Origin of the sequence: Halomonas sp. KM072, assembly GCF_050710315.1 — a bacterium.
Classification (GTDB): domain Bacteria; phylum Pseudomonadota; class Gammaproteobacteria; order Pseudomonadales; family Halomonadaceae; genus Vreelandella; species Vreelandella hamiltonii.
The window spans coordinates 1647924-1761634 of sequence record NZ_CP136132.1; the positions used below are offsets into that span (position 1 = coordinate 1647924).

Below are 113711 nucleotides of genomic sequence, written 5' to 3' on the forward strand. Positions count from 1 at the left end.
CCGCATACGCATCCGGCCCTGGGTGCTGGCTGGAGTGCTGCTGCTCGCCCTGGAAGCTCTCCGCGCCTGCAAACTTGGGTACGTTAGGCATACCGGACATCCCGGTAGCCATCACCAGCTGTTTCGGGCGTAGCGTGATCTCTTCGCCGTTGCGCTTCACGTTCACGACCCACTCGCCTGCGGCTTCATCGAAGCGTGCATTGTCGCAGGTCGTGGAACTCCAATAATTGAGCTCCATCACCTTTGTGTACATTTCCAGCCAATCGCCCACTTTGTCTTTCGGGGCAAACACCGGCCAGTTCTCCGGGAAGGGAATATAAGGCAGGTGGTCGTACCACACCGGGTCGTGCAGGCAGAGGGATTTATAGCGCTTGCGCCAGGAGTCCCCCGCACGCTCATTGCGCTCAATGATGATGGTGGGCACGCCCATCTGCTTTAGCCGCGCACCCAGGCCAATACCGCCTTGGCCACCGCCTATCACGACACAGTAAGGCTGTTTTGTGTAGCCAAGCTCGGCTTCCTCCCGTTCGCGGGCTTCCAGCCAGGTTTCGCGCTGTTTGTTGGCACCATGCTCGGCCCCTTTAGGGCGATGGTGGTTGCGCGGTTCGGGAAAATCGTCCAGCGCCTGCAGGGTGGTGAGCAGTGTCCAACACTTGCCGTTCTTCAACCGCAGGTAGCCTTTTCCGCTGGCAATGGCCGTTTTGAAGGTGAACCACGCCTCGACGGTATCGCCGTTTTCGCTGGCTTCCCCGTCAAGCTGCCACTGGGTGGGCTGGGTATTGGCCAGCGTGGCATCAAGCATTGCCTGGATTTCTTCTTTGCCTTCGCAGGTTTTTAGATTCCAGGTAAACGCCAGAAAATCGCGCCAGTAGCACTCGTCGTTGAATAGCGTCAGCACGCGCTGACTATCGCGTGCCTGCAGCGCCTCATCAAAATCATGCAGCCATGCGTTGACGGTGCTGGTAGCGCTGGATGGGGTTCTTACCTCTGTGTGAGTCATCGCGGGTACTCCAAGGTCGTTGTTATTGTTGAACTGTCGATAAGACACTCAACCCTAAGCACCCGCCGTGCCAAATGCGCCAAATAGTCAATAAGCGATTGAAAAATATAAGCAATCAAACATCCACACACCGTTATAAAACAGCGCAAACCGCGTACACCTGTCACGCCTTGTGTACGGCTAACGTTACAGGTGTAACGCACGACTAACGGCGTAATACACCTTCGTTGACACCCCCTACAAAGCGCATAGGCTGGAAGTACAACAATAATCGTGTGTGGATTCGCCATGCCAACGCCATCACTACCACCGACACGCTTGGCCTCCGTGCAGCGCCAGCATATCGAGCACATCTTCCAGCTCGGTGAAGGGCTCGATGCGCCACAGCTACCGGCACAGGCCACCATCCGCCGCTCCTGGCTGCGCTGCCTCAACGAGTACCAACTCGACCCCACGCAGCCACGCCCTGCCCGGGTGGTGCCCCAGCAAACCTTGATCGAGCACCGGGAATCCGTTGATGAGCTGCTGCACGTTGCCCGCGCCGGGGTCGATCAACTGTATGGGCAAATCGCCCAGCTCGGCTACGTGCTGCTACTCACCGACCATCGCGGCATTACCGTGGAGTTTCGCGGCAATCCCAATCAAGACCAGCAGCTACGCAAAGCGGGCCTCTATTTAGGAGCCGACTGGGACGAGCGCTTCGCGGGTACCTGCGCCGTAGGTACCTGCCTGCACGACCGCCAAGCGATCATTTGCCACCGCCAGGAGCACTTCGACGCCACGCATATTTCGCTGACCTGCACGGCTGCCCCTATCGCCGACCCGCAAGGCAACGTGATGGCCGTGCTGGATATCTCTGCGCTGCAGTCGCCCACTCAGCATGAGAGTCAGAACTTCAGCCTATCGCTAGTGACGCTCTACGCCCGCATGATCGAAGACGCCTACTTTCTGCAGCGCTACCGCGACTGCCTGATGGTGCGCTTAGATACCTCGCGGGAATTTGTGCATGTGAACGGGCGTGGGCTGATCGCGATAGAAGAGAACGGCCAGGTTATTGCCGCCAACGCCGTGGGCCGCGAGCTGATCAGTGCGCACCAACAGCGCTGGCCGCCGTGGTCTGCTCAACACGCACCGATGCTCAGCGAACTGTTTGAGTGCGAAATTGCCGATGTGCTGAGTATCAACAGCGCGACCAACGACCAGCTCAGGGCGTTTCGCGCCCGCGCCAGCAACGCCATCTACTTTATTAGCCTGCTTGAGCCGCGCAGGCCGCGCATCGCGCCACTCGGAAAGCCCGCCTCCTCGTTGCCAACAGCGCTAGAACGGCTGGGGGCCGACGACCCCGCTATACGCAAAGTGCAGAAATTGGCCGAACGGCTGCGTAACGAAGCCAGTGTCAACGTGCTGATCAGTGGTGAAACCGGTACCGGCAAAGAAGTAGTCGCCCGTGCGCTGCACGATAGCGGCAACCGCGCCAATGGCCCCTTTATTGCGGTGAACTGTGCGGCGATTCCCGAAGCGCTGATCGAAAGCGAGCTGTTCGGCTACGCACCCGGCGCGTTTACCGGCGGGCGGGCAAAAGGTATGCGCGGGCTGATCCCCCAGGCCCATGGCGGCACGCTGTTTTTAGACGAGATCGGCGATATGCCACTGGCCCTGCAAACCCGCCTGCTGCGGGTACTGGCCGAGCGGGAAGTGATGCCGCTAGGGGCAAACAAACCGGAAAAAGTCGACATTCGAGTAATCACCGCTACCCACCGCCACATCGATACCATGATTGAGCAGGGCGAGTTTCGTGAAGACCTCTACTACCGCCTGAACGGTGCCCAGCTGCGCTTACCACCGCTGCGCGAACGCGCCGACCGGCTCTTCGTGATTCGTCAGGTGTTCGATGAGGTCGTCAACGAGCGCCAAGGCGCGCACAAGCCCCGCCTGAGAGCCGATGCCATCAGCGCCCTGCTGGCCTACACCTGGCCTGGCAACATACGTCAGCTCAAGAATGCCCTGGCATTTGCACTGGCCACTGCCGAAAGCGACGAGATTACCGTGCATGACCTGCCGGAGCAGTGCCTGGGCGCACGCATCACCCGCCGTCGTCTCGACCAGACCCAGCAGGCCAGCCCACAGCACCACCCGCTGGCCGAACTGCTCCACCAGCACCAGTGGAATGTCAGTGCCGTGGCTCGCCATCTGGACGTGTCACGCCCTACCGTGTACCGCCAGATGCATCGTCTTGGGCTGGTACCGCCCAACAAGACCTGAGCCGTGGGCGCTTGGCCCGGAGGGCCAGCCTCACGTACACTTGTTTGAATCTGATATTCACCACGCTTCCAATAAGCCGAGGCCCACTATGGCGTTTGATTCCACTTCTTCGTATATCGCAACCAATGCGCTTAAACAGGCGGTGAATGCTGCCGTGGTACTTGAGCGCCCGCTGCTGATCAAGGGCGAGCCGGGCACCGGCAAGACGCTGCTGGCCGAAGAGCTGGCGGCTTCGCTGGGCACTCGGCTGATCACCTGGCATATCAAGTCCAGCACCAAGGCAGCCCAGGGGCTCTACGAATACGATGCGGTAAGCCGCCTGCGCGACTCGCAGCTGGGCGTGGAAGGCGTCGAGAACGTCGGCAACTACATCAAGCCCGGCAAGCTCTGGGAAGCCTTCACCGCCGGCGAGCGTGTCGTGCTGTTGATCGACGAAATCGACAAGGCAGACATCGAATTCCCCAATGACCTGCTCCAGGAGCTGGATCGCATGGAGTTTCACGTCTACGAAACCGGTGAAACCATCCGCGCCGAAAAACGCCCGATCATTGTCATCACCTCCAACAACGAAAAAGAGCTGCCGGATGCCTTTCTGCGCCGCTGCTTTTTCCACTATATCGAATTCCCCGACCGCGAAACCATGCAGGCGATTGTGGATGTTCACTTCCCGAATATTGCCCCAAAACTGGTCAGCGAAGCATTGGAGGTTTTCTTTGACCTGCGCAGCGCACCTGGCCTCAAGAAAAAGCCCTCAACCTCAGAGCTGGTCGACTGGCTCAAGCTGCTGATGGCCGATGAGCTGGCACAAGAAGCGCTCTACCATCGTGACCCTGCCAAAGCGCTGCCGCCCATGGCCGGTGCGCTGGTCAAAAACGAGCAGGATACCCACCTGCTTGAACGCTTGGCCTTTATGATGCGTCGCCAGAAGAACAGCGGGCGCTAAGCCATGTTTATCGGCTTATTTGAAACCCTCAAGCGCGCGGGCGTACCTGTTTCACTGCGGGAGCTTTTGGACCTTCACGCGGTGGTGGAGCGCGGCGTGGTGTTTGCCGATATGGAGGCGTTCTATCAGGTGGCGCGTACGGTGATGGTCAAAGATGAGCGCCACTTTGACCGCTTCGATCGCGCCTTTGCGGCCTGGTTTAAGGGCCTTGAGGACATGGACGCCGCCATCGAAGCGCTGATTCCCGATGAGTGGCTGCGCCGCGAATTCGAGAAACAGCTCACCGACGAGGAGAAGGCCAAGATCGAATCGCTAGGCGGGCTCGAAGAGCTTATCGAGACCTTCAAGAAGCGCCTGGAAGAGCAGAAAGAGCGCCACGCAGGCGGCAATAAATGGATTGGCACCGGCGGCACCAGCCCCTTTGGAGCCTACGGCTACAACCCGGAAGGCATTCGAATTGGGCAAGATGGTTCCCGCCACCGCCGCGCCACCAAAGTATGGGACGAGCGACGCTTTCGCGATTACGACGACTCTCTGGAGCTGGGCACCCGCAACATCAAAATGGCCCTGCGACGGCTGCGCAAATTCGCCCGCCAGGGCGCTCGGGACGAGTTCGATGTGGACGGCACAATTCGCGAAACCGCCCGCGATGCCGGGCTGCTCAATATCCAGATGCGCCCGGAGCGCCACAATGCGGTCAAGGTGCTGCTGTTTCTGGACGTGGGCGGCTCCATGGACGACCACATCCGGGTATGCGAAGAGCTCTTTTCTGCGGCACGCTCCGAGTTCAAGCACCTGGAGCATTTCTATTTCCATAACTGCTTGTATGAAGGCGTGTGGAGAAACAACCTGCGTCGGGGCAACGAACGCATCCCCACCATGGACGTGCTGCACACCTACAGCGCGGACTATCAGGTCGTGATCGTGGGCGATGCCGCCATGTCGCCTTATGAGGTCACCCATCCTGGCGGTAGCGTCGAACATTTCAATGATGAAGCCGGCGGCGTGTGGCTCAAACGCTTGACCGAGAAATTCCCCCTTTTAGCCTGGCTTAACCCAATGCCTCCCCGCGCTTGGGAATACACCTACTCGACCACGCTCATTCGCGAGCTCATCGACGACCGTATGTATCCGATGACGCTGGAAGGGCTGGAAACCGCCATGCGTGACCTGGCCAAGTAGCGGGCGTCTATTCGCCACCACCATTCACCACAACTGCAGCGCAAAAAAAACGGCGTGCCCAGGAGGCACGCCGTTTTTATGGACGCCATGTTGAACGGGCTCGCAGGCTATGCCATGCGAGTCATCAGGCTGTGGCCCGTCAAGCGGCGGTGCAACACCGCCATGCCGATATGACCTACTACCAGTGCTAACAGCGCCCAACCCAGCTCGCCGTGTAACAAGCCGCCTAAGTCAGTCATCCACTCGATGCGCTCACCGCCGCCCGACATGAGAGACAGCCCGAATACATCCAGCGCACGGCCCGAGCCATACTGACGAATCAGCGCAATCGCTGGCACGGCAATCATCAACCCGTACAGCGCTAAGTGGCCAAGCTTCGCCATCACGCTCACCGCGGGCGGACGCCGTGGCACATTCATCACTGCCCAAACAGCGCGAATCACAACGAGCGCCATTAACACCACACCCACTTGACTATGGGTACCCCAAAGGAAGCCTTCAATCGCCGTATCTTCTAAAAATACTCTGGCGGCGGCACTGCTAAATTGCCATACAAACAGTAGCGCCATTCCCCAGTGCAATGCCCGACTCACCAACCCGTAACGCGTAGAGCTGTCCATCACTGTTAGCGCCATCTATTATTCCTCTTAACAAACGTTGAACCATGGCACTATCTTACCCAGCACAGCTCACCAGATCATGACAACAGCATGGAAATTGGTTGCAAAAAATGGAACGTCTCGTTGCCTTAAAGCGTCGCAGGCACATTATTGATCCCGGTTAAAAATGCCTCTTTAGCCTGAGCAAACGCAGCCGCATCGTGTTTAAAGCGGCGCAAAATCAATGCTTCATCCAGTGCTAACGTGGGCGATAGCGCCTCAAGGCTCTTGGCAGGATGGCGCGCCGACAGCCCAATATGCTGGCCATTATCCGCCGCGAACCAGCGTTTGAAGCCGCACTTCTGATAGAACGCTTTCTCTTTTTCATCCTGCGTATCGATGCGCAGCGGAGCCTTCAGACTGAGCTCGCTCAACAAACGAGCTTTTGCACCTTTTGCAAACTCGCAGGCGTGAGTCACGGTCATGCCCTCGCCCGCTTCATCCAGCACCAATAGCGCCAGCGCTATAGGGTGTCCTTCGCCATCAACCCCTGCCAACAACCGCGCGCCTTCTTGGGCAAACAGTACATTTTTGGTGCCGGTAAAGATCACCAACGGCGTCAAGCCTGCCTGCTGGCCATACACCTCGGCGCATAGCTTGGCCAAACACGCATCGCGTGGCTCACTCTGACTTACATGGACTACCTTCATGACGCTCTCTCGTTACGTTCGTTCACCCCGCCATGTTTCGTAGCGACAAGCGCTGACGGGTTATGAAAGCCCGCCAGCGTAGAGCAAAGCACGAGGAGACACCAGCCTGTTGTCGATGGAACCCTCTTGATCTAGGGAAGTCGCACTGAAGGCAAGGCGTTTTTTATTGCCAAGGAGAGCATATGACCCAGTTCATCAATGACCCGACCCTGCCAAAGCCGGATTTTCCTGGCAGCCACATGGTAGTTGACGACCACTACATGTTTATTTCTGGCCTCACGGTGGCCGATCTTTCTAACGGAGATGCGGCGCGGGGCGATATCAAAGAGGAGGCTCGCCTAGTTCTGCGTGAACTCGCCCGTATGCTCGAACAAGAGGGTGGCAGCCTTGCTGACGTAGTGCGCGCTGACGTGCACTTAGTGGATCTTAAGCAAATCAGTGCGTTTGACAGCATCTATGCGGATTTTTTCGAACCTGGTCGCTATCCAGCGCGGACCTGCACCGAATCCCCCCATATCTGCGGTGGCAGTTTGGTAGAAATCACGTTGATGGCCAAACGTCCATCCAATGACACTGCTGAGACATAACGTCCGTCAAGCGCTCACCAATGCCAGGATCGCGTCGATATCCAAGTGCGCTTCCAGCGTATCGGCCAAGCGCTCCAAGGCTTGTTCGCGGTGAGCGTTGTAATCGACGCTGTCTGCCTTAGCTAGGCCAAGCTTGGTGAGTAGCGCTTGGCAGGCTTCTGGATGATCAAACAGGCCGTGTAGGTAAGTGCCCATCACTTGGCCGTCCTCGCTGATGGCCCCATCCAAGTGGGTGCCTAGATCGAAGAGCGGGCTACTCAGAGCCGGACCTTCGCTCACACCATTATGAATCTCATACCCCTCGACCGTTGCTTCTTCGCCCATTAGCACGCCGCTCACGTTGCGAAGCTGCTTGCCCGCCACCATGCGTGTCGTCAGCGGTAACAGACCCAAACCGGCGACTTTCCCGGGCGTGCCCTCTAGCCCGTCGGGGTCATCGACCCACTCCCCCAGCATTTGAAAACCGCCGCAAATGCCCAGCACTTTGCCGCCGTAGCGCAGGTGGCGGGTAATCGCGGCGTCCCAACCTTGGCGCTTTAACCAGGCTAAGTCGCTAGCGGTGCTTTTACTGCCGGGAAGAATGATCACATCAGCGCGGGGAATGGGCTGATCGGGGCCGATAAAGCTAAGCGATACCTGCGGATGCAGGCGCAGCGGGTCGAAATCGGTGTGGTTACTGATGCGCGGCAGTGCAGGAACGATAACCTTGAGCGTTTGGCTCTCTTTCTCCGCCTGCACGGTGCCGATGCTATCTTCGGCATCCAGCAGCAGCCCTTGTAGATACGGCAGCGTGCCCAGCACCGGCTTTTGGGTACGCGCTTCCAACCACTCTAGCCCTGGTTCTAGCAGCGCAATATCGCCCCGAAAACGGTTGATGATAAAGCCTTTGGTGCGGGCCTGTTCGCTGTCACTCAGTAGCGCCAGCGTGCCAACCAATTGAGCAAACACGCCGCCGCGGTCAATATCGCCCACCAGCAGTACCGGGCAATCCACGGCTTCGGCAAAGCCCATGTTGGCGATATCCCCCTTGCGCAGATTGATCTCTGCCGGGCTCCCCGCCCCTTCGGCAATGATCACCTCATGGCGCTGGGACAACGCCTGCCAGGCGGCCATCACGCTCTCCTGGGCGGTACGTTTGAAGGCGTGATAATCCAGCGCATCCATATGGCCATGCACCTTGCCCCGCAGGATCACCTGGGCCCCCCGGTCCGTTTCCGGCTTGAGCAGTACCGGGTTCATGTCACTGTGCGGCATCACCCCCGCCGCCTGGGCCTGAAGCGCAGTGGAGCGGCCAATCTCTCTGCCATCGATGGTCACGGCGCTGTTGAGCGCCATGTTCTGGGGCTTGAACGGAGCCACCGAGAACCCCCGCCGCTGCAAAACACGGCACAGCCCCGCCACCACGGTACTTTTGCCTGCATCCGAGGTGGTGCCTTGAATCATCAGTGTGGTCATGAAGAGAAGTTGCCATAGTGATCTGGAGCGAGACTATAGCCAGCCCGTTGGGTGAGCGCAATGTCCCAGACGAAAACTCGCTTATCAAGGCCCGAGGGATGCGGGCTTCGTGGCTTTGTCATCATAACCAAGCCAAAAATACATATTCCCGACATGGAGACGTCACATACCCCCTCTAGCCTAGTACCCAACAAATGAGATCGATCTCATTACTTCAACGATAGGTACTTTTGCATGGCTGATTTGCTCAGTGTGGCCAAGCTTGCCGGGGTCTCTAGGGCGACGGCGGCCCGCGCTTTTTCCACGCCGGATCTGGTACGCCCGACGACGCGAGAGCGCGTTTTCGATGCGGCCAGGCAGTTGGCATTCAGGCCCAACAAAGTCGCTCAACAGCTGCGCTCCCAAGCCACCCTGATGATCGGCGTGATGGTTCCCAGTCTCGATAACCCGGTATTTGCAGAGCAGTTGCAAGCCATGGAAGTGGCTGCCCGCACGTGCGGTTACTCATTGCTGGTAACCACCAGTGAATACTCGCCAGGGCGCGAGAGTGACATCGTCGAAGAGATGCTGCGCCAGCGCGTCGACGGCTTGGTACTCACCGTTGCCGATGCTGGCAATAGCGCTGTATTGGAGAAGCTGCGGCTGGAAAACACCCCCTGCCTGCTGGTCTATAACCCACCTGCCGACAGCGGTTTCGACTCGATTGGCGTCGATAATCACGCTGCCGGTATGGATGCTACCCAACATCTGATGGCCTTGGGTCACTCGCGCATTGGCATGGTGGCGGGCCCGTTGCTTCAGTCGGACCGAGCGAAACAGCGATATGCAGGCTACTGCCATGCCATGGCCCAGGCAGGGCTCGAAGCTCGCCCTCTGGTGGAAATGGCGCGTCATACCCAAGCAGACCTCGCCAGCCTGATGCCGGAGCTGTCGGGTGTGAATGCGCTCACGGCCGTGATCTGTACCAATGATCTGCTCGCCATCAGCCTGATGGGCGAACTACAGCGCGGGGGCTTTAGTGTACCCGGCGATCTATCCGTCATGGGCTTCGATGGGATTGCCCTGGGCAAACACCTCTACCCTTCACTTTGCACCATCGAGCAACCCCGTGCCGAGATCGGTCGCACCGCCGTTCATGTTCTGTTAGCCAAGATTCGGGGAGAGAACTGTATCCCTGCTCCCCTGCCCTACGCACTGCGTGAGGGCGAAAGCGTCGCTATGCCGACACCCAGCAAGTCCACGTTAGGCACTTCTCAGAGGAGCACATCATGAATCTCAAGCGTCTTTATCAAGCGGTATTCGCCACGACAGTGATCAGTGCATCGGGGGGCGTTTTTGCTCAGTCCAGCGATAGCGCCATTTGCTACAACTGCCCACCGGAATGGGCGGATTGGGGCACTCAACTGCGATTGATCGAACAGGAAACCGGCATACGCGTTCCTCAGGACAACAAGAATTCTGGCCAATCACTCGCCCAACTGGTGGCGGAAGCCGGTAGCCCGGTAGCCGATGTCGTCTACTATGGCGTGACCTTTGGCATTCAAGCCATGGAAGAGAACGTGGTGACACCCTATCAGCCCGCCCATTGGGATGAGATTCCGGAAGGTCTGAAGGACCCCGAGGGTAACTGGTTCGCCATTCACTCCGGCACCCTTGGCTTCATGGTCAATGTCGATGCCCTGGATGGCGCACCGGTACCCACATCCTGGGAAGACCTGCTCAAGCCCGAATATCGCGGCATGGTGGGTTATCTCGACCCCGCCAGCGCTTTCGTGGGTTATGTAGGAGCCGTGGCGGTCAACCTGGCCATGGGTGGTGACCTCGATGACTTTACGCCGGCAATCGACTACTTCAACGAACTCGCCAACAACGCCCCCATCGTGCCCAAGCAAACCAGTTATGCGCGTGTAATTTCCGGTGAAATTCCCATTCTGCTGGATTACGACTTCAACGCCTACCGTGCTCGTCATGGCGATGGGGCCAACGTGGCGTTCGTCATTCCTGAAGAAGGTAGCGTAGTCGTACCTTACGTGATGAGCTTGGTCAAAGAGGGTCCGAACCCGGAGAACGGCCAACGGGTGCTCGATTTCGTGCTTTCCGACCAGGGTCAAGCCGTATGGGCCGATGCTTATCTACGCCCGGTACGTGAAAGCGCCATCTCCGCCGAAGCTCGGGAAGTCTTCTTACCGGATAGCGATTACGCCCGCGCCGAAGCCGTCGACTACACCGCCATGGCGGCTGCCCAGCGCAGCTTCTCCGAGCGGTATCTGTCGGAGGTGCGTTAATCATGACTGCGGCATCCAGGCAGCCCTCAGGGGCTGCTTCTTACTTGCGTCAACGACCAGGTGGCTCAGGTCATGCATTACGTCTTTACCTTCCCGCGCTGCTGACCTTGCTGCCAGCGCTGGTCATCTTCTGCGCCTTCTGGTTACTGCCTTTTTCTCGACTGATCGTCATGGGGGCCGAAGCAGACCGCAGTAGTGGCATCAGCGCCTATCTCACCATTCTCACCCATCGCCAGTATTTGATCAGTTTGGCAAACACCATCGGTATTTCGCTAATTGTCTCCTTCACGGCGGTGGCCATCGCGGGCATTGCCGGTTTCTTTCTCGCTCGCCATCACTTTTTCGGCAAATCGGTCCTAGTGGCGATTCTCACGTTTCCGCTGGCCTTCCCGGGCGTCGTCGTGGGGTTTCTGGTCATCATGCTGGGAGGACGACAAGGGGCACTGGCACAAACCAGCCTGTGGCTGTTTGGTGAGCGCTGGATGTTCGCTTACTCGCTGGCCGGGCTGTTCATCGGTTACCTCTACTTCTCGATTCCCCGCGTGATCACCACCGTGATGGCCGCCTGTGACAACCTGGATAGAAGCCTCGAGGAAGCCGCCCGATCACTGGGCGCCAACACCTGGCAAGTCACCAAGGACGTCATCGTACCCGGCATCGCCCCCGCGTTGCTGTCCACCGGCGCCATCTGTTTTGCGACCAGCATGGGCGCCTTTGGTACGGCATTTACGCTTGGCACACGCCTGAGCATTCTGCCCCTCAACATCTACGGTGAATTCACCAACTACGCCAATTTCGCCATGGCAGCCGCCCTCTCCGTCGTGCTGGGCGTCATCACCTGGCTGGCACTGAGTCTTGCTAGCAGGCTGGCTGGCGGCAATCTGGGGGCTTCGGCATGAAATCTCGCCTACGCTTCACGCTTCAGCTGAGCTTCACCCTACTAGTGTGCCTGTTCATGATCGTACCCGTTGCCATGTCGGTGGTGGCGGGGCTGACCGAAAATTACTTCTTGGGGTTGGAGAGTGGGTTGACCCTGCGCTGGGTAAACGAGGTCTGGCAACTCTATGCCGACACCATCTTGCTCTCCATCCAACTGGCACTTGCCTGCTTGCTGATCACGGTCGTGATTGGTGTACCAGCGGCTTATGGCCTGCTGCGCAGCCGTCGGCGCTGGGCCAACGCCATTGAAGAATTACTGCTGTTACCGGTGGCTGTCCCTGGGCTGGCCACCGCCCTGGCGCTGCTGCTGGCGTATGGCAGCTATCGTGAGTTTCGGAGCAGCTGGTTATTCATCCTGGTGGGCCACGTGCTCTTTACGCTCCCGTTCATGGTGCGTGCAGTGCTTGCCGTCATGCAAACCGCCAAGCTTCCTCAACTGGAGGAGGCTGCGGCTAGTTTGGGCGCAAATTTCAGGCAACGCTTTTTCGGCGTAGTCATCCCTAACAGCATGAGCGGCATTCTGGCAGGCGCATTGATGGTGGTGACCCTGTCGATTGGCGAATTCAACATTACCTGGATGCTGCATACGCCACTGACCAAGACACTGCCTGTCGGCCTGGCCGACAGCTACGCCTCCATGCGCCTGGAAGTGGGCTCGGCCTATACGTTGATCTTTCTTGTCATGGTCGTACCGCTGCTAGTGGCGATTCAGTGGGCTGGCAAGCTCACCCGACGCCACTGAACGACCGAGCCTACCACTACCATTAACGCCTGATTGCTTGATGCGAGAAACCAACATGAGTTCATCTGTCAGCATTACCCTGACCCAGTGCAGCCGCACCTTCGCTGGCGGCAACACGGCCCTGCAACCACTGGACCTGCACGTCGAAGCAGGCGAAACCCTCGTCCTGCTTGGGCCATCAGGCTGTGGCAAAACAACGACCCTGCGCATCATCAGCGGCCTGGAGAGCCCCGACAAGGGTGGACGCGTTCAGTTTGGCAAGCGCGACGTCACGGCGTTACCAATCGAGAAACGCGATGTGGGCATGGTGTTTCAAAACTACGCGCTATTCCCCAACATGAGCGTGGCCGACAATATTGCCTACGGCTTGAAAATACAGCGTCTCCCCCGCGCCGAGATTGAGCAAAGACTCGATGACGTCATGCGCATGGTGGACTTGCAAGGCTTTGGAGAGCGGCGTATCGACGCCCTCTCTGGAGGCCAGAGGCAGCGTGTGGCGCTCGCCCGTGCCATTGCCGTAAGGCCAAAAGTACTTCTGTTCGATGAACCACTGGCCGCTCTGGACGCCAAATTACGCGATCGGTTACGGATCGAAATTGGCCAGCTCTTGCGTGAGCTGGGCACTACCGCCGTCTACGTCACCCACGACCAGGACGAAGCAATGGCCCTGGGTGATCGCATCGCCGTCATGCAGGCTGGCCGCATTGCTCAGTTGGGCTCTCCTCAAGAAATTTACCATCAGCCTGCCAATGCCTTCGTGGCCGATTTCATTGGCGCGGTCAACTGCCTGGAGGTGATCACTACCCGCGCCGATGGCGGGCTGGCCGTCCACGGTGGCGAACTCGTGGCCCCGCATTTGACGGGAGTTTCCACGGTCTACTGCCGCCCTGAAGACATACAGGTCGTCCCCGCTGCCCAAGCGGACATACGCGGCAAGGTAGTACAAAGCATTTTTCTGGGTCAGACGCAACGATTGATGGTCGACACCGGTGGCGCTGCCCCCCTTCAGGTCGAAGCCTCTTCCCGCCAGCGCTACTCCCACGATGCCATCATTAGCCTTGCGCTACCCGCCCACGTACTTTTTCATCCCGACAGGCCTACGCCTTCGGTACGCACTCAGGAGGTGGTCAATGGCTAATGACGGATTCGACACTACGATACCCGACCCTTCTTCATGTCTCATCGCACAGATCAGCGACCCACATATCAAGGCGGGCGGCAAACGCTCCTATCGCCAGGTGGATACCGCCCGTGCGCTGAGTCACGCCATCGACACGCTCAACCAGCTCGCCCCTAGGCCTGACCTGGTACTCATCACCGGTGACCTGGTCGATTTTGGCCAGCCTGACGAGTACGCTACCTTCAAGCAGATTCTTGCCGAGTTGACGCTGCCCGTGTATCTGATTCCCGGCAATCATGACGACCGCGCTCACCTACGCGCCGCATTTCCCGAACATCACTATCTGTTTCAGAACCGCGACGCCGTGCAGTGGGTGGTGGAGGAGTATCCGGTGCGGCTCGTGGGGCTCGATTCTTCTGTTCCCGGTAAACCCCACGGGAAACTCAGCGAGGAGAGCCTGCATTGGCTGGAGGCAACGCTTGCCCAGCAACCCCACAAACCAACGCTGGTGATGGTGCATCATCATCCGTTCATGAGCGGCATTGGACATATGGACGCTCAGCCGCTGAAGCATCCAGACGCCCTGGCCAGCGTCATTGCTCGCCATGCCCAGGTCGAGCGCGTGCTATGCGGGCATCTGCACCGCTCAATTCAAGCGCGCTTTGCCCGTACCCTGGCCATTAGCTGCCCGGGGGTTTCCCACCAGGTCAGCCTGGATCTTACTCCAGGCGGCCCCGCTCACTTTCAAATGGAGCCGCCCGGTTACCTGCTTCACCAATGGTCAGCGACCAATGGCATGGTGACGCACCAGGGGTTCATCGAGCGCTATCCTGGGCCTTTCCCGTTTTACGACGAGCACGGGCTGATCGACTAATGCTCTATCGACTCGCCTCTGATGTCGCTTGGCGACGATGCACCCGAAAGCGCAAATGGAACGGGCTCAGCAGGCCCGGCATGGGGCCTCTGCGGAGAGCTTTTCCGGGGGATGAAGTACGATGCTGGCCTGCCCCAACAGGGCAGCCAGGCAGTGGCTGGTCACCAGCAGCACCACATGCCTGCCGGGGCAGATACCCGGCCCACCGCTGAACGGCACCAGCGGCCAAGGCGTTTGGGTGTGGCTATGGCCTTCCGGCGTCAGCCAGAGCTCGGGGGTGAAGCGATGGGCGGCGTGCAGGTAGCGCTCGTCGCGATGAAAGTAGGGTGCGTGAATCAGTACCGAAGTATTGGCGGGCATGGTGCCCGCCTGCCACTGGGTTGGCTGGGTGGTCTGGCGCAGCAGCAGCGGCGTGGTGGGCCACAGGCGTAGCGCTTCCAACAGGGTGGCCTTGAAATCGTCCAGCGGGTGGCCCTGTTGCGCTTTGGCCAGCGCCTGCGCCGCGACATCAGGATGCGCGCTGAGCAGCGCCAGGGCGCGGAAGGTCGCCATGCCCGCCGGCTCGAAGGCAAACAGCCATTGAGGCACCTGCTGCAACGGTGCCTGCTCTCGGCCAGGGCACTGCGGAGCCAGCGCAGACATCAGGCTGCCGGGTGCCGCTTCACGCAGGTAATACGCCAGGCGCTGCTCGAAGCGCTTGCGCAGGCGCTGGCGCTTGGGGCGCAAAAAGCCCCAGTTGGCCGCTTTGCGCAGAGCAGTCAGCTCCTCGGTCAGTACGCGGTCATCGGCGGCGGCGTCGCCCAGCACCACGCGACGAACGATGCGGTCCCAGGTCAGCAGAAAGGTCGGCCAATCCAGCTCGTCATAGCGGGTGGCGACCCGCTCCAGCAGCGCCGTGACCTCTTCCTGCACCACCTGCACGAACGCCTGGGAAGCATCATGGTGAGGACAATCGCTTTGCAGAACCCGCTCGTTCAGCGCCCTGCGCTGCTCGCGGGCCTCTCCTTCGGAAATCAGCGAGAACCCCGGCTCGAAGTGGCTGAGGGCACTGTGCTTGGCCTGCTCATTGGGTGAAAAGGGGGTGGGCGTATGCTCCAGCACATCGTTGGCATCGGCGGGGTCCAGCACCACCGCCATGGACTTCATCGGCACCTTGAGCATCAGCGGCCCCGCGTTGGATATCCTATCCATGAAACCTCCTTTGACCGGGCAGGGTTCAGGCTGCAGTGTAGATGCCACCGGCCCCGCTGCAAGGGCTCCCACTGCAAACAGCATGTTTATCAACTCAAAGGGTTATCAAGGTTATTGCGCAGCGCCTCAGCGGGCTGCCGCCAGCAGACAGCTGGGCTTTTTTCCGCTAGGGTAGCGGCTCCCGCTGCCAAACAACGACGCCCGAGATGCAAACGCTACTGAACGAGATTGCTGACGAGCTATCCCACGCCACCGAGCGCGGCAAGGTGGCCGACTACATTCCCCAACTGGCCCAGGTCGATCCCAACCAGTTTGCCATCAGCCTGGCCACCGTAGAGGGCGAGCGCTTCTCGACGGGCTGCGCCACCACGCCGTTCTCGATTCAGAGTATTTCCAAGGTTTTCACCCTGACCATTGCCCTGGGCAAGCTCGGCGATGCGCTGTGGTCCAACGTCGGCCGCGAACCCTCCGGCGACCCCTTCAACTCCATCGTGCAGCTGGAACACGAGAGCGGTAAACCGCGCAACCCGTTCATCAATGCCGGGGCCATTGCGGTGGTAGACGCCATCATGATGGGCCACGCCCCCAAGGAAACCCTGGCCGAAATATTGAGCTTCGTGCGCTATATCGCCGACGACAACAGCATCTGCTTCGACCATCAGGTCGCCGCCTCGGAAATGCAGCACAAGGACCGTAACGCCTCGCTGGCGCACTTCATGAAAGCCTTTGGGCGGCTGCGCCACGACGTGGACAAAGTGCTTGGCACCTACTTTCACCAGTGCGCCATCGCCATGAGCTGCGAGCAACTGGCCCACGCCGGGCTGTTTCTGGCTTCCGACGGCGTCAACCGCCCCAGCAACCTGCGGGTGGTGTCGCCCCAGCGGGCACGCCGAATCAACTCATTGATGATGATGTGTGGCCACTACGATGCCTCGGGGGAGTTTGCTTTCCGTGTGGGCTTGCCGGGCAAGAGCGGCGTGGGCGGCGGCATTCTGGCCATTGCGCCGGGGCGCGGCTCGCTGGCCGTCTGGTCGCCGGGGCTGGATAGCTACGGCAACAGCCTTCTGGGGGTGCGCGCCCTGGAGATGTTCGTGCAACGCACGGGCTGGTCCATATTTGGACATTAGCGTGCGCTAGCTGGGCACTAGCCGGTCACTCGCTTCAAGCGCTTTCCGAGGATTCCAGATGCTGGGCCACTTCCCAGGCCTGCACCTGGCGTTTCACCTCCAGCCCCCAGCGGTAGCCACCCAGGGCGCCGCTTTGCTGAATCACCCGGTGGCAGGGAATCCATAGCGCCACGGGGTTGGCACCCACCGCGTTACCCACCGCCCGAGACGATTTCGGCGCCCCCAGCCACTGGGCGATGTGGGAGTAGCTGGCAAGCTGCCCATCCGGAATCATCAGCAGTGCCCGCCATACGTTGAGCTGAAAGTTGGTGCCCCGCACATGCAGCGAAAGTGCCCCAGGCGCTGCGCTGCGCGGCGGTTCGAACAGCGCCTCGACGGCGTAACGCGTGGTGTCCGGCTGGTGGCGCAAGGTACAGCGCGGCCACTCGGCGGCCAGCTGCGCCAGAATCTCCGCTTCGGGTGTCGCTGCCAGAAAGCCCATGCGGCAAATGCCTCTCGGGGTGGTGGCGACCAGCACCTGGCCAAACGGCGTGGGGTGAACCCCATAAGCAATTTCCACGTCCTCCCCCTGGCGCTTGAACTCCCCCGGCGTGACCGCCTCCAGCGTCACGAAATGATCGTAAAGCCGCGAGCCGCCGCTCAGCCCCAGCGCTTCGGCGGTGTCGGCAAGGCTCTGGGAAGAAGCAATCAACTGCTTGCCCCGCGCCAACGTCAACGCTTGTAAAAAGCGCTTCGGGCTCACCCCTACATAGCGGCTGAACAGCCGCTGAAAATGGAACGCACTCAAGTGTACCTGCTCGGCCACCGCCTCCAGGCTCGGCTGCTGGGCGGCGTGGGCCACCATGAAGGCCATGGCTTTTTCGATACGGGCGTAGTCGTTCATCGCGTCCATCTCACGGGCAAAGGGGCAAAAAGAGGCTGATGCTCGCTAAAGCTTACCCAGTGAAAGGCCCGACACCTACCCGAATCTTGCGCACTACACATGCCGGTAAATCACCCGCAAGGGTTGCCCCAGGTGGCCTTGCAGCGACTCGGTCTGTTGAGGGCTCATGGCCCCTGTTCTGGGGTTGATGGCCGTGAGCGAAAACCGAGCGAACCCTTGGGGGAAGGAGTAGTCGAGCTGGTGCACGCTGGCGACACTGCCACAGCACGGCAGCGTCTGAGGAAGGAGCGCAAAGCCACGCTGTGCGTCGTAATCCTGATCCATCAGGAGATGCCACTCAGGAAGGGTCAGCTCTTGCGCGCACAGGTGACAGCGCACGTACTCGAAGTTGCTGCCACAGTCATGAAACATCACATGCTTCGATACCTGCTCGTCTATACTCTCTGCCTCGGGCATCCACTGCCACAACGCAGCCTTGGCCTGGGCTACCTGCTGCGCAGTGAGCAGATAATGAGGCTCTGCCGGAATGATGACGATATGATGATCACTCATGTGAGTCACAGTCTACTCTACACGACAACCCCGCACATTCATCATGTGCGCCGACGCCAGTCGGCCATGCCAGTTACGTCAGGAGGACACGATGGCGCTGATCTCTACCCGTACCCAGCACTGGCTGGAGCGTTTGAACGGCTCCAAACACATGCTCTGGCTGATCGCCACCCTCTCGTTTCTGGAAACCATCATACTGCCCGTGCCCATCGAGCTGGTACTGATCCCGTTGATGGCGGTGAACAAACAGCGGATCTGGGCGATTGCCACGGCCACCACGCTGGGCTGCCTGGTGGCGTCGCTGGTGGGCTATAGCGTGGGCATGGTGCTCTACCAATCGCTGGGGACCTGGTTTATCGAGCTCATGGGCATGGAGGAGAGCTATCAGGCGTTTCAGGGCTTCTTCAACCGCTACGGGTTTGCCGCGATTCTGGCCATCGGCATTCTTCCCATCCCCTTCCAGGTCGCCATGATTACCGCCGGGCTCTCCGGTTACCCTATCCTGCTATTCGTGCTGGCGGCGCTGCTCTCACGCGGGCTGCGCTACTACGGGCTGGCCTGGCTGGTGAAACGCTATGGCAAACGGGTTGAAACCCTGTGGAAGCGCCATGCGCTGATGACCAGCCTCGCACTGGGCAGCGCGGTGCTGGTCATCGTGTTGGTAATGCAGGCATTGGCGGGGATGATCGAGTGATGGGCTAGCGGCTGATTGGCCCATCCCTCACTCGATATAGTAACCACTGACCCGCCAGGTGCCGTTTTCCAGATGTGGGGTTACTACCTCGACCACTCGGGGGCGGTTGGCAAACTGGGTCTGGAAGGTAACGACCTTGAAGTCGCCCCGTTCAGCGCCGGGCATGGAGGTGTACTGCGAAACGCGCACTCGGCGGCGCGATTGCACCGAGCCAAAGTCCTTGCGCGACAGCGCAACGGTGCGTTCAAGCATAGTGGCAGAAAGCGGTGTGCTCAGCAGTGGCGAAGCGGCTTCCCATGCCTGTTCATACTCGCTATTATCGATCTTCACCAACCACGCCAGCGCCGCCTCCTCTGCTGCCTGCACAGATGCCTGAGCCGTTGCGGTAAGCATCAACAAGGCAGCGGACAACAACAGAGCACGTAATTTTGGCATGGCAGACTCATTAGTGGCTAAGAAAAGACGTACCTCTTTATTATCGGAAAGTCGCAAGGATTCTTTAGCATTTCAGCGCCCATTGCTGCCAGCGACGTCAATCTTTCACCGCAGTGGCAAAAAGATGCTCAAGCGACGAACCCAAAAGCTATACAGAAGTCATACATTAAAATTTTACCTGCAAGGAGTAGACCATGAACAGTCATGATGAGCACACGAGGCCTGGCGAACAATACACACATCACCAACCTCAGGGGCTGTCAGACCGCATTGCCTACCGAGTCGTGAAATTCATGCGGTTTTTTGCCGACAAGTTTTTTGCCGGCCGTTACGGCCATCGTGCCGTCATTCTGGAAACAGTGGCAGCCGTGCCCGGCATGGTGGGAGGGGCGATACAGCACTTGCATGCCATTCGGCGCATCAAGGATGATGATGGCTGGATTCGTACCCTATTGGATGAAGCGGAAAACGAGCGCATGCACCTGATGACCTTTATCGAGGTCGCCAAGCCCAACCGTTTCGATCGCTTCCTCATTCTCGTAGCCCAAGGCATGTTCTTTAATCTGTTTTTCCTGCTGTATTTATGCTCCAGCAAGACCGCCCACCGCGTGGTCGGCTACCTGGAAGAGGAAGCCGTCTATAGCTACACCGAATACCTGGAAGGCATCGACCGAGGCGAGTACGAAAACATCCCGGCGCCCCAAATCGCCATCGATTACTGGAAGCTACCCCAGGATGCGCGGTTGCGCGACGTGGTGATCGCCGTGCGTGCCGACGAAGCGAGCCATCGGGACGTCAACCATGACTTCGCCGACCAGCTTTCTTGATGGGCTACCGTAAGCGGCTAACGTGAAAAGCTGTCTCCACAACCCATCACCGGGCCCCTGCGCCAGGCCCGGTGATATTAGCCTTTTCAGCTCTCGCCCAGGCATAGCCGCATGAAACAGCTATTGGGATCAAGCCGGTAGCTGCCGAACGGCCCGCAATACTCGAACCCGAACCGGGCAGATAAACGGCGGGCGCGTTCGAATATGTATCATCGCCCTCTCCGTTGGCTAGCCAAACCCGGCTTCTCAAATACGAAGCGCTCGTATACCATGCGCCACCTCTTTCCTTTAGCGTTCACCGTTAGGCCACCATGTCCGTCAACGCGCTCTACACCGACCTTTCCGGCTATTACGATCTGATGTGCGTCGACATCGACTACCGCGCGCAAAGTAACGCCATTCATCGCCTGCATCAGCTGTTTGGCAACGCGGGCAGCCAGCACCTGGACCTGGCCTGCGGCACCGGCCCCCACGTGCGCCATTTTCTGGATGTGGGCTACACCAGCAGCGGGCTGGACATTCACCAGCCGATGCTGGACCTGGCGGCCACCCGCTGCCCGGAAGCTCACTTTTCGCTGCAAGACATGGGCCAGTTCCAGGTGGATGAGCCGGTGGATTTGATCACCTGCTTTTTATACTCCATCCACTACAACGCCAACCTGGAAAAGCTGAGCGCCTGCATCGCCAGCGCCCACCGCGCCCTGCGCACCGGCGGCGTACTGTGCTTCAACAGCGTAGACAAGGAGCGCATCGACAACGCGCTGTTCGTCAAGCACACCGCCCAGCAGGGCGAGGATCGCTTCACGTTTCGTTCGGGTTGGCACTATGCGGGGCAAGGGGAACGGCAAACGCTGCGGCTCAGTATCGAAAAAAGCACGCCTGCGGTCACCCAGGTATGGAATGACGAGCACCCCATGGTGGCGGTCAGCTTTGGCGAACTCATCGCCCTGCTGACGCCCTACTTCGAGGTGCACGTGTTCGAACACGACTACCAGACCATCACCCCGTGGGACAACGCGTCTGGCAATGCCATCTTCGTGTGCGTGAAGCGCGACGGCTAAGGTGCCATCTAAGGCGTCAGCTCTCCTGGCTGGGGCGCTGCTGTTGCTGCACGCCCATCAGGAAGTTGCGCAGCATCTGGTCCTTGCACTCGCGGTAATTCTTGTGGCTTGGCTTGCGGAAGAACGCGCTCAGCTCGTGGGGGCTGAGCGGTAGCCCCACCTGCTCGAACACCTCCAGCACGTCTTCGGCCTTCATGTTCAGCGCAATACGCAGCTTCTGGAACACCATGTTGTTGTTCAGCTGGGTTTCCGGCGCAGGCACCGGGCCTTCGCGCTTGCCGCGCTTGAAGCTGATGAAGCCATTCAAAAACGCCGCCAGCTCACGGTTCTTCATGGGTACCAGCGCTTCGTCCTCGTCCTTCTTCAGCCAGGCCGTTACCTGGGCAGGCGTCACGTCCACCTCTGCCAGGGCGAAGATATTGACGATGGTGGCTTCCTTCAAATCGAAGGCATAGCGAATACGGCGAAAAATATCGTTATTGGTCAAGGGGACTCCTAACCGTTGGTGAGCGTGGCCAGCAGCTCGTCGATCTCTGCTTTCAGCTCGTTGTCTTCAATCGTTTGGGCGCTGGCCTGGGCGCGCTGCAAGCTTTCGATGGCGGCCTGGGGCTCGCCCAGCTCCACCTGCAGGGTGGCCATGGAAAAGCCAATCGAGGCCAGATGGTCGTTCGACTGCTTGGCCACTGCCTTGTCCAGCGCCTTTTGGTAGATCGGCAGCGCGTCTTCCAGCTCTTCGGTGAAGTCGGCCAGGGTTTCCCACTGCTCGGGGTGATCTTTCTCGGTGTTCTCATGCTCGGTGCAGATCGCCTGCAGCTCGGCGTAAAGCGCCTCAAAGGTGGCGCGGTCATCCTTGGACGCGGCCTTCATCAGCTTTTCAGCCAGCTCGTACACCGCCTTGTAAATTTTGGTGTTGATCATCAAACCACGACCTTATCGACGTAAAACAGCAGGCTAAAGCACACAGGCTTCGCCGGGAAGGGAGCATTATACCTTGTGTAAGGCGAGGTACGGTGGCGCGGCGGGCAATATTCGAGCAACGGCGGGCCGATTTTACGCTATGCTGCACCACTTTTTACGTTCGACCCACCTACGACTCGCTGTCAGGGCCCCTTATGCCTTTTTCTACACTCGGTTTATCCACTCCCCTCGTTCAGGCGATTACCGAACTCGGTTACCAGACGCCCACGCCCATCCAGGAACAGGCCATTCCCGCGATTCTCTCGGGCAAGGACCTCATCGCCACCGCCCAAACCGGCACCGGCAAAACCGCCGCCTTCGTGCTGCCGCTGCTGGAGCGCTTCAGCAACGCAGAAGCGCTGCGGGCCAAGCGCATCCGCGCGCTGATTCTGGTGCCCACTCGCGAGCTGGCGGTACAGGTCAACGCCAGCGTGGCGCAATACGCCAAGCATACCCAGCTCACCTCGATGGCCGCGTATGGCGGTGTGGATACCGCGCCCCAAAAGGAGCGTTTGATCGAAGGCGTGGACATTCTGGTGGCCACACCGGGCAGGCTGCTGGACCTGGCGCATCAGCGCGCCCTGCACTTCGACGAGCTGCAGGTCATGGTGCTGGACGAAGCGGACAGAATGGTCGACATGGGCTTTGTGGATGATATTCACAAGATCATCGTGCGCCTGCCGGAACAGCGCCAGAACCTGCTGTTCACAGCCACCATGACCCAGGACGTTCGCGCCCTCGCCCGCAGCTTTTCAGACAGCAAGATGACCGACCTGGCCGCCAACATCGCCATCACCCCCAACGTTCGCGCCGCCGACACCATCGAACAGTGGCTGATCACGGTCGACAAGGACACCAAATCCGCCCTGCTCAGCCACCTGATCAACGAACAGGCCTGGGACCAGGCGCTGATCTTCGTCGAGAAGAAGCACAGCGCGGCCAAGCTGGTGGCCCAGCTGGAGAAACGCGGCATCGTCGCGGACTCCATCCATGGCGGCAGAAGCCAGGCCATGCGCGAAAAGATTCTGGCCCAGTTCAAAACCGGTGAACTCAAGTACCTGGTGGCCACCGGCGTCGCGGCGCGGGGGCTGGATATCGGCGAGCTGAGCCGAGTGGTGAACTACGACTTACCCTTCCAGCCGGAAGAGTACATCCACCGCATTGGCCGCACCGGCCGCGCCGGGGCCTCCGGGGAAGCCATATCGCTGGTGGATATCAGCGACTTCAAGAACCTGTGTGCCATCGAACGGCGCATGAACCAGCTCATCGAGCGCCGGGAAGTGGCGGAATTTCCGGTCAAGAAGGCCGTCCCGGCCTCCAATTTGAAGCATGTGAAGAAAGGCAGCCGCTAGGCGTTGTAGGCAACATCGGCGAGTGATGGCCCGCAGGCAGGTGGCAGGCCTTACCCCTGAGCGGGTGAAAACGCCGCCAGCAGCTCGGCGTTGGTGGGGTACTTCTCCATCAGCGCCAGCAGCTTCTGCGCGCCGTCGGTTGGCTTGAGCGGCGTCAAGGCTCTGCGCAGGCTGCGTACCTTTTCGATCTCGTGGGCCTCGATCAACAGCTCTTCTCGGCGGGTACTGCTTTTGGCAATATCGAGTGCCGGGAAGATGCGCTGGCTGGCCACCTCCCGCGACAGCACCAGCTCCATGTTGCCGGTGCCCTTGAACTCCTCGAAGATCACCTGATCCATGCGGCTTCCCGTCTCCACCAGCACGGTGGCCAGAATGGTCAGCGAGCCGCCGTTTTCGATGTTTCGTGCCGCCCCGAACAGTTTGCGGGGGATTTCCAGCGCCCGGGTATCCAACCCGCCCGACATGGTACGGCCACTGCCCCGCTGCCCCGCGTTGTGCACCCGGGAAAGCCGCGTCAATGAGTCGATCACGATCATCACATCGTGCCCTTCCCCGGCTTGCCTGCGCGCCGTTTGCAGCAGGTTATCGGCCACGCGCGCATGGTGGGCGTAGCTTTCGTCAGACGACGAAGCGTGCACTTCGGTGGTCACGCTGCGCTTGAAATCGGTCACTTCCTCCGGGCGCTCATCGATCAGCAGGGCATACAGCTTGATCTCGGGATACGCCGCCGCCACGGCCTGGCAGATATGCTTCAACAGCGTGGTTTTCCCCGCCCCCGGCGGCGCCACGATCAGCCCGCGCTGCCCCATGCCAATGGGCGTAATCAAATCCATCGCCCGCACGCTGTGCTCATGAACGCCATTGGCGAGATAAAGGCGCGGGGAAGGATGAATGGCCGTGCCGTTGAGAAAGCGCTTTTCGGGGTCGGTGTGTGATTGCTCTTCGGGTGAGGAATCGGCCACTGTGTCGGCGGGCTTGGCCTCTGGGGGCCGTTTCGTTTTGAGGCTTAGGGTTTTGCGGGTCATGGTTGGAGCCGTTTTGTCAAAGTGAGGATTCGTGGTTGACCGCGTTCGTGGTGACTCGACGGCGGATGTTAAACGTAGGCATGGTATTCAACGACCTTCCTGACGGTACACAGCGCCCTTTCGAGCTGCTGAATATCTACCGATGCTAGCGCAAGACGGATGGCATGGGGCACCTGGGCTGCCGTTGAAAAGGGCGCAGCGGTAGACACACTGATGCCTTGTTGCAAAAGCGCACTTGCCACCCGGTCGGCACGCCCCTCTTCCAGCAAGGGCAGCCAAACGCAGTAAGACGCAGGGTGTGCCTGATAGCGCATGCCCTTGAATACCCGAGCCACCACCGCTTGCCGCTGTGCGGCATCCTCACGCTTTTGCTGCTCCAAACGCGCCACCGTTCCCTCTTGCACCCATTGGCATACCATCGCCGTCATCACCGCTGGCGTATTCCAGGTCGTCGCGCGAATCGTGCGCTCTATCTCGGCAACCCATTGTGCAGGTGCCGCCACATAGCCAACCCGCAAGCCGGTGGCCACGCTTTTGGAGAAACTCGACACGTATATCGTACGCTCGGGGGCAAGCCTGGCCAACGGCGGAGGCGCCAGGGCCTCAAGAAACGCATAGGGAGCATCCTCGATGATCAGAAAATCGTGCTGCTCGGCCAAGGCAATGAGCTGATGCCGCCATGCCATCCCCATTACCCACCCCATGGGGTTATGCACGGTGGGCTGAACATAGACTGCACGAACGCGGCGGCGCTGGCAAAGTCTCGCGAGTGCACACAAGTCGGTTCCTTCCACATTGGCGGGCACTGCTGCCAGTTCCAACCCTAAGCGATGCGCCAAGACACTAAAGCCTGGGTACGTGATGGCATCGACGGCGATCACATCACCCGGCTTGAATAGCGCCATGGCCGTGGTCGCCAAGCCATGCTGAGCACCATCGACCAGCAATAACCGTTCCGCAGCGACGTTTAGACCACTGCGCATCACGTGCTGGGCAACGATCTCTCTCTCATGCAGACGACCACCGTGGGGCTGGTAGTGGAGCAATGCACTCACATCACCTGATGAAGCGAGCTGGCTTAGCGCTGCGCGCAGCAGATCCGCCTGCCCCGCCACAGTGGGGTAATTGAAGCTGAGGTCTAGCAGGCCATCGACGACTTGCTGCTGGTCTACCCCCAGCCCCGGCGGCAGCGCAGTATCCCTCACAAACGTTCCTCGCCCCGTTTCTCCCACCACAAGCCCCATGGCTTCAAGCTCGGCGTATACCCGTGTTGCCGTGGCCAGCGCCAAGCCGTGCCGCTGGGCAAGTTGCCGGTGCGTGGGCAAGCGCGTGCCAGGGCGGTACTTTCCAGCACGAATCTCCAGCGCGAAGGCATCGACTACCTGTTTGTATCGGGCACGTGGCATGGGCATTGTATCCATGACAATAATTTGATTGTGATATATACCATGCCTAGCATGCGATACGTGACCCCACCTGGAGCTTCACCTCATGCATATCGCCATCCTTACCTTCGAAGGCTTCAACGAACTTGACTCATTGATTGCCCTGGGCATTTTGAATCGCATCAAACAGCCCGGCTGGCGCGTATCGCTCATGTGCCCGGAAGCCAAGGTGACATCGATGAATGGCGTTACCCTCCACGCCCAAGCCTCTTTCGCAGAGCTGGCAAGCGCCGATGCCGTCCTGATCGGTAGCGGCATCCATACCCGTGAGATTGCTGAAAACGAGCACTTGATGGCCCAGCTTACGTTGAATCCCGGCCAACAACTTTTGGGCGCACAGTGCTCAGGCACCTTGCTGCTCGCCAAACGCGGCCTTCTCGGGAACGTTCCTGCCTGTACCGATCTCACCACCCGGCCCTGGGTGATGGACGCAGGCATCGAGGTATTGAATCAGCCGTTCTTTGCCAGCGGAAATATCGCCACTGCAGGTGGCTGCCTGGGCTCACAATACCTAGCCTGCTGGATGATAGCCCGCCTGGTGGGCATGGAGGCAGCCGAAGAAGCCATGCATTATGTGGCCCCTGTGGGGGAGAAAACAGAATACATCGAGCGCATGGTGCGCAATATCGGCCCATACCTTCCAGCGGCAGGGTCTTCGCTACGGATGGCGACTCATCTGAGTGAATGATGGCGTGGCGTGATGGGCATGCCAAGGAAAAGACTACGCTACTGGCACAGATCACCGCTTCTGAAGGATCGCTGAATAAGTGTGCCAGTGCTTGTTTGTGCCCATGAGCGTCATCCCTGCCCTGCTTTGTTCTTGAAGGGTAATGACGTGATAGTCATCCGCAAATAGCGTGGCAAGCGTAGCGGGCGTGTGGATGGTCAAATGGCGGCTTTCATCTTGCGCCCAGGTATCATCAGGCCCCATGAAATGGCCACAAAACATGCCCCCTGAGCTCAACGATTGAGTCAACCTGTGCCACACCGTTGGAAATACGTCAGGGTGACAAAAGAACAGACTCATACACGCGGTAATCAAGGAAGCAGGCGGGTACTCGAACTCATCAAAACGGGCCTGAGAGGTAAACAGCGACAACCCCCGATGCGCCTTGCCCGCTTCTTGTAAGCGCTCGATGGCCTGTGGGTGATGGTCAAACGCATGCACCCGATAACCGCGCTCCACCAAAAACAGGGCATTCCGCCCTGCTCCACAGCCCATATCAATGGCGGTCCTGGGCAGCTCGCCGGGTAGCCGCTCGACGGATTCACGTAGGTGCGGATAAATATCCAGCTGCTTCGAGCGCTCATAATAAGTGCCGTGGTTCATTCTGCCCCTCCATATGCCAAGGATGCATGATCACGTGAATAGCTCACGGCACCGTGCGTTACGACGACACATCGGCACCATAGGCTTTTCGATAAAACCAAAAGCTCATTAAAAGCGCCAGCATGTTCACCCCCACCAGGGTGGGAAACGAGTCATTCATGAACGAATACTGAAAACCACTGCCCAGCATGGCGTTATAGCCATAACTGATATTGCCTAAACCCACCCACACGGACAGGTAAGCACCCGAGCCAAAAAAGTAGCCCAGCACAGGCGTATTAAAAACAGGCACCTGTATTAGCCAAAACTTGAAATTGGCACGCGCTGCGTTCGGCTGCTTCTCTAACAATTGAATGCCGCACCAAATACCCCACGAAAACAACAGAATAAAACCAATACAAAACAGCCAGTCCAGAACATGCGATGACACCATCATGTAAGGCATCGTGGAAGATATACCAATACCTCCCCCCGCAATCGTCATAGCCCCCAATACGCGCCGCTTCCAATCGTTCATCTTCATCCTTAGCCAAACGTATAAGCACACTCAAATTAAGGGGGCTAATTAAACCATGAGACAGGTGGTAAAAAAAGTAGCTTTGGAAGCGGTTCTGGTATGCTACTGGGATTGTATCAGGGGTGATGTCAGACCTCTTACAAAAGGCCCAGCCAGTCGTTAATCAAGGCTAATACATCCGCACCAGCCTTTGATTATGCATTATTCGTAGTGGCTCCAGGCCTGAGAACTTTCACCACTCGCTCATCATCGAGCACTTGATAGACCAAACGATACTGAATATTGATGCGGCGTAAATAGGCCCCCGCAAGATCACCCACGAGTTTCTCAAACGGAGGCGGCTTGCGGTATGGGTCTTCGGCTACCAGCGCTAGCAGTTCCTGCGCTTTTGGTTTGAGGCCGATGGAGGCCAGCTTCGCAGCGGCGCGACTTTATCGCGTCGGCCTGCCTTGCCTTGTTATAGGTGCTTTGCCATGATATACCAATATTTGGTACAGGAGTTTCCCCATGGCTAGAAATACCAGCATTACACTCGGCCCCCACTTTGACGAGTTTATAGCCACTCAGGTTGAAAAGGGCCGCTATGGCTCGGTGAGCGAGGTGGTACGTGCCGGACTGCGTCTGCTTGAAGAAACGGAAAGTAAGCTTGAACGGCTCCAACGCCTCCTGGATGAAGGCGAACAGAGTGGAATAGCAGAGTATTCCCTTGAAAGCGTTATTACAGAACTGGACAACGAAGCTCACTGATGCGTCCATACCTGCTCACTGCCTCTGCCCGAAAAGACGTTGTCGAGATAGGCCGCTTCACCACCGAAAAGTGGGGAAAGCGCCAACGCGATACGTACCTCAGGCAGCTTGACGATGCTTTCAAGCGGCTCGCTCGCCAACCTGATATTGGCCGCGATGCGGGTGACATAAAACCAGGGTACAAAAAGTTCAGTCAGGGCAGTCATGTGATCTTTTACAGAGCCGGTACGGAATCCAGGATCGTTGTCATCCGAATTCTCCACAACAGTATGGATGTGGAGCAGCATCTTTAACGCCCGCCATCACCGGTGACAAAGCCGTAGCGAAGCGAAGGGTTTGGCATCCGGTGCATGGCTTGGTTATGTTTCGTTTGCAGGTAATTCAAGCTGCCTCTCACTTCGCCAGACTCGTATGAGCACAACCTCTTTAGCTTGCCTAAGATAGACAACTCGAAATGGCGCGTGAATCAATTCGCGAATATGATCCAGGTTGAATTCAGGAACAATACGGCCAGCATCAGGGTGGAGCTGAAGCATTTCACTATGCTCCAAGATCGCAGCCACGAAATCATCACCGATATGTGGAACATCCTGCTCTTTGTAATACTCTTGAATAGCCTGTAAGTCCTCAAGAGCGGACTGTGCGATGCGTAATTCCATTTACTTGATGCCCAACGTTTTCTTGGCGTCCTCCAACGATACGGTGTTGCCCTCGCGAACATCCATAAGCCCCTGCGCCACCGCCTTTACAAACCGCAATTCCTCTGCACTTTTCTCATAATCCTCGAGCCCCTGCACAACCGCTACGCCGCGGCCACGGCTGGTAAGCAGGATTGGGCGATGCGTGTCCTGTGCTCGACCAACCACCTTTCCGGGATTGATCTTCAGGTCTGATAGAGGAATGACATCCTCGGAAAATTTCACTTGCATAGTGGTTACCTAGCCAACAATTTAGTGCTATTAATAGCACCATTTAACAGGTACGGTCAAGAAACATAACGTTGGAATTCAGCGGCCGGCGAAGCCGGTCCGCTGGAATGATTTGTTAGACAATAATCGCAGGAGTTGGTGAGATGAGTGTGTCTGGTGTTTTCTCCGCAACTTCAACGTCTACCGGAACCGTCGTGCTTGCGTTGAAGAGCAAGTGAGGTTGTGCAATCGGCCTAAGAGCATCAATGACATCAACCACTTTGAAATTTCGCCTCGTAACTAGCTCATTGACAACCTGTCGATGAAATGGAATTGGCAGATGCGATTCGCGCGGCATGTTTGCGTCAGCGCCCAGAAACTGCATGACAATTCCCCACGAAACGTAAAAGACTTCCATAAACGAGGCGTCGTATGGAACCGGACACACAATCAAGTTGCGTTGATTATCAACCCGAATCCCGTCGTACCTTCCTTGCATTGACGGAACAATACCGAGACGTAATCCCGCAGCTCCTTCAAGCATGGATGGATTGATCTTAACGGTTGTTCCGACCCACTTGTCAGAGTCACGACAGCCAACGAATAGGTCTGCTTTCCAAAGCCCTTTGATTGTCGATGGTAAGGTCTCGCGATGAGCAGAAGATCTAAATGCCCGCGCTAGGTCACTTAAATATTGTTTCAGCTTGGGGGGTTGTGCCTGTGCTCCTGTGAGAATTCTTGATTCATCGGTTAAAAGACCGTTTGCCGTATTAACCAGTTGAAGCGATCCACTTTTTTCAGCGGCAAATAGGATGGAGTCAATCTCTGAGCCAGGTACTCGACAGTAACGTGTTAGCGCGTCATAGGTAAGCGCTCCACCAACCCCATCTTCTACCGCTGAGTAGTATCCGTCAGACTGGTGTCATTCGATAGCAAGGAGGACACCATGACCGACCTGACCTCGACACAGGCCTACTGGCTGGGCCACCTGTTTCATGCCTCCTCTCGGCAACTGGCGCTGAGTGAATACGCCGAGGAGCAAGGACTGGAACTGGCGTCACTGCTGGCGTGGGAGCAGCGCCTGGAGGTGCAGGGCGTGCCCGTGCCACCTCGCCACCGGCCGCTGCGCTTCGTCGCCGTGGAGGTGACCCGATGATCCGGCCGGACACCCGGCTGCGCGTCTACCTGTGTCGCGAGCCGGTCGACATGCGCAAGCAGATCGATGGGCTGGCCCTGCTGGTTCAGGAGGCCATGGAGCTCAACCCCTTCGATGAGGCGGTCTTCGTGTTCGGCAACCGCCAGCGCGATAAGGTCAAGCTGCTGTTCTGGGAGCGTAACGGCTTCGTGGTCTGGTACAAGCGCCTGGAGCGGGAGCGCTTCAAGTGGCCGGGCCGCCTGGAGGGCGACACCGTCACGCTCTCGGGCCAGGAGCTGAACTGGCTTCTGGATGGCTATGACCTCAGTGCCATGCGCCCCCATAAGACCTTGGATTTTCAGGCGGTTGGCTGATTTTTTGCTGCTTTCAGCGGCGCCGCTTGGTAAAATGGCGGCATGATCTCACCGGCCTCGACACCTTCCGTCAGCGTCTCCCAACTGCAGCGCCAAGTGCGCGCTCAGCAGGAGGAGATTGCGCGTCTTCATCGCCTGATGGAGAAGAAGGAGGCTCAGTGGGAAGCCGCCAAGCAGTCCCTTTTTGAGCAACTCAAGCTGGCCATTGAAGGCCGGTTCGGTCCCTCTACCGAGAAGTACCGCGTCGAACAGGGTGATCTGCTCATCAACGAGGCCGAGGTGGCGGTCGATGAGGAAGAGGCCAGCGCCCAGGATGACACGGCTGACGCGCCGGCCGACCCCCACCAGCCGGCCAAGCGCCGCCCCCGTGGCGGCCGCGTGGCGTTACCCCCCGAGCTGCCCCGCGTCGAAGTGATCCATGAGCTCCCCGAGGATGCCCGTCATTGCCACCACGACGGCACCGAGCTCAAGGAGATCGGCAAAGAGATCAGTGAGGAACTGCACGTCGTGCCGGCGCGGATCGAGGTAATCCGCCATGTGCGCATCAAGTACGGCTGCCCAGACTGCGAAGAGGGCGTGCAGATCGCCCCGGCGCCGGCCAAGCTGCTGCCCAAGAGCAATGCCAGCCCGACCCTGCTCGCCTACGTGGCCACCGCCAAGTACCAGGATGCCTTGCCGCTCTATCGGCAGAGCCTGATCTTTGCCCGGCACGGCATCGAGATCCCACGCAACACCCTGGCCCGCTGGATGGTGCAGGTCGGCGAGCGGCTGATGCCGTTGGTCGAGGCCCTGCGACAGCACCTACTGCAGGCCCCGCTGATTCACATGGACGAGACCACGCTGCAGGTCAACGCCGAGGCCGACCGGCCGGCGAGCTCAACGTCCTACATGTGGCTGCAACGCGGGGGGCCACCGGGCCAACAGGTGGTGCTGTTCGACTATGATGCGAGCCGAGCCGGTCGGGTGCCCGTGCGCCTGCTGGGTGACTATGCGGGGTACCTGGTCACCGATGGCTACGAAGGCTATGCCGAGGTGGTGCGAAAGAACGGCATCACCCACGCCGGGTGCTGGGCGCACGCTCGTCGCAAGTTCGTCGAGGCCCAGAAAGTGCAGCCCAAGGGCAAGACCGGCAAGGCCGACTGGGCGCTCAACCAGATCCGCAAACTCTACGCCGTGGAAAAGCAGGCCAAGGCGCTGGAGCCCGAGGCGCGTCAGGCATTGCGTGATCAGAAGAGCCGCCCGCTGATCACCCAGCTGCGCACCTGGCTCGACAAGTCGCTGACGCAGGTGCTGCCGAAGAGCGCGCTGGGCCGGGCGCTGCACTACCTGGAGGGCCAGTGGCAGCGCCTGACCCGCTTCCTCGATGACGGGTTGATCCCGCTGGACAACAACCCGGCCGAGAACGCCATTCGCCCCTTCGTCGTCGGCCGCAAGAACTGGCTGTTCAGCCACACACCGAGCGGTGCCCAGGCCAGCGCGGCCATCTACAGCCTGATCGAGACGGCCAAGGCCAACGGCCTCTCACCCTACGAGTACCTGCAGTTCGTGTTTAAGACCCTGCCAACTCTCGGCGAGGATGACGACCTCGGCACGCTGCTGCCCTGGTGCTGGAAAGACACTCTACCGGTCTAACTCAGGCCGCAACAGGTGGGGTTGGTGGAGCGCTTACCGTCATAGATGCGCTCAGTAATCCCTGCTTGTCTCTGTCTTAGGGCCTCGTGAACCGCGTACTCAAAACAAATACCAATGTCGCCATCACCCTCTCTCCTGAGTCTTGGGAGCATGAAAAGCGGCACCTCTTCATACCCCCCAAGCTGATCGGCAACTTGTTTTTTCAGAGAGTAGAGAAGACCATTTAATATTGGTCGAACCACTGCGATGTGTGCTGAATAGAGATCACCTACTGGGCTTTGCTGTCTTTCGGCAATGATGGTAATTGGCTCGGTAGTCACGAAACCTCCAGTTGTTGTCTAACGCCGTTCATAACCGGCAGGCGCGGAGCGACTGTCCGGCGCCGAAGGCGTGTAGTTCATGACATTGTTAGCGCTCTTGGGCATAGAACATAGCCATTCTGCCACCAACCGAAGGACAAACCGTTGCTACTTCAGGAGGAGGAGTAAAAAAATTAGGGGGAGGCTCAATTCTGCGCCCATCAATTACATTCCTGTAATATAAGATTATAAGGCAGAACAGTGCAGCCACTGAATTCAATGCGTTTTTCAGATTGGCCTCCGAGTAATGCTCATTTCTCTGGTGTTTAACATTGTTGTGACTCGACCACCAAATTGGAGTTCTGTCTTGTTTCCAGTTAGACCAAGGAGTAAGGGTGAGAGCATACCTGGGAATTATGATTTCCATATCTTCAAGCTCAGGGAGATTCGCTCTCAACTCATTTTTATAATGACTTATGTTATTGGCGGCCGATTCAGGGTTTAGCTGTTTGCAAAGCTGCTTAGCAATTACATCTACTTCAGAACAGCTCGCCAAGAAGATGTGCGCAAGTTCTGTCGAATAAACACCAAAATTTTGTTCTGCGAACTCAATATACCTTGCCAACTGTTCCACATCGGCTTCCAAAGCCAAGAAGTAATTCCAATGCAGAAGGCTCTGGCCTTCTTGTATTCCCATAACATACCTCAAGTTCATTTTTTATTCGCTAACGCCTTGCTCACCGGTAAATTGGGAGCGCAGCGAGTAATTTATCCGCGTGTAGCAACTTGTTAGCAATAACTCAGCTCGACTGATACGGAAGTCGAGCTGAACATAAATCACCCAAAATTTCTTGACGATGGCAATTACTTTTTGTAACTGAACACATCTTTGAATACAGATATAATTCGAGCTGAGTTCTCTGGCAAAACGACTTCCCCTTTTTCCATGTCGAAGAAATTTTCCAATACAGCAATATAGGCGTGGCCGACGGCTTCCGTGATTGCAATCGCTGTGGATGCAGAAATAGCTCCGCCGATCAGGGTGCCTGCGCCGGGAATAAATTTCAGGGCGTTAGATACTACAGCTTTACCCACTTGCGCCAGTGCGGTAACTCCCATAATACCAGTCAAAACTGATGTCATTTTTGAATTATCCGCATCTAGTTCGAATTCGGTATTGATTTTATAAATCATGGTGCTTTGTATTGCTGCAATAATAGGTGCATCAGACCCAGGAATCGGTGAAGCTCCCGCTGTTCCGGCTGCGGCGGAAGCAACGTGAACCATTTCTCTGGCACCCTCTTTCATCGCGGTAAGACGCTTTTCTATTTTTGAGCGCTGAGCTTTTAGAAAGGCATTTTTTGCCGATTTCTTACCCTCAGGAAATCGCGCTTCAGTGACCTCAGTCAGGGATTCAAGCCCTTTGACCTTTACCACAATATCTTCGTCAATTTCATAGGGGACAGAATTAACGGAAACATAAGCTCCGCTCAAAAAGTCTTTATAATCTTTGTCAATGATAAGCTTTGCTTCTTCAACAAATTCTCTTTCTGACTTGCCTGTAACACGGGTGAAAACTACGACGGCGGGGATATTACGTTTCTCGAGAAGGCCAATCAACGTAAGGTCGCGGTCTTCCACTCGATCACTGCTGGCTTTTATGCAAACCCAGCCAATATGAGGAATATCGCTGTCGTCATTGGCGTTATCAATGGCTTGCCTGAATTCATTTTCCAGTGATGCCATTGTGTCTTGATAGTTTTCAGCCTCTATGCCTTTGGTGTCCCAAAGGCAAATACCTTTTTCAGGGATGACAATTTTTTCAAGATGCTGGGTGATAGGCTTTCCTGCACCGGCTTTAACAACTTCCTCGCCAAAAATAGCGTTAATCAAAGTGCTTTTACCTACACCGCTGGCACCAGAAATAATTACATTGCATTGTTCTTTTTCATTGACAGCCTTATTTCTGGCTTTGTCATGATTAAACTCACCGCTTTCCTCGTTGTAGCTGTCGCCAAGGAAATCCTTATAATCGCTCATTTCTTTTTCTCCGTATCACTTCAGTTAAAATTTAGAATTATCGATTGTCAGTGGTTACTCTTGCTAACGCGTGAATTAAGCCGCGCCGCGAAGCGGCGTCGGCTTGAATGACTAGTTAGATTTCTTCTTGCCGCGGATCTTGAGCTTGCCCTCAGCTTGCTTGTCAGCAAGGGGTGCAACTCTCCTGAAGACTGACAGAAGAATCTTGAGCTTCATGACGGGGTTGCCATCCGTGCGTTGGCCGATCAAAGCCTCCTGCTCCGGCGAGAGTCCGAACAGATCTATCAATTTCTTGGACGAGTTCTCGCAGAATGTTATCTGCCGCTGCTTTAAATCGAGCTCTTCTTTCGCGAGGTTGATCTTAGAAAGCTTGTGCTCGATCGCGCCCTTTTGAATGTTCCGGTAGGTCTCGTGAGCATTGTTGATGGAGGAGCAAACAGCTTTCACAATCGCAGCCACTGTAGTAGCCGCTGCGAGCAGGAGCGTTAACTCGATAAAGCCCGGAGAGGCGTACTGAATCCTTTTTACTTCTGGCCGGAACTTAGACGGAATCTTGTGAAATAGCTGGTTGAAAAAATTAACGGTGCTATAGCCTCCCTGCCAAGGAAACTTGCCATAGATGTAGTCAATCTCGGCGCGCCTGGCGAGCGGGAGGTCTGGCATTAACGAGTAAGCAAACCCATAGAGCTGGACGTAATCCTTTGTGGCATCGGATAGCTCCTCTAGGCTCCAACGGCCATCCAGTCCAAGTTGCACATCATCTTCATGGAATGCCATAGATCCCCCTACATCTAACGCCCGGCTTTGGGGCGGACTTGTAGCCGCGCAGCGGCGGAAAGGCCGTCCCAGCTCCGAAGGGGCGACAACAGCCGATTGTTAAATGCCCTTGCGCTCAACAATCGTAACGATTCTTTATGTGTTGATGGTAGTACTGTCCAATAGAGCGAGCCCTAACAAAATCGCGAAAGACTCTCTCTGGAACCCGACAAAAAGTGTAAACAGGATCACTATCCTCAAAATCTATGTACATGCGCATGGTGCTGGCATCGTAGCCAATGCGCCGAATAGCAGTTGACCGAACATTAATCCACTCTGTCATATGACTTCCTATTTCCTTAGCCAGGGCAACGTTTTTGATGGGCCATATATGTGACCATTATCAATCCAAAATTTCCCACCGTCGGTAGGCCCCCAGATCCAGCCACCATCAATCCACCACTTGCCTGAGTTATACGGCCCCCAAATATAACCGCCGTCAATCCAGAATCTTCCCGATTCTTCTGGACCCCAGATGTAGTTGTTATCAATCCAAAATCCAGTATACATCTGGACTCCTTTTGTAATTTAACGCCTGGCACACGTGCCGTTTGGAGCCGCATCGCGGCGGAAAAGCGGTCACCGTGCTGCCACTGGTTAGGCTTGCTTCCTGGGGCGTCAAAACCGTTCATCGCGTATCGCAGGAAGCACAAGTTCACGAACGTACGAGACGCTGGACATACTAAGGAGTGCTTTTACCACGCCGACTACATCATGAACCGGCACAAGCTGCCCATCGCCTCTGAGAGCAGCCTCACTTAACGGAACAGAGAGACCATCTTCTGTGTTGAGGTAGCCCAACTGCAAGCAAGTAACCGCTAATCCGTCCTCTCTAAAGCTCTCCCTCAACGCATCACCAATGCCGGTCAGGGCGAACTTTGATGCGCCGAACGTAACTTCTGGTCGCCCACTCTGACGAAGCCCGGACGTTGAGCCGGTGAGAATCAAACGAGGACTAGTTGAGCCGAGAAGTTTCGGGATTAGTCGTTTCAGCAGCAGGATGGTGCCGGTGATGTTGGTATTCACCATCGCGACAATACTTGCATCAGCATCATCGAGAAATTTGTACTCGTCTGAGAAGGCGGTCTCTTCCCACACCCCCAGATTGTAAATGAGCACATCCAGTTCCGAGGGTGCCTGTCGCTCAATCTGCTTAGCAGCTTTCAACGGAGCTCCCAAATCCGCCTCGATCCAGTCGAGACAAACGGAAGGTGGTAGTGTCAGATCACTCGGCCGGCCGCGTGAAACACCAATGACATTATCACCGGCGGCACATAGCCCCTCGACAAAAGCTCGACCAAGACCTCTACTCGCCCCAACCACCATCATCCTCACGAATCAACTCTCCTTTTGCCTAACAGTGAAGCATTTATTCGCCGTGCGGAGCATGGCGAATAAATGCCTGTTGGACTAAGGCGCGTCCATCAGGCGGCTATTTAATAGGGAATTGTATTGACTGACAGGTGGCCTGAGGTGCCAAACGGCGCATTGGCAGGTCGGGGGGCACGCGCTCTGATCGTCCGTTTCGTCATTATGTCGACACTTCCAAATCCAATTTAACCCAATGTAGCGCGTCTGATGGCTAAAATCCATCATCGGGACGAGCTTATCCATGACTCGCTAGCGAGCCGGTTAGCCAGGTCTGTTGTTGTCGTAGGGCGTTACATCATGCTCGATAGTGTTGCTCCTTGTCGTTAGGCGGCTGATCATGGAGGGGGCGCTGGGGTGTGAGCGTCCCGATCATCCGTAAGGTGGGCTGCTTGCAGTGTGGACAGGTGTAGGTCGGCTCCGCATCGCTGGCGGCTGTATCGACATGGGGGGCCTGGTCAACCATCGCTAGCGCTCGACGGATCTGTACCAGACGTTGCCGTCGGCAGCGATTGGCCAGAAAGCCGTAATGCCGCACTCGCATCAGTCCCTTGGGCAGGACATGGAGCAGGAAGCGACGCACGAACTCCTCGCCATCCAGAATGAGTTGCTTGTGTCGGTTGTGGTCGCGGTAATCCTTGTAACGTAGGGTCACTTGCTGGTCGTCTACGGCGAGGATACGTGCGTTGCTGATGGCGATCTGGCGCGTGTAGCGCGCCAGGTAGCGTACTACCGCCTGGGTGTGTTCAAGGCAGTCCTTGCTGTCAACCACCCAGTCAGTGGCCATCAGTGTGTTCAATTGAGCATCGACATCGCCGGGCCGGGTAACCCGGTGGAGATCGCCAGCATGGGCGGCCTTGCGCAGAGCGCTCACCATGTGCCCACGGAAGTGGCGTGACAGGGCCCGCACGGGGAACAAGTAGTTGCTTCGCGCTTCATGCCACTTGCCATCGTCACTCAAGGCACCGCCTGGAACCAGACAATGCAGATGCACATGCTGGCTCAGGTTCTGGCCCCAGGTGTGAAGCACCGCGATCATGCCCATTTCGCCGTTGAGGCGTTTTGGGTCTCGTGCAAACGTGCACAGCGTTTGCCAGGCACTCTGGAACAGCAATCGGTGAATCACCTCGGGATGAAGCTGAACCCAGCCATTAAGACTGTGCGGTAGCGTGAATACGACGTGGTAATAGCGCACCGGCAGCATATTGGCCTGCTGACGCTCAGCCCATTGCGCCATGGCGCGGCCCTGACACTGTGGACAGTGACGATCACGACAGCCAAAGTAGCGTGGCTGTACATGAGCGCAGTCAGAGCACTGTAAGACCATCCCACCCATCGCCTTCGTTCGGCAGGCCAGCAGATGGGTACACACCCGTTGGCGCTGGCGATCAAGACCGCTTGGGTCGAGAAAGCGGGTCAATGCCTGTTGCAAGGTAGCGGCCTTAGTCATGGCTCACCTCCAGGGCGGCCACCAGGTCAATATGACACTGATCTCCCCCTTGCTGGTTCGGTAGCCAGTGCAGGTAGCGCATCGTCGACTGGAGGTTACGGTGGCCCAGTAGTCGCTGGAGCTGATGGACGGGCAGGCCTTGCTCCAGAACATGGGTGGCATAGGCATGGCGCAGACTATGGATGCCACCCACCCGCTCGACCCCGGCCAGACGCTTGGCCTGGGTAAAGGCCTTCTGTGGCGCACTGGCGTGCAGGGCTTGATCGGGAAACAGAGCGCTCGGGAACAGCCATGTGACTGGCCGATAGGCGCGCCAGTAATCGCGCAAGCGATCAAGCAGGGTCACGGGTAGTAACACCATACGATCCTTGCCGCCCTTGCCCTGCGTCACACGGAGTTGGTAACGCTGGCTGTCGATGTCACTAACTCGCAGGTGGCAGACCTCGGTCACACGCAATCCGCAGCCATAGCACAGTTCGAGCATCATGCGATGCTTGGCGTTTTGGCAGGCGGCCAGGATCCGCCGAACCTCGTCGCGGGTCAGCAGTTCTGGAATCCGCTGCGGTTTTTTGGGGACGGTGAGCGGCACATCAAACGACGGCCACTGCAATACGTGCAAATACAGGAACCGCACGCCGTGCAGATAGACACGGCAACTGGCGGCAGACAAACCGCGCTCCTGAACCAGGTGATTGAAGAAGTGTTGCAGGTCGTCGGTACTCAACGTGTCTGGCGAACGGTGGAAATAACGTGCCAGATCAGTGACCACCATCAGGTAGGTATTGTGGGTACGTTGCGCAAAGCCACGCTGACGCATGGCCGCGATCATCTTCTGTCGCAGGGCAGTCATCGTCGTCACTCCTGTTGATTGACCCACGTGGGTCAATCAATAGTGTGGCCCGATGAGGCGAAAAACGTGATTCGTCAACAGCTACCGCGAAGCGGTTTAGTTCAACAGTGATTATACGCCCTTCCACATAACACTTTTGAACGCGCCAGCATGACCATTGATGTTATATCGCCACTCAAGCAAGCATAAACCACTGTTTCTAATAGTCTATGCCTGGCACATGGCAGCATAACCAAAATTCGCGCGCCTGCTGCTTTTTACGATTTAATCATACTCTATTGATAAATTTGGCTTTGGTCACGCAGATTTTCGGAAAAATTGAGTTGGGTCAAGGGATGGAGTGGTTGAGGGAATGTGGCGGGTTCGGGGCGGCTGGGCGCCGCCTTCGCGCCGGGCCGCCGCTGCGGGTGCCTTCCTCGCTCGTTGCTCTCGCTCGGGCGTTACGCCGCGCTACGGGGTTGGTGGCGCTTTGGGGGATGTGGCGGGGTCGGGGCGGCTGGCGCCGCCTTCGCGCCGGGCCGCCGCTGCGGGTGCCTTCTTCGCTCGTTGCTCTCGCTCGGGCGTTACGCCGCGCTACGGGGGCCGAACGTCTAACACTCACGGGTCACCAGCCACTCCTCTCCCCTTCCATTTTTCTCCTCACTTCAAAGCTCGATGCCTTTTTGGGCTTTGATGCCTTGGTCTTTGAAGGCGTGTTTGACGACTTTCATTTCGGTGACGGTGTCGGCGAGGTCGATGAGGGGTTGGGGGGCGTAGCGGCCGGTGACGATGGCGTGTTGCATGGGGGGGCGGGCTTGCAGGTCGTCGAGGACCTGGTCCAGGTCGAGGTACTCGTAGCGCAGGGCTATGTTGAGTTCGTCGAGCAGTACCATGTGGTAGCTGTCGTCTTGCAGCATGCGCTTGGCTTGTGCCCAGGCGGCGTTGGCGGCGGCGACGTCGCGTTCGCGGTCCTGAGTGTCCCAAGTGTAGCCTTCGCCCATGACGTGGTAGTCCACGTTGGGCAGGTTGCGGAAGAAGGCTTCTTCGCCGGTGCTGAACGCGCCCTTGATGAACTGCACCACGCCTACCTTTATGCCGTGGCCCAGGGCGCGGGCGAGCATGCCAAAACCGGAGCTGCTTTTGCCTTTGCCGGGGCCGGTGAGCACCAGCAAGATGCCCTGCTCTTTGTCGGCGCGGGCAATGCGCTCGTTCATGATTTTTTGCTTGGCCGCCATGCGCTGGGCATGGCGTTCCGGGGTTTTGGCATTTTCGCGCATGGGGGCTCCTTGGGGTGTTTTACGCTTTCAGTACGTAGCGCAGGGTTTCCACGACCTGATCGGTGGTGGTGCACCAGGCTTGGGCCTGGGCGTCGACTTCTTTCAGCGGGTGAACGATCTCTTCGCTGTGCAGGGTGATGTAGGGCTTGGCCAGGGCTGCGCAGTAGCCTGCATCGAAGGCGGCGTTCCACTGTTTGTACTTGTCGCCGAAGCGCACCACCACCAGATCGGCTTGTTCGATCAGGGTGCGGGTGCGGATGGCGTTCACTTTGGAGGACTGGTGGTCGCGCCAGAAGCCGTTGTCCGGCTTGCCCAGGTGGTCGCCAGCGGCATCGGAGGCGTCATGGTCGGTCACCGGGGCGGTGAAGACCACGTCCAGGCCTGCGGCTTCTGCGCCGCGCTGGATCTCTTCGCGCCAGTCGGTGTGAATCTCGCCGGAAAGGTAGACGTAAAAGCTCATGGTGGCTCCTTGGGGGTTGGGGAGTGTGTGTCGCCCTATCATAGCCCACTGGGCTTTTTGGAAAAACCTTCCATATTTGATTTGCAGCGACCCGCCTCCCCTGCCCGTTACGCGGTGGGCTGCAGTGCCTGGCCGGTGAAAATGTCCGCCACCAGCCTGGGCGCGGAGGGAAAGTAGCCGTGGAAGTAGCTGGCCACCAGCGCGCCCTCGATGTAGATCGGTTCGGCTTCGCTGCCTGCCAGCTTGCGGGTGCGGGCCAGCGGCTTCAGGGAGGTGTCCAGCAGCGAGTGGTGGTAGGTGTGGCCGCGCAGCTCGCCGCGTTGGGTGTGCAGGCTTTGCAGCCCAAGCGCAGTGAGCTTTCCGGCCATTCTGGCGGTGCCGGGCAGTAGCCCCAGCATGGCGTGGCCGTTGCCGTCGCCATCTACCAGCTGCTCTACGCAGCTCATCAGCCCGCCGCACTCGGCCAGTATGGGCTTGCCTGCCCAGTGGTGGGCGCGAATGGCGTCGTGCATGGGCTGGTTGGCGCTGAAGCGGGCGGCGTGGAGTTCCGGGTAGCCGCCGGGCAGCCACAGGGCATCGCACTCTGGCAGCGCTGTGTCATCGAGCGGCGAGAAGAAACGCAGCATGGCGCCCATCTCTTCGAGCACGTCGAGATTGGCGCGGTAGAGAAACGCGAAGGCATCGTCTTTGGCGATGGCGATACGCACGCCGAGCAGATGTGCCGGGGCAGGCGTGGGGGTCTCAGCGCTGAGCGAGACCCGCTTGGGCAGGCGGCCCAGCCCGGCCTCTTCCAGCACGTTCGCGGCGGCATCCAGCTGGGCATCCAGGCCTCCCAGCTCGCTGGCTTGCACCAGGCCCAGGTGGCGGTCGGGGATCTGCATGGCCTCGTGGCGGGGAATGGCCCCCAGCAGGGCAATGCCTTCCGGCATGCTCTCGGCCAGCAGTTTGCCGTGGCCGGGGCTGCCCACGCGGTTGGCGATCACTTCGTGAATGGCGAGATCCGGGTGGTAGTTGGCCAGGCCCTGGGCCACCGCGCCGAAGGTTTGCGCCATGCCCCAGGCGTCAATCACCGGCAACGCGGGGATGCCTGCCAGAATGGCCAGGTCCGCGCTGGAGGGCGAGCCATCGAAGAGCCCCATGGAGCCTTCCACCAGAATCACATCGGCTTCCTGAGCGGCTTTGGCCAGCCGCCAGCGGCACTCGTGCTCGCCGGTCATCCAGGGGTGAAGCTGGTACACCGGCTGGCCAGAGGCGACCTCTTGCACCATGGGGTCCAGGTAGTCGGGGCCGTGCTTGAACACCCGCACGGTGCGCCCGGCATTGCGGTGCAGCCGGGCCAGTGCCGCCGTCACCATGGATTTGCCCTGGCCGGAGCCGGGGGCGCTGATCAACGCGGCGTGTGCTTCACCTTGCAACATGTGGCTTCCTTGAATCATTCATGATCGGTCAATGGCGCGTGAATGGGCACGAACACCGGCGCGCCGTCCACCTCTACCGTGGCCAACCGCTGGCGGTAGAGCCGCTCCAGAGCGCTGGGCACCAGCATGGTGTCTCGTGGGCCCCAGCAGGCTTCGCCGCTGGGGTATAGCAGCAGAATGTGGTCGCACCAGCGGGCGGCTAAATTCAAATCGTGCAGGCACATCATTACCGCGCTGCCCTTGGCGGCCTGCTCAGCCATTAGCGCCATCACCGCGCTTTGGTGGTGTAAATCCAGGTGGTTGGTGGGTTCGTCCGCCAGCCAAATATTAGGCGCTTGGGTAAGCACCGTCGCCATCGCCACCCGCTGGCGTTCACCGCCGGAAAGCGTGCTGACCAAGCGGTGGCGAAGATGCGCCACGTCCAGCGCGGCCAGCGCGGCCTCGGCGAGGGCGTAGTCGTCGGCACCTTCCCGCTGCCACAATGAAAGGTAGGGGTGGCGGCCTATCAGCGCGGTCTCCAGTACCGTGGCGGGAAAGCCGTCCAGCCGCTCCTGAAACACCAGCCCCAGCCGCTGGGCCACTTGCCGCCTGCGTAGCTGGCCAAGCGGCGTGTCGCCCAGCAGCACCTGCCCCGAGCGGGGGGCGTGAAGCCCGGCCAAAGTGTGCAGCAGTGTGGTCTTGCCCGCGCCGTTGGGGCCCAGCACGCCCCATACCTGCCCCGGCTCGATGGTGAGGTTCAGCGCGGTGCCTGAACGGCGCCCCGGCACGTCGATGATCAACTCCTGGGTGGCCAAGCGGGTCATCAGCGGCTCCGGTAGAGCAGAAAGAGGAACGTGGGCACGCCCAGCAGCGCAGTGATTACCCCCACGGGCAGCTGCTCCGGGGCAATCAGGGTGCGGGCCAGGGTGTCGGCCAGCACCAGCAGTGTGCCCCCGGCCAGGGCGCAGGCGGGCAGAATCAGCCGCTGGTCGTTGCCCAGCACCAAACGCAGCATGTGCGGCACGATCAGCCCCACGAAGCCGATGCTGCCCGCGCTGGTCACGGCAGCGGCCGTGAGCAGGCTGGCGGCGATGTAGATGCTCCACTCCAATGGGCGAACATCCACGCCCAGGGCGGCCGCCTGCTGGGGGCCTCGGGCCAGTACGTTCAGGCTGCGCCCCAGCGGCACCAGCACCAGGCAGGTCAGCAGCAGCAGAAGCAGCGGCGGCCAGGGGGTACGGGAGTAGGAAAGATCGCCCATCAGCCAGTAGAGCATGCCGGGCAGCCGCTCGGCGGGGCTCAGCGCCAGCATCAGGGTAATCACCGCGCCCCAACCGGCGGCCACCACCACGCCGGTCAGCAGCAGCCGGGAAGGCGTCCAACCGCCCCGGCCATGGGCCAGGCCAAACACCAGCAGCGTCGATACCAGCGCCCCCACGAATGCAGAACCGGAGACCAGCAGGCCACCCAGGCCCGCCAACATGGCCGCCAGGGCACCAATCGAGGCGCCGCCGGAAAGCCCCAGCACGTAGGGGTCGGCCAGCGGGTTACGCAGCAGCACCTGCATCAGCGCTCCGGCCACGGCCAGCAGCCCGCCCACCGCAAAGGCCGAGAGCGCCCTTGGCAGGCGCAGCTCCACCACCAGGGTGCGCGCCAGCGCATCGCCCTGCCCCTGAACCACGCCCCAGAGCTGAGCCACGGAAAGCGAGGCGCTGCCCACCGTCAGCGAAAACAGCAGCGCCGCCATGGCCATCAGGGCCAGCAGGCCAAGGGGTGTCCAGCGGCGCAGCGGCATCAGGCGTCCTCGCGCTTCTGGCGCGCCTGATCGAGTTTGTCGCACAGCAGCTGTGCGCCTTCCAGCAGGCGCGGGGTGGGCCGCTGGATCAGTGAAGGCGGTACGAAATAGAGGTTCTCCTTGGCCACCGCGTCCAGGTGAGGGTACTGCTCCCAGTGGGTCAGCCAGTGGCGGTTCTTTTCGCCCATGCCACCCGCGATGATGGCTTCCGGGTTGGCGGCCAGCACGGCTTCGTCATCCAGCCTTGGCACCAGCCGTTCCAACTCGCCAAAGACGTTCTCGCCGCCGCAAAGCTCTACTACCTCACCAATCAGATGTTCGTTATTAACGCTCATCAGCGGCTCGTCCCACACCTGATAAAACGTGGGTACCGGGTCGCGCTCCCTGTAGCGGGCGGTGAGCGCGGCCATGCCGTCTCTAAACTCGCTAGCCGCCTGCCGCCCAGTTGGTTCAGTTCCCGCTAAACGGGCCAGTCGCTCAATGGTGTGGGCGACGTCTTCCACGCTACGCGGCTCGATGTAGAACACCGGCATGCCCAGCGCTTCTAGGGTTTCCATCTGCTCGGCGGGGTTACCTGTTACCCAGCCGATGACTAAATCCGGGGCAAGCCCGACCAGGGCCTCTAAATCAATCCGCGTATGGCTGCCCACCGAAGCCACTTCTTGGGCTTGCGGCGGGTAGTCGCTGTAACTCACCACGGCCACGACCTGATCTCCTGCGCCTGCGGCGTAGGTCAGCTCCGTTGCCCCTGGGGAGAGCGTGGCAATACGCCGTGCAGCGTTGTGCAGGCATACTTCGCGGTCACGATCATCCACCACGCAGCGTGAGTGGTCGTGGCCCTGGACAGGTATGGCTATGAGCAAAAACGCGAGGCCCAAGGCCCCGCGCATTAACCCACGTTGGCTACTGGCCAAAGTGAACACTTAAGAACCCTGCTCGGCCTGCGTTGATGTAGTCACGCGAGGTTTCATACTCTTTATCAAAGGCATTTTCTACCGTAACACGGGCCGTCCAAAGCGGTGCAAACTGCCATCCCGCACGTAGATTAACCAACCCATAGCCACCCAATCGCTGAGTATTAGAGGCATTATCATAGCGGTAACCTTGTGCTACTAACGACCCTCCCAATGACCAATCGCCAAGCTCGCGGTCAGCATCTAGCCGCACACTTTGGCTAGCACGGCGGGCTAGTCGATTGCCTGTTTCCTGATCTTCCGGGTCCAGGTAGGTATAGGCAGCTTGCAGTACCCAGTCGTTGACTTCTACGCCGCTTGAAAGCTCAGCACCGCGAATACGCGCATTATTGACGTTTTGTGGCGCCCACAAACCGCTTGGCGTCGGCGCCCAGGCAATCAGGTCGTCGTAGTCGTTTTGGAAGACGGCCACGTCCCAGAACCACTGGCTGTACTGGCCGCGAACGCCCACTTCAACGGTTTCAGATTTTTCCGGATTGAGATCAGGGTTGCCAGAGTTCGGCCAATAGAGGTCATTAAAACTCGGGGCTTTAAACGCCGTGCCTATACTGGCGCGCAGCGTATGGTAGTTATCCAGTTCGTAGCCCAGCGCCAAGCTGCCGGTCACTTCATCGCCATAGGCCTCGTTGTCGTCGTAACGCAGGCTTGCCTGAATAGCAAACGGCGAAAAGTCGAGCAGCGCTTGCGTAAATACCGCGGTGTTATCGCGACTGGTGACCTCAAACTCATTGGTGCTTGAAACGCGGTCTTCGCTAATTTCAGCGCCCGCGATTACCTCATGGGCGCCGAGCTGGATGTTGTTTTGCCAGCGAGCGGTTTGGGTGCGGGTATCAATCACCGACCCACCGAAGTTATCCATCGTGTCCAGCTCATCGCGGGCTTCGCTTAGCGTTAACCGACTGCGCCAGGTAGTAGTTACCGGTAGCTCACCGTAAATACCCGCCACCTGCTGAACGAAGTCATTCTCACCGCCATCATATTCGTTGTGGCCGCGAGCGCGCAGCGCCAGCACGCCCACTTCAGCGCCACTCTCGAAGGTGTGTGCAACACGGGCCAGCGCCGAGGTGTTGTCGTAGCCTTTGTCTTCGCCACCGCGACGAATGGGCTGGCCGTCGGTATTGAAATGGCTACCGGCAAAACTGTAGCGCGTGCCGCCTTCGCGTCCAGAAATACCGGCACTTACCCGCTGGGTATTGAATGAACCACCGCCGATGGAAATATTGGGTTGCGGGCCTTGTTCGTCACCATCAGGGGTAAAGAGCTGTATCACGCCGCCAACGGCATCCGCGCCGTAAAGACTACCCCGCGGGCCGCGCACGATTTCCGCGCGGTCAAACATACGAGGATCTAAATACTGAAAAGCGGCACTACCCGCTGTGGCTGAACGCAGCCGAATGCCATCTATCATTAGCACGTTTGCATCGCCGGGCGCACCACGCAAAGAAACGCTGCCGCTTTTACCAAAACTGCCGTTGCTGGTGACATCAACGCCCGGCTGGCCGCGTAGAAGATCGGTTAGGCTGGTGGGGTCTTGGCGGCGAAAAGTAGCTTCATCCAGCACGCTAACGGATGAGAGGCTTTCATTGGCGGTGCGGGGCGCTAATGCAGCGGTGACAACGACAGGATCAAGCGCCGCTAATTCCGTGGTCGCTTCGGCGTACTGGGCCTGGGCTGAAAAGGAGATGGCCAGCGGCAGTGCTGCCATCGCAAATGCCGCCCGTGTGGCGGTGGTGTGAAAACGGTGGTTCATGAAAGGTCCCTTGCTCACTGTGCTCACCCGCACAGCGTGTTTTTAGTGGCCGGGCAGGGGCACACAAGGGAAAACAGCGGCTGAAAGCCACTGGTATTCGCCCTGCACATGCCCTCCGCATGCCGGTAATCTTTGGCTTTTTTTAGCCGTCACTCTTAGGCCGGTCTCCGGGCTGACGAGCGAAAGGGGCGGCTTAACGTAAGCGCCATACCTTTCCGAACGACCACCTTCCCATGCGTAAGCACAGTGGCGTCTCTAGCCGTTCTTATCTCGATCACCGTTGCGGGGGCAGCGTTGGATTCACAAAAAACGTTCACCAACTTCCCGTTTAATTGATGGCGTTAGTGCCACCAGCACCTGAGAGTGCGCGTAAACTAGCAACTTGTTAGAGGTTGGTCAATTTACCGTCTAGCCTTTCAGCGCCTGTAATAGGCCGTGGCGCACGTACCATACCTGCTCAGCGTGGGCGGCGGCATCCTGGGTGAACCAGCCGCTTAAATCGCGCAGGCGGCGCTGGTCCCGGGCGATGGGCACCAGGCCACGGCCCAGTTCGTTGGCAATAATCACCAGCATGACGTTATCCTCTGCGGCGGTTTGGTTTAGGCGCTGTAAATCTTCCCGCCACTGGGCTCGCCACTCGTCGCTGCTGAAGTCAGAATCCAGCGCGGCGGTGAGCCACTCAAACAAGCCGTGGAGCACCAGCGGCGTATTCGGTAGCATGACGTGGGCGACCTCATGAAGGCGCTGGCCAGGGGCTAAGCGCCACCATACCGCACTGGGGAAGCGTTGTTTTACAGCGTTGCGCTTACCTGCACTGGCACCGCCGATGAATAGTTGCATTGCCATTCTCCTTTTCCATCCTCACCTGCCTGATACGCGAGCTGCCAGCGCCGTCCTTGGGCCTGATGCACAATTCCCTCCCAAAAATCGAGGGTTTCAAAACGGCGGCGTAGCTCACGAATCACACCGCCGTGGGTCACCACTAACACTTTTTGATAGCCATACTGCTGAGTGTGTGCCGCGACATCGTCGAGCCAAGCATCTAGGCGTTCGCGCAGCTGGCCAGAAGACTCTCCACCGGGAATTTGCAGCTCTCCGGCGCTATCAATCCAGGCACGATAGTGCGGCAATTCTTTTAATTCATCGTAAACCTTGCCTTCGTACTCGCCAAAATCGAGCTCCCGTAGGCGCGGTTCGGCATAGACGGGTATACCCGGTTTTGCTGCTTGTAACCACGCCAGCGTTTGCTGGCAGCGGCCAAGGTCACTGGCATAAATCGCGTCAAAGCGTTCATCCATCAGGGCTTTCCGAAGCGTTAGCAGCCCCTCCTCCGCATCGGGAAACAGCAGCGGAATATCTCGCTGGCCCTGGTAACGGCGCTCTAAATTCCAGGCGGTGATACCGTGACGAACTGCCACCAACTCCACATTAAGACCAGTAGCCAAAGCTCTTCTCCTTCAATGGTGGCACCGACCATATCGCCGTTAATTCCGTTAAATAGACGCAGCAGTGCCGCACGCGTCAGCGCTAACCAACACGCGACTGCGACCAGCCATAGCGCCATTGCGGGCCATACCAACGCCAGCGGTAGCAACGGCACTAGCGCTAGCCCAACATCGCGGCGGCTGAGCGACTGCTGCCAGCTCCAGGCCAGGCCGCGTGAGTGGGCGCATGGGGTCAGTACAAGTAGCGCGACTCCCGCCCAACGCCCCAACGCGGGCACCACCATCAGCCACCACAGCGGCGCGTGATACTGCAGCAGCGCCCAGAGCAGCACGCCCTTCCAGGCCAGCAAAAACAGCAGCGCTAACATACCGAAGCTGCCGATTTGTGGGTCTTTCATGATCTCCCAGCGCCGTTCCAGCGGCTGGTTGCTGCCCAGCGCATCGGCCAGGTCCATCACGCCATCCAGGTGCAGGCCACCGGAAATGGCCACCCACAGGCTAAGCAGTACCAGCGCCGAGATGGGCGATGGGGTTTGCCACTGGCCCAACAGCAGGGCGACACAGGCCAGCAGCGCCCCCACCATCAGGCCCACCAGCGGGTAGGCGCGAATGGCCCAGCGCCGGGTGGCCGGTGTCCAGGGGCAGGCAACGGGGATCGGCAGGCGCGTCAGAAACTGCAGCGCCAGCAGCATGCCGTACAGAGCGTGTTTCATGGTGCGCCAGCCACCTTCCATTCGATGAACTGCCCGGCCACCACCTCCACCACCCGGTCGGCCTGGGCCGCCAGCCAGCGGTGCAACCCTTGCAGGAATTCCACGTAGCGCCACACCTCTGCCGAGGCAGGCAAGGGCGCTTCGTTGAGGTCGTTGGAGACCACCACCAGCGTCACCCCCCGGCGGCGGGCATCGTGAAGCGCACGCACCAACAGTGCAAAGGCTTCCGTTTCGCTGACCGGTGCGGCGTCCTCCTGAGTATTGAACATCACCTGGCTGGCCCAGAGGGTCAGGCAGTCCAACAGGGCAGCATGGCCGTTGGGCACCTGGGCCACGGCCTGTTCGATGTTGAGCGGGGCTTCCAGGGTGACCCAGTGGTTGGCGCGGCGGGCCTGATGATGGCCTACCCGTTCGGCCATTTCGCTATCGTAGATGTCGGCGGTGGCCACGTAGTAACACGTCTTGCCGTCGGCGTACTGCTGAACACACTGCTCCGCCACCAGGCTCTTGCCCGACCGAGCCCCTCCACTAACAAAGACAATCATTCAGCACCTTTGACAACCGATCATTGGTCACACCAGCGCGCAGTGCCAGCCTTAGCCAACCACCCTTCAGGCCAGTAAAACCATGGGTATGTCGCGCCAGCATACCTTGGTGAAGCAGGCGTTCAAGCAGCACGATACTGGAAATGCCCCGCTGCCGCTGGGCGGCCCCAGGCCGCACCAGATGAAAGCAGCTGTGGCTGGGTACCACCTCCAGCCCCAGCGCGGCCAGGGCAGCGCCCATGCGTGGCTGCTCACGGGCCAACCACTGGTAGGTACGCCGGGCAAAGCCCTCATCCGCCAGCAGCGGCGGCACCAGTTCGGCGGCCAGATGATTGACGCTCCAGGGCGGTTGCTGCGCCTGAAGCTGAGCGATACGCCCCACATCGGCCAGCACGTAGCCCAGCCGCAGGCCCGGCAGGGTAAAGAATTTGGTCATGGAGCGCAGCAGGATCAACGCCGGGTAGCGTTGGAGCAGCGGAGTCAGCGGTGCAGCCTCCAATGCCAGGTCGATGAAGGCCTCATCCACCACCAGCGAGGCCCCCGGTTTCAAGGCGTCCAGCAGCGCCTCGATAAGCGCCACGGACAGCAGCGTGCCGGTGGGGTTGTTGGGGCGGCAGACGAACACAACATCAGCGCTGGCTGCCGCCTGCAGCAACGCGGCCGCGGGCGGGTCGAAGGTGCCCGGCAACAGGCCAAGCTCGCTGATGCGCACACCGTGGGCGTTGCAGGCCCGGGCATACTCGCCAAAGGTAGGAGTGACGATCAGCGCCTGCTGGCCAGCGTGGTGCGCCGCCGCCAGAAAGATGGCTTCCGCACCGCCGTTGGTGAGCAGTACCTGCCCCGGCTCCACGCCTGCGTGTTCGGCAATCGCCTGCCTGGCGGCGCGGTAGTCCGGTTCGGGGTAGCGGCCCAGTCCAGCCAGGCGCTGGGCCAGGTAGCCGGTTACCCAGCCGGGCGGGCCCAGCGGGTTCAGGTTGGCGCTGATATCTTCCAGCGGGTGGTCGGCAGGCAGGCCAAAGCGCTGCAGCAGCGCGGCGGCCTGGCCACCGTGGCTTGGCCAATGATGGAGAGGCAGGTTGCCGGGCTGGTCGCGCATCACCCGCCCCCCGTAGCCATCACGAGGCACAGCTGCAGGAAGAGCAGCAGCAGGAAGAACAGCAGCCAGGCCCCGTGCATCAGCCAAATCGTGGTAGTGATGTGGCTGGCTGTGAGTAAATCATGGGCGGTGCCCAGCGTGGCCCGGTGTGATACTTGCCCCTGGTAGACGTTGGTGCCGCCCAACTGGACACCCAGCAAATTCGCCACCATCGCCTCGGGCCAACCCGCGTTGGGGCTTGGATGGCGGGGCGCTTCGCGCCAGGTGGCCGCCAGGGCGCCCCGCCAGCGCAGAGGTGAGCGGTGAAACACCCCATACAGCACGCCCGCCAGCCACAGGCACAGGGCGGTCAGCCGGGCAGGCAGCCAGTTGGCTAGGTCGTCCAGCCTGGCCGAGGCGTAGCCGAAGTCGCCGTAGCGCTCGTTCCGGTAGCCCACCATGGAGTCCAGCGTATTGATGGCCTTGTAGGCCAGCGCCAGCGGCGCGCCCCCCAGCAGCGCAAACAGCAGCGGCGAGGTAATGCCATCGACGGTGTTTTCCGCCACGGTTTCCACCGCGCCCCGGGTAATCTCGGCTTCATCCAGAGCCTGGGTATCACGCCCCACCACTCTGGACAGCGCCTGCCGCGCACCGGGCAAGTCGCCCTGCCGCAACGGGGCGGCAATGGCCCGCCCGGCATCCGCCAGCCCCTTGATGGCCAGCGTGGTGGCCAGCAGCCACAGCTCGGCGGCCAGCCCCAGCCAGGGGTGCACCCACGACAACAGCGCAAGCCCCAGCCAGGCCACCGACAAGGTGCCCAGCACCACCACCAGGGTAAGGCACCCGCCCAACAGGCGCCGCCGCTGGGGGCTGCCTTTGTTCCAGCGGTGCTCCAGGGCGCTAATCGCCTTGCCGATGATCACCACCGGGTGGGGCAGCGCGCGCGGGTCCCCCACGATCAAATCGATGACGATGGCCAGTGCGACCCATCCGGCCAGAGCGGGCAGGCTCAGCAAGTCGAGGCTCATGGTGCCTTGCCACTCACCCCCGCCTGGGAGAACGTGGCCATGTCACTGAGCATGGCGGCGGCAGCCTGTAGCAGCGGGTAAGCCAGCGTCGCCCCACTGCCCTCGCCCAGGCGCATTTCCAGGGCCAGCAGCGGCTGCGCCGCCAGGGCTTCCAGCGCCAGGGCGTGGCCCGGCTCCGCCGAACGGTGGCCAAATACCAGGTAGTCACACAGTGCCGGGGCCATGCGGCAGGCGGTCAGGGCCGCCACCGTGGCAATGAAGCCATCCACCACCGCAGGCAGGCGGTGGGCCGCCGCCGCCAGGTACGCACCCGCCATGGCGGCAATTTCCAGGCCGCCCAGCTTGCACAACACCTCCAGCGGGTCGTCAGGATTCGCCTGGCGATTGGCCAGCGCCCGCTCGATGACCGCCGCCTTGTGGGCCTGCTGGGTGCTGTCGATGCCGGTGCCCGCCCCCACCACCTGGGCGGCGGGCACCCCTAGCAACGCCGCCAGCATGGCGCTGCTGGCGGTGGTGTTGGCGATGCCCATGTCGCCCACGATGAGCCCATTGGCCCCCGCCTGTACGGCCCGCTCGACCGCTGCCATGCCGGCCTGCATGGCCTGGCGCGCGTCGTCCAGCGACATGGCGTCGTGGTGCAGCATGTTGGCCGTGCCCGAACGCACGCGGGCATCGGTGGCTCCCGGCAGCGGTCGCGGCGACGCCACCCCGACATCCACCACGTCCACCCGAGCGCCCAGCTGGCGGGCAAACACGTTGATGGCCGCGCCCTGCTGAACGAAGTTGGCGACCATCTGCGCGGTCACCTCCTGGGGAAACGCCGACACGCCTTCAGCGGCCACGCCGTGGTCGGCGGCAAACACCACCACGGCGGGGCTATCCATCCGAGGGCGGGCGCTGCCCGTGATGGCGCTGAGCTGAATCGCCAGCGCTTCGAGCCTGCCCAGGCTGCCGGGCGGCTTGGTCAAAGTGTCGAGGTAGGCACGGGTGCGCTCAGCGGCGGCGGCATCGACAGGGCCGATATCGGGCAGCCAGGGGTAAGCGGCAAGGGAGTCAGAAGCGGCAGCAGAGGACGCACAGGGAGGCATGGCAGCTCCAGTGGCAGCAAAACCAGAGATGAAGTGATCGCAAGCGCAGCATGGTAACAGATACGGGCGGCCAGCGGAGCCGCCCGGGCTGTGGTTACCGTACCGACAATCAGTAAACGGGGGTTTCCTGCCAGCCGCCCCCCAGCGCCTTGAACAGCGTCGCCGTGGCCGCCAGCTGCTCACGGCGCGCATCGGCCTGGGCCAAACGGGCCGAGAGCAGGTTGCGTTCGGCGTCCAGGCGCTCCAGCTGGCTCACCTGCCCCTGGTCGTACATCAGCACGGCCAGCTCCCGGGTGCGGGCAACGGCCTCCAGCTGTTCGTCGATGGCGGCCAGCCGTCGCTCGCTGAAGTCGTAGCTGTAGAGCGCATCGCGCACTTCGTTGAAAGCGGTCAGCACGGTCAGGCGATACTGCGCTTCGGCCTGTTCGGCCAGCGCTTCAGCGCTTTCCACCCCGGACTGGCTACGACCGAAGTCGAACAGCGGCCCCATCACCGAGGCCCCGACGCCCCAGGTGCGGGCCACATCGCTGAACAGATCACTGGTGCTGGCGGCCGCAGTGCCCAAAAAGGAGCTGAGATTGAGCGACGGCAGGCGGTTGGCCTCGGCCACGCCGATCTGGGCGGTGGCCGCAATCAGCGCCGCTTCTGCCGAGCGAATATCGGGCCTGCGCTGGAGCATCGCCGACGGCATCACGGCAGGTATGCCCACCGGCTGGGCCAGGTCATCCAGCCGCGACGTGCCGGTGTCCAGGGTAGTCAGCAGCTCATCAGGGGACATGCCCACCAGCGTGCCCAGGGCCCCGCGCAGGGTTTCCACCTGCTGCTTGAGCGACGGCAGCTCTGCCTGCAGGTTGCGCCACTCGGCTTCGGCCTGGCGCAGTTCCAGTTCGCTGATGTCGCCATGCTCGAAGCGCAGCGCCTGAAGGCGATAGGTCTCCTGGTACGCGGCCAGGGTCTCCTCCATCAGCGCTTGCTGGGCTTCGGCACTTTTCAGGCTGACGTAGGTGGTGACCACGTCACCGATCACGCCCAGCTCGGCGGCGTCTCTGGCAAACAGGCTCTCCTGCAGGGCGGCCATGGCCGCAGCGCGCTGGTTGGCTAGCCGCCCCCACAGGTCGATTTCATACTCCAGGCTGGCGGCCAGGGAGTACTGATTATTGGTGGAGGTCAGCAGCTCCTGCACGGGCTGAACATCGATGGGCAGCGCCGCCCCCGGGGTGCGCTCACGGTTGGCTTCGGCCTGATAGCCCACGGTGGGAAAGCGCTCGGCATCGGCAAACCCCAGCTGGGCCCGGGCCTCGCGAATGCGCGCCAACTGAATCGCCAGTTCGAGATTGTCTTCGCTGGCGCGCTCGACCAGCCGGTTCAGCGCCGGGTCTTCGAAGCGCTGCCACCAGCGGTGCCAGTCGTCACGGGCCTGCTGCTCCAGAGTGATATGGGCAGGCCAGCTCTCCGGCAGCTCAATGTCGGGCGTTTGATACTCCGGGCCGACCGCACAGCCTGCCAGCAGCAAGGCCAGCGCCGAGGCAGTGGTGAACGGTTTGAGGCGGGGGCCCCACGGGCGATTCCTGTGCACGCTGATCATCCTTGCAGTTCGGGTGAATACCGATTTAGGGCGGCGTTTAACCAAACACCTGTTCGAAGTGGCTAAGAGTACCTATTATAGGAGACTAACGAAACAGGGGATACATCACACCACCGTGATCCCCCATTGACTTGCAGGGAGGCATTGAATGAGGTTCATCCGCAAGGGGAAGTGGCTACCCACTCTGGCCGGGTTGCTGGCATGCGTGACGTTATTGGCAGGTTGCAGAGACGCCGAAGAGCCCCCCGAGCCTCCGGCTCAGGTGGTCAAACTGTTTGAGACCGGCCAGCAGCAGGCCTTTTCGGGCCGTCGTTTCGTGGGTCGCGTCGATGCCGTGAGCACCGTCAATCTGGCCTTTCAGGTGGGCGGGCGCCTGACCACCTTTCCAGCCGTACAGGGCACCACGCTGGCCAAAGGCGAGCTGATCGCCCAGCTCGATCAAACCGATTACGCCTTGCAGGTGCGCGCCGCGGAAGCGGAATTGACCCAGGCCCGTCAGCATCTGCAGCGGCAGGAAAATCTGTATCGCCATAACGCCGTCTCCGCCTCGGTGCTGGAAGCGGCCCGCACTGATGCCGAGCTGGCCGCTACCCAGCTGGAGAGCGCCCGCCAGGAGCTGGCCTACACCTCATTGTACGCGCCCTTTGATGCGCTGATTGCCCGCCGCCTGGTGGAAAACCACACCACGCTGCCGCCCAATGCCGAAGTCGTCCGTATTCAGGACATCTCGGAGCTGCGCATTCGCATCAACGTGCCCGAAGCGCTGATGCAGCATCTCGATGGCGAACACGGTTTCAACGCCGAAGCCGAGATCGCCACGCTGCCCGGCGAGCGCATTGCGCTGGAGTACCGCGAACACATCACCGAGCCCGACGAGGTCGCCCAGACCTATCAGGTGGAGTTCGCGCCCGCCCAAGGCGAGCACCTGGTGGCGCTGCCCGGCACCACGGCCACCGTGTTCATCGAACCCGCCGAGCGGCTGGTGTCCGGGGTGATGATGATTCCAGCCAGCGCCCTGGACACCACCGAGAGCGGTGATTTTCGCGTGTGGGTCTACGACCCCGACGAGGGCACGGTATCGCCCCGGGAGGTCACCGTGGGTGAGCTGAGCGACGACGCCGTGATGCTGGTGGCAGGCGTTCAGCCTGGCGAGTCGATTGCGGCGGCCGGGGTACACCTGCTGCGCGACGGCATGCGCGTCAAACCGCTGGATAACGCCCTCTAGGAGCCGCCATGAACATCGCCAAGCTGTCCATCGAACGGCCTCTCAATACCTGGCTGATCGTGGTGATCTGCCTGTTGGGCGGTATCTGGGGATTCAATACGGTGGGCAAACTGGAAGACCCCGCCTTCACCATCCCCAACGCCATCATCAACACGCCCTACCCCGGCGCCACCGCCGTGGAAGTGGAAGAAGAGGTCACCGAACGTCTGGAGCGCGCCATCCAGGAGATGGAGCAGATCGACGTCATCGAGTCGAAGTCGCTACCAGGGCGCTCGGAAATCCAGGTGGAAGTCCACGCCAGCTACCGCAGCCACGAACTGCCGCAAATCTGGGACGAGCTGCGCCACAAGATCAAAGATGCCCAGGGCGACCTGCCCGACGGGGTGCTGGGCTCCCAGGTCAACGACGATTTCGGTGAAGTGTACGGCCTCTTCTATGCGGTCACGGCCGATGGGTTCACCACGCGGGAGATCCGCGATATTTCGACGTTTCTTCAGCGCGAGCTGCTGGCAGTACCCGGCGTGGCCAGGGTGACCACCGCAGGCGAGCGGGAAGAGACCATCTACATCGACATCTCCAACGAGCGCCTGACCACCCTGGGCATTCCCATCGATCAGGTCATCAACACCATCCAGACCGAAAACGCCGTGGAAGACGCGGGCAGCCTGCGGGTGGGGGAACGCCAGGTGCGGCTGGTGGCGCGTAGCGACATCGACAGCACCGCGCTGATCGAAGCCATTCGCATCGGCCGCCCCGGCACCACCGAGCAGGTGTCGCTGGTGGATATCGCCACCGTCTACCGCGAGCCCAGCGACCAGCCCAACCAGCTGATTCGCTATAACGGCGAGGATGCCTTCACGCTCGGCATTGCGGGCGCCGCCAACGACAACATCATCGAAGTGGGCGAAGCCGTCGAAGCCCGCATGGAAGAGCTGAAAAGCCGCCTGCCGCTGGGCGTAGAGCTGCATCCTCTCTACGAACAGCACCATGTGGTCAACGATGCCATCAACGACTTCCTGCTCAACCTGGCCATGTCGGTGGCCATCGTGATCGGGGTGCTGTGCCTGGCCATGGGCTGGCGTATCGGCGTGGTGGTCGGCAGTACCTTACTGCTCACCGTGCTGGGCACACTACTGTTCATGGGGCTGTTGAACATCGAGATGGAGCGTATCTCGCTGGGGGCGCTGATCATCGCCATGGGCATGCTGGTGGATAACGCCATCGTGGTCGCCGAAGGCATGGTCACCAACATCAAGCGCGGCCAGCGCGCCAAGGAGGCTGCAGGCAGCGCCGCCAAGCGTGCCCAGCTGCCGCTGCTGGGCGCCACGGTGATCGGCATCATGGCCTTTGCCGGTATTGGCCTGTCGGACGATGTCACCGGCGAATTTCTCTACTCGCTGTTCATGGTCATTCTGGTCTCCCTGATGCTGAGCTGGCTGCTGGCGATCACCGTCACCCCGCTGTTTGGCTACTACCTGCTGCGCCAAAAAGGCGACGACGAGGATCAGTCCGCTGACGAGCAGCAAGCAGGCGAGCGCCAGCACGAGAACGAGGAGAACGAGGAGAACGACGACGAGCCCAGCAAGCGCGAGCTGTACGGCGGCCTGCTCTATCGCGCCTATCGCCGGGTGCTGCTGCTGGCACTGCGCATACGCATCGTCACCGTCAGCGCGCTGGTGCTGATCACCGCCGTGTGCCTGTGGGCCTTCAGCCTGATACCCCAGTCGTTCTTTCCGGACTCCAACACGCCGCTGTTCTTCGTCAATGTGGAGCTGCCCCAGGGCACCGACATTCGCTCGACCGCCGACTACGCCGCCGATATCGAGGCGTATATCCTGGAGCAGGAGGACGTGGTATCGGTGGCCAGCTTCATCGGCCAGGGCGCTACCCGCTTCATGCTCACCTACGCCCCGGAGCAGCCCAACACCGCCTATGCCCAGTTCATCGTGCGCACCGAAGACCTGGACGCCATTCCCGCGCTGGACCAGCGCTTCTACCGAGAGCTGAACGAAGCGTTTCCCAGCGCACAGGTACGCACCCAGCGGCTACAGTTCGGCCCAGGCGATGGTGCGGACATCGAGGCGCGCTTTCAGGGGCCCTCCCCGGAAGTGCTGCGCTCGCTGGCCGACCAGGCCCAGCGCATCATGGCCGACAGCCCCTACCTGATCGACCCGCGCACCGACTGGCGTCAGCAGGAGCTGGTAGTGCGCCCGCGCATCAACGAGGAGCGCGCCCGCATTGCCGGGGTCAGTCGTGAAGACATCACCCAGACCCTGCAGTTTGCCTCGTCGGGCATTCGGGCAGGCACCTACCGTGAAGGCGAGCACCTGCTGCCCATCGTCGCCCGCCCCCCGGCGGCCGAGCGGGACGATGTGGCACTGCTGGAAAACCGCAACGTGTGGAGCGCCGCGCAGCAGCGCTTCGTGCCCATCAGTCAGGTGGTCTCCTCCTTCGATACCGATAGCGAGGAAGCACTGATTCAACGCCGCAACCGGGTGCGTACGCTGACCGTCGGGGCCGAACCCGCCGAGGGCTATACCGCCGCCCAAGCCTTCGACGGCATTCGCGAAGAGCTCGAGGCCATGACGCTGCCACCGGGCTACCAGCTGAGCTGGGGAGGTGAACACGAGGATTCCGGCGATGCCAAGGAGGCGCTGGCCCAGCAGCTGCCCATCAGCCTACTGGTGATGCTGCTGACCTCGATTTTGCTGTTTGGCAAGCTCAAGCAGCCGCTGATCATCTGGCTGGTGGTGCCCATGTCGGTGTGTGGCGTGGTGATTGGCCTACTGGTAACCGGCCTGCCCTTCTCGTTTACCGCCCTGCTGGGCATGCTCAGCCTGTCGGGCATGCTGATGAAAAACGCCATCGTGCTGGTGGACGAGATCGACGGGCAGATCAAGGAGGGCAAGGCGCGCTTTTCTGCACTGGTGGACGCTAGCGTCAGCCGCTTGCGGCCGGTCTTTCTGGCCGCTGGCACCACTATCCTTGGCATGCTGCCGCTGCTGGCCGACGCCTTCTTCAACAGCATGGCAGTGACCATCATGGGCGGCCTGGCGTTTGCCTCGTTGCTGACACTGATTGCCGTACCCACCCTGTATGCCATGCTGTTCCATATCAGCAGCGATGAGGTCGAGTCCTGAGCAGGCGCGTTCGGCCCATGAGCGCTTTTTAGCCATCATGGGCCGGGGCCGGGGTCACCCGGCTCATCCTTTCGGGTAATAAAACTACGACTTAAGCTATAAATCGGCTTTTTATTGCCGTAAGGTCTCTATTATTGGCGCCATAAAATGTAAAATAACTACAAGATACTTTCACCGTCTCTACTCATGCAGAGGTTTCTATGCCTGGTTCAACGTCTGGTTCTACCCCCGCAGCCCTTCATCCCAAGGTCGCGGAAGTCACCCAACGCATTCGTGAACGCTCTGCCGAGCGCCGCGCCCTCTACGAGCGCCGCATGGCCGACCAGCACAAGCGTGGCGTGCATCGTGCCGAGCTCTCCTGCGGCAACCTGGCCCACGGCTTTGCTGCCTGTAGCCCCCAGGAAAAAGACGCCCTGAAGCTGATGAACAGCGCCAACCTGGGCATCATCTCGTCCTACAACGACATGCTGTCGGCCCACCAGCCGTTTGAAACCTTCCCGGAAACCATCAAGGCAGCGGCGCGGGCCATGGGCTCCACTGCGCAGTTTGCGGGCGGCGTACCGGCCATGTGTGACGGCGTAACCCAGGGCCAGCCGGGCATGGAACTATCGCTGTTCTCCCGTGACCTGATTGCCATGGCCACGGCGGTGGGGCTGTCACACAACATGTTCGACGCCGCCATTTACCTGGGCGTGTGCGACAAGATCGTGCCGGGCCTGTTCATCGGTGCCGCACGCTTTGGCCATCTGCCCGCCATGTTCGTACCCGCAGGCCCCATGCCCAGCGGCCTGCCGAACAAGGAGAAAGCGCGCATTCGCCAGCTGTATGCCGAAGGCAAGGTGGGCCGCGAAGAGCTGCTGCAGGCAGAGTCCGACTCTTACCACAGCCCCGGCACCTGCACCTTCTACGGCACCGCCAATTCCAACCAGCTGATGATGGAAGTGATGGGCCTGCACCTGCCGGGCACGTCGTTCGTGAACCCCGGCACCGAGATGCGCGAAGCGCTGACCCGCTACGCCACCGAACAGACCATTCGCAATACCGAAGCAGGCGGCGAGTACCGTCCGTTCTACAAGCAGATCGACGAGCGCGCCATCGTCAATGCCGTGGTCGGCCTGCTGGCCTCCGGCGGCTCAACCAACCACACCATGCACCTGATTGCCATGGCGGCAGCGGCGGGCATCACCCTGAACTGGGACGACTTCACTGATCTCTCGGCGGTGACCCCCAGCCTGATGAAGGTGTACCCCAACGGCCAGGCGGACATCAACCACTTCCAGGCCGCAGGCGGCATGAGCTACCTGTTCCGCGAACTGCTGGGCGCTGGCCTGCTCCACGGCGACATTCCCACCGTCTTCGGCACCGATCTGACCGCCTACACCCAGGAGCCCTTCCTGGAAAATGGCAAAGTGGTCTGGCGCGAAGGCCCGGAGAAGAGCCTGGACGAAGAAGTGCTGCGCCCGGTCGCCACGCCCTTTGCCCCCACTGGCGGCCTGACCGTCATGAAAGGCAACCTGGGCCGAGGCGTGATCAAGGTCTCGGCGGTGGCCGAAGAGCATCGCATCGTCGAAGCGCCGGTCAAGATCTTCGAAGACCAGAACGAAATGAAAGCCGCCTTCGAATCCGGCGAGCTGGACCGTGACGTGATTGTGGTGGTGCGCTTCCAGGGGCCTAAAGCCAACGGCATGCCCGAGCTGCACAAGCTCACTCCGTTTTTGGGGGTGTTGCAGGACCGTGGCTTCAAGGTCGCGCTGGTCACCGATGGCCGCATGTCCGGTGCGTCGGGCAAAGTGCCTGCCTCCATTCACATGAGCCCGGAAGCGCTGGACGGCGGCCCGCTGGCCAAGCTACGCGACGGCGACGTGGTGCGCCTGGATGCCAACGCCGGCACGCTGGAAGCCAAAGTGGATGCGGCCACCTGGGGCGACCGCGAGCGCGTAGTGGCGAACCTTGACCACTACCACGTCGGCCTGGGCCGCGAGCTGTTCTCGGGCTTCCGCCACTTGGCAATGCGCGGCGAAGAGGGCGCGGGCTCGTTGGGCGGCTTTGAAGCCGACGATCTCGCTCGTCAAGAAGGTCAGATCTTTCAAGAGGACGCCTGATGCGACCGGCACTGATCGGTGATATTGGCGGCACCAACGCTCGCCTGGCGCTGGTAGCGCCTGGCGAGGTAACGCCCCACGATATCCTCAACCTACCCTGCGCGGACTACCCCGGCGTGATCGAGGCGATTCAGGATTACCTCGCCCGCGTGGGCGCGACCGGGGATAACGCCCCCGAGGAGGCCTGCCTGGCCTTCGCCTGCCCGGTGCACGCCGAGCGGGTGAAAATGACCAACAACCACTGGGACTTCATGAAAAGCGACGTTCAGCAAGCGCTGAATCTGTCGCTGTTCAAAGTCATCAATGACTTCACCGCCCAGGCGTTGGGCGTGCCCCACGTGGGCGAAGACAACCTCGTCGAAGTGCAGCCCGGCGTCGCCCAGTCGCACTCGACCCGTTTGGTCATCGGCCCGGGCACCGGGCTGGGCGTGGCCGGGGTGTTTCCCGGCCAGCATGCCTGGATTCCGCTGCCCACCGAAGGCGGGCACGTCACCTTTGCGCCCACCGACACCACCGAGCGCGCACTGCTGGATGTTTTCCTGCAGCGCCACCAGCGGGTCAGCGTCGAGCGCATCCTGTGCGGCCAGGGGCTGCTGGAACTCTACCAGGCCCACTGCACGCTGGAAGGCCAAGCGCCACGTTGCGAAACCCCCGCCGAGGTGACCCAGGCGGCCAATCAGGGCGACGCCCTGGCCACGGCCACCCTGCTGCGCTTTTTGAAAATCCTCGGCGATGTCTGCGGTGACGCCACCCTGACCATGGGCGCACGCGGCGGCGTATATCTGTGCGGCGGCATTCTGCCCCGGCTGCTGGCGTGGCTGCCTAAATGCGAACTGCGCGCCAGCTTCGTCAACAAGGGGCGCATGGGAGCGTACAACGCCGATATTCCGGTGTGGATCGTGACCCACCCGTGGACCGGCCTGCTGGGTGCCGCCGAAGCGCTGCATAACGAAGAAGTCTTTTAAACTGACGGAAATACGCCATGGCTGCTGTGACCTTTGACGTGCCGTTCGTACTTGGCATGATGCGCCTGCATGAAGCGCAAGAGATGCACCAGGCGAGCCATTTGGCCGACTGGATCGAAGCCCGCCTGGAACAAGGCCTGCACTGGTTCGACCATGCCGATATCTACGGCAGCGGAGCTTGCGAAACGCTGTTCGGCCAGGCGCTGCGTGCCCGCCCGGCCCTGGCCAAGCGGCTCCACGTGGTCACCAAAGCCAGCATTGCCAACGACAACCCGGCCGCGGGCTCCGGCAAGGTAAAGCACTACAATGCCAGCCCGGCATATCTCGGCCGGGCCATCGACGATGCCTTGAGCCGCTTGGGCGTCGAGCGCCTCGATCATTTTCTGATTCATCGCCCGGACCTGCTGATGGATGCCGAGGCCACCGGCCGTGCACTGGACGATGCCATCGACGCGGGCAAGATTGGCGCAGCGGGCATTTCCAACCACCTGCCCAGCCAGTGGCGCAGGCTGCAACGCCATATGCACCAGCCGCTTCGGGCCAACCAGATCGAACTTTCCATTGCCCATAGCGCGCCGCTGTTCGACGGCAGCTTCGACGACCTGAACGCCGATGGCCAGGCACCCATGGCGTGGTCGCCGCTGGCGGGCGGCCAACTGATGCAGGGTGAAGTAAGCCGCGTATTGAACCGTTTGGCAGGCGAGCTTAACAGCACACCCGGCGCGCTGGCGCTGGCCTGGCTGCGCACCCTGCCTGGCCGCCCAGCACCGGTGGTGGGCAGCGTGAAACCGGAGCGTATTGCCGATATGCTGAACGGCCCGGAAACGCTGCCCAGAGAAGCCTGGTACGAACTGCTGGAGGCCGCCCGCGGCCACTGCGTCGCTTAGTACGCCCACTCAACATTGATGCCAATAATGACAAGGAACGATCTATGACGCCGGTGATTGCTTTCGGTGAAGCCTTGATTGATATGCTCTCTAGCCGGTTAGGCGATAACACAGGGCAGGAAACCTTTACCCCCTACGCCGGCGGCGCGCCCTCCAACGTGGCGGTGGCCTGTGCGCGGTTGAACGTGCCCAGCCAGTTTTTGGGCATGGTGGGTGACGATACCTTTGGGCACTTTCTAATTCGTGAGCTGAAAAGCCACGGCGTGGATACCCAGGGCGTCGTGCTTACCAAAGAAGCCCGCACGGCGCTGGCGTTTGTCTCCCGCGACAGCAGCGGCGAGCGCACTTTCGATTTCTACCGCCCACCGGCCGCCGACCTGCTCTACCGCCTGGAGCATCTGCCCCACGGCGTGTTCGAGCAGCCCGCCATCGTTCACCTGTGCAGCAACAGCCTGACCGACCCCGAAATTGCCGAGACCACTCTCGCGATTGCCGCCATGGCCAAGCGCGCAGGCTGCCTGGTAAGCGTGGATGCCAACCTGCGCCATAACCTGTGGGCGGACGGCTCGGCGGATGTTTGGCGGGTCACCGAGCTGATCGATAGCGCCGAGCTGGTGAAGGTCTCGCAGGAAGAGCTGGACTACCTGCGTGGCGACCATCCACCAGAGGCGTGGTTAGCCGAGCGCATGGCCGCAGGTGTCAAAGTGGTCGTGGTCACCGATGGACCCAACGATGTCGCACTCAAAGGCGTCGGTATCGACCAAACCGTGACGCCACCCAGCGTGACGGCCGTCGACACCACCGCCGGTGGCGATGCCTTTATTGGCGGCTTACTGGCCGAGCTTTCCCGCTACGGCATCAGTGAGAACTGGCATCAGGACAGCGCGTTTCTCACCCGCGCAGTGGACATTGCCTGCCGCTGCGGCGCCCACGCGGTCACCCGCCCCGGCGCGTATGCCGCGCTGCCCACCCACACCGATATTGAAGCCCTGCGCAGCTCGGCAGGCTAGCACTGAGCGTCGTCGAGGCCGCTACTCGACGGCGCTTTGGATGCCCCCTTCTGCCACCTCCACCCGCCCGCTGACGACTTCCAACGTCACCGGCTGACGGCGATGATCGACAAAGCTAACCTGAGTGATGCTGCGCTGTTCAGTGGCCCCGTCGACCAACATTTCCAGCGTGCCGTGATCGCACCACCACGTTACCGTCACCGTTAACCCATCGACGCTGCCCGCCGCGTGGTCGCAGGCAAAGTGCTCATCAAAGGCGGCCTGACCGTTACTCCCTTGACGCTCATAGTGTAGCGACGTTGTTGATTCACCTGCGGTCAGCCATAGCCGCTGCTGATAGCCCTGCTGCAGCGACAGCGCCAGCCTTGTGCCTGCTTTAAGCACCAGCGTCAGCTGGCCGTAAACCGCCGCGCCCTCTGGCAAAGCAATGCAGTGCTCCCCTGCCGTTTGAAGCGAACGAGGCGATATGTGGCTTGGGGCGCTGAGCGCTTGAGCTGCTTCGCGAGCAAAGCGCTGTCGTAACCGCACCCCACGACAAGTCGCACGCAGCGTCAGCTCTCGCGGCAAGCTCATGGTGCCCCGCCAGCCCGCTTCAGGGGCATGGTTGGCGTACTGCCAATTGTTCAGCCACGCCAGCGCCAGCCGCCGCCCAGGGGTATTCGACCAGCTCTGCACCGCGTAGAAGTCCCGCCCTTCGTCCATCATCAGCACGCTATCCGGGGCGTTGTCATTGGTGAAACGCTGGCCGTCGAAATCACCCACGAAGTACTGGGTAAACGAGCCAAAGGGATTGTCCGGCGTAGCACCAATGCCCACCGCCAGCACCCAGCGCGTGGCGGGCTCATCCGGCCCAGCGCCGTCCACCGGCAGCTCAAACAGGTCCGGGCACTCCCAGGGGTGCTGGGTGTGCGCGCCCTCGCCCGCCCCAAAAGCGCTGGCAAACTGCCACGCCAGCAGGTTGGTCGAGGTATAAAAGTGAATCTCCTGCCCGCAGGCCAGCGCCATCACCCAGCGCTGGCGGGGGGCATGCCACATCACCTTGGGGTCGCGAAAATCCTTGAAACCGGGCGGCGGCAGGACGGGATTCCCCGCATAGCGCTGCCAGGTCCGCCCCTTGTCGCGGCTGTACGCCAGGCACTGGGACTGCTGGTAATCCTGTGGGTCATCGGAGAGCACCTTGTGGCAGGTATAGAACGCCAACAGCCCAGGCTTGCCATCGAACAGCCCCGTGACATCGTGCTCATCCACCACGGCGCTGCCGGAAAAGCAGGCCCCTTCTTCATCGGGCGCCAGCGCAATGGGCAAATGCTGCCACCGGCACAGGTCACGGCTGACCGCATGCCCCCAGTGCATCGGCCCCCACTCGGTCCCCAGGGGGTGAAACTGATAAAACAGATGGTACTCGCCTTCGAAAAACACCAGCCCATTGGGATCGTTCATCCAGCCCATCGGGGGAGTAAAATGCACCACAGGCCGCTGAGGCTCAAAATCCGCTAACGTCATGCTTAAAACCTTAACTTAATCGGTCAACTTAATCGTTTAAGTTAGCGTATCACGCCTATTAACTAACGGAAGTATCCCCTTTAGGTGTAGACGTAAAAAAGCCCGAGCATGGCGACATGCTCGGGCAAACGTCTTGCTCACACGACCCGACATCAGTGAGGCAAGTGACGAGAGTGCTCGGTACTGTGTTTTACATAAGTGGTGGAACCGTTTAGTGGTGGAAACGCTCCGCTGCTTGGCGGGCCAGTTCGCGAATGCCGTCCCAATCTTCGGCATCGACCATCGCTTTCGGCGTCAGCCAAGAGCCGCCTACACACATCACGTTCGGCAGTGAGAGGTAGGATTCGGCGTTATCGACGGTGATGCCGCCAGTGGGGCAGAAACGCGCTTCGGGAATTGGTGCGCCGAACGCTTTGATCGCTTTGGCACCGCCGCTGGATTCCGCGGGGAAGAACTTGAAGCGGCGGTAGCCGTACTGCCAGCCGGTCATCAGCTCAGAAATGGTAGAAACGCCCGGCAGCATCGGCACGGGGCTCTCTACGCCGTAGCGGTAAAGCGCGTCGGTGGCACCTGGCGTAACGACGAAATCAGCGCCGACTTGCTCGGCTTGGCGATATTGCGCGGGCGTCAGCACGGTGCCGACCCCAATGCTGGCACCCGGTAGCGCCTCTTTCATGCGCTTGATGGCTTCCAGGGCGCAGTCGGTACGCAGGGTAATTTCCAGCACGGTCAGGCCGCCTTCGACCAGAGCTCGGCCCAGCGGCACGGCGTCTTCCAGGCGCTCGATGGTGATCACCGGGATCACTTCGGCTTTTAGGCAGATGCTGTCTAGCTCGGCGGTGCGCGTTGAGGGAAGCTGTTTATCGATGGTCATCAGTGAGTCTCCAAGCAAATTGTTATTGGCGAAGGCGGTTTATTAGGGCGCCCAGTAGATCGCCAGCGGGCAAGATAGAAACGCGCGAATCGGCAGCGTGCGAACATCGTCACCACCCATGGCGTTGGCCAATACGGCACGCTTATCGTCGCCGGTGATATGTAGAATGTGGCGCTTCGCCTGATGCAGGCGGTCCGCCGAGAAGGTAATACGCGGCTGCGGCTGGCTGGGGGTGCGCACGGCCACTAGCGGCTCATCGGTAGAAAGCGCTAGGCCCAGCTCTTGGCTATCGGGGAACAGCGAAGCCGTGTGGCCATCGCCGCCCATGCCTAAAATGACGACGCTCGCGGGCCAGGCAAGTCCTGCCGTTGCTTCTGCCACCGCTGGCACGCCCTCTTCCGGGGTGCCAGCGTCCGAGGTGAGCGGCACGAAGTTAGCCGCCGCCGCCGGGCCCTGCAGCAGGTTCTCGCGCACCAGCTTGGCGTTGCTGTCGCTGCTTTGCTCATCTACCCAGCGCTCGTCGGCCAGGGTGATATCTACCCGCGCCCACTCCAGCGGCTTTTGCGCCAGCGCCTTGAAAAACGGCACGGGCGTTGAGCCACCGGAGACCACCAGCAGCGCACGTGATTGGTTGACAAGGTCATCGGCTAGCGCCTGATAGACGGCTTCCGCTAGCTGCTCGGCTAGCGCTTGACGTGCTTCGCTCATGTTAATAATCCTCGTACCAGCTGCGGCCATCCTGGGTAATCATGGCAATAGAGGCGACCGGCCCCCAAGAGCCTGCCGGGTAGCGGCGCGGCGGGGTTTCGCGTGCTTTCCAGCCGCTGATGAGCTGGTCGCACCAGCGCCACGCGTGCTCCACTTCATCCCGGCGCACAAACAAGTACTGCTGGCCTTTCATGACTTCTAGCAGCAGACGCTCGTAGGCATCCGGGATACGCGATTTCGGGAAGGCGCTGTTGAAATCCAGGTGCAGCGGGCCAGGGCGCAGGCGCATGCCTTTATCCAGGCCGCTATCCTTGGTGAGCACCTGAAGGGCAATGCCCTCTTCCGGCTGCAGGCGGATAATCAGCTTGTTGGAGGCGATGCCGCGCTGGTCCGGATCAAAGATGTAGTGCGGTTGCTGACGGAAATGAATGACGATCTGCGACAGTTTCTCCGGCATCCGTTTACCGGTACGCAGATAGAACGGCACGCCAGCCCAGCGCCAGTTGGACACTTCGGTCTTCATGGCCACGAAGGTTTCGGTCTGGCTCTGGGTGTTGGCGCCCTCTTCTTCCAGGTAGCCCGGCACGGCCTGGCCATCGCTGGTACCGGCAATGTACTGGCCACGCACCACGTCGCGGCCCAGCGCTTCGCCGGTAAACGGCTTCAGCGCCTTGAGCACTTTTACCTTCTCGTCACGGATGGCATCGGCATCCAGGTTGGAGGGCGGGTCCATGGCGATCAAGCACAGCAGTTGCAGCAGGTGGTTCTGCACCATATCCCGCAGCTGGCCCGCATCATCAAAGTAGCCCCAGCGGCCTTCAATACCCACTTTTTCGGCGACGGTAATCTCGACGTGGGAGATATGGTTCTGGTTCCACTGAGTGCCGAACAGCGGGTTGGCAAAGCGCAGGGCGATCAGGTTTTGAACCGTCTCTTTACCCAGGTAGTGGTCAATGCGGTAAATGCGTGATTCAGGGAACACGGCACCGATGGCGTCATTGATCTCTTCTGAAGAGGCCAAGTCATAACCAATCGGCTTTTCCACTACCACGCGGGTATCGTCATCCAGGCTGTTGCTGGCCTGGAGATTGCGGCAAATGTCGCCATAAATACGCGCGGCGACGGAGAGGTAGACCACCATTGGGCGCTTGCTGCCTTCGCGCCACTGGCGAATGGCGTCGTAGCCCTCTGCGGTGGCAAAGTCGAGCTTGAGATACTCTAAGCGGTTCAGGAAGCGTTCAAGGCTTGCCTTGTCCTGCTCCTCTTTTTTCAGGCGCTTCTGCAGCGCGCCGTTGACCAGCTGACGGAACGCGGCAGTGTCGTGCTCCTGACGCGCCAGCCCCATGATCCGCGTGCTTTCGGGCATTAAGCCTTCACGGTCAAGATGATACAGCGCAGGAAACAGCTTGCGCATGGCAAGGTCGCCTAGCGCCCCAAAAAGCGCTAAATCAATAGCGTGATTCGGATCGCCCAGCGGGGCATGTGACTGGCTCATCTCAACTCCTGTTTATAATTAGGCCGTCTAATGTAGTTAGATTACCTAAAATCTATCTTATATGAGGCATTATACGCAATAATTCGTGTAATTTTACTACAAAATATTGTCGCCTGCTGCCCTTTCCGGTGGGTTTTGCAACGACGATGTCGCGCCCTGACCGCCTACGCTTCTACCTTTACTCTACGCCCCTTGGATACGCCACCCCTCCTCTCCCCAAGGAGGAGGTGGCCTTGCGCTGAATTAGAGACGCTGGCAGTGAACAAAGCACGTCCAACAACGAACGTGCCCGACAACAACAACGTCACAACGAGGTATGCACATCATGGCAATGGTTCGTCCATTTTTCACGCCGCTGCTCGCCGCTACGCTAGCAGCCACCGCCACACTTCCCGCCTTCGCCTTTGAGGATGACCGTTTAACCATCTGGATGGGCGACAATAAAGGCCAGGAAGGCATCCGCGCGGTCGCCGACCAGTTCTTAGAAGAGACCGGCATCGAAGTGGAAGTCGTGTTTCCGGACAACCTGACCGACCGCTTCCAGCAGGCGGCAGGCAGCGGCCAAGGGCCGGATATCGTGATTTGGGCCCACGACCGCATGGGTGAATGGGCACAGAGCGGCCTGCTCAAACCGATTGCACCCAGCGACAGCTTCCGTGAAGCGTTCTACGACTTCACCTGGGAGGCCGCGCTGTGGAACGGCGATACCTATGCCTACCCGATTTCCGTGGAATCCCTTGGGCTGATTTATAACAAGGCGTTAGTGGATACCCCGCCCGACAGCTTCGCGGAACTGATCGAACTGGACGCCACCCTGGCCCCCGAGGGTAAAAAGGCCATCCTGTTCGACTACAGCGAGCCCTATTATGGCTGGACCCTGCTAGCCGCCAACGGCGGCTACCCGTTCAAGCAAACCGATAGCGGCTATGATGTCAGCGACATTGGGGTCAACAATGCCGGTGCCCTACAGGGGGCCGAGCTGCTGGTGGAGCTGATCGAGAGCGGCGTAGTGCCCCGGGGCACCGACTACAACCTGATGGATACTCGCTTCAACCGGGGCGAAGTCGCCACCATGATCAGCGGCCCCTGGGCGTGGCCCAACCTGGAGCGCAGTGGCATTGATTATGGCGTGGCGCTGCTACCTAAAGTAGGCGATGAGCGGGCCCGACCGATGTTTGGCGTGACGGCCGCGATGATCAACTCCGCCACGCCCAACGACTTCCTGGCGGTGGAGTTTTTAGAAAACTACCTGCTCAGCGAAGAGGGTATGCGCACCTTCAACAGCGATGGTTCGCTGGGTGCGGTTGCCCATATCAACTATCAGGCGGAGCTGGCGGATAACCCCAACATTGCCGCTACGCTGAAAAACGCCGAAGTGGGCATGCCGATGCCCAACATTCCTGAAATGGGTGCGTTCTGGGCCGCCATGGAGCCAGCGCTGCAAAACATCGGCAGCGGGCGCCAATCGCCCCAGGAAGCGCTGGATGCCGCTGCTCGCCGGATGCGTCAGTAGCCTCTCTTTTTTGCTCATCTGCCCAGCGGCATTAGCCGCTGGGCAGCTTTCAGGAAGCCATCATGTATACCACCAACGCGTCTCGTGGCCTTCCCCGCCATCGCTCTCGCCATCTTACTGAACGCTACACACGCTGGGCCATGCGTGGCGTGATTGCTGTTTTGGTGATTGCGCTACTTTGGTTAGTCTTGGCCTTTCATTTGAACGGCCAGTGGATGTTCGCACTGCTGTTTCTGCTTCTCGGCGGCTCGCTGGGCGTGGTCTTCACCAAGCGTTCGCTGATGAGCCACCGCTATATTTTCCCAGCCGTGGCAGGGCTGGGGGTGTTCGTCATTTTTCCACTGATCTACACCTTCGGGATCAGCTTCAGCAACTACAGCTCCACCAACCTGCTCTCGGAAGAGCGGGTGCGCAGCCAGTTGATGAGCCAGACCTATCAAGCGGAGGGTAACGCCTTTGACCTAGCGCTCTACCCCGAAGGTGATTTGGTACGGCTCTATTTGGAGAGCCCTCAGGGCCAGCGGTTCGTGTCTTCCCCACTCAATTTGGCCAATCAGGAAAACCGCCAGATTGGCGTTCAGGCCACCGATGCCCCACCTGCACAGGAAGCGCTGGGCATGCGGGCCATTATTCAAGCACGGGATGCCCTGCAAGGCTTGCGGCTGGTCACTCCAGACGGCAGCGAACTGCGTATGGCGGGCTTGCGCCAGTTTGCTCCGATAGTGAACCGCTACGAGGCCCGAGAGGATGGCACCCTATACGACCGCCGAGACGACCGCGTGCTGACACCGGACCACACCATCGGCTTTTTCGTCGCCGACGATGGCCAGCGCATCACTCCGGGCTGGCCGGTCAACGTGGGCTTCTCGAACTACACGCAAATCTTCACCGACCCGGACATTCGCGGCCCGTTCATGCAGATTTTTGTGTGGACCTTCGTATTTGCCGCCCTCACCGTGGTGTTTACCCTGGCTGTCGGTTTCGTACTGGCGTCACTGCTGCAGTGGGATCAACTCAAAGGCAAGGCCATTTACCGTACGCTGCTGATTCTGCCCTATGCGGTGCCAGCGTTTATCTCGATTCTGATTTTCAAAGGCATGTTCAACCAGCACTTTGGCGAAGTGAACATGATTCTGGACACCTTGTTTGGGGTGCGCCCCGAGTGGTTTACCGACCCGTGGATGGCACGCAGCATGCTGCTGATCGTGAACACCTGGTTAGGCTACCCCTACATGCTACTGCTCTGCATGGGCTTGATTCAGGCCATTCCCCAGGATTTATACGAAGCCTCGGCGGTAGACGGCGGTGGCCCGCTCACCAACCTGTTCAAAATCACCCTGCCGCTGATCATCAAGCCGCTCACGCCGCTGCTGATTGCCGCCTTTGCGTTCAACTTTAATAACTTCGTGCTGATCGCGCTGCTCACGGGTGGCAACCCGGACATTCTGGGGGCCAGCACCCCGGCGGGCACCACCGACCTGCTGGTGAGCTACACCTACCGCATCGCCTTCCAGGATGCCGGGCAGAACTTTGGCCTCGCGGCGGCCATTGCCACACTGATTTTCCTGCTGGTGGCGGGCATGTCGCTGCTCAATTTGCGCCTTTCCAAAGTGAAGGTATAGGAGGTTACACATGGCCATGGTTCAACCCCGCTCCGTGGGCGTACGCCGCCTGGGAGCACATCTGGCACTGATCTGTTTCGTCTCGCTGATTGTCTTTCCGTTGCTGCTGGTCATCTCGATTTCATTTCGCGAGGGCAACTTTGCCACCGGCAGCCTGATTCCAGAAAATTTCTCGCTGGAGCACTGGTCGCTGGCGCTGGGGATTCCTTGGGAGCGGCCAGACGGCACCGTGGTCCAGCCGCCCTTCCCCGTGCTGCTCTGGCTGTGGAACTCCATCAAGGTGGCCGTGGTGTCGTCGGTGCTGATTCTGATGCTGGCCACCACCAGCGCCTACGCGTTTGCCCGCATGCGCTTCAAGGGCAAAGCGCCGCTGCTCAAAGGCATGCTGATTTTTCAGATGTTCCCGGCGGTACTTTCGCTGGTGGCGCTGTATGCCCTCTTTGACCGGCTGGGGCAGTTCGTCGGTTGGCTGGGCATCAATACCCACGGCGCGCTGATTGTGGCTTCGCTGGGTGCGGTAGCGCTGCATATCTGGACGATCAAAGGTTATTTCGAATCCATCGATGGCTCGCTTGAGGAAGCTGCCATGGTGGATGGCGCCAGCACTTGGCAAGCGTTTCGCTACATTCTGCTGCCGCTCTCTATCCCGATATTGATGGTGGTGTTCATTCTGGCGTTTGTGATGAGCATTATGGAGTACCCCATGGCCTCGGTACTGTTGGTCGACGAGCACAAGCTGACGCTCGCCGTGGGTGCCCAGCAGTACCTAGCCGACCACAACCAGCGCTGGGGTAACTTCGCCGCCGCTGCTGTTCTCTCCGGCCTACCGATTACCGTGGCGTTTTTGATCTGCCAACGCTGGATTATTGGCGGTTTGACCGCCGGAGGCGTCAAGGGCTAGGCCGCCCACCGCTCGAGGGTTTCCTCGCTTGAGCATGTTGCTCATGACCGGCGCTCATCAGCGCCGGTTTTTTATGGGTTAGGTAATCTTTAGCACTACCGTCGTAACTACTGCCGTGATCGTTCATGCTATTAACCCGGCAATAAAATAGCTATGATGCGGCGTATCGAATTGACGGGGCTTTGAAGTATTTCGCGACTCGCCTCGGGAGCTTCTGAAGCTTCCGAAGGTGAGACATCGCCTTCCTCTTCAGCTGGTCTCTGCTGCGCGCCGGAGTACCGCTATGCACGCCGGCTTTGAGGTCGCAGTTCAGATACTCATCGGGGTTCAATTCCGGCGAGTAGGGTGGAAGGTAGAACACTTCAATCTCATCCCGATGCTCCGCCAGCCAGGCCTTGACGATCTTGGCGTGATGGACCTTGAGGTTGTCCAGGATCAGGAAGACCTTCCGCTTGGCATCACGAATCAAGCGCTTCATGAAGTCGATCAGAATTTGCGCATTCATGGTGCCGTCGAAAAACCGGAACCGTACCTTGCCCTGGTTAGTGACGGCGGAAATGAGATTGATCGTCGCTCTTCTCGCATTGAGCCGGAGGATGGGGGTGACGCCTTGAGGTGAGTAGCCACGCACATGCTGGCTATCGCTACGCAACCCGGTCTCATCGCCCCAGTAAATCTCGGCATCTTCGGCCTTGGCTCGGGCATGAATGGTTGGGTAGTCCTCCTCCAGCCAGCGCTTTACTTCGGCTGGACGCTGCTCATAGGCCTGCTTCTTGGGCTTCTGAACAGTGAACCCCCAGCGTTTCAGATATTCGCCAATGGTGCGAATTGGCACCCACTTCCCGGTTTCCAGCTTGATCAACTCCTGTACGGCCTTGCGTGTCCACAGGGCATACTGAAGCTTCAACTGGTCAGGTGTCTTGTCGACCAACATGGCCTGGAGTCGACTTTCTTCATCAGGGGTGAGCTGGCGGCCAGAGCCCTCTCTTCGCCCACGAACCTGGGCGAGCAAGGCCTTTAGACCGCCTTCACGGTATTTCGTAAGCCACCGGCCGACGGTGAGGGGGTGAACGCCAACCTCCTTGGCGATCTCTTTGTTCTTCATCCCACGCTTGGAAAGGCGAACCGCAAGTTTTCGCTTTTCTTCCTGAGCGGCGGGATGGAGTGTGCGAGCATCTTCTCTGTTCATGCCGGTATTATAGCATAGCTATTTGGATGCCGGGTTAATAATAACGATAGCCGACCCGCTCCGGTCGAGGTCGGCAAGGAGTTACCATGGCAAGTGTTACGCTTGAAAAGGTCAATAAGGTATTTGGCCGCGATCACATCATCAAAGACGTTGATCTTTCCATTGGCGACGGTGAGTTTGTCGTGTTCGTGGGTCCCTCCGGCTGCGGTAAATCCACCCTACTGCGCCTGATTGCCGGGCTCGAATCGATCACCGATGGCGACCTGAACATTGGCGGCACCGTGGTGAACGATTTGCCGCCTCGGGAACGCGGCGTCGGCATGGTGTTTCAGTCCTACGCGCTCTACCCGCACATGACCGTCTACGACAACATGGCGTTTGGCCTGAAGCTGGCCAAGACTGCCAAGGAGACGGTACACGAGCGGGTCATGACCACCGCCAAAATCCTGCAGCTGGAAGAGCTGCTGCACCGCAAACCCAAAGCCCTCTCTGGCGGCCAGCGCCAGCGGGTGGCCATGGGCCGCGCCATGGCGCGGGAGCCGCGCATTCTGCTGTTCGACGAGCCGCTCTCCAACCTGGATGCCTCGCTGCGGGTGCAGATGCGTAACGAGATCGCCCGCCTGCACAACCGTCTCGGCTCTACCATGATCTACGTCACCCACGATCAGGTCGAAGCCATGACCCTGGCCGACAAGATCGTGGTGCTCAACCGGGGTCATATCGAGCAAGTGGGCAGCCCCCACGAGCTGTACCAGCGTCCGGCCACCAAATTCGTAGCCGGCTTTATTGGCTCACCCACCATGAACTTTATGCCCGCCGAACTACTGAGCGGCACCGCCGACGGCTGCCGAGTGAAAGCGGCGGGAGTGGGAGAAATATCGCTGCCCCAAGCGGGCGACGCTTACTCGAAAGGCACCTCGCTCACACTTGGCGTGCGTCCCGAGCACCTTCGCCTGGAAGCACCTCAGGGCGATAACTGCTTTGATATCGTCAACGTTGAGTACCTGGGTAACGAGGTCTACGTCTATCTGGAGCCGAAAGAGGGCTCTACCTTGCTGATCCATCGCAGCGAAGCGCCCAGCCAGTGGAAAGAGGGCCAGCAGGTATCGCTGGTGCCCGACAAGGCGCATGTGCACCTGTTCGACGAAAGCGGCAGCGCACTGACGCTTTCCGCAACCCGCTCGGCAGCTTAAGTACTGATAGAAAGACCCATAACGGCCTTGGCTGGGTGAGACAACCTTTCAAAGAGGGTAGTCGTCACACTATCAAGGCCGTTATTCTTGTGCACTACAAGTAAATAATTAGCCTGCGTTGTAAATACCGCCCAGGCAACGCACTCTCTCCGCCCATACTCTTCACCTGTTTAGGAAGCACCGTGACCGCCCCTCGCCGAATGACCCTAAAGGACCTTGCACTCGAACTCGGCGTCTCAACCGCGACGATTTCCAACGCCTTTAACCGACCCGACCAGCTCTCCCCCCTACTACGAGACCGCATCCTCAAAGAAGCCAAGCGCCTAGGTTACAACGGGCCAGACGCCAAAGCGCGCAGCCTGCGCACCGGACGTTCAAGTATCGTAGCGGTGATTCTGGCCGAAAGCCTGACCTACAGCTTGAACGATGCCGTTGCTAGCGAGTTTCTTTCCGGCGTGGCCGAAGTGCTGGATGCCCACGGCCATACCATGTTGCTATTACCGGGCCGAGGCCACGCTTCCCAGCCACCCGGATCGGCTAATATCGCCGATGGATTTATCGTTTACGGGCTGATGCCCAACAATAAACTGCTGAACGAACTGCCGTCGCAGCGTCCGCTGGTCTCGGTAGACTTCGATATCGACGGCTACCCCACGGTGCACATCGATGACCGCGACGCTAGCTACGCCATGGCCATGCATGCCCTTAAACAGCGTCCTACCCGGCCTGCCATCATCAACCTGCGGCTGACCAGAGAGCCCTGTAATGGCCGAGTAACGAAGGCGCATACGTTGCTTCCCGACAGCAGCACGATCAGCCGAGCACGCCTGGTCGGTTTTCATGCCGCACTCACCGAACATGGCTTTGATACCGAACAGGTTCCGCTGTGGAATATTGAAGAGAACGTATTTGACGTGTGCTCGCCGGTGATTACCGAGATCCTCGATCAGCCCGCAGAGCAGCGCCCTGACCTTTTGCTATGCATGTCAGATCGAATTGCGCTCACTGCGCTAACGCTAGCAGAGCAGCGAGGTATTCACGTCCCAGGGGAGTTACGAATTACAGGCTTTGACGGCATTGCCGAAGGGCAATATCGTGCCCCACGCTTAACCACCGTACGCCAGGACAGCGCAGGTAAAGGACGCGTGGCGGCCAAAATGATTTTAGGCCGAATACCAAAAACCCAGCAGCTGCTCAAAACCGAGCTGCTGCTGGGCGATACCTGCCCTTAAAGATCAAACAGGCGTTATTTGGCGGTTTTCTGCATCGCGATGGCGGTATCCAACATACGGTTGGAGAAGCCCCACTCGTTGTCGTACCACGCCATGATCTTCACCAGACGACCATTAACGCGAGTATGGTTAGCGTCAAAGGTGGACGAGTGCGCATCGTGATTGAAGTCGATAGACACCAGCGGCTGGGCGTTAACCGCCAGGACAGGGGAGTTCGCGGCGGCTTTCTCAACGATCTCGTTGATCTCCTCTTTGGTCGTATCACGTCCTGCCGTGAAAGTCAGATCCACCAGAGAGACGTTGATCACCGGTACGCGCACCGCCAAACCGTCGAACTTGCCCGCCAGTTCAGGTAATACCAGACCTACTGCAGCAGCCGCGCCGGTCTTGGTCGGAATCATGGAGTGGGTAGCGCTACGGGCACGGTAGGGGTCGGAGTGGTACACATCCGACAGATTTTGGTCGTTGGTGTAGGCATGAACCGTGGTCATCAGGCCGTTTTCGATACCAACAGCGTCGTTCAGCGCTTTGGCAACCGGTGCCAGGCAGTTCGTCGTGCACGACGCGTTGGACACCACAGTGTGTTCAGCGGTGAGGATATCGTCATTCACGCCGTAAACGATGGTGGCATCCGCGTCCGGGCTGGGAGCTGAGATCAGCACACGCTTGGCGCCCGCAGCAATATGCTTGGCAGCCGCCTCGCGCTTGGTGAACAGACCAGTACACTCCATGACGAGATCGATATCCATGGACGCCCAGGGTAGGTTGGCCGGATCACGCTCGGAGGAGATCGTAATACGATCACCATCTACGCTGATGCTTTCGGCGTCATGCTCGACACTGAAGGGGAAGTGACCGTGAACCGTATCATGACGCAGTAGATGGGAGTTAAGCGAAGGGTCACCCAGATCATTGATCGCAACGACCTGAACGCGATCACGGTAGCCGTTTTCATACAGTGCACGCAGTACGTTGCGGCCAATCCGTCCAAATCCGTTAATGGCAACTCTTATTGTCATGGTAGCACCTCAATCAAGCAGTGGTCGTAGATGGCGTATCCAGTAAAAAAATTACTAAAAATACGTATTTAATCACCTGTAGGCCGATTAAAACCTGCCATAACCGCCCCTAAAGGCTAATAACTATCCAATATGTAGTAAAATTACTATATAAAGGCTATCGTAGTCCAATACTTAATCAACGATTCACCCGCCCTTTATCGGGCCACGTTCAGCAACGCTGCCCCCAGGAGCCCCTATGACACGCGCAACGTCCTCGACTCCCCTACGCCGTACCAAAATCGTCGCCACGCTTGGCCCAGCCAGCGACCGTCCTGGGGTATTGGAAGCCATGCTAAAAGCGGGCGTTGACGTGGTGCGCCTCAACTTCTCCCACGGCTCTGCTGATGATCATCGCCGCCGCCTCACCGATGTCCGCGAGATCGCCCAGCGCCTGGGCCGCAGTGTCGCCGCCCTCGGCGACTTGCAGGGCCCTAAAATTCGCATTTCGCGCTTTGCCGAAGGCGCCGTTCACCTCGAGGTTGGTCAACCGTTCGTGCTGGACATGGCACTGGATGCCAATGGCGGCAGCAGCGAGCGCGTCGGCTGCGACTACAAAGCGCTCATCGATGACGTCGCCCCCGGCGACCGTCTGCTGCTGGACGATGGTCGCGTCGTGCTGGACGTCACGTCTATCGTTGGGCAAGAAGTTCACACCCGAGTTCACGTGGGCGGCAAGCTGTCCAACAATAAAGGCATCAACAAGCAAGGTGGCGGCCTTTCCGCCCCAGCGCTGACCGATAAGGATAAAGAAGACCTGAAAACCGCCATCGAGATTGGCGTGGATTACCTCGCCGTTTCGTTTCCACGCAGCGCCGCCGACATGCAGGAAGCGCGTGCTCTACTGGGCGACGAGGGCAAAGAGATCGGGCTGGTGGCGAAATTGGAGCGTGCCGAAGCCGTCGCCAACGACGAAACTCTAGACGCCATCATCGAAGCGTCAGAAGCAGTCATGGTCGCTCGCGGCGACCTGGGCGTAGAGATTGGCGATGAGGCGCTGATCGGCACGCAAAAGCGCATTATCAAGCATGCCCGTTCGCTGAATCGCGCGGTGATCACCGCCACCCAAATGATGGAGTCGATGATCGAATCGCCGCTCCCCACCCGTGCGGAAGTCTTCGACGTAGCCAACGCCGTGCTCGACGCCACCGATGCCGTCATGCTCTCGGCGGAAACGGCGGCAGGCGGCTACCCGGTGGAAACCATCGAAGCCATGGACCGCGTCTGCCTGGGTGCCGAGCGGGAGCGCATTGCTCAAGCCTCCGGCCACCGCATCCATGAAGGCTTCGAGCGGATCGATGAAACCATTGCGCTCTCCGCCATGTACGCCGCCAACCATCTGACCGGCGTACGCGCCATTGCCTGCATGACCTCCACCGGCTACACGCCGCTGATTGCCTCGCGCATTCGCTCGGGCCTGCCAATCGTCGGCTTGGCCCATAGCCCCATCGCCCAGCGGCGCATGGCGCTTTACCGCGGCGTGGTCTCGCTTCCATTCGATACCACGCACATGGAGGCGACCGAAGTGAACCAGGAAGCCATCAAGCTGCTGAAAGCCCATGGATTGGCACGCCCAGGCGAGCATGTCATTCTTACTCGCGGCGACCACATGAATGCCCACGGTGGCACCAACACCATGAAAGTACTGGCCGTCGACGCCGAATGAATAACCGTCTCGACGGACGATGAATAACAAGCGAATGACCAGGAGAGCCATGCCATGAACGATGCCCGCCCACCCCGCCAAACCGTGCGCACGCTGCAACCGCGCAAGCGTATTGCGCTGATTGCCCACGATGGCAAAAAAACCGAGATGCTGGAGTGGGCGACGCGCTGGCAAGACACACTCAGCCAGCACACGCTGATTGGCACAGGCACTACCGCCGGGCGGCTGAAAACCGCCCTGGGGCTAGAAGTGGAAGGCTTAATGAGCGGGCCGCTAGGCGGCGACCAGCAGATTGGGGCGCGCATCGCCGAGCAGCAGCTCGACGTGCTGGTTTTCTTCTGGGACCCCTTTGCACCGCAGCCCCACGACCCAGACGTGAAAGCACTGCTGCGTTTAGCGGCGCTGTGGAACGTGCCGGTAGCGTGTAATGCGGCGAGTGCTGACTTTCTACTCTCCTCGCCCTACTTGGCCGAACGCTACGATATGTCGATTCCAGACGCGAATGCCTGGGCAAAGGCCCGCACGGTATAATAGGCACGCACGCTATAGCCGCGCGCACCTCTTACTTAGCGAGTACGCAGGTGGCGTGCCACCACCTGCTGACCGCATTGGTAGCTTCCGTTCATCGCGCCGAGCGCGCACTGCAGCGTCAGCTCGGCGATGCGGTCGTAATCTTGCAGTGCCGAATTGACCGGCTGCGGCAGAAAATCTAGCAGGCGGTGGTCACCAAACGTGGCTAACCGAAGTGTCTCTGGCAGCCCACCCTGGGCGAGCAGCTCATCAAACACACCTTCCATGAGCGCATAAGACGCCGTGACCAGCGCGTCGATCTCACCTACCGCCAAGGCTTGCTTAGCCAGCTCAACGCCTACGTCACGCTCATAGCGCTCGCCGCTAAAGGTGACGGCTTCAACTCCCTGCCCTTCTAATGCCTCTAAGAATCCCGCACGGCGCTCCCGGCTAACCGACAGCTCAGGCATTGCATCCAGCCAGGCGATGCGCCGCGCTGCGCTACCCATCACCGAGCGCGTCAGCGCGTAAGCCGCCTCTTGGTCATTGCTCACCACGCTGGCAAAACGCTCGGGGGTCAGGCCACGGTCCATCCCAACGACGCTCCAGCCTTCGTCGACCAAATCCGTATAAAAAGTGTCGCTCTCTGGCAGACAGCTGGCGGTAATCAGCACCTCACAGCGCTGGGCGCGCAGCGCCAAGGCCAGCGCGCGCTCACTATCCGCGCAGTCATCGGAACTCACCACCAGCAGCTGGTAGCCGCGCTCACGAGCACCGCGCTCCAAGCGTTTAGCGAGGCGCGCATAGCTGATGTTTTCTAAATCCGGGACGATCAGGCCAATTAAGCGGCTAGCGCCCCGGCGCAGCGCGGCGGCCTGGGGGTCAATGTGATAGCGGTGCTGACGCACCACCGCCATGACTTTTTCGATGGTGGCGGCACTGATTCGCCGCTGTTCGGCCTGGCCGTTGATTACATAGCTTGCCGTGGTGCGCGAGACCCCGGCAAGCCGGGCAATATCGGCAAGTGTCATGCTGGTTTCTCCCTAGATGAAGACGGCAGTTTAGCAGCCGTTTTACCCTCTTCAGACCAAAGTCTTAAAAGACAACCCTTGTGTCGAAAAGTGAATCGATTCAGCATAGCCACTATACACAGGTGACACGATTCATCCAGTTAACCTCAACGCTCTACGACTAACGTTTTATGCGCGCACATTCGCCGCCAATCGCAGACGCTGCCGTTGCCTGACCGCGTTTACAGGAGAACCCTATGCTGACCCTCGGCCCTGATGACATCTTGCTCGACCGCCATGCGCAGGATTGGCAAGCTGCGCTCGACAGCGCCGCCAACGCTCTGGCAGAGGCTGGCCTGGTTGCGGCCGAGTATCGCGATGGCCTCCACGCCCGCGAAGCGCAGTCCTCAACGTACCTAGGCAACGCCATTGCCATTCCCCACGGCACTCCGGAAAGCCGCCATCACGTCAAACGTACCGGCGTACGGGTGCTGCAGTTCCCTAAAGGGGTGCAGTGGCACGACGGCAACACCGTTCACGTACTGGTCACGATAGCGGCACAAAACGACGAGCACCTGGATATTCTGCGCCAGCTTACCCACGTCCTCGACCGCGAGGGTGTAGCAACCGAGTTGGCCCGCGCCAGCTCCGCCGTCGATGTTGCGCGCCTGCTCTCTAAGCCGTCATTAGCACCGCGCCTGGATGCCGATACGCTGTGTGTTAACTTCCCCGCCCGCGACCCGCAGGAACTGGCCCTGGCGGCGGCAGCGCGGCTGCGTCAAAGCGGCTGCGTGGATAACGGCTTTATTAGTGCCGTGGCGAGCGCCCAGCCCCAGTGGTTGGGCAAAGGCTTATGGCTTTCAAGCCACGCCCAAGGGGTGAACCAGCCCGCACTAGGCGTGGCAACGCCCGCCGATAGCACCATCGAGCATAGCGGTCATCCGGTTCATGCGCTGTTCTGCTTGGCCGCCAGCGGCGATGCCCACCGGCCGCTGCTCGAACAGTTGATGGCGGTACTAGAGAACGGCGAAAGCGACAGCTTTGTGGGCAAAAATAGCGCCCAACTGCTGGCAGCGCTGGCCGGTGAAACCGCCAGCACCCAAACCCGCCGCGTGCGCGTTCTGAACCCCCACGGCCTGCACGCCCGCCCGGCCAAACAGCTGGTACAGATCGCTCGTGCCCAGCCCATGCCTATCAACGTACGCCTGGAAGAGGGCAGCGCCACTACCGTCTCCGCCGCCAGCTTGACCAAAGTGATTGGCCTAGGCGCGCGCCGCGGCCAGTGGCTGATTTTCTCCGCCGAGGGCGAACAGGCAAATGCCGCGTTAGACGCCATTGCCGCCGCCGTCGAGAGTGGCTTGGGTGAGAAAGTCACGCCCTTCGATGGCGGTCGCGACGCGGCCCCAGCCGCTAGCACCAGTAAGCCCGCCGTCGAACCACTGGCTGCCGATACGCCCCATTCCGGCGTTGCCGCTTCGCCGGGTTTGGCGATTGCCCCGGTGTTCGTCATTCGCCCGATGCAGTTCGACTATCCTGAGCACGCCAATCAGCCCGACGACGAGATCGCCCGCCTGGAGGCAGCGCTGCAGGAAGGCGCCGCCCAGCTGCAGGCGCTGGTACATAAAGCGCCCGGCGGCGAAGTCGCCGACATTCTCTCCATGCACGAAGAGATGCTCGACGACCCCGAACTGCACCAGGCGGCGATTGACGCCATCCGCGAAGGCCGCTCGGCGGAAGCAGGCTGGTGGGAAGCCATCGACACCGCCGCCCACGCCCAAGAGATGCTGGCCGACCGGTTGCTGGCCGAACGCGCCGCCGACCTGCGCGATGTCGGCCGCCGTGTGTTAGGCATTTTGTGCGACGTCAGCCTGCCCGAGCCGCCCGACCACCCCTATATCTTGGTCATGGACGATATCGGCCCCTCCGATGTGGCCCGCCTGGATACCTCCCGCGTGCGTGGCCTGCTGACCGTGCGCGGCGGCGCCACCGCCCACAGCGCCATCCTGGCCCGTGCGCTGGGCATTCCTGCCGTCGTAGGCGCCGGGGAAGCGGTGATGGCGCTGCATAACGGCAGCATGATGATTCTGGACGGCGAGCGTGGCCGCGTAACCTCGCAGCCTTCCGAGGAGCGCCTGCGCCGCGCCGAACAGCAGCTGCTCGACCAGCAGCAGCGTGAAGCGGACGCCTGGGAGCTACGCTTCGAGGACGCGCAAACCCGCGACGGCCACCGGGTTGAGGTTGCCGCCAACCTGGGCAACACCGCCCACGCCGCCGATGCGGTAGAGCGCGGCGCGGAAGGGGTCGGCCTTTTGCGCACCGAGTTCCTGTTCATGGCCTATTCCAGCGCGCCGGATCTCGCCACGCAAATCGCCGAGTACCGCGAAGCCACCGATGCGCTTAATAGCCGCCCGCTCGTCGCCCGCACCCTGGACGTCGGCGGCGACAAACCGCTGCCCTACTGGCCGGTGCCCCAGGAAGACAACCCCTTCCTCGGCCTGCGCGGTATTCGCTTAGCGCTGACCCAGCCGGACGTGCTGGAAACGCAGCTTCGCGCCCTGCTGATGGCCGCCGTAGGCAAACCGCTGCGCATCATGCTGCCGATGGTCAAGGACGTGGCCGAATTCCGCGCCGCCAAAGCCATTTACGACCGCCTGCTCAACGAGATCTCCCCGCAGCAGCGCGCCACCGACGTACAGCTTGGCGTGATGATCGAAGTCCCTTCCAGCGCTCTTCTAGCACCGACGCTGGCCGCCGAGGTCGACTTCTTCTCAGTCGGTACCAACGATTTAACCCAGTACACCCTCGCGATTGATCGCGGCCACCCAGAGCTATCCGCTCAAGCCGATGGCCTGCACCCGGCGGTACTGCGGTTGATTCAAATGACCGTTGAGGCCGCCCACGCCCACGGCAAATGGGTCGGTGTGTGTGGTGAACTGGCTTCTGATGCCATGGCCGTACCGGTTCTGGTGGGCTTAGGTGTCGATGAACTCTCGGTGAGTGCACGCCAAATCCCGCTGGTCAAAGCCCGCCTGCGCGAGTTTGATCTTGCCCAAGCCCAGGCTAGTGCCCAGTTGGCGCTGAGCCAAGCTACCAGCGACGACGTCCGCGACGCCCTGGAGGCCCGCTAATGGCACGCGTGGTCTGTATTACGCTCAACCCCGCGCTGGATCTCGCCTTCAATCTGGAGGCGCTGACGCTGGGGCACGTCAACCGCCCCACCGGCGCGCAGCTAGAAGCGGCCGGTAAAGGGGTGAACGTCGCCCGAGTACTGGCCAGCCTTGGCCATGAGGTGGTCGTCAGCGGCTTTTTGGGCGAAGAGAACGACGCTCCTTTCAGCCTCGCCTTCCCCCGTTACAGCGTCATCGACGCCTTCGTGCGGGTGCCGGGCAGCACGCGCATCAATGCCAAACTGGCCGAGCAGAGCGGTCGGGTGACCGATATCAACGGCCCCGGCATGCCCATCGAAGCAGCTCATCTCAGCGCTCTGCGTACGACGCTCAACGGCCTGTTCGAGGACACTGCGCCGCAGGCCATCGTCGTGGCAGGCAGCCTGCCGCCGGGCATCGACTCGGCCATCTTCAATGAGCTACTCGATTTCCTGAAAGGCTTTGGCGTGCCGCTGTGGGTGGATACCAGCGGTCCGGCACTGCTGACGGCCATCGCCGCCCAGCCTGCGGCGGTGAAGCCCAATGAAACCGAGCTGGCCGAGTGGGCGGGGCACGCCCTCGATTCCGATGCCCAGCGCCAAGCTGCTGCCCAGCGCCTGCATGCCAGCGGTATCGAACACGCGCTGATTTCAGCGGGTGCCGATGGCGTTTTATGGGTGAGCCAGCACGGCATTTGGCAATCCACGCCACCCACCGTCACCGCCACCAATACCGTTTGCGCGGGCGACACCTTTGTGGCGGGCATGCTGCATGGGCTGCTGAGCCAGCACGACCCCGACACCACGCTGCGCTTCGCCACGGCGCTATCTGCCGAAGCCGTTCGCCATGTTGGCGTGGGCAACCCCCACGCCGACGATTTCGACTCACTCCAACAACAGACCCGGGTACGGCGTCTTGACGACACCCACACCGAGGGAGCCACGCGATGAACCTGATCCTGATTACCGCCTGCCCCAGCGGCATGGCGACCACCTTCCTGGCCGCCAAGCGCCTGGAACAAGCCGCCACCCGGCTGGGCTGGCACATCCATGTGGAAATGCATGGTGAAATTGCCCCTCTGCAGGCGGCCACCGCCGAACAGATCGCCAACGCCGACCTGATCGTGGTCGCCGCCGACCAGGTACCGGCCCCGGAGCGTTTCGAAGGTAAGCGGCTGTTCAAGGCGCCGATTGCCAGCGCCCTTCCCGATCCTACAGCGTTTTTGACCCAGGCAAAACGCGACGCCCCCCTGTACAGCGCCCCGGCCACCACCGCAGCGGCCCCCGCTGGCAGCCCAGGCGGCCAACGTATCGTTGCCGTCACCGCCTGCCCCACCGGCGTTGCTCACACCTTCATGGCCGCCGAAGCGCTGGCCGAGGCGGGCAAAGCCATGGGCCACCAGATTCGCGTGGAAACCCAGGGCTCGGTGGGTGCACAAAACAAACTCACCGATGAAGAGATCGCCGCTGCCGACGTGGTCGTGCTGGCCTGCGACATCGAAGTGGACCCCTCTCGCTTTGCGGGCAAGCGCATTTATCGCACCTCCACCAGCAACGCGTTGAAAAAGCCCCGCCCGACGCTGGAAGCCGCGCTGACTGACGCAGCGGTGGAAGATGGCACCAGCGCCGCTGGCGGTGCCTCGGCCAAAAAGGGTATCAAGGAAAAAGGCGTCTACAAGCACCTGCTGACCGGCGTTTCCTTCATGCTGCCCATGGTCGTGGCGGGCGGTCTGTTGATTGCCCTGTCGTTCGTGTTTGGTATCGAAGCGTTTCAGGAAGAGGGCACCCTGGCGGCAGCATTGATGCAGATCGGTGGCGGCACCGCCTTTGCACTGATGATTCCCGTGCTGGCAGGCTACATTGCCTACTCGATTGCCGACCGCCCCGGCATCGCCCCCGGCATGATCGGCGGCATGCTGGCCGCCAGTATCGATGCCGGTTTCATCGGCGGCATTCTGGCCGGTTTCCTGGCCGGCTATGTGGCACTGGCCGTGACGCGGTACGTCAAGCTGCCTGCCAGCGTGGAATCCCTCAAGCCGATTCTGATCATCCCGTTCGTGGCCAGCCTGGTCACCGGCCTGACCATGATCTACGTAATCGGCGAACCCGTGGCCGCCATCATGGCCGCCCTGACTGGTTTCCTCTCCTCCATGGGCTCTACCAACGCCGTGCTGCTGGGCATTCTGCTGGGCGCCATGATGTGCTTCGACCTGGGTGGGCCCGTCAACAAAGCCGCCTACACCTTCGGCGTGGGCCTGCTGGCATCACAAACCTACGCGCCCATGGCGGCCATCATGGCAGCAGGCATGGTGCCTGCCATTGGCATGGGCATCGCCAGCTTTGTGGCGCGCAACAAGTTCTCTGCCCCTGAGCGGGAAGCGGGCAAGGCATCGTTCGTGCTGGGCCTGTGCTTCATCAGCGAAGGCGCGATTCCCTTTGCCGCGAAAGATCCGCTGCGGGTGATTCCGGCCTGTATCGCGGGTGGTGCGGTGACCGGCGCGCTCTCCATGCTGATCGGCGCTCAGCTGATGGCGCCGCACGGCGGTATCTTCGTGCTCCTGATCCCCAACGCCATCACCCCGGCGTTCCTCTACCTGGGGGCGATCATTGCGGGCTCCTTGATTACTGGGCTGGGCTATGCGTTCATCAAGCGCGGTGCTGCACAGGTAGCGGTGGCCAGCTAACGGTTGCACATTGGCCTTACCAGGGGCGGGCCCAGGCCCGCCCTTTTTGTAGTCACGCCCCCCAGCTCGCACCAAATCTAGTTTTATTACTCTTTTTCTAACGACTTAAGCTACAAAGCGCTTTCATGGCGCCCGATATGTAGTATTTTTACATAAATAAGAATCACGATTGGAGCCCCCTCTGATCTGAAACAACGATGTAAAAACAAATAGGACCGCCCGTTATGTTTCAACTCACCCGCAGCGTTACCTGGCAGGCCCTAGAGCGCCTGCGCGATCAAACCGCCAACGACCGTATTCGCGACTATTTTTCCCACGACCCGAAGCGCTTCGAAAAAATGAGCCTGCGCGTCGGAGGCCTTTTTCTGGACTACTCCAAGCACCAGGTGTCTGATGCGGTACTGGCCAAGCTGATCGAACTGGCCGACCACTCGGCCCTGGTACAGCGCCGCGCTCAGATGTTCTCCGGCGACATCATCAACGTCACCGAAAACCGCCCGGTGCTGCACACCGCGCTACGCCATCTGGGCGACGAGCCGGTCTACGTGGACGGCGAAGACGTGATGCCCGAAATCACCCGCACCCGCGAGCAGATTAAGGTGTTCTCCGAGGCGGTGCGTAACGGCGAGTGGAAAGGCTACAACGGCCAGCGCATCAAGGACGTGGTCAATATCGGCATTGGCGGCTCGGACCTGGGCCCCAACATGGCGGTGCGGGCGCTGCTGAAATACCGGCATCCGGAGCTACACTTTCACTTCGTGTCCAACGTGGACGGCACTCACATTCAGAAAGTGCTCTCACGGCTCGACCCCGCCACCACGCTGTTCATCGTTTCTACCAAGACCTTCTCCACTCAGGAGACCCTGCTCAACGCCAAGACTGCGCGGCGCTGGTTCCTGGAGAACGCCGGGGAAGACGCCGACGTGGGGGCGCACTTCATTGCCGCCTCCACCAACCGCAAAGCGGCCATGGAGTTCGGCATTCGTGAAGAGAACGTGTTCGAATTCTGGGCCTGGGTGGGCGGCCGCTACTCCATGTGGTCTTCCATTGGCCTGCCCATTGCGCTCTCGATTGGCTTCGAAGGCTTTATCGAGCTGCTGGAAGGCGCCCACGAGATGGACCGCCACTTCATCGAAGCGCCGTTCGCCCAGAACATGCCCGTATTGATGGCGCTGATCGGCATTTGGTACATCAACTTCATTGGCGCCGAAACCCAGGCCATCGTGCCCTACGACCAGGCGCTGAACCAGCTGCCCTCTTTCCTGCAGCAGCTGGACATGGAGTCCAACGGCAAGTCGGTGGATATTTTCGGCCACCCGGTGAATTACAAAACCGGCCCCATCGTGTGGGGGCAAACCGGCTCCAACGGCCAGCACGCGTTCTTCCAGCTGTTGCACCAGGGCACCCGCTACGTGCCCATCGACTTCATCGCTTCGCTCAAGCCGGAGCCGGGCGTGGAAGACCACCACTTTGCCCTGCTCACCAACATGCTGGCCCAGGCCAACGCCTTCATGGAAGGCAGCCAGGGCGACAGCAAAGAACTGAGCCAACTGGACCCCTACAGCTGTCCCGGCAACCGCCCTTCCAGCACGCTACTGCTGGACGAGCTGACGCCGAAAAACCTCGGCGCGCTGATTGCGCTGTATGAGCACAAGGTGTTCGTTCAAGGGGTGATCTGGAACATCAACTCCTTCGACCAGTGGGGCGTGCAGCTCGGCAAACGCATTGCCGGTGAGATCAGCGAGCGCATCGACGCCAACGCCGCCGACTTCGACGCCTCCACCCAGGGCCTGCTGGAACTCGTCCGCGCCCACTTCCCGGGCACCGCACACCGCACAGACCCCGAAGCCGGAGACAAAAAGCCCGCTCGCAAGAAGCGTTAGGCTCAAGCGGCATTGACTGATGGCCTCCACTACGGTGGGGGCCATTTTTTATGCCCAGACTTACGCAGTGCCCCGAGCCCAGGTAGCGAGTCGTTACAGCCCACCGGCCAAGCTTTCCCTATAGGGATAAAATTACCGCTTTTCACTTACACTGGACCTTATTTTCCCCATCGGGAAAGTTCGGCTACTATACGTATTCCAGTCTGGTAATTTTCCTTATAGGGAAACGGGAGCGTATATGCCTACCCTACCTGCCCCAACCAACACAGCGCTTTATTCGATTGAATCCGCCAGCAGTCTTGGCCTGATCATCCGTCAGGCTCGTAAACGCCAGCATCTGACCCTGGAAACTCTGGCGGGACTGTGCGGCGTCAGTATTCGCTTTTTAAGTGAACTCGAAAACGGCCGCGACACATGCGGCATGGGCAGAGTATTGCGCGTCCTGGAAACACTCGGTATCGAGCTTTTGGCACAGCCAATGGATAGCGATTCATGACCACTGAAACGCTCATCGTGTGGCAGAACCTCCAACGGGTGGGCACACTCTGGCGCGGCGCAGATAGCCGTCTCATGGGCTTTGAGTATGACGCAGAGTGGCAAGCTAGCGGGCAGGCCATTTCCAACAGCCTTCCTTTACACCAACGGACATGGCCGCCCGAAGCACTGACTGCCCATCATTGGTTCGGCAACCTACTGCCAGAAGAGCAAGCACGTGCGGCGATTATCCGCCAACTGGGCATTCCTGATGACGACTTCTCGCTGCTGACCGCACTTGGTGGAGATTGCGCCGGGGCACTGTCGATTCTGCCGCCTCATCAACTACCAGAACCTGCGTCCAGCAATGACGACGGTACGCCACTGCCGCAAGAAAGACTTAACGAGTGGGCGGCCTTTCAACAACGTTATGCGCTATTTGCAGCGTCACAACCAGCGCCCAGGCCACGTCTTTCACTGGCCGGTGCACAAGACAAGATTCCTGTGATCTGGCGTGAGGAAGCTTTTTATTTGCCCCAAGGCACTGCTGCCTCTTCGCATATCATCAAGTTTGCGGTAGATGGACGCGACCATGTTATTTTCAATGAGCTTTACCTCAACACGCTGGCCAAACTGGCCGGTATCGAGTGCCCCCGCACTTCAATACGTTATGCAGGGAAGTGCCCACTATTAGTGGTTGAGCGTTACGATAGAGCATGGGTCAACGGCTCTCTGCAACGCGTGCATCAGGAAGATTTATGCCAGGCAATGGGCAGACCTCGTACGCAGAAATACCAGGAGCACGGCGGACCGACGCTGGCCGACTGCTTTCATCTGTTACGTGAGGTATGCAGGCCACCTGCCCCAGCATTGCAACAGTTGCTCCGCTGGCAAATTTTTAACATATTGGTAGGTAACAGTGATGGCCACGCAAAAAATGTGTCATTACTACAAGATGCAAAAGGCAAATGGCGTATTGCTCCCGCTTACGACTTGGTGGGCACCATTGTTTTAGGATACGACCCTAGCCTGGCATTCTCCATTGGCAACCAAAACAACACCATGCAGCTTTTATCTCGTGACTGGAAGCAGCTGGCGACGCAGAGCCAAATTAGCTATCCATTCATCAAACGAGAGATTGAGCGACTTAAAGCGCTACTGCTTCGATTTGTTGACTCCACAGAAATGCAGCAAGCTTTAATAGAGGCAGGGCTATCCGAGGGCGCTTGGCCACGTTTACAACAACAGCGCCACCACATCGTAAAACAGTGCAAGAAAGCAGCGCATTGGTGACTTCATTCTCTTGCTAAACCCAGCTCCCAGGTAACGAAAAACGAGCATCCTCATGAACCACCTTTACCAGGCAATCCAACGCTGCCCCCGCGTGGCGGTATACGGCACGTTAAAGCACGGTCATCGCAATCATCATTGGCTGGGCGGCGCAGACATGCTGGGCCAGGACTGCTTGACGGCGATTACGCTTTACGACTTGGGCCCCTACCCCGGCGCCAAGCTCATGCCCTCCACAGGCGTTTTGGTGGAAGTGTATGCCATCGATGCCGAGCGGCTGGCCCGGCTCGATGCGCTGGAAGATTACCTGCACCACTCTCCGACAGAGGGGATGTACGACCGGGCGGTGCTGGCGACCGCCCATGGCGATGCCTGGTGCTATATTTATAATCCACCTATCAGTAAAGAAAAACTTTCAATCAATGGGACGTGGGAAATAAACCAATTTATTATTAATAATTTTTTCGAAACTTATCGCAAACCATTTAAAAAATAATAATACAATTAAATGAAAGCTCACATTAAAAACAGGTCGAAGAACCAACCACAAGCATATCAAGCACTCTAAAAATGAGCCCCTAGAGAATCCCAGACACCAATAGAAAAGCGATTATTTAATCTTTCAACCCAGCAACCTAAAGCTTCAACCAAGCCTAAAGCGGTCTCCTAAAGACCGCTTTAGGCGCACTCAGACATGTGTTCAACTCATCTCATAAAGAGCAATATCCGTTGGCCACTCACCTGAGTTCAGTAGCGAGATATGTTTCCAACTCTCCAGCATTTGCTTGACCTGATCTTCTACTGGCAGAGTGAAATCAAAGCGCTTTACTCCATAAGTCATAGCATGGCACTGCCAGTATCCCATTCCCTGATCAAAGGCCAGCTTTAACTTTTTACCCGATTCAAGTGTCAGTGTCAGGACACGTCGATGGCTGACCTCCGCCAGCGAGTTGCTGATATTCACCTCTGCTTCAGTATTCAGAATAGCCGATAGCCACTGTTTGAGTACCTGGTGCATATCCTCCTGACTCGCCCAGTTATCCCATAGGCGCGAGCCAGCACCTTTATCAGGCGCTGCGACAACATCAACACTGACAGCTTCGACAGCCTCACTCGGAATAACCTGCACAAACCCCATCAGTAGCATGACAGCCCAAGGGGAGCGTAGATAGCGATCCTCATAGCAAACGGAAACTACTTTATCGCTTTGTAAACGTGCCATGAAGGCGGGTGCTTTATCCATAAGCAACGCTTTACAACGCTCCGACAGTTGTGCAATAGGCCCATTCAGCTCGCGTGTTACTTCAAGCACAGTGGCACTTTCATAGACTCCTAACCAGCCGTCCGTATGAACAGGCGATAATTCCCAGGCTGGTAATTGCTCGGAGGTTACCCAGATGCTGGCATCGCGTGCTGTTAGCCAGCCCATGCCCGGGATACCGGCATGTGGGCTATCGGTCAGCAGTGTCGCCGCCCTACCCTCGGCAGTGATCAGTTGAACTAGCGGCACAATGCCCTCAGGCATAACCGTCTGAAGATCAACAATCCGAAGACCGAAGCGTGACAGTAGCGCCAACTCTTCCTTGATAACGGTTGGAAGGTTCTGGGTTTCAAGCACAATATTGACTTGGCAACCGTCCGTCACTTTCCAAGCCATTAACTGGCGGCGAACATCAGGCGCCCCCAGATTCCACTCTTCTGGCTTACCAACCAGGCGAACAGATATCTCTCGGGCAGAACGATTCAGCCAGTGGCGCACAAAGCGGTCTGGCCCAAAGGGCCAATAGCTCGCTCCATCCAGGGCGCTGAAACGCTCAGGCAGCGCCAGATGCTGACGAAACTGCCCTTCCTCCAGCCATTTGGTCGCTAATTGCCTATTCAGATGTTCAAATTCCACTCGGCTATCTTTGCTGGCAAGGCATGATGAGCACACAGTTTCACAGTCGGCTGAACAGTTAAGCTTTTCAAAAGCAGCTTGTAGCAAGTCAGTCATCTGGTTCAGAGCGGTCAGCACGAAGCCCGCGCCACCCGCAACATTATCGTACACCTGAACGACATAGCGCTTTTCTCCCGTTTCCAGGCTACGGTCAGGCCGAGCGCCGAACCCCATTTCACTACTGGCGATACCCAACTGATCAGCCACCGCATCGCGAAGCGCAACCGCCAGCGTCATGGCAATCACGCGACCTTGTTCATTTTCCGGGATCCATCCACCCGTCAGCGGGTTTTTCAACACCCATTCTGCAACATGCGTTCTTGCCTGATAGCCCAGGTGAAGGTCACGCAACACCGCTTCACCGGAACATTCCTGTCTAACTTTGCTCCCTACAGCACCACCCACAGGACGGTGGAACTGATCAGGCTGCATCCCTAAAGGCAGCTCCCCCTTCGACGTCATTGAATCTGCTCGCCCGCAGCGCATACATACAGCAAATCCTGTGCCATTCTCGCCGCCGGAGCGCACCACTATCTGTCCATCTTCTCCGAACCTTACATAACCGCAGTCGGGGTCAGGCAGTGCAATGACAGTTCCGTCGACATAGACCAACGGTCGCTCCACGGGTATGTATCTCTGGGTCGAGACATCATTGGTGGTCGGTTCAAAGAAATCAGTGACAAACCCCATAGGCCGAAGCACTTTCTTGATCTGAGTGCTTGGAATAGCTGCATCGCACTGCGAGCAGTGCAGATCATTTGAGTGGGCATAGGCGTTATTCTGATAACCAGGCATGCCACAGTTGGCACACTGCCAACTCACATCGAACTTCTGGTGACTACCCGCAGGTCCTTCCTGATAGGATTGCATCTTGATACCCGCTGAGCGATAGACGCGACCATCAATGACGATCTGCGCGCCAGGCGCATACTCCCTGACCGCAATATCCAGCCCGCGGGATGGCTGCTCCTTGTAGGTAAAGATATTATCTTCCCGTTCTGCCTCATCTTGGCGAGACCGACGTCTGTTGTTGAAATCCTCAGCATTGTACGTATTCAGCGCTACTACATTGGTCGGAAATCCGTACCCTGGCAGAAAGGCTTTAGTGGCCAATTCCTTGAGCAGGTATTCGCCTTCGTGACGGGCTTTTTCACGCTCAAGTGCTCGCCAATAGCGCTCATCATCCGCTGCTGCAAGGCGCTGCTTTATCTGCCTGTATTCTGCTTTCCAGTTGTCAGATATCGGCCGAATAGCCTCTGCAGTACGGCTGAGCAGAGTCTCCAAGCGGGTCAGTTCCATTGATGTGCAACTGACAATACGCTTGATGCTGGGCTCCAACGCCTGGGCATCACTGCCCAGCCAGTCAATAAAACGCTCAGCCATGCCTTCGTCAGCATTGAAAAACCACTGGACAGTCAGCCGGGTACGATCGCCTTCTGTCGGTGAGAAGGTTTTCAGAAAGGCTGCAAGCAGGTAGGCATTAACATGGCGCTGTACCAGGGGCTGCGCATTCAGCGTAATAGCCGGTGCTGGAATAGCGGTATTGAATGCCCATTTCGGGTGGTTGAAAACACGCGTATTGTGCGGGTCTGCCTTGCACAAGGTGTAGGCAACTGCTCTGGGTTCACTGCGGCGGCCGGCACGCCCTGCCCTCTGCAGATAATTCGCTGGATGCGGCGGCACGTTATTCATCACCACCGCCGAAATTCCACCGATATCAACGCCCATCTCCATGGTCGTCGAGCAGTTCAGCACATTGATCTTGCTACTATGGAACAAAGCTTCGTACTGTTGCAGGCGCTGTGCCGACTGCTGGGCAGAATGCTCGGCGGTGCGATAATAGAAGCCACCTTCTACCGTGCGATCTGAAATATCACTCCACAGGTTCTGCTGGCGCAGCTTCTGGACCGTTTCGTTACGGGCAACTTTCTCGCGAATCGCAGCAAGCGCGCCCTCGGCTTCCCCTTGTGGTGACAGTGATGTGAAATCCGGAAGGCCAACGGCTTGGCACTCCAGCTGCGAGCGTTCTGCTTTTCTGGGTATGTAAGGGGTCAGCCCTCTGAAGGTGGTATCCATCAACCGATAACTGATCGGGCACACCCAGGCGTTTTGTGGCAAAGCAAAGGTCATGATGTTGCGGTTCAGGGTATAAACATCGCCACCCTGATTTTGCAGAATCGGCAACCGCGTCAACTCCTCCCAGGCGGCTTTCAGCCAAACATTGACTTTGTCACGGCTGATTGCTGAGTCAGGGTCAAGGCCAGCCCCATGTAGCAAAAGCTTGATCAGGCGGGATGGCTGCCGGTTACCCGGTTGGAACTGCGGCCAGGATTTAACCCGGGTAGTGTCCTGATAATCTGGATTGGGCCGCACCAACTGTTTGGAAGCAAACTTTGCCCCTAACCACTGGCGCTCACTGTCGTTAATCACAAAGTAGGTGTTTTCCCGCACGTGGAAATCCAGCGCCACCTTGAGAAAATCTTTCCAGTCCTGCAGAGACAGCGCCTCTTTTTTATGAGGGTTTCCCACCTTTGGCACCTGGGTTTCCGCCCATTCACGCGGTAACGTCTGGACTTTATCCAGCCCCTGATACCCCACCTGCACCAAAGCTAAGGTTTCTGTGCTATTCTGGTTTTTTGGCCGCCGTGCAAACTCCCTAAGGAGCAGCAAACCCGCCAACGTCAGGCTGTTATTGTAGCCACCAAAGAACTCAGGGTTGGCATAGCGGTTGTAATCCAGTATCGAGTGCTTGATATCGTTGGCAGCGGCCAGTTCACTGACCATTTCTTGCCAGTCCAAGGTAACCTTTGGCCTTCCTGCTCCCGGCTTTTGCATATCAGCAACTTGCTGACGCCTTTGCTCAGCCAGATCCAACATTCCCATACTTTCAAGCTGCTCTGCTTGTCGTAATAACTCCTCGACCGAGTGGTCAGGCAAAGCAGGTGCTTTCATATTTTCCGCGGCCTGCCGATTACGCAGTATCTCAAACACCAGCCCTCTGAGCCGTGACCTTTCTGCTTCTTGCTGCATCCTAACCGCCATACGCGCAGTTCCCTGGCGGCTGTCGGTAAAGGTGATCAGCTTGCGGCCTCGACCTGGCAAAGCTTCCGGTGTCATACCTTGCGGGTCAGGACAAAATTCCAATACAGTCGGCACCGCATTACTGACATAAAACGGTGCACCCAAATAGCATTTTCTCAGAAATCCGGCTGGCCGACGCCCTGCATCGCCGCACTGAATACACGCTGAGCCTTCTTCGGTGGAGGTATGCACCGTGATGACCGACGATCCGTTCAACGCTCCAAGTTCTGCAGAGTCAAGATCCAGCGGCCTATCTTGATACCCCACGGCAGGCGCTGGTGCCAGAACAATCGCCTGCTGGTAGCTATACTGGGTGTCCTGCTGCTCCGGTACCTCTTCATCCCTGTCATCCTGCAGCGAGAATTCATCACCAGCATAGGGGCTAGCCTGCTTCAGGGTGCCGCCGGTATCCTCAGCCACTAGGTGTGGCTTTTTACACTCATTGCAGAACGCCACTTCATACACCGGTGCCGAACATTCACAGCGGGCTCGCTGGGTCACGTATACCTTACCGAACGGCCATTGGCTGAGATGCGCAGATTTTGCCTGGCACCCTGGGGCAACACAGCTCCAGAGCCCGTGCATCATGCGCTGGTGCAAATGGCAGCGAAGCTTGAGAAAAGGCGGCTCACCCTCTGCCGGTGAAGTACCCGCCATCAGATCTAGCCATTGCAGCACTTCCTGCTGGCGGGCCGCTGTCTGGCTGCTTTCCAGGTCTGAACAAACGACACTCATCAGGTCGTTCAAATCCAGTGGCTTTTCGTTATTCACCACGGCTTCACGTAGGCGGTAGGCCAGCGGATGGTTGATCAGGGCTGCATAGCGTTTCGCCGATACCTGTTGATCCGGCTCAATCTGGCTAATCTCTTCAAACCTCAGATTGGCAGGTTTCCGAGACGTGACAACCGGCACCTGGCGCGAACCGCCAATCACCACCACCTGTTCATCCGGCACGCCCGCCAGCGATGCCAAGTATGTCTGCAGCCTGTGTGCTGCATTTTCACCCGCGATGGTCGCGGAGGTGGCCACAAAGCGAATCTCACCGGCCTGCTTGCCGAAAGCCTCCACCACCCGGCGTAACAACAACGACAACTCAGCCGCCTGCGAGCCGATATAGGTATGCGCTTCATCCAGCACTATCCAACGCAGCGACTGCTGCTCGCGTGAGATTTTCAGAATCGGCTCATCGACCTGCCGGATCAGCATATATTCCAGCATGGTAGCGTTGGTCATCAGGATCGGAGCAGGCTCCTGGCGGAGTAGCCTGCGCGACAGCACCTCGTTAGGGCGTAGCTGTTGATGCGGCTGTGGAACACTTTCCTTGGTATTACCGTTATACAGGCAAAAACGAACACCCTCCTGAAAAGGCGATGTCCAGGCATCCAAGCGCTCGCGCTGGGAATTGATCAAGGCATTCAGCGGATACAGAAATAGCGCTCTTACTCCGACCAGCGGGCGCTGCTGCTGCTCGTATTCACGCACAAGATCCTCAAGGATCGGTACCATGAAACATTCCGTTTTGCCTGACCCGGTACCCGTTGTAATGGCCGCCGACATGGGCTTATCAGCCAATAACGTCTGCCAGCTTTCCAGCTGGTGCAGGTATGGATTCATATCCGCGTCAAACCCATGCCCTGTGTCCGCAGTCAACGCATTGACCACAGAGTCAGATAGCAGAACGCCCCGCAAATCCTCCAGGGTCACTTCACCTGGCTGCCAGCCAAAAGTATGTTCAAATACCGGCGGTGCAAGAAAGCAACCCTCCTCGCCCATACGGTCATGCATCTGCTCGGCGAGATGGGTACGCAGCCCAGCCTCATTGATGCCCAGAATAGACAACGTGGCTTCACGAGAACGCTTCAGTGATTGATTGATCAAGCCCGTAAAATTACCGTTCATGTATCATTCTCCACGGCATTCAATATATTGGATAGGCAAGCCGAGTATACAGGCTCATACCATAGAGTCCGTTCAAAGTCGGATAACACCCTAAACGCAAAACGCCGTTCAGCATCCTCCGCTGGCAAGGTATTCAACTCAACGCTTCCCGCGGTCAGATGCGCCGCGAATATGGGCATGAAAATCACCGCATGGGTATCCTCGGGCAGGTCGCTCCCGGCTAGCCAGTTGAACAGCCAGTTAAAGTGTTCCTGTCGATGTATCCACTGGCTTAGCGAGCGCTTGAGGTGCTTAGGCCATGCATCTTCGTCGTCGCTGTGGTGGTGAGCACGCACTGCATTCAACCACTGAGGCAATATCATCTCTAAGGGCGCGCATGGCAACGGCTGACGGTGTGCGCACAGAATACCCGAGAAATCCTTAAACACTGGTACCTGAGTACTAAGCAGCGCCATACGTTCAACTGCTTTATCAACCAGCAATGACGCAGGAAGACCAAACTCTCTCTCCAGCGTCTCGACATAGTGCCGCACTGCCGCCTGCCACTGTGCCACTGTAACCACTTCCCAGATCATCGCCAGTTCGTAGGTCAAGCGTTGTGCAAAATCGGGTGTTATTTCAAGTCGAAACACCGCCAGCGCCATGGTCTGAGGATAGCGTGCCAGATGCTTCCAGCTCTCAAAAGAAGACAGTGGAAGGTGCGAGTAATGTGCCTTTAACTCAGCCATATAACTCCACCCTGAGTGAAAGAAGTCCTCCGCCATGGCGTCGAGAACGCTGTCAAATGCGCGCGGATAATGCTGCGGATGATAATAGCGGGCAGCGGCATGCAACGTTCGTATCTCAGTCTCGTCACCCACCTGACAAGCAGCAGGGTCAGGCACATGTATGGCTGGTCTGAATACGATCGCGGCAGTCTCGGCAGGGTACAAAAGCCAGGGGCCATCTTGATGCAAAGCCTTAGGAAGCTCATAAAATCCGGTGACGACACCGCTGGGCGCACTGGGTAAAATAGCCACTGGCGCACTCTCCGGGTGTGCCAAATTCATCGCCATTGCGGTTGTTCCTTCACAGCGACACATCAGAGGATTGTTGGAATAATCGACTAGCTCAAAAAACTCACAGTATTTATTTGTAAATTGTATTACTGCTTGGTAGGGGTATATATAAAACTGCTTGTGTAGCTGGGATGTTTCCACACGACAACGCAAAGTGGCATCCTGCTCGGCACTACCGCTCAGTAAGGCCAGCATATCATCGTAAAGTGAATAGAGGCTGACCTCGGACGTACTATTCTTTACACGATAATGGTACTGCCGCTCCAGGCGAATCGTCTGACCCATTAGCTCAATCGTGACACAAAATGTACGTGCCACATCCGGGGGTGGCGTCAAGGCCAACGTCGTACCCAGTACATCCTTTAGGGTTAGTCCGGTACTCGTTAAAGGCTCACCATTCGCCTTCAGAAGCTGAGCGCCTTCCTCGGGATAAGGTAAGCGTACCACCACCCCCTGCGGTGAACGTAAATCACGGATATCAAGCTGCACAAACGCAGGCGCTTGCCTGTTAGGCTCAATATAAACCCGGTTGTCGAGTCCCTCGTGTTCCACGCTGAAACCTAATTCAGGGTTGAGTACACGTACCTCCAGCGCCGTCGTGCTGCGGATAATAAGGCGTGCTGGCGCTTTTGAGGACGCCGGTAGCGCAGATATTGCCAAGTCACGCGGCAAGATACCCAGCGTGCGTCGGGCAACCACTCGCTGGCCTTCGCCCAGTACCTCCACCTTGAAACTGCCCGCACTGGGCAGAGCTTCCAAGGTAGTAATTTGGCGTCCGTTGACCCTGAAACCTGCAGGTTCCTGTGCTTGATCATGCGTATCCAAAAGCTGGCAGCGTGGCCAGCCCCGCCAGCTCGCCACCGGCAAGGTACTTCGCGACGACATGGATCCCTGCCATACCACACGCGTCTTGTTGGCGTCTTTGCCGGGTTCGATGACATAACGAGCACTATCTTGTTCCAGTACGCAAGTCCCACTGATGCGATACCAATGCCCACCCAGATCATCTGTTTGCAATGCTTCAGCAAACGGAGCTTGCATGCTTGGCGGCACGCGTAACAGGGCCTCAGTAGTCGGATACTGTACCGAGGCAATGCCCACAAACCGAGTGACCTCATCATGTTCCACAAAGACTGCAGGCAGATGCTGCCAATCAATCTCACTGGACTGAATAACCCGCGTATCCAAGCGCTCTCCTGCGCAGGATGCCACAAGCAAGAGCGGCTCCTCCGGCTGTTGACGAATAACGCTGGCTGTCTCGACTGGTAGCCTAACCTTCATCAGATGGCCTTCAATCTGGCCGTAATCCACACCCAGTTTTAGCGCCAGACGTTCGCCTTCATAAAGGGCCAATTCAACCCGAGTGTTAGTAACCAAATGTCCTTCAATATCTATCTGAAATGACTTATCTAGCCATACTTTGGCCTCCAAATGCGGCGATGCATGGTTACTGCTGAGCCAATGTTCGCAGGTGAACGCACGTGACGCATCGCAGGCCTGCTGGCGCTTTTTAACCTGAACACTAGCATCCACCAGCCACTCATTGACCAAGGCCACTCCATTATCTTCCTCAAGTGGCAGAGGAAAGTGCTCACGCCAACCGTGAGCATGTTGATTCAGAAAGGCGGCTGGATCACTCTGCTGATCAAGCTCATACTCATTGGCAAGCCTTTGCAAGGCTCCAACAATACTGGCAAGCAGTTGATACACACTATCGTTTTGGAAAGACTTGGGGAAATATCGGTCAAACTGACGAATCACCGCAACGGTTTCTTGACCGGCATTTCTGTGACTCAACCCCGCTTTGATGGCACGGCCAAAACCATGCTGCTCATTCTGCAGCAGCCGCCACGGTAAGCCTCCTTCTGCAAATAGAGACCCTAGGTAATCCGCGCGCTGCTCAAGATAGCGCAGTGGTCGCTGCCAAAATTTCAGCCCGAGCCTGACCCATTCAGCTCTGTCGTTAGGCTGCCCCTGAATCTCCAATTCGGCATCAAAAGCTTGCCACGACCAGTGGGCATCATACTCTCTACGGTACTTTTCAGAGACAAAGATACAGAAGCCCGCAGCCCAATAAATTCCAGATACAGGACCGTATCGCTCATCAGCATTTGCTGCTAAAGCAGCGCTCAGAAATTGAAGCTCATTATCAGTAGTAGCGTAGCTATAAAGTGGCGAACCATTCGGGCCAGACAGCCCCCTTTTATTTAAATATGAATAAACCCAACCCTTTATATGAGCCATAAGCTACCCTTATCATTTAATTATTGCTCATTTCGCGCTCCCAGGGTCGAGCAAAACGCCACCATGTGCGCTCCTGAGCAACAACACAGCCACTACTTCCCGACCAAGCGAACTCGCCTTTTTCAACAACTTTTTTTTATAATCTGCATTCTGAAAAGAGGTTCATAATAGGTGTAGCATACCGAATGATCAACAGACACTCTATGACTTATGGATATAGGTACCAATATGAAAGTCATGACTCCCGCTGCTTAATGCGACACTCACAAAAAATTTCAAAGCCAGTTAGGTTGGCTCATTACAGGGAATATTCATCCAACCACTACTAATAAATTATTGCCAACGCCTCTTCAGTGCTCACAACCGTCGCATACCCCCCCGCCAGATTGGCCAGCGACATGGCGTGCACCTCATCGGCGGTACGCTCCGTGCCCGCGTAATCGCACTTGGCAAACGTAAACGTCGCGTCGCTCACGACCCAGGTATCGAAACCGAGATTGCCTGCGGTGCGCGCCGTGGCTTCCACCGAGTTGCTGGTGCTCACCCCAACCACCACGAGATCACGGATGCCCCGAACGTGCAACCAGCGCTCCAGGCCTGAGTGAACGAACGCGTCCGGCACGTTCTTCTCGACCACATGCTCGGAGGGCAAAGGCGCTAGCGCTGGCTGAAACAGGACGCCGCTCTGCCCGGGCCAAAACGGTGAGTCAGGTGAGCGCGAGATATGTCGCACATGTACGACCACCCCGGCAGCTTGCCGCCAGGCCATCAATAGGCGCTGAATATTGGCCTCTGCCTGCGGATTATTGCGTGCCCCCGCGTCAGGCGTCGCCATGCCCTGCTGCATGTCGATAATCATCAACGCCACTGCTGGGCTGGCTTCATGGTGTTTCATGGTGACTCTCTCAAATGGACAGTTGCAGCCAGTTTACGTCGCCCCACGGCGTTTCCCAACGGCATCGAGCAGTTGATGGCCTACCGCTGCCCCTTGCTTGCAGAGCACGACAAACACCCTATACTGTATGGATACACATACCTTAGGTAGCTCAGCGCGAGGCTCCTGATGACGGCCCATAACCTTCCCCGATCCGCCGTGCATAAAGGTCGCGGTGCCACTTACGACCCCCATAACCGTTTTTCACCGACCCGCAGCGTCATGGAGGACGATGGCTGGTGGCAAGAGGAAGCTCGCCCATCGCTGGCTACCGAAGTGCGCGAAGAGCCCAGCAAAAGCGCGCTCTCCTGGAACCGCTCACCCGATCTGCCCTTTGACCGCTCCCTGAACCCTTATCGTGGCTGCGAACATGGCTGCGTGTATTGCTATGCCCGCCCTTCCCACGCCTATTGGGACCTGTCGCCGGGGCTGGATTTTGAAACCCGACTGATCGCCCGCAGCGGCCTGGTCGAGCATCTGAAAGAGGAGCTTTGCCATCCGCAGTATGTCTGCCGCCCCATCAACCTGTCTGGCAACACCGACTGCTACCAGCCGCTGGAAGCCACATACCAGACGACCCGGCGCCTGCTGGAGCTGCTGCTGGCCTGTCGCCACCCGGTCACTCTGGTAACCAAGAGCACGCTGATCCTGCGTGACCTGGACCTGCTGGCGGAAATGGCGGAGCACCGCTTGGTGAGGGTGTTCGTCAGCCTGACCAGCCTGGACGCCAACCTCAAGCGTACGCTGGAGCCTCGGGCGGCATCGCCCCAGGCACGCTTGAGAGCCATTCGCGAGCTGAACACGGCAGGCATACCGGTAGGCACGCTGGTGTCACCGATCATCCCGGGCCTCACCGACCATGAAATCGAGCGCATCCTCGAAGCGGCCAGCCGGGCGGGGGCACGAACCGCGACCTGGATGCTGTTGCGACTGCCCCATGAAGTCGCCCCCCTGTTCGAAGCCTGGCTGAACGCCCATTACCCGGAACGCGCCGCCAAGGTCATGAGCTTGATGCGCCAATGCCGCGGCGGCCAGAACTACGATGCACGGTTTGGTAAGCGCTTTCGTGGGGAAGGGGTCTTTGCCGACCTGATCGCCCAGCGTTTCCAGCGCGCCAGCCGTCAATGGAACATGCAATCGCGCACCGAGCAGGGCTTGAACACCCGCGACTTTCGGCCACCGCGGGCGCAGGGGGATTTATTTGATTAGACTGCTGGAGTACACATCACCAAGAAGACGCCCTCGCTATGTCGCTCAGTAAAACAAAATCCAGCTTTTACCGCCGCCTATACGTGGCCCACTTGATCGAACAAGGTATTTCCAGCGTGCCTGCGCTGATGGAAGCCACCGGCATGCCCAGGCGCACGGCTCAGGATACCATTGCCTCGCTGAGCGAACTGGACATCGAGTGCGTGTTCGAAAAAGGCGACGGCGAGCGCCATAACATCGGCCACTACGTCATCAAGCAGTGGGGCGCGATCGATCCGCGCTGGGTGGCGCAACATGCTCAGCGGCTGGGTGAGGCGTTGGGCTACCGTGAGTAGGCCCAAGCGCATCGGGCTCGGCCCAGGTCAGCCTCGCGGCGTTGAGTGTGACGCTGAGGGAACTGGCGGCCATGGCCAGCACGGCGACCAGCGGGGGAATGGCCATGGTGACCACCAACCCCAGCGCCAGAGTGTTATAGAGCGCCGATAACAGCAGGTTCTGGACCATGATGCGACGCGTTCGCTGGGCAACCCTCAACAGCCTGGCGACCCCCGCAATACCAGGATACAGCAGTTGCGCAGCGGCCCCTTCCCGGGCAGCGTCGCTGGCGTGCAGCGGGGCCACGCCCACCGCTGCTGCTGCCAGGCTCAGCGTGTCGTTGACCCCATCTCCCACGTACAGCGTGGGTGATGGCAGCGCCTCCAGCAGGCGTGCCTTTGCCTCCGGGGAGCGCTGGGCATAGCACGCTTCCCGCGGTAGCCCAACGCGCTGGCCCAGCCACTGCACCGGGCCTTGGCGATCTCCGCTGATCAGCGCCAACACGTAACCGGCATCCTGTAACTGGGCAAGCGTGATCTGGGCATCCGGCACGGGCTGGTCGGCCAGGTACAGGGTGGCCAGCCATCCTTGCTCATCCGCCACCAGCACCTCGGATGCAAAGCCATATGCCGGGTGCTTTGCATCGGCGGGGATCTCCTTGCCCTGCTGGGCCAGCCACGCGGTACTGCCCAGCCACCAGGTATGGCCATCGGCGAAGGTGATGGTTTGCCCGGCCCCCGGCGTTTCATGAACCTCCACCTGATCCCGAGAAGTGCCGCTTGCCCAGTGGCGCAGTCCGTTCGCCAGCGGATGTTCACTCTGCCTGACTGCCACGGCCAACTGTTGGCGGAATAATTCCGCTTCTTCCCCCTCGCGCAGCATCGCGTGCAGTACGCGATGCTGCCCCTGGGTCAAAGTGCCGGTCTTGTCGAACGCCACCGAGCGCACCTTGGCCAACACTTCCAGCGCGGCAGGGTCGCGCAGGGCAATACCCTGCTGGGTGGCCTGGCTGCTGCCCGCCAGGCTTGCCAGCGGCACGGCCAAGCCCACGGCGCAGGGGCAGGCCACCACCAGCACCGAGAGCGCGCGCACGCTCGCTTCATCCCACCCCACGCCCATCAGCCAGGCAATGGGCAGAGTCACTGCCGCCAACACCAGCGCGGCGGGGCTCAGCCAGGCGGCAAACCGCTCGGCCAGGGTGTGCAGCTCGCCTTTTTGCGTTTGAAAGCGACGCATCTGGTCACACAGTTTGTCCATTCGCCGCTGGCCCGCCGTGGCGGTCACGGTCAGTTCCAGCGAGCCGCCCTGCCCACCACGGCCCATAAAACGACAGCCTGCATACACTGGCTGCCCGGCACCCACGAAGCGCGGCTGGCTTTCACCGGACAGCGTGGCGGTGTCCAGCCAGCCGTCGGTCTCCAGGGTGCCATCCAGCGGCACCACGTCGCCTGGGGCAACGGCAATGCGTTGGCCCAGCGTGACCTCCTCGATGGCGGTTTCCTGAACCTGCCCTTGATGCAGCACCTGCACCGACGTATCGGGCAGCGCCAGCGCATCGAAGGCTTTCAAGCCCCGCTGACGACACAGCGTTTCGACCAGTCGCCCCACCAATAGCAGGACGATCAGCATCACCGCCGTATCGAAATAGACCTCTACCGAGCCACGCCACAGAAGGCCCAGCGATACCACTACGGCGCCCAGCACGCCCAGGCTCACCAGCACGTCCATACCGGGCCGCCTTGCCCGCAGTGTGCGCCAGCCCGCCCGGTAAAAAGGCAGCCCGGCATAGCTCACCACGGGAATCGCAAAGGCACCCGACACCCAGGCCAGTACGCTCTCCAGCGCGGCCGTGGGCATGGCCCCAGCGTAGATCAGCAGCGAGGCCAGCATGGTCCACATGCCAAATACCGAGCCGACGATCAAGCGCAGGGTCAAGTAACGGCTTTCCTGCTCCAGCCGGGCATGGGCGTCCTGCAGGTCTTCCAGCGGTGCCAGCCGATAGCCCAGCCGCGCCACGTTGGGCGCCAGTGCGTCCAGCGTCGTGGCATCGGGCTCACCCTTCACCCACACGGTGGCGGTAGGGTAATGAACGCTGGCGTCGAGCACGCCCGGCTGCTGTTTGAGCGCTCCTTCCACCGCCAGCGCACAGCTGGTGCACCACATGCCGTGCAGCGTATACAGCGGGGCTTCCAGGCTGTCGGGTTGGGCCGCCTGCGTGGCCGATGCGTCGCTCAAGGCCACGTTACACGCAAGGCGGAATGCCTATGATCGGCAGCGCCACGAACACCACGCTAAGCGCCGAGAACAGATACAGCCCCGCCGAGACCACGGCATTGAACCGAGCACGCCCCTGGTGGTGCTGACCTGCTTGCCAGCACCACCAGGTAAGCGCCGCCAGCAGCGCGGTCGTGACGAGACTCAGCAGCAGCATCCAGCCATTGAGCAGCGTGAACACGCCTCGCTCCGTGGCAGGGGCCGCCACCTCGCAGGCCACGGCGTGGCCTCCATAAACGGCGATGAACCAGATGCACCATACGGTCAGGCCCACCACGAAGTGGATGGGATGCGTCAACCTCAAGCGCTCGAGTAAAGGTGACATGGCCTCAACCTCCAATGACGCGGGGCAACACAGCGAGCGAGCCCACCAGGATCCAGAACACCACGGCGTTGTAGCGCCACAGCTGTACCACCACGGCAGGTTCGAACGGCGCGTGGGCCCCCACGTAGCCGTAGCGCACCCGCAGCGCCTGCATGACCGTCAGCACGACCGCCAGCCCGCCGTGGAACAGGGCATAAATCAGGCCCAACAGCAGCACGGCATCGTGGGTGGTCTCGGTGGGAGCCAAATCGGCGGCCAGCATCACCCAGGTGGTCACGGCCACCTGCACAGCCCCCAGCGTACCGGCCAGATAGAAGCCGCTGGCAAGCCCGGCATCCTGCTGGCGGCGCAGCCCGCGAATCATTTTGACCATCACGATGTAGCCCGCCGTCATGGCCAGAGCCGCTACCACCAGCCCCACCAACGACAGTGGCGACGTGTCGGGCATGCTCCACTCCGGGGAGACGGTCCACAGATAGAACCAGCCAAACAGGTACGAGAGGAAGAACGAGCCGTTGGCAATCAGGAAGGTGCCCATGGCCCACACACCCGGGCCATCCATGGTGCGAGAGTGCAGCGGCGGGTCACCGGGTGACACATCGGCATCCGGCGAGGCCTTGGGGTGCGCGCCGTTTTCCCAGGACCAGCGCAGCAGGAACACCCCGGCAATCAGCACGAAGACACCGGCCAGCGCATAGACCCGCACCAGCAGGCTGATACACACCACCGCCAGCGCCATGGCAGCAAACAGCGGCCACCAGGAGTTACCCGGCAGGTGAATGATTTCACGCACCTTGCCGGAGATGGGATCAGTGCCCCACATCTCACGCCGCCCGTGGGTGGCCACCGCCAGCGAGTGCTTCCCTTCTGCCATGGTGACAGGCAGGTTGGGGTCATCCCACAGGGGGTGACGGGTTTCGATCTTGGGCAGGCTGACGAAGTTGTAGGCACTGGGCGGCATGGTGTTGGCCCACTCCAGCGTATCGGCGTTCCAGGGGTTCTGCTTGGCGGGTTTGCCAAAGCGGAAGTGCAGCGCAATATCCAGCAGCACCATGGCAATACCGGCAGACATGACAAAGCTGCTGACCGACGAAAGCAGGTTAAAGATATCCCAGCCCATGCCGGTATCGTAAGTGTAGACCCGGCGCGGCATCCCCAGCAGCCCGGTCCAGTGCATGATCAGGAAGGTGCCGTTGAAGCCCAGGAACGTCAGCCAGAAACCCCAGCGACCCAGGTTCTCAGAGGGCATGCGTCCGGAAAACAGCGGCAGCCAGTAGTAGAGCCCGGCAATCAGCGGGAAGAACATGCCCCCCACCAGCACGTAGTGCATGTGCGCCACCACGAAGTGGGTATCGTGCACCTGCCAGTTGAACGGCACCAGCGCCAGCATGACGCCGGTCAAGCCACCGCAGACAAAGATGATCAAAAAGCCCAGCACCCACAGCATGGGCAGCTTCATTTTGGGCTTGCCCAGCCATAGCGTGGCCAGCCACACGAACACCTGAATGGCCGTGGGCACTGCCACCAGCATACTGGCCGCCGAGAAGAAGGCCTGCGCCAGCTGGGGAATGCCCACGGTGAACATGTGGTGAACCCACAGGCCGAAGCTGATGAACCCCGTGACAATAATGGCAAAGACCACCCAGCCGTAGCCGACGATGGGCCTGCCGGCGAAGACCGGAATCAGCGTCGAGATGATCCCCGCCGCCGGCAGGAAGATGATGTAGACCTCAGGGTGCCCGAACAGCCAGAACAGGTGTTGCCACAGAATCGGATCGCCACCACTGGCCACCTCGAAAAACGGCATGCCGACGGCGCGCTCCAGTTCCAGCATGACACTGGCCAGAATCAGCGGCGGAAAGCCCACCACGATCATCAGCGCCATGGCGAGGATGTACCAGGCAAACAGCGGCATTTTATGCAGCGCCATGCCCTGGGTGCGGGTGCGCAAGATGGAGACGACGATTTCCACCCCGGCAGAAAGCGCCGAGATTTCCACGAAGGTAATCCCCAACAGCCAGAAATCAGGGCCGAGGTCAGGGGAAAACTCGCTGCTGCTGAGCGGGGTATACATGAACCAGCCGCTGGAAGGAGCGATTTCCAGAATCAGGCTGGAGGTCAGAATGATGCCGCCGAACAGGTAGCACCAGTAGCCCAGCGAGGTCAGCCGGGGGCACACCAGGTCCCGCGCGCCGATCATCTTGGGGATCATGTAGATCGCCAAGCCCTCCAGCATGGGGATGGCAAACAGGAACATCATGACCGTGCCGTGCATGGTCGTGACCTGATTGTAGATATCCGGCGACATGAAATCCTGATCGGGCATGGCCAGCTGGGTACGCACCAGCATGGCCAGGATGCCGCCGATCAGGAAAAACACCATCCCGGTGATCATGAAGCGCAGGCCCAGCGTCGTATGGTTGACGATGGTCAGTGCCTTCAGCCCCTTGGGGTTGCCCCAGATATCGTGCAGATCTTCGTGGAGCTGCTTCGGGTCCTGCTCAACGGCTTTTTGACTAACGCTACTCATGGGTTCAAGGTCTCCAACCAAGCACCCAGGCTGTCCAGGGTGTCCGTGTCGATATCAGCGTGGGACGGCATCAGGTTACCGGGCTTCAGCGTCTGATGATGCTGCAGCCATTGGCTGATGGCGCCATCGTCCATGGCCATCACGCCAGCGCCCAGCGTCGCTCGGCTGCCCACGTCGGAGAGGTCGGGCCCCAGCGTGCCACCACTGACCCCGGCCACCGTATGGCAGCTGGCACAGTGAGTCATGAACGCGCTGCGCGCCTCGTCATCGGCGGCATTGGCCGTGGCCGCTGCTGCCAGCGCATCCTGCTGACGCTCGGCCAGCCAGGCGTCGTACTCTTCTCGGGGCAGGGCTTCGACGAACAAGTGCATGTGGGCATGCCCGATGCCACACAGCTCGGCGCACTGGGCACCGAAGACGGCAGGAATGTCTGCTTGCAGGCGAATGCGGTTTTCCCGGCCGGGAATCATGTCGACCTTGCCGCCCAGGCGCGGAATCCAGAAGCCATGGATGACGTCGGCGCCGGTCACGTGGAAGTCCACCGGCTCGCCGACCGGCATCACCAGATGGTTGGCCGTGACCACCTCGCCGCCTTCGGCATTGGGGTAGCGCACTTCGAACCACCACTGGTGGCCGATGACTTCGATCACCTCGCCGGGTTCGCCAATGGCCAGCATGCGCTGACCGGCGGGCACGCCAAAAGCGAGCAGCGCCACGATGCTGGCCACGGGCAACAGGATGCCGCCGCCCAGAATCCAGTGGCGGGCCACCTTGCGCTCCTGGGCAGGTGTGCGGGTGACGTCCCTGGGCTTGAAGGCAAACAGCCACAGCCCCGTGAGTACCGCCAGCACCACGGTGCTGAAAGCCAACATGATCCACCAAATCAGGGCAACATCTCGTGCAGCCTGCCCAGCGGGGTCTAGAATGGACTTATCGCCCGCACAGCCTGCGGTCAACAGGGCCAGCCCGAGAACCGCCAAAATGGCTATCCGGTTGACCCGCCGACCCGTAACGCGTTGAATGTTGGGCGAGGCTATATTGCTGTTGCGTTCCCTCATATGCTGTTTCCCTTTAGTCTGCCCACAGGAAGTGACCATGGCGCCAACTCCCCAACGTTCGATCAAAAGCCGCGCCTCTTTGGCTGGCCACCCGCTGCACCCCGTAATGATTCACTTCCCCGTTGCTGCCCTGATGGCCCTGGTGGCAAGCGACCTGGCCTACTGGTATACCGAAGACCCCTTCTGGATGCGCAGCGGCCTGTGGCTGGCGGGCGTCGGTGCCTTTGGCGGCTGGGTCGCCTCGATAGCCGGTATCATCGATCTGGTCACGGTGTCGCGCATTCGGCGTCTGATTACCGGCTGGAGCCACGCCATCGTGGCGGTAGTGATGCTCTCGCTGGCGTCGTTCAACTGGCTGCTGCGCTTCAACGAGCCCGACGCGATCCTGCCCTGGGGGCTGGCGGTATCGCTGCTGACCGGAGGGCTGATTGCGCTGGCCGGCTGGCTGGGCGGCCAACTGGTTTATGAACACGCCGTGGGCGTGGATGTCGACTGACCACCTGCTCATGGGCATCGGCTAACTCCAATCAAGTGGTTTGGCCAGCACGAAGCCCAGTACGGCCAGAATACCCGCCACTGCCAGCAGCAGTGCCAGCAGGTTGGCGGGTTTCACACCGCGATAGATGCCCATTTCCAGGCGTAGAATCAGCCAGCCAAAACAGCCGTGGGCGGCCACCATGACCACCACCGCGGCCAGCTTGAAGATCAGCCACCCCCCCACTAACCCGTGAAGCAGGAACAGCAGCGTGCCCGACGCAATGGCCAGCAGCGCGGCAGGGGTGGCAACGGAGTTGTAGAAGTAGCGCGGCATGGGCGGTGAGCCCTGCGCAAAGCCAGCGTCCTTGCGCAGCTGAAGGGCGTGACTCAGCAGCGCAGGTAAGTAAAGCAGCGAACCGCACCAGATAACCAGTGCGGCAATGTGAAGCAATTTTAGCCAGGGCATTGCGGCTTCCTTGCGTTGCATTGGGCAGGGGGAGAAATAACTCCGTTAACCTTAGACAACACTGGCCACTCTGGCTAGGCGTTTAGCTAACGATAATCTCGTAACCCGTGAATTTACGAAGATTTATCACGCCGGTATCGAGTATCAGGTACTGCCCTTTCACGCCCTGCAAGACACCCTCTACCTGTGGCTGCTTATCGAAATTGTGCGACACCACCTTGCGTGGAAAAGCCTCCACCGGGTAGTGGAAGTGGTAAGGCGTTTCATCCAGTTCACGAATGGCATCCTCACCGTGCACCTGGCGCAGTTGCGCCAGCCCATCGGCCAATACGCTCAACAGACGGTCTCGCTCTGCACACAGGTCCAGCGTGGCCACCTCGCCTTTCAGCATGGCCCGCCAGTTGGTGCGGTCGGCGACCTGCTCCTTGAACAGCATTTCGACCATGCCGGACTGCTGCCGCGTATTGACCTCCAGAATAGGCAGCGCCTGAATTGCCCCCTGATCCAGCCAGCGGGTGGGCATCTGGGTTTTGCGGGTGATGCCCACCTTCAGCCCCGAGGAGTTGGCAAGATAAACGATATGGGGCTGGAAACAGTGGGCTTCGCCCCACTCGGGTTCGCGGCAGGTGCCCTGGTAGTAGTGGCAGGTTTCCGGCTTCATGATGCAGGTATCGCACTGGGCCAAGCGCTTGAAACACGGGTAGCAATACCCCTGAGCAAAGCTCTTGTTGGTGGCGCGCCCGCAGTGAGTGCAGGCAATGGCCCCGCTCCAGTGCAAGCGTATGAACGACCCTACCCGCTCGTTCAGGCCAACCCGATGCTCCCCGGCACGCAGGTGGTACACCACCTCGGCATCCTTGCGGCTCGGCACACTGGCCGCCATTTTCTGCAGACACCCCTGCACCGGCGTAGCGTCAGTGGCAAACAAATCATCAGTCACGGGTGGCATCCCGAGCCAGGCCTGCCATTTCCGGGCTGACGCCCGCCCCCGTGGCACCCGCCCCACAGGTGCGGCGCTCCAGGTAACCCACCCGATTGGCTTCGGGCACGTTGTTTTCCATTTCATAGCGCATCACCGCCTCCAGGCAGAGCTCGGTCTGCTCGGCGGTCAGGCGACGTCCATCCGGCCACTTGCGCAGAGCAACCGCCTGCTTGAGGCTTTCATAGATGGTGGGCGTCATTTGATGAATCATCTTGTCGAACGTCATGTCACTCACGGTCAGCACCTCTTTTGCGGGTTGCTCAAAGCTTTTTGAAGCGGGAAGAATAATACCAGCCGGTTGCCAGCCCCACGAGCAGGCCACCCAAATGCGCCTCGTTGGCAACGTTGCCAAAGCCCACGGTGCCTGCAATGCCAGTCATGGTAAAGACCATCCAGCCCAGCATGAAGACCACCAGCATTTGCGGCACGAAAAAACCGCTGCCTGGGGCACGCCGGGACATCAGCCACACATGCGCCAAAAGCGCATAGACGACCCCGGACATGCCACCAAACAGCACCGTGCCGGTCATGTACTGGGCAAGGTTGGCACCGATGCCCGCCAGCAACAGCAATAGCAGCATCGTTTTGCTGCCCTGGCGCCGTTCGATCTGCTGGCCGAAATACCACACCCACATCAGATTGAAGATCAGGTGCATCCAGCCAAAGTGGAGAAAAGCCGGTGACAGCAGGCGCCACACCTGACCACTGAGCAAGGTATCGGGCAGCGAACCGTAGACCAGTTGCCCCCCAGAGACACCCACCGGCACGATGGTCAAAGAGACGATCAACAGGTCGCCCCAGATCCCGGTCAATGCAAATACGGCCAGACTGATCAGAATCATCAGCGCCGTCACCGGTACTTGTCGCAGAGTCGCGACCAGCCCTTGGGTGGGCAGCGAGCGCTTGGGTGGCGCAGCGTCGCTGATCAGCTCGTCGCCTCGCTCCCAGCGAGCCACCAGGGCACGGAGCTCATCGTATTGGCGCGGGTCAGCCACCCAGAGGAGCTGGCCGTCTTCTTCATCGGTGATGCGATGGCCTATCCGGTAATGCCATAGGGCCTTGCGCAGCGCTTGAGTGTCTGCATCGGGGGGCAAGAGCATGACGGGGTGCATGACATCTTCCTTTTAACCAGTGGTCATGACGCTTACGCGCACGTTTGCCATCGGATACGATCGGGATAGGGGGGAACCCATAGGTTCCGCCCCTCCCACACCACCCGGCATGCGGGTCCGCACCGGGCGGTTCGAGAAGTTGAGGTTTCACGAGAGTCTCGGCACTCCCAACCGATCGAAGTAGGCAATGGTCAGCACATTATGGATGGCAGAGCGACTGTTATGCCACCAGCGACGACTCAGCGCCGCCACGGATTCCGCAACCCAGGAACTCGCGCCTAAGCGGGTCAGCTCCCGGTAGATCGTCTTGCCCCGTCGCCAGTGCCGGAGGTGGAGCATTCTCAGGCGGCGACGTATCCACTCATCCAGTGATCGCCAGATGCGTGGCGTTTGTGCCAGCCTGAAGTACCCTTTCCAGCCGAGCAGGTAACTGCGGAGCTTCTCCACCACCTGGGCCATGCTGCGACCATCTGCCCCCCGGGTCAGTTGCCTGATCCGGAGCTTGAACGCCTGTAACGCCTTGGCGGATACCGCCCGTCGAACGTCTCCACCCCTCCCTTGCCACAGGGCGTAGCCGAGGAACTGGCGACCGAACACGCTGGCGACTGCACTTTTGGATTCGTTGATCACCAAGCGCAGTTTGTTGTAACACCGGCGTAGCAGGCGCATCACCCGTTCTCCCGCCTTCTCACTGCGAACGTAAACGTTGCAGTCATCAGCGTAACGGGCGAAGCAGTGCCCCCGACGTTCCAGCTCTTTATCCACCTCGTCCAGCAGAACGTTGGCCAGTAACGGCGACAACGGCCCGCCTTGCGGCGTGCCCTCATGCCGATCCATGACCACGCCACCATCCATGATGCCCGCGTTGAGATACGCACGCACCAGCCGGATGACTCCGGGGTCGTTTATGCGTTTCTTCAGGCGGTCGATCAGGATGTCGTGGTTAACCCGGTCGAAGAACTTCGACAGGTCAACGTCCACTACGATATGGCGGCCCTGTTGGGCGTAGCGTTGCGCAGCCAGCACCGCATCGTGGGCCCGGCGGCCCGGGCGGAAGCCGTGGCTGTGCTCGCTGAAGGTGGGATCAATCAGAGGTTGCAGCACTTGCAGCAGTGCCTGTTGAATCAGACGGTCGGTGACGGTGGGGATACCCAGTTCCCGCTCACTGCCGTCCGGTTTCGGGATGCCTACCCGACGAACGGGTTGTGGTTGGTAGGAGCCGCTCAGCAGTTGCTGGCGAAGCTCCGGCCACACCCATCGCAGGTGTTCGGCGGTCTGGGCAATATCCAGCCCGTCCACACCTGCCGATCCCTTGTTGGCCTTCACGCGCTTCCATGCCCGCTGCATATTCTCTCGTGCGAACGCCTGCTCAAGCAGGCTTCGCCCTGCGCCCTCCGGTTCTCGCCGCGGGAGCCCTGTTTCATCGCTGATCGCATTCGGTAAGGCTTCACCTTCCCGTTCCGCGACCCCCCCGCTGGCGCGGGCATCTGATGCGTTACAGTGCTCATCGACAAGGCGTTTGACGCTCCTTCTCGTTCAGCCCTTCGCCCTGACCAAGCAGCTACTATGGCTTCTGCTGACTTCTCGCTCCGTGTTGCCACGTCGCCCTTTCAGACATGAGGCGAGATCTCCCCGGGTAAGAACACACTCCTTCACCGCACAACCGCCGGATTTACACCGCCTCGCCTTGGCCACAAGAGCTTCGCGA

At 59.7% G+C, this 113711-nt stretch carries 103 protein-coding genes, 1 pseudogene and 1 riboswitch (1 of these 105 only partly in view); of the genes and pseudogenes, 44 read left to right on the forward strand and 60 right to left on the reverse strand.

Annotation, left to right across the window (positions count from 1 at the left end; translation table 11 throughout):
- Window positions 1-1000, reverse strand: partial view of an NAD(P)-binding domain-containing protein gene (locus RVM26_RS07740; protein WP_498941567.1) — the 5' portion only. It extends 815 nt beyond the left edge of the window; 1000 of the gene's 1815 nt are visible here — the first part of the coding sequence; the start codon lies at window positions 998-1000; the stop codon falls past the left edge of the window.
- A 288-nt stretch (window positions 1001-1288) separates the two neighbouring features.
- Between RVM26_RS07740 and RVM26_RS07745 the strand changes: the two genes are divergently transcribed.
- The 3 genes from RVM26_RS07745 to RVM26_RS07755 all read left to right on the forward strand — a co-directional run bounded on the left by RVM26_RS07745 (window position 1289) and on the right by RVM26_RS07755 (window position 5387).
- Complete coding sequence (locus RVM26_RS07745; protein ID WP_498941568.1) at window positions 1289-3262, forward strand: sigma-54-dependent Fis family transcriptional regulator; 1974 nt, start codon at window positions 1289-1291, stop codon at window positions 3260-3262.
- Between the two features lie 88 nt (window positions 3263-3350).
- Window positions 3351-4205, forward strand: a complete 855-nt coding sequence (locus RVM26_RS07750; RefSeq protein ID WP_498941569.1) for an AAA family ATPase — start codon at window positions 3351-3353, stop codon at window positions 4203-4205.
- A 3-nt stretch (window positions 4206-4208) separates the two neighbouring features.
- Window positions 4209-5387 (forward strand): vWA domain-containing protein, encoded by a 1179-nt coding sequence (locus RVM26_RS07755; RefSeq protein ID WP_498941570.1) that lies wholly within the window; start codon window positions 4209-4211, stop codon window positions 5385-5387.
- Between the two features lie 107 nt (window positions 5388-5494).
- On the opposite strand, the gene RVM26_RS07760 is transcribed toward RVM26_RS07755, so the two are convergent.
- Both RVM26_RS07760 and RVM26_RS07765 read right to left on the reverse strand, forming a co-directional pair.
- Window positions 5495-6022 carry a cytochrome b gene (locus RVM26_RS07760; RefSeq protein ID WP_498941571.1) on the reverse strand — a complete coding sequence of 176 codons (528 nt, stop codon included), beginning with the start codon at window positions 6020-6022 and terminating at the stop codon, window positions 5495-5497.
- 113 nt (window positions 6023-6135) lie between these two features.
- Entirely contained in the window at window positions 6136-6696 is a 561-nt protein-coding gene (locus RVM26_RS07765) for a hypothetical protein (RefSeq protein WP_498941572.1), read from the reverse strand.
- Between the two features lie 182 nt (window positions 6697-6878).
- Here RVM26_RS07765 and RVM26_RS07770 point away from each other — a divergent pair, with 182 nt between their 5' ends.
- Complete coding sequence (locus tag RVM26_RS07770) at window positions 6879-7283, forward strand: RidA family protein (protein ID WP_498941573.1); 405 nt, start codon at window positions 6879-6881, stop codon at window positions 7281-7283.
- A gap of 6 nt (window positions 7284-7289) precedes the next feature.
- On the opposite strand, the gene RVM26_RS07775 is transcribed toward RVM26_RS07770, so the two are convergent.
- Window positions 7290-8738, reverse strand: coding sequence for a cobyric acid synthase CobQ (locus tag RVM26_RS07775; RefSeq protein ID WP_498941574.1), 1449 nt, complete (start codon window positions 8736-8738; stop codon window positions 7290-7292).
- 234 nt (window positions 8739-8972) lie between these two features.
- On the opposite strand from RVM26_RS07775, the gene RVM26_RS07780 reads away from it, so the two are divergent.
- Genes RVM26_RS07780 through RVM26_RS07805 form a run of 6 tightly spaced genes read left to right on the forward strand, consistent with a single transcriptional unit; the run spans window position 8973 to window position 14698 of the window.
- A complete protein-coding gene (locus RVM26_RS07780; protein WP_498941575.1) occupies window positions 8973-10010 on the forward strand; it encodes a helix-turn-helix transcriptional regulator in 1038 nt (345 codons plus the stop codon).
- Window positions 10007-11023, forward strand: a complete 1017-nt coding sequence (locus tag RVM26_RS07785; protein ID WP_498941576.1) for an ABC transporter substrate-binding protein — start codon at window positions 10007-10009, stop codon at window positions 11021-11023. The genes RVM26_RS07780 and RVM26_RS07785 overlap by 4 nt, the downstream gene beginning before the upstream one ends.
- A 2-nt stretch (window positions 11024-11025) precedes the next feature.
- Complete coding sequence (locus RVM26_RS07790; RefSeq protein ID WP_498941577.1) at window positions 11026-11922, forward strand: ABC transporter permease; 897 nt, start codon at window positions 11026-11028, stop codon at window positions 11920-11922.
- On the forward strand, window positions 11919-12704 hold the full coding sequence (locus RVM26_RS07795; protein WP_498941578.1) for an ABC transporter permease: 786 nt from the start codon (window positions 11919-11921) through the stop codon (window positions 12702-12704). The genes RVM26_RS07790 and RVM26_RS07795 overlap by 4 nt, the downstream gene beginning before the upstream one ends.
- A gap of 55 nt (window positions 12705-12759) precedes the next feature.
- On the forward strand, window positions 12760-13842 hold the full coding sequence (locus RVM26_RS07800; protein WP_498941579.1) for an ABC transporter ATP-binding protein: 1083 nt from the start codon (window positions 12760-12762) through the stop codon (window positions 13840-13842).
- A complete protein-coding gene (locus tag RVM26_RS07805; protein WP_498941580.1) occupies window positions 13835-14698 on the forward strand; it encodes a phosphodiesterase in 864 nt (287 codons plus the stop codon). Before RVM26_RS07800 ends, RVM26_RS07805 begins: the two co-directional genes overlap by 8 nt.
- Before the next feature lie 66 nt (window positions 14699-14764).
- On the opposite strand, the gene RVM26_RS07810 is transcribed toward RVM26_RS07805, so the two are convergent.
- Complete coding sequence (locus tag RVM26_RS07810; RefSeq protein WP_498941581.1) at window positions 14765-15889, reverse strand: cytochrome P450 family protein; 1125 nt, start codon at window positions 15887-15889, stop codon at window positions 14765-14767.
- A 206-nt stretch (window positions 15890-16095) separates the two neighbouring features.
- Here RVM26_RS07810 and RVM26_RS07815 point away from each other — a divergent pair, with 206 nt between their 5' ends.
- On the forward strand, window positions 16096-17016 hold the full coding sequence (locus tag RVM26_RS07815) for a glutaminase (RefSeq protein ID WP_498941582.1): 921 nt from the start codon (window positions 16096-16098) through the stop codon (window positions 17014-17016).
- Between the two features lie 34 nt (window positions 17017-17050).
- Here RVM26_RS07815 and RVM26_RS07820 read toward each other — a convergent pair whose 3' ends face one another.
- Together RVM26_RS07820 and RVM26_RS07825 are read right to left on the reverse strand one after the other, a co-directional pair.
- Complete coding sequence (locus RVM26_RS07820) at window positions 17051-17899, reverse strand: bifunctional transcriptional activator/DNA repair enzyme AdaA (protein ID WP_498941583.1); 849 nt, start codon at window positions 17897-17899, stop codon at window positions 17051-17053.
- A 93-nt stretch (window positions 17900-17992) separates the two neighbouring features.
- Window positions 17993-18451, reverse strand: coding sequence for a hypothetical protein (locus RVM26_RS07825; RefSeq protein WP_287804673.1), 459 nt, complete (start codon window positions 18449-18451; stop codon window positions 17993-17995).
- 91 nt (window positions 18452-18542) lie between these two features.
- On the opposite strand from RVM26_RS07825, the gene RVM26_RS07830 reads away from it, so the two are divergent.
- Window positions 18543-19145: a YqaA family protein gene (locus RVM26_RS07830; protein WP_287804672.1), complete on the forward strand. Its 603-nt coding sequence runs from the start codon at window positions 18543-18545 to the stop codon at window positions 19143-19145.
- Window positions 19146-19172: 27 nt separating this feature from the next.
- Here RVM26_RS07830 and RVM26_RS07835 read toward each other — a convergent pair whose 3' ends face one another.
- The gene (locus RVM26_RS07835) at window positions 19173-19580 is read right to left on the reverse strand and encodes a DUF4019 domain-containing protein (protein WP_498941584.1); all 408 of its coding nucleotides are present in this window, start codon (window positions 19578-19580) and stop codon (window positions 19173-19175) included.
- Window positions 19581-19774: 194 nt separating this feature from the next.
- Between RVM26_RS07835 and RVM26_RS07840 the strand changes: the two genes are divergently transcribed.
- Together RVM26_RS07840 and RVM26_RS07845 are read left to right on the forward strand one after the other, a co-directional pair.
- A complete protein-coding gene (locus RVM26_RS07840) occupies window positions 19775-20407 on the forward strand; it encodes an alternative oxidase (protein WP_081192857.1) in 633 nt (210 codons plus the stop codon).
- A gap of 311 nt (window positions 20408-20718) precedes the next feature.
- Window positions 20719-21468: a class I SAM-dependent DNA methyltransferase gene (locus tag RVM26_RS07845; protein WP_016914144.1), complete on the forward strand. Its 750-nt coding sequence runs from the start codon at window positions 20719-20721 to the stop codon at window positions 21466-21468.
- A gap of 16 nt (window positions 21469-21484) precedes the next feature.
- Here RVM26_RS07845 and RVM26_RS07850 read toward each other — a convergent pair whose 3' ends face one another.
- Both RVM26_RS07850 and RVM26_RS07855 read right to left on the reverse strand, forming a co-directional pair.
- Window positions 21485-21955 (reverse strand): YehS family protein, encoded by a 471-nt coding sequence (locus tag RVM26_RS07850; RefSeq protein WP_287804666.1) that lies wholly within the window; start codon window positions 21953-21955, stop codon window positions 21485-21487.
- Window positions 21956-21963: 8 nt separating this feature from the next.
- The gene (locus RVM26_RS07855; RefSeq protein WP_081138882.1) at window positions 21964-22386 is read right to left on the reverse strand and encodes a Replicative DNA helicase; all 423 of its coding nucleotides are present in this window, start codon (window positions 22384-22386) and stop codon (window positions 21964-21966) included.
- A 194-nt stretch (window positions 22387-22580) separates the two neighbouring features.
- Here RVM26_RS07855 and RVM26_RS07860 point away from each other — a divergent pair, with 194 nt between their 5' ends.
- The gene (locus tag RVM26_RS07860) at window positions 22581-23777 is read left to right on the forward strand and encodes a DEAD/DEAH box helicase (RefSeq protein WP_498941585.1); all 1197 of its coding nucleotides are present in this window, start codon (window positions 22581-22583) and stop codon (window positions 23775-23777) included.
- A gap of 50 nt (window positions 23778-23827) precedes the next feature.
- Here RVM26_RS07860 and rho read toward each other — a convergent pair whose 3' ends face one another.
- Together rho and RVM26_RS07870 are read right to left on the reverse strand one after the other, a co-directional pair.
- Window positions 23828-24802, reverse strand: a complete 975-nt coding sequence (gene rho / locus RVM26_RS07865; protein WP_498941586.1) for a transcription termination factor Rho — start codon at window positions 24800-24802, stop codon at window positions 23828-23830.
- A 68-nt stretch (window positions 24803-24870) separates the two neighbouring features.
- Window positions 24871-26208, reverse strand: coding sequence for an aminotransferase-like domain-containing protein (locus RVM26_RS07870; RefSeq protein WP_498941587.1), 1338 nt, complete (start codon window positions 26206-26208; stop codon window positions 24871-24873).
- 85 nt (window positions 26209-26293) lie between these two features.
- On the opposite strand from RVM26_RS07870, the gene RVM26_RS07875 reads away from it, so the two are divergent.
- Window positions 26294-26935, forward strand: coding sequence for a type 1 glutamine amidotransferase family protein (locus tag RVM26_RS07875; RefSeq protein ID WP_498941588.1), 642 nt, complete (start codon window positions 26294-26296; stop codon window positions 26933-26935).
- Between the two features lie 51 nt (window positions 26936-26986).
- On the opposite strand, the gene RVM26_RS07880 is transcribed toward RVM26_RS07875, so the two are convergent.
- The 3 genes and pseudogenes from RVM26_RS07880 to RVM26_RS07890 all read right to left on the reverse strand — a co-directional run bounded on the left by RVM26_RS07880 (window position 26987) and on the right by RVM26_RS07890 (window position 28507).
- Window positions 26987-27577 (reverse strand): class I SAM-dependent methyltransferase, encoded by a 591-nt coding sequence (locus RVM26_RS07880; RefSeq protein ID WP_498941589.1) that lies wholly within the window; start codon window positions 27575-27577, stop codon window positions 26987-26989.
- Between the two features lie 58 nt (window positions 27578-27635).
- Window positions 27636-28094 carry a hypothetical protein gene (locus tag RVM26_RS07885; RefSeq protein WP_498941590.1) on the reverse strand — a complete coding sequence of 153 codons (459 nt, stop codon included), beginning with the start codon at window positions 28092-28094 and terminating at the stop codon, window positions 27636-27638.
- Window positions 28095-28295: 201 nt separating this feature from the next.
- Window positions 28296-28507: pseudogene (locus RVM26_RS07890) on the reverse strand (Txe/YoeB family addiction module toxin).
- A gap of 94 nt (window positions 28508-28601) precedes the next feature.
- On the opposite strand from RVM26_RS07890, the gene RVM26_RS07895 reads away from it, so the two are divergent.
- On the forward strand, window positions 28602-28841 hold the full coding sequence (locus tag RVM26_RS07895) for a type II toxin-antitoxin system ParD family antitoxin (protein ID WP_016914150.1): 240 nt from the start codon (window positions 28602-28604) through the stop codon (window positions 28839-28841).
- Window positions 28841-29134, forward strand: a complete 294-nt coding sequence (locus RVM26_RS07900; RefSeq protein ID WP_213262573.1) for a type II toxin-antitoxin system RelE/ParE family toxin — start codon at window positions 28841-28843, stop codon at window positions 29132-29134. Before RVM26_RS07895 ends, RVM26_RS07900 begins: the two co-directional genes overlap by 1 nt.
- A gap of 66 nt (window positions 29135-29200) precedes the next feature.
- Here the strand turns inward: RVM26_RS07900 and RVM26_RS07905 are convergent, their stop codons facing one another.
- The 3 genes from RVM26_RS07905 to RVM26_RS07915 all read right to left on the reverse strand — a co-directional run bounded on the left by RVM26_RS07905 (window position 29201) and on the right by RVM26_RS07915 (window position 30293).
- Window positions 29201-29500, reverse strand: coding sequence for a type II toxin-antitoxin system RelE/ParE family toxin (locus RVM26_RS07905; RefSeq protein WP_086904840.1), 300 nt, complete (start codon window positions 29498-29500; stop codon window positions 29201-29203).
- Window positions 29501-29770, reverse strand: coding sequence for a type II toxin-antitoxin system Phd/YefM family antitoxin (locus RVM26_RS07910; protein WP_086904841.1), 270 nt, complete (start codon window positions 29768-29770; stop codon window positions 29501-29503).
- A 115-nt stretch (window positions 29771-29885) separates the two neighbouring features.
- Window positions 29886-30293 (reverse strand): hypothetical protein, encoded by a 408-nt coding sequence (locus RVM26_RS07915; protein WP_498941591.1) that lies wholly within the window; start codon window positions 30291-30293, stop codon window positions 29886-29888.
- Window positions 30294-30695: 402 nt separating this feature from the next.
- Between RVM26_RS07915 and RVM26_RS07920 the strand changes: the two genes are divergently transcribed.
- Genes RVM26_RS07920 through tnpC form a run of 3 tightly spaced genes read left to right on the forward strand, consistent with a single transcriptional unit; the run spans window position 30696 to window position 32890 of the window.
- The gene (locus tag RVM26_RS07920; RefSeq protein WP_498941592.1) at window positions 30696-30905 is read left to right on the forward strand and encodes a hypothetical protein; all 210 of its coding nucleotides are present in this window, start codon (window positions 30696-30698) and stop codon (window positions 30903-30905) included.
- Window positions 30902-31258 carry an IS66 family insertion sequence element accessory protein TnpB gene (gene tnpB / locus RVM26_RS07925; protein ID WP_498941593.1) on the forward strand — a complete coding sequence of 119 codons (357 nt, stop codon included), beginning with the start codon at window positions 30902-30904 and terminating at the stop codon, window positions 31256-31258. Before RVM26_RS07920 ends, tnpB begins: the two co-directional genes overlap by 4 nt.
- Before the next feature lie 42 nt (window positions 31259-31300).
- Complete coding sequence (tnpC, locus tag RVM26_RS07930; protein ID WP_498941594.1) at window positions 31301-32890, forward strand: IS66 family transposase; 1590 nt, start codon at window positions 31301-31303, stop codon at window positions 32888-32890.
- Here the strand turns inward: tnpC and RVM26_RS07935 are convergent.
- The 23 genes from RVM26_RS07935 to RVM26_RS08045 form a co-directional block, all read right to left on the reverse strand.
- Window positions 32887-33210: a hypothetical protein gene (locus RVM26_RS07935; RefSeq protein WP_498941595.1), complete on the reverse strand. Its 324-nt coding sequence runs from the start codon at window positions 33208-33210 to the stop codon at window positions 32887-32889. The two genes, tnpC and RVM26_RS07935, sit on opposite strands and share 4 nt — an antisense overlap.
- Before the next feature lie 88 nt (window positions 33211-33298).
- Complete coding sequence (locus RVM26_RS07940) at window positions 33299-33886, reverse strand: hypothetical protein (protein ID WP_498941596.1); 588 nt, start codon at window positions 33884-33886, stop codon at window positions 33299-33301.
- A 167-nt stretch (window positions 33887-34053) separates the two neighbouring features.
- Window positions 34054-35229, reverse strand: coding sequence for a YcjF family protein (locus tag RVM26_RS07945; RefSeq protein ID WP_498941597.1), 1176 nt, complete (start codon window positions 35227-35229; stop codon window positions 34054-34056).
- A 111-nt stretch (window positions 35230-35340) separates the two neighbouring features.
- Window positions 35341-36006, reverse strand: coding sequence for a hypothetical protein (locus RVM26_RS07950; RefSeq protein ID WP_498941598.1), 666 nt, complete (start codon window positions 36004-36006; stop codon window positions 35341-35343).
- A 115-nt stretch (window positions 36007-36121) separates the two neighbouring features.
- The gene (locus RVM26_RS07955; RefSeq protein ID WP_093477503.1) at window positions 36122-36328 is read right to left on the reverse strand and encodes a KTSC domain-containing protein; all 207 of its coding nucleotides are present in this window, start codon (window positions 36326-36328) and stop codon (window positions 36122-36124) included.
- A 335-nt stretch (window positions 36329-36663) separates the two neighbouring features.
- Window positions 36664-37374 (reverse strand): SDR family NAD(P)-dependent oxidoreductase, encoded by a 711-nt coding sequence (locus RVM26_RS07960; protein ID WP_498941716.1) that lies wholly within the window; start codon window positions 37372-37374, stop codon window positions 36664-36666.
- A gap of 337 nt (window positions 37375-37711) precedes the next feature.
- Complete coding sequence (locus RVM26_RS07965; RefSeq protein WP_498941599.1) at window positions 37712-38863, reverse strand: IS91 family transposase; 1152 nt, start codon at window positions 38861-38863, stop codon at window positions 37712-37714.
- Entirely contained in the window at window positions 38856-39713 is an 858-nt protein-coding gene (locus RVM26_RS07970; protein WP_213262753.1) for a tyrosine-type recombinase/integrase, read from the reverse strand. The genes RVM26_RS07965 and RVM26_RS07970 overlap by 8 nt, the downstream gene beginning before the upstream one ends.
- Before the next feature lie 644 nt (window positions 39714-40357).
- A complete protein-coding gene (gene cobO / locus RVM26_RS07975) occupies window positions 40358-40969 on the reverse strand; it encodes a cob(I)yrinic acid a,c-diamide adenosyltransferase (protein WP_498941600.1) in 612 nt (203 codons plus the stop codon).
- Window positions 40970-40988: 19 nt separating this feature from the next.
- Window positions 40989-41429 (reverse strand): YtoQ family protein, encoded by a 441-nt coding sequence (locus tag RVM26_RS07980; protein ID WP_016914164.1) that lies wholly within the window; start codon window positions 41427-41429, stop codon window positions 40989-40991.
- A gap of 107 nt (window positions 41430-41536) precedes the next feature.
- Entirely contained in the window at window positions 41537-42847 is a 1311-nt protein-coding gene (locus RVM26_RS07985; RefSeq protein WP_498941601.1) for a hydrogenobyrinic/cobyrinic acid a,c-diamide synthase, read from the reverse strand.
- 14 nt (window positions 42848-42861) lie between these two features.
- On the reverse strand, window positions 42862-43650 hold the full coding sequence (locus RVM26_RS07990) for an ABC transporter ATP-binding protein (protein WP_498941602.1): 789 nt from the start codon (window positions 43648-43650) through the stop codon (window positions 42862-42864).
- Complete coding sequence (locus RVM26_RS07995; RefSeq protein ID WP_498941603.1) at window positions 43650-44621, reverse strand: FecCD family ABC transporter permease; 972 nt, start codon at window positions 44619-44621, stop codon at window positions 43650-43652. The genes RVM26_RS07990 and RVM26_RS07995 overlap by 1 nt, the downstream gene beginning before the upstream one ends.
- Complete coding sequence (locus RVM26_RS08000; protein WP_498941604.1) at window positions 44621-45511, reverse strand: cobalamin-binding protein; 891 nt, start codon at window positions 45509-45511, stop codon at window positions 44621-44623. Before RVM26_RS08000 ends, RVM26_RS07995 begins: the two co-directional genes overlap by 1 nt.
- A 13-nt stretch (window positions 45512-45524) precedes the next feature.
- Complete coding sequence (locus tag RVM26_RS08005; protein WP_054641777.1) at window positions 45525-47345, reverse strand: TonB-dependent receptor domain-containing protein; 1821 nt, start codon at window positions 47343-47345, stop codon at window positions 45525-45527.
- 141 nt (window positions 47346-47486) lie between these two features.
- Window positions 47487-47721: riboswitch (cobalamin riboswitch) on the reverse strand.
- 32 nt (window positions 47722-47753) lie between these two features.
- The gene (locus RVM26_RS08010) at window positions 47754-48185 is read right to left on the reverse strand and encodes a bifunctional adenosylcobinamide kinase/adenosylcobinamide-phosphate guanylyltransferase (RefSeq protein WP_228219254.1); all 432 of its coding nucleotides are present in this window, start codon (window positions 48183-48185) and stop codon (window positions 47754-47756) included.
- Window positions 48137-48772 carry a histidine phosphatase family protein gene (locus RVM26_RS08015; RefSeq protein WP_228219272.1) on the reverse strand — a complete coding sequence of 212 codons (636 nt, stop codon included), beginning with the start codon at window positions 48770-48772 and terminating at the stop codon, window positions 48137-48139. Before RVM26_RS08015 ends, RVM26_RS08010 begins: the two co-directional genes overlap by 49 nt.
- Window positions 48727-49503, reverse strand: a complete 777-nt coding sequence (gene cobS / locus RVM26_RS08020; protein ID WP_498941605.1) for an adenosylcobinamide-GDP ribazoletransferase — start codon at window positions 49501-49503, stop codon at window positions 48727-48729. The genes RVM26_RS08015 and cobS overlap by 46 nt, the downstream gene beginning before the upstream one ends.
- Window positions 49500-50048: a bifunctional adenosylcobinamide kinase/adenosylcobinamide-phosphate guanylyltransferase gene (locus tag RVM26_RS08025; RefSeq protein ID WP_172416092.1), complete on the reverse strand. Its 549-nt coding sequence runs from the start codon at window positions 50046-50048 to the stop codon at window positions 49500-49502. Before RVM26_RS08025 ends, cobS begins: the two co-directional genes overlap by 4 nt.
- Complete coding sequence (gene cobD, locus RVM26_RS08030; RefSeq protein WP_058578357.1) at window positions 50032-51144, reverse strand: threonine-phosphate decarboxylase CobD; 1113 nt, start codon at window positions 51142-51144, stop codon at window positions 50032-50034. The genes RVM26_RS08025 and cobD overlap by 17 nt, the downstream gene beginning before the upstream one ends.
- On the reverse strand, window positions 51144-52151 hold the full coding sequence (cbiB, locus tag RVM26_RS08035) for an adenosylcobinamide-phosphate synthase CbiB (RefSeq protein WP_172416091.1): 1008 nt from the start codon (window positions 52149-52151) through the stop codon (window positions 51144-51146). The genes cobD and cbiB overlap by 1 nt, the downstream gene beginning before the upstream one ends.
- Window positions 52148-53239, reverse strand: coding sequence for a nicotinate-nucleotide--dimethylbenzimidazole phosphoribosyltransferase (cobT, locus tag RVM26_RS08040; protein ID WP_172416090.1), 1092 nt, complete (start codon window positions 53237-53239; stop codon window positions 52148-52150). Before cobT ends, cbiB begins: the two co-directional genes overlap by 4 nt.
- Window positions 53240-53348: 109 nt before the next feature.
- Window positions 53349-54815, reverse strand: coding sequence for an efflux transporter outer membrane subunit (locus RVM26_RS08045; protein WP_081135029.1), 1467 nt, complete (start codon window positions 54813-54815; stop codon window positions 53349-53351).
- A 157-nt stretch (window positions 54816-54972) separates the two neighbouring features.
- On the opposite strand from RVM26_RS08045, the gene RVM26_RS08050 reads away from it, so the two are divergent.
- The 6 genes from RVM26_RS08050 (at window position 54973) to RVM26_RS08075 (ending at window position 64153) form a co-directional block, all read left to right on the forward strand.
- A complete protein-coding gene (locus RVM26_RS08050; RefSeq protein ID WP_016914193.1) occupies window positions 54973-56049 on the forward strand; it encodes an efflux RND transporter periplasmic adaptor subunit in 1077 nt (358 codons plus the stop codon).
- 8 nt (window positions 56050-56057) lie between these two features.
- Complete coding sequence (locus tag RVM26_RS08055) at window positions 56058-59189, forward strand: efflux RND transporter permease subunit (protein WP_498941606.1); 3132 nt, start codon at window positions 56058-56060, stop codon at window positions 59187-59189.
- Between the two features lie 200 nt (window positions 59190-59389).
- Window positions 59390-61291, forward strand: coding sequence for an IlvD/Edd family dehydratase (gene edd / locus RVM26_RS08060; RefSeq protein WP_498941607.1), 1902 nt, complete (start codon window positions 59390-59392; stop codon window positions 61289-61291).
- On the forward strand, window positions 61291-62256 hold the full coding sequence (glk, locus tag RVM26_RS08065; protein ID WP_081135040.1) for a glucokinase: 966 nt from the start codon (window positions 61291-61293) through the stop codon (window positions 62254-62256). The genes edd and glk overlap by 1 nt, the downstream gene beginning before the upstream one ends.
- A 17-nt stretch (window positions 62257-62273) precedes the next feature.
- Complete coding sequence (locus tag RVM26_RS08070; RefSeq protein WP_498941608.1) at window positions 62274-63143, forward strand: aldo/keto reductase; 870 nt, start codon at window positions 62274-62276, stop codon at window positions 63141-63143.
- Window positions 63144-63187: 44 nt separating this feature from the next.
- Entirely contained in the window at window positions 63188-64153 is a 966-nt protein-coding gene (locus tag RVM26_RS08075) for a carbohydrate kinase family protein (RefSeq protein WP_498941609.1), read from the forward strand.
- Window positions 64154-64174: 21 nt separating this feature from the next.
- Here the strand turns inward: RVM26_RS08075 and RVM26_RS08080 are convergent, their stop codons facing one another.
- The 4 genes from RVM26_RS08080 to zwf form a co-directional block, all read right to left on the reverse strand.
- Window positions 64175-65656, reverse strand: a complete 1482-nt coding sequence (locus RVM26_RS08080) for a glycoside hydrolase family 32 protein (protein ID WP_498941610.1) — start codon at window positions 65654-65656, stop codon at window positions 64175-64177.
- 211 nt (window positions 65657-65867) lie between these two features.
- Window positions 65868-66530, reverse strand: a complete 663-nt coding sequence (locus tag RVM26_RS08085; protein ID WP_044629369.1) for a bifunctional 4-hydroxy-2-oxoglutarate aldolase/2-dehydro-3-deoxy-phosphogluconate aldolase — start codon at window positions 66528-66530, stop codon at window positions 65868-65870.
- Between the two features lie 42 nt (window positions 66531-66572).
- Entirely contained in the window at window positions 66573-67238 is a 666-nt protein-coding gene (gene pgl / locus RVM26_RS08090) for a 6-phosphogluconolactonase (RefSeq protein WP_044629370.1), read from the reverse strand.
- Window position 67239: 1 nt separating this feature from the next.
- Window positions 67240-68733 carry a glucose-6-phosphate dehydrogenase gene (gene zwf / locus RVM26_RS08095; protein ID WP_044629371.1) on the reverse strand — a complete coding sequence of 498 codons (1494 nt, stop codon included), beginning with the start codon at window positions 68731-68733 and terminating at the stop codon, window positions 67240-67242.
- 325 nt (window positions 68734-69058) lie between these two features.
- Between zwf and malE the strand changes: the two genes are divergently transcribed.
- From malE to malG, 3 genes are all read left to right on the forward strand, one after another.
- Window positions 69059-70246, forward strand: a complete 1188-nt coding sequence (gene malE, locus RVM26_RS08100; RefSeq protein WP_475312141.1) for a maltose/maltodextrin ABC transporter substrate-binding protein MalE — start codon at window positions 69059-69061, stop codon at window positions 70244-70246.
- A gap of 62 nt (window positions 70247-70308) precedes the next feature.
- Window positions 70309-71868: a maltose ABC transporter permease MalF gene (gene malF / locus RVM26_RS08105; RefSeq protein ID WP_475312140.1), complete on the forward strand. Its 1560-nt coding sequence runs from the start codon at window positions 70309-70311 to the stop codon at window positions 71866-71868.
- 10 nt (window positions 71869-71878) lie between these two features.
- Window positions 71879-72769, forward strand: coding sequence for a maltose ABC transporter permease MalG (malG, locus tag RVM26_RS08110; protein WP_498941611.1), 891 nt, complete (start codon window positions 71879-71881; stop codon window positions 72767-72769).
- A gap of 151 nt (window positions 72770-72920) precedes the next feature.
- Here the strand turns inward: malG and RVM26_RS08115 are convergent, their stop codons facing one another.
- Window positions 72921-73958 (reverse strand): IS630 family transposase, encoded by a 1038-nt coding sequence (locus tag RVM26_RS08115; RefSeq protein WP_287804249.1) that lies wholly within the window; start codon window positions 73956-73958, stop codon window positions 72921-72923.
- Between the two features lie 86 nt (window positions 73959-74044).
- Between RVM26_RS08115 and RVM26_RS08120 the strand changes: the two genes are divergently transcribed.
- Together RVM26_RS08120 and RVM26_RS08125 are read left to right on the forward strand one after the other, a co-directional pair.
- Entirely contained in the window at window positions 74045-75151 is a 1107-nt protein-coding gene (locus RVM26_RS08120) for an ABC transporter ATP-binding protein (RefSeq protein WP_498941612.1), read from the forward strand.
- A 200-nt stretch (window positions 75152-75351) separates the two neighbouring features.
- Window positions 75352-76383 (forward strand): LacI family DNA-binding transcriptional regulator, encoded by a 1032-nt coding sequence (locus tag RVM26_RS08125; protein ID WP_498941717.1) that lies wholly within the window; start codon window positions 75352-75354, stop codon window positions 76381-76383.
- A gap of 14 nt (window positions 76384-76397) precedes the next feature.
- Here the strand turns inward: RVM26_RS08125 and gap are convergent, their stop codons facing one another.
- Window positions 76398-77402, reverse strand: a complete 1005-nt coding sequence (gene gap / locus RVM26_RS08130) for a type I glyceraldehyde-3-phosphate dehydrogenase (protein WP_498941613.1) — start codon at window positions 77400-77402, stop codon at window positions 76398-76400.
- A gap of 238 nt (window positions 77403-77640) precedes the next feature.
- On the opposite strand from gap, the gene pyk reads away from it, so the two are divergent.
- Together pyk and RVM26_RS08140 are read left to right on the forward strand one after the other, a co-directional pair.
- Window positions 77641-79107 (forward strand): pyruvate kinase, encoded by a 1467-nt coding sequence (gene pyk, locus RVM26_RS08135; RefSeq protein WP_498941614.1) that lies wholly within the window; start codon window positions 77641-77643, stop codon window positions 79105-79107.
- A gap of 54 nt (window positions 79108-79161) precedes the next feature.
- The gene (locus RVM26_RS08140) at window positions 79162-79638 is read left to right on the forward strand and encodes a methylglyoxal synthase (RefSeq protein WP_498941615.1); all 477 of its coding nucleotides are present in this window, start codon (window positions 79162-79164) and stop codon (window positions 79636-79638) included.
- 35 nt (window positions 79639-79673) lie between these two features.
- Here RVM26_RS08140 and cra read toward each other — a convergent pair whose 3' ends face one another.
- Window positions 79674-80648, reverse strand: a complete 975-nt coding sequence (gene cra / locus RVM26_RS08145) for a catabolite repressor/activator (protein ID WP_498941616.1) — start codon at window positions 80646-80648, stop codon at window positions 79674-79676.
- 236 nt (window positions 80649-80884) lie between these two features.
- Between cra and ptsP the strand changes: the two genes are divergently transcribed.
- The 7 genes from ptsP to RVM26_RS08180 all read left to right on the forward strand — a co-directional run bounded on the left by ptsP (window position 80885) and on the right by RVM26_RS08180 (window position 90599).
- Complete coding sequence (gene ptsP, locus RVM26_RS08150; RefSeq protein ID WP_498941617.1) at window positions 80885-83755, forward strand: fused PTS fructose transporter subunit IIA/HPr protein/phosphoenolpyruvate--protein phosphotransferase; 2871 nt, start codon at window positions 80885-80887, stop codon at window positions 83753-83755.
- Entirely contained in the window at window positions 83755-84723 is a 969-nt protein-coding gene (pfkB, locus tag RVM26_RS08155) for a 1-phosphofructokinase family hexose kinase (RefSeq protein ID WP_498941618.1), read from the forward strand. Before ptsP ends, pfkB begins: the two co-directional genes overlap by 1 nt.
- Complete coding sequence (locus tag RVM26_RS08160) at window positions 84720-86456, forward strand: PTS fructose transporter subunit IIBC (protein WP_498941619.1); 1737 nt, start codon at window positions 84720-84722, stop codon at window positions 86454-86456. The genes pfkB and RVM26_RS08160 overlap by 4 nt, the downstream gene beginning before the upstream one ends.
- Window positions 86457-86680: 224 nt before the next feature.
- A complete protein-coding gene (gene pgi / locus RVM26_RS08165; protein ID WP_081135071.1) occupies window positions 86681-88339 on the forward strand; it encodes a glucose-6-phosphate isomerase in 1659 nt (552 codons plus the stop codon).
- A gap of 238 nt (window positions 88340-88577) precedes the next feature.
- Window positions 88578-88835, forward strand: coding sequence for a helix-turn-helix domain-containing protein (locus RVM26_RS08170; protein ID WP_052196421.1), 258 nt, complete (start codon window positions 88578-88580; stop codon window positions 88833-88835).
- The gene (locus RVM26_RS08175) at window positions 88832-90106 is read left to right on the forward strand and encodes a type II toxin-antitoxin system HipA family toxin (RefSeq protein ID WP_081135074.1); all 1275 of its coding nucleotides are present in this window, start codon (window positions 88832-88834) and stop codon (window positions 90104-90106) included. Before RVM26_RS08170 ends, RVM26_RS08175 begins: the two co-directional genes overlap by 4 nt.
- Before the next feature lie 52 nt (window positions 90107-90158).
- A complete protein-coding gene (locus RVM26_RS08180; protein WP_498941620.1) occupies window positions 90159-90599 on the forward strand; it encodes a gamma-glutamylcyclotransferase family protein in 441 nt (146 codons plus the stop codon).
- Between the two features lie 204 nt (window positions 90600-90803).
- Here RVM26_RS08180 and RVM26_RS08185 read toward each other — a convergent pair whose 3' ends face one another.
- The 3 genes from RVM26_RS08185 to RVM26_RS08195 all read right to left on the reverse strand — a co-directional run bounded on the left by RVM26_RS08185 (window position 90804) and on the right by RVM26_RS08195 (window position 101216).
- Window positions 90804-97019, reverse strand: coding sequence for a DEAD/DEAH box helicase (locus RVM26_RS08185; protein ID WP_498941621.1), 6216 nt, complete (start codon window positions 97017-97019; stop codon window positions 90804-90806).
- Complete coding sequence (locus RVM26_RS08190; protein ID WP_498941622.1) at window positions 97016-100321, reverse strand: STY4851/ECs_5259 family protein; 3306 nt, start codon at window positions 100319-100321, stop codon at window positions 97016-97018. Before RVM26_RS08190 ends, RVM26_RS08185 begins: the two co-directional genes overlap by 4 nt.
- 325 nt (window positions 100322-100646) lie before the next feature.
- The gene (locus RVM26_RS08195; protein WP_498941623.1) at window positions 100647-101216 is read right to left on the reverse strand and encodes a cysteine hydrolase family protein; all 570 of its coding nucleotides are present in this window, start codon (window positions 101214-101216) and stop codon (window positions 100647-100649) included.
- Window positions 101217-101384: 168 nt separating this feature from the next.
- On the opposite strand from RVM26_RS08195, the gene RVM26_RS08200 reads away from it, so the two are divergent.
- Window positions 101385-102464 carry a radical SAM family protein gene (locus tag RVM26_RS08200; protein WP_498941624.1) on the forward strand — a complete coding sequence of 360 codons (1080 nt, stop codon included), beginning with the start codon at window positions 101385-101387 and terminating at the stop codon, window positions 102462-102464.
- 38 nt (window positions 102465-102502) lie between these two features.
- Window positions 102503-102799: a winged helix-turn-helix domain-containing protein gene (locus RVM26_RS08205; RefSeq protein WP_081135084.1), complete on the forward strand. Its 297-nt coding sequence runs from the start codon at window positions 102503-102505 to the stop codon at window positions 102797-102799.
- On the opposite strand, the gene RVM26_RS08210 is transcribed toward RVM26_RS08205, so the two are convergent.
- From RVM26_RS08210 to coxB, 4 genes are all read right to left on the reverse strand, one after another.
- Entirely contained in the window at window positions 102717-104942 is a 2226-nt protein-coding gene (locus tag RVM26_RS08210) for a heavy metal translocating P-type ATPase (protein WP_498941718.1), read from the reverse strand. The two genes, RVM26_RS08205 and RVM26_RS08210, sit on opposite strands and share 83 nt — an antisense overlap.
- 79 nt (window positions 104943-105021) lie before the next feature.
- A complete protein-coding gene (locus RVM26_RS08215; protein WP_039179486.1) occupies window positions 105022-105378 on the reverse strand; it encodes a hypothetical protein in 357 nt (118 codons plus the stop codon).
- A gap of 4 nt (window positions 105379-105382) precedes the next feature.
- Window positions 105383-107908: a cytochrome c oxidase subunit I gene (gene ctaD, locus RVM26_RS08220; RefSeq protein ID WP_498941625.1), complete on the reverse strand. Its 2526-nt coding sequence runs from the start codon at window positions 107906-107908 to the stop codon at window positions 105383-105385.
- On the reverse strand, window positions 107905-108966 hold the full coding sequence (gene coxB / locus RVM26_RS08225; protein WP_081135089.1) for a cytochrome c oxidase subunit II: 1062 nt from the start codon (window positions 108964-108966) through the stop codon (window positions 107905-107907). The genes ctaD and coxB overlap by 4 nt, the downstream gene beginning before the upstream one ends.
- Before the next feature lie 37 nt (window positions 108967-109003).
- On the opposite strand from coxB, the gene RVM26_RS08230 reads away from it, so the two are divergent.
- Window positions 109004-109462 carry a DUF2231 domain-containing protein gene (locus tag RVM26_RS08230; RefSeq protein WP_016914243.1) on the forward strand — a complete coding sequence of 153 codons (459 nt, stop codon included), beginning with the start codon at window positions 109004-109006 and terminating at the stop codon, window positions 109460-109462.
- 21 nt (window positions 109463-109483) lie between these two features.
- On the opposite strand, the gene RVM26_RS08235 is transcribed toward RVM26_RS08230, so the two are convergent.
- The 5 genes from RVM26_RS08235 to ltrA all read right to left on the reverse strand — a co-directional run bounded on the left by RVM26_RS08235 (window position 109484) and on the right by ltrA (window position 113350).
- Window positions 109484-109909 (reverse strand): CopD family protein, encoded by a 426-nt coding sequence (locus RVM26_RS08235; protein WP_218313514.1) that lies wholly within the window; start codon window positions 109907-109909, stop codon window positions 109484-109486.
- An 82-nt stretch (window positions 109910-109991) separates the two neighbouring features.
- A complete protein-coding gene (locus RVM26_RS08240) occupies window positions 109992-110858 on the reverse strand; it encodes a DUF2797 domain-containing protein (protein WP_081135091.1) in 867 nt (288 codons plus the stop codon).
- Complete coding sequence (locus RVM26_RS08245; protein ID WP_026001740.1) at window positions 110842-111126, reverse strand: YeaC family protein; 285 nt, start codon at window positions 111124-111126, stop codon at window positions 110842-110844. Before RVM26_RS08245 ends, RVM26_RS08240 begins: the two co-directional genes overlap by 17 nt.
- 25 nt (window positions 111127-111151) lie before the next feature.
- Window positions 111152-112003, reverse strand: a complete 852-nt coding sequence (locus RVM26_RS08250; RefSeq protein WP_189463388.1) for a rhomboid family intramembrane serine protease — start codon at window positions 112001-112003, stop codon at window positions 111152-111154.
- 147 nt (window positions 112004-112150) lie between these two features.
- Window positions 112151-113350 carry a group II intron reverse transcriptase/maturase gene (gene ltrA, locus RVM26_RS08255; protein WP_498941626.1) on the reverse strand — a complete coding sequence of 400 codons (1200 nt, stop codon included), beginning with the start codon at window positions 113348-113350 and terminating at the stop codon, window positions 112151-112153.
- Window positions 113351-113711 lie beyond the last annotated feature (361 nt).

Excerpts from the sequence above, each read along its gene's own strand:
- RVM26_RS07745 (WP_498941568.1), top strand. The coding sequence starts at position 1,289 with ATGCCAACGCCATCACTACCACCGACACGCTTGGCCTCCGTGCAGCGC.
- RVM26_RS07750 (WP_498941569.1), top strand. The coding sequence starts at position 3,351 with ATGGCGTTTGATTCCACTTCTTCGTATATCGCAACCAATGCGCTTAAA.
- RVM26_RS07755 (WP_498941570.1), top strand. The coding sequence starts at position 4,209 with ATGTTTATCGGCTTATTTGAAACCCTCAAGCGCGCGGGCGTACCTGTT.
- RVM26_RS07760 (WP_498941571.1), bottom strand. The coding sequence starts at position 6,022 with ATGGCGCTAACAGTGATGGACAGCTCTACGCGTTACGGGTTGGTGAGT.
- RVM26_RS07765 (WP_498941572.1), bottom strand. The coding sequence starts at position 6,696 with ATGAAGGTAGTCCATGTAAGTCAGAGTGAGCCACGCGATGCGTGTTTG.
- RVM26_RS07770 (WP_498941573.1), top strand. The coding sequence starts at position 6,879 with ATGACCCAGTTCATCAATGACCCGACCCTGCCAAAGCCGGATTTTCCT.
- RVM26_RS07775 (WP_498941574.1), bottom strand. The coding sequence starts at position 8,738 with ATGACCACACTGATGATTCAAGGCACCACCTCGGATGCAGGCAAAAGT.
- RVM26_RS07780 (WP_498941575.1), top strand. The coding sequence starts at position 8,973 with ATGGCTGATTTGCTCAGTGTGGCCAAGCTTGCCGGGGTCTCTAGGGCG.
- RVM26_RS07785 (WP_498941576.1), top strand. The coding sequence starts at position 10,007 with ATGAATCTCAAGCGTCTTTATCAAGCGGTATTCGCCACGACAGTGATC.
- RVM26_RS07790 (WP_498941577.1), top strand. The coding sequence starts at position 11,026 with ATGACTGCGGCATCCAGGCAGCCCTCAGGGGCTGCTTCTTACTTGCGT.
- RVM26_RS07795 (WP_498941578.1), top strand. The coding sequence starts at position 11,919 with ATGAAATCTCGCCTACGCTTCACGCTTCAGCTGAGCTTCACCCTACTA.
- RVM26_RS07800 (WP_498941579.1), top strand. The coding sequence starts at position 12,760 with ATGAGTTCATCTGTCAGCATTACCCTGACCCAGTGCAGCCGCACCTTC.
- RVM26_RS07805 (WP_498941580.1), top strand. The coding sequence starts at position 13,835 with ATGGCTAATGACGGATTCGACACTACGATACCCGACCCTTCTTCATGT.
- RVM26_RS07810 (WP_498941581.1), bottom strand. The coding sequence starts at position 15,889 with ATGGATAGGATATCCAACGCGGGGCCGCTGATGCTCAAGGTGCCGATG.
- RVM26_RS07815 (WP_498941582.1), top strand. The coding sequence starts at position 16,096 with ATGCAAACGCTACTGAACGAGATTGCTGACGAGCTATCCCACGCCACC.
- RVM26_RS07820 (WP_498941583.1), bottom strand. The coding sequence starts at position 17,899 with ATGAACGACTACGCCCGTATCGAAAAAGCCATGGCCTTCATGGTGGCC.
- RVM26_RS07825 (WP_287804673.1), bottom strand. The coding sequence starts at position 18,451 with ATGAGTGATCATCATATCGTCATCATTCCGGCAGAGCCTCATTATCTG.
- RVM26_RS07830 (WP_287804672.1), top strand. The coding sequence starts at position 18,543 with ATGGCGCTGATCTCTACCCGTACCCAGCACTGGCTGGAGCGTTTGAAC.
- RVM26_RS07835 (WP_498941584.1), bottom strand. The coding sequence starts at position 19,580 with ATGCCAAAATTACGTGCTCTGTTGTTGTCCGCTGCCTTGTTGATGCTT.
- RVM26_RS07840 (WP_081192857.1), top strand. The coding sequence starts at position 19,775 with ATGAACAGTCATGATGAGCACACGAGGCCTGGCGAACAATACACACAT.
- RVM26_RS07845 (WP_016914144.1), top strand. The coding sequence starts at position 20,719 with ATGTCCGTCAACGCGCTCTACACCGACCTTTCCGGCTATTACGATCTG.
- RVM26_RS07855 (WP_081138882.1), bottom strand. The coding sequence starts at position 22,386 with ATGATCAACACCAAAATTTACAAGGCGGTGTACGAGCTGGCTGAAAAG.
- RVM26_RS07860 (WP_498941585.1), top strand. The coding sequence starts at position 22,581 with ATGCCTTTTTCTACACTCGGTTTATCCACTCCCCTCGTTCAGGCGATT.
- rho (WP_498941586.1), bottom strand. The coding sequence starts at position 24,802 with ATGACCCGCAAAACCCTAAGCCTCAAAACGAAACGGCCCCCAGAGGCC.
- RVM26_RS07870 (WP_498941587.1), bottom strand. The coding sequence starts at position 26,208 with ATGCCACGTGCCCGATACAAACAGGTAGTCGATGCCTTCGCGCTGGAG.
- RVM26_RS07875 (WP_498941588.1), top strand. The coding sequence starts at position 26,294 with ATGCATATCGCCATCCTTACCTTCGAAGGCTTCAACGAACTTGACTCA.
- RVM26_RS07880 (WP_498941589.1), bottom strand. The coding sequence starts at position 27,577 with ATGAACCACGGCACTTATTATGAGCGCTCGAAGCAGCTGGATATTTAT.
- RVM26_RS07885 (WP_498941590.1), bottom strand. The coding sequence starts at position 28,094 with ATGAACGATTGGAAGCGGCGCGTATTGGGGGCTATGACGATTGCGGGG.
- RVM26_RS07895 (WP_016914150.1), top strand. The coding sequence starts at position 28,602 with ATGGCTAGAAATACCAGCATTACACTCGGCCCCCACTTTGACGAGTTT.
- RVM26_RS07900 (WP_213262573.1), top strand. The coding sequence starts at position 28,841 with ATGCGTCCATACCTGCTCACTGCCTCTGCCCGAAAAGACGTTGTCGAG.
- RVM26_RS07905 (WP_086904840.1), bottom strand. The coding sequence starts at position 29,500 with ATGGAATTACGCATCGCACAGTCCGCTCTTGAGGACTTACAGGCTATT.
- RVM26_RS07910 (WP_086904841.1), bottom strand. The coding sequence starts at position 29,770 with ATGCAAGTGAAATTTTCCGAGGATGTCATTCCTCTATCAGACCTGAAG.
- RVM26_RS07915 (WP_498941591.1), bottom strand. The coding sequence starts at position 30,293 with ATGCTTGAAGGAGCTGCGGGATTACGTCTCGGTATTGTTCCGTCAATG.
- RVM26_RS07920 (WP_498941592.1), top strand. The coding sequence starts at position 30,696 with ATGACCGACCTGACCTCGACACAGGCCTACTGGCTGGGCCACCTGTTT.
- tnpB (WP_498941593.1), top strand. The coding sequence starts at position 30,902 with ATGATCCGGCCGGACACCCGGCTGCGCGTCTACCTGTGTCGCGAGCCG.
- tnpC (WP_498941594.1), top strand. The coding sequence starts at position 31,301 with ATGATCTCACCGGCCTCGACACCTTCCGTCAGCGTCTCCCAACTGCAG.
- RVM26_RS07940 (WP_498941596.1), bottom strand. The coding sequence starts at position 33,886 with ATGGGAATACAAGAAGGCCAGAGCCTTCTGCATTGGAATTACTTCTTG.
- RVM26_RS07945 (WP_498941597.1), bottom strand. The coding sequence starts at position 35,229 with ATGAGCGATTATAAGGATTTCCTTGGCGACAGCTACAACGAGGAAAGC.
- RVM26_RS07950 (WP_498941598.1), bottom strand. The coding sequence starts at position 36,006 with ATGGCATTCCATGAAGATGATGTGCAACTTGGACTGGATGGCCGTTGG.
- RVM26_RS07955 (WP_093477503.1), bottom strand. The coding sequence starts at position 36,328 with ATGACAGAGTGGATTAATGTTCGGTCAACTGCTATTCGGCGCATTGGC.
- RVM26_RS07960 (WP_498941716.1), bottom strand. The coding sequence starts at position 37,374 with ATGATGGTGGTTGGGGCGAGTAGAGGTCTTGGTCGAGCTTTTGTCGAG.
- RVM26_RS07965 (WP_498941599.1), bottom strand. The coding sequence starts at position 38,863 with ATGACTAAGGCCGCTACCTTGCAACAGGCATTGACCCGCTTTCTCGAC.
- RVM26_RS07970 (WP_213262753.1), bottom strand. The coding sequence starts at position 39,713 with ATGACTGCCCTGCGACAGAAGATGATCGCGGCCATGCGTCAGCGTGGC.
- cobO (WP_498941600.1), bottom strand. The coding sequence starts at position 40,969 with ATGCGCGAAAATGCCAAAACCCCGGAACGCCATGCCCAGCGCATGGCG.
- RVM26_RS07980 (WP_016914164.1), bottom strand. The coding sequence starts at position 41,429 with ATGAGCTTTTACGTCTACCTTTCCGGCGAGATTCACACCGACTGGCGC.
- RVM26_RS07985 (WP_498941601.1), bottom strand. The coding sequence starts at position 42,847 with ATGTTGCAAGGTGAAGCACACGCCGCGTTGATCAGCGCCCCCGGCTCC.
- RVM26_RS07990 (WP_498941602.1), bottom strand. The coding sequence starts at position 43,650 with ATGACCCGCTTGGCCACCCAGGAGTTGATCATCGACGTGCCGGGGCGC.
- RVM26_RS07995 (WP_498941603.1), bottom strand. The coding sequence starts at position 44,621 with ATGCCGCTGCGCCGCTGGACACCCCTTGGCCTGCTGGCCCTGATGGCC.
- RVM26_RS08000 (WP_498941604.1), bottom strand. The coding sequence starts at position 45,511 with ATGCGCGGGGCCTTGGGCCTCGCGTTTTTGCTCATAGCCATACCTGTC.
- RVM26_RS08005 (WP_054641777.1), bottom strand. The coding sequence starts at position 47,345 with ATGAACCACCGTTTTCACACCACCGCCACACGGGCGGCATTTGCGATG.
- RVM26_RS08010 (WP_228219254.1), bottom strand. The coding sequence starts at position 48,185 with ATGCAACTATTCATCGGCGGTGCCAGTGCAGGTAAGCGCAACGCTGTA.
- cobS (WP_498941605.1), bottom strand. The coding sequence starts at position 49,503 with ATGAAACACGCTCTGTACGGCATGCTGCTGGCGCTGCAGTTTCTGACG.
- RVM26_RS08025 (WP_172416092.1), bottom strand. The coding sequence starts at position 50,048 with ATGATTGTCTTTGTTAGTGGAGGGGCTCGGTCGGGCAAGAGCCTGGTG.
- cobD (WP_058578357.1), bottom strand. The coding sequence starts at position 51,144 with ATGCGCGACCAGCCCGGCAACCTGCCTCTCCATCATTGGCCAAGCCAC.
- cbiB (WP_172416091.1), bottom strand. The coding sequence starts at position 52,151 with ATGAGCCTCGACTTGCTGAGCCTGCCCGCTCTGGCCGGATGGGTCGCA.
- cobT (WP_172416090.1), bottom strand. The coding sequence starts at position 53,239 with ATGCCTCCCTGTGCGTCCTCTGCTGCCGCTTCTGACTCCCTTGCCGCT.
- RVM26_RS08050 (WP_016914193.1), top strand. The coding sequence starts at position 54,973 with ATGAGGTTCATCCGCAAGGGGAAGTGGCTACCCACTCTGGCCGGGTTG.
- RVM26_RS08055 (WP_498941606.1), top strand. The coding sequence starts at position 56,058 with ATGAACATCGCCAAGCTGTCCATCGAACGGCCTCTCAATACCTGGCTG.
- edd (WP_498941607.1), top strand. The coding sequence starts at position 59,390 with ATGCCTGGTTCAACGTCTGGTTCTACCCCCGCAGCCCTTCATCCCAAG.
- glk (WP_081135040.1), top strand. The coding sequence starts at position 61,291 with ATGCGACCGGCACTGATCGGTGATATTGGCGGCACCAACGCTCGCCTG.
- RVM26_RS08070 (WP_498941608.1), top strand. The coding sequence starts at position 62,274 with ATGGCTGCTGTGACCTTTGACGTGCCGTTCGTACTTGGCATGATGCGC.
- RVM26_RS08075 (WP_498941609.1), top strand. The coding sequence starts at position 63,188 with ATGACGCCGGTGATTGCTTTCGGTGAAGCCTTGATTGATATGCTCTCT.
- RVM26_RS08080 (WP_498941610.1), bottom strand. The coding sequence starts at position 65,656 with ATGACGTTAGCGGATTTTGAGCCTCAGCGGCCTGTGGTGCATTTTACT.
- RVM26_RS08085 (WP_044629369.1), bottom strand. The coding sequence starts at position 66,530 with ATGACCATCGATAAACAGCTTCCCTCAACGCGCACCGCCGAGCTAGAC.
- pgl (WP_044629370.1), bottom strand. The coding sequence starts at position 67,238 with ATGAGCGAAGCACGTCAAGCGCTAGCCGAGCAGCTAGCGGAAGCCGTC.
- zwf (WP_044629371.1), bottom strand. The coding sequence starts at position 68,733 with ATGAGCCAGTCACATGCCCCGCTGGGCGATCCGAATCACGCTATTGAT.
- malE (WP_475312141.1), top strand. The coding sequence starts at position 69,059 with ATGGCAATGGTTCGTCCATTTTTCACGCCGCTGCTCGCCGCTACGCTA.
- malF (WP_475312140.1), top strand. The coding sequence starts at position 70,309 with ATGTATACCACCAACGCGTCTCGTGGCCTTCCCCGCCATCGCTCTCGC.
- malG (WP_498941611.1), top strand. The coding sequence starts at position 71,879 with ATGGCCATGGTTCAACCCCGCTCCGTGGGCGTACGCCGCCTGGGAGCA.
- RVM26_RS08115 (WP_287804249.1), bottom strand. The coding sequence starts at position 73,958 with ATGAACAGAGAAGATGCTCGCACACTCCATCCCGCCGCTCAGGAAGAA.
- RVM26_RS08120 (WP_498941612.1), top strand. The coding sequence starts at position 74,045 with ATGGCAAGTGTTACGCTTGAAAAGGTCAATAAGGTATTTGGCCGCGAT.
- RVM26_RS08125 (WP_498941717.1), top strand. The coding sequence starts at position 75,352 with ATGACCCTAAAGGACCTTGCACTCGAACTCGGCGTCTCAACCGCGACG.
- gap (WP_498941613.1), bottom strand. The coding sequence starts at position 77,402 with ATGACAATAAGAGTTGCCATTAACGGATTTGGACGGATTGGCCGCAAC.
- pyk (WP_498941614.1), top strand. The coding sequence starts at position 77,641 with ATGACACGCGCAACGTCCTCGACTCCCCTACGCCGTACCAAAATCGTC.
- RVM26_RS08140 (WP_498941615.1), top strand. The coding sequence starts at position 79,162 with ATGAACGATGCCCGCCCACCCCGCCAAACCGTGCGCACGCTGCAACCG.
- cra (WP_498941616.1), bottom strand. The coding sequence starts at position 80,648 with ATGACACTTGCCGATATTGCCCGGCTTGCCGGGGTCTCGCGCACCACG.
- ptsP (WP_498941617.1), top strand. The coding sequence starts at position 80,885 with ATGCTGACCCTCGGCCCTGATGACATCTTGCTCGACCGCCATGCGCAG.
- pfkB (WP_498941618.1), top strand. The coding sequence starts at position 83,755 with ATGGCACGCGTGGTCTGTATTACGCTCAACCCCGCGCTGGATCTCGCC.
- RVM26_RS08160 (WP_498941619.1), top strand. The coding sequence starts at position 84,720 with ATGAACCTGATCCTGATTACCGCCTGCCCCAGCGGCATGGCGACCACC.
- pgi (WP_081135071.1), top strand. The coding sequence starts at position 86,681 with ATGTTTCAACTCACCCGCAGCGTTACCTGGCAGGCCCTAGAGCGCCTG.
- RVM26_RS08170 (WP_052196421.1), top strand. The coding sequence starts at position 88,578 with ATGCCTACCCTACCTGCCCCAACCAACACAGCGCTTTATTCGATTGAA.
- RVM26_RS08175 (WP_081135074.1), top strand. The coding sequence starts at position 88,832 with ATGACCACTGAAACGCTCATCGTGTGGCAGAACCTCCAACGGGTGGGC.
- RVM26_RS08180 (WP_498941620.1), top strand. The coding sequence starts at position 90,159 with ATGAACCACCTTTACCAGGCAATCCAACGCTGCCCCCGCGTGGCGGTA.
- RVM26_RS08185 (WP_498941621.1), bottom strand. The coding sequence starts at position 97,019 with ATGAACGGTAATTTTACGGGCTTGATCAATCAATCACTGAAGCGTTCT.
- RVM26_RS08190 (WP_498941622.1), bottom strand. The coding sequence starts at position 100,321 with ATGGCTCATATAAAGGGTTGGGTTTATTCATATTTAAATAAAAGGGGG.
- RVM26_RS08195 (WP_498941623.1), bottom strand. The coding sequence starts at position 101,216 with ATGAAACACCATGAAGCCAGCCCAGCAGTGGCGTTGATGATTATCGAC.
- RVM26_RS08200 (WP_498941624.1), top strand. The coding sequence starts at position 101,385 with ATGACGGCCCATAACCTTCCCCGATCCGCCGTGCATAAAGGTCGCGGT.
- RVM26_RS08205 (WP_081135084.1), top strand. The coding sequence starts at position 102,503 with ATGTCGCTCAGTAAAACAAAATCCAGCTTTTACCGCCGCCTATACGTG.
- RVM26_RS08210 (WP_498941718.1), bottom strand. The coding sequence starts at position 104,942 with ATGTGGTGCACCAGCTGTGCGCTGGCGGTGGAAGGAGCGCTCAAACAG.
- RVM26_RS08215 (WP_039179486.1), bottom strand. The coding sequence starts at position 105,378 with ATGTCACCTTTACTCGAGCGCTTGAGGTTGACGCATCCCATCCACTTC.
- ctaD (WP_498941625.1), bottom strand. The coding sequence starts at position 107,908 with ATGAGTAGCGTTAGTCAAAAAGCCGTTGAGCAGGACCCGAAGCAGCTC.
- coxB (WP_081135089.1), bottom strand. The coding sequence starts at position 108,966 with ATGAGGGAACGCAACAGCAATATAGCCTCGCCCAACATTCAACGCGTT.
- RVM26_RS08230 (WP_016914243.1), top strand. The coding sequence starts at position 109,004 with ATGGCGCCAACTCCCCAACGTTCGATCAAAAGCCGCGCCTCTTTGGCT.
- RVM26_RS08235 (WP_218313514.1), bottom strand. The coding sequence starts at position 109,909 with ATGCCCTGGCTAAAATTGCTTCACATTGCCGCACTGGTTATCTGGTGC.
- RVM26_RS08240 (WP_081135091.1), bottom strand. The coding sequence starts at position 110,858 with ATGCCACCCGTGACTGATGATTTGTTTGCCACTGACGCTACGCCGGTG.
- RVM26_RS08250 (WP_189463388.1), bottom strand. The coding sequence starts at position 112,003 with ATGCACCCCGTCATGCTCTTGCCCCCCGATGCAGACACTCAAGCGCTG.
- ltrA (WP_498941626.1), bottom strand. The coding sequence starts at position 113,350 with ATGCAGCGGGCATGGAAGCGCGTGAAGGCCAACAAGGGATCGGCAGGT.